Genomic DNA, 107,648 nt, shown 5'->3' on the forward strand with positions numbered 1-107,648 from the left:
CCCGCCCGCCCCCGGGCCCGTACCGGCCCGGACGGAACCCCTCCGCCCGGGCCGGTGCCCGCGTCCGCGCCGTACGCCGACGGCGCGGACACCCCCCGCCGCACCACCGGCGCACGCGCCCGCCACCGCCCGCTGTCACCGCCCCCAAGTAGGGTGGGCGGCATGGCAGACCCCAGCAGTTACCGACCCAAGCCGGGACAGATCCCCGACTCGCCCGGGGTCTACAGATTCCGTGACGAGCACCGCCGCGTGATCTACGTCGGCAAGGCCAAAAGCCTGCGCCAGCGCCTGTCCAGCTACTTCCAGGACCTGGCCAACCTCCACCCCCGTACGCGCACGATGGTCACCACCGCGGCCTCCGTCGAGTGGACGGTCGTCAGCACCGAGGTGGAGGCCCTCCAGCTCGAATACACCTGGATCAAGGAGTACGACCCGCGGTTCAACGTCAAGTACCGCGACGACAAGAGCTATCCGTACCTGGCCGTCACCCTCAACGAGGAATATCCGCGGGTGCGGGTCATGCGCGGCGCCAAGAAGAAGGGCGTGCGCTACTTCGGCCCGTACGGCCAGGCGTGGGCCATCCGCGAGACCGTCGACCTGATGCTCCGCGTCTTCCCCGTACGGACCTGCTCCGCCGGGGTCTTCAAGCGCTCCGCCCAGATCGGCCGCCCCTGCCTGCTCGGCTACATCGGCAAGTGCTCGGCCCCCTGCGTCGGCCGGGTCTCCCCCGAGGAGCACCGCGAACTGGCCGAGGAGTTCTGCGACTTCATGGCCGGACGTACGGGTGCGTACATCCGCCGCCTGGAGAAGTCCATGCAGGAGGCCGCCGAGGAGATGGAGTACGAGCGCGCCGCCCGGCTCCGTGACGACATAGACGCCCTGCGGCGTGCCATGGAGAAGAGCGCCGTGGTGCTCGCCGACGCCACCGACGCCGACCTGATCGCGCTCGCCGAGGACGAGCTGGAAGCGGCCGTGCAGATCTTCCACGTCCGCGGCGGCCGGGTGCGCGGCCAGCGCGGCTGGGTCACCGACAAGGTCGAGAACGTGGACACCGCGGCCCTCGTCGAGCATGCCCTCCAGCAGCTGTACGGGGAGGAGAGCGGCGACGCCGTGCCCAAGGAGGTGCTGGTCCCGGCGCTGCCCGACCCGGTCGAGCCGGTCCAGCAGTGGCTCACCGAGCGCCGCGGTTCGAACGTCTCGCTGCGCATCCCGCAGCGCGGCGACAAGAAGGACCTGATGGCCACGGTCCAGCGCAACGCCCAGCAGGCCCTGGCCCTGCACAAGACCAAGCGCGCCTCCGACCTGACCACCCGCTCCCGCGCCCTGGAGGAGATCGCCCAGGCCCTCGGCCTGGACTCGGTGCCGCTGCGCATCGAGTGCTTCGACATCTCCCACCTCCAGGGCGACGACGTGGTGGCCTCCATGGTCGTCTTCGAGGACGGCCTGGCCCGCAAGAGCGAGTACCGCCGCTTCCAGATCAAGTCCTTCGAGGGCCAGGACGACGTCCGCGCCATGCACGAGGTCATCGGGCGCCGCTTCCGCCGGTACCTCCAGGAGAAGCAGCAGACGGGGGAGTGGGATGAGGAGGTGCCCACGGGGGAGGGCGCCGGGGAGGACCCGCCCGTGACCACCGGCTCCGCCGGCGGGCCCGCGGCCACCGGTCCCATCGAAGAGCCCGTGTCCACCGGCCCCACCGACGAGGAGGGCCGCCCCAAGCGCTTCGCCTACCCGCCCCAGCTGGTCGTCGTGGACGGCGGCCAGCCGCAGGTCGCCGCCGCCCAGCGGGCCCTGTCCGAGCTGGGTATCGACGACGTCGCCGTATGCGGCCTGGCCAAGCGCCTCGAAGAGGTCTGGCTGCCCGACGAGGACGACCCGGTCGTGCTGCCCCGCAGCAGCGAGGGCCTCTACCTCCTCCAGCGCGTGCGTGACGAGGCCCACCGCTTCGCCATCGCCTACCAGCGCAACAAACGGGGCAAACGCCTCAGGTCCGGACCCCTGGACAGCATCCCCGGGCTCGGCGAGAGTCGCCGCCAGGCCCTGCTGAAGCACTTCGGCTCGGTGAAGCGGCTGCGCGCCGCCCGGGTCGAGGACATCTGCGAGGTGCCGGGCATCGGCCGCAAGACGGCCGAGACCATCGCGGCGGCGCTGGCCGGAGCGGCCCCGGCCGCCCCGGCGGTGAACACCGCCACAGGAGAGATCATTGAGGATGACGGGGCCGCACCGGCCGCGTTGTCATCGGAACGGGGGCTGGAACGATGAGCGGCAGTACAGAGCAGTACAGGCACGACCAGCGGGACGCGCGCGACACGCGCCCCCGCGAGACCGAGGAAGACGGTGCACAGGTGAGTACGGGCACGATGCGCGAGGCCGGCCAGGGCGAGAGCGCCGCCATCCCGGAGCTGGTGATCATCTCGGGCATGTCGGGGGCCGGCCGCAGCACGGCCGCCAAGTGCCTGGAGGACCTCGGCTGGTTCGTCGTCGACAACATCCCGCCCGAGCTGATCCCACCGATGGTGGAGCTGGGCGCCCGCTCGCAGGGCAACGTCGCCCGTATCGCCGTCGTCGTGGACGTCCGCGGCCGGCGCTTCTTCGACAACCTCAAGGAGTCCCTGGCCACCCTCGACGCGCAGAACGTCAAGCGCCGCATCGTCTTCCTGGAGTCCTCCGACGAGGCCCTGGTGCGCCGCTTCGAGTCGGTGCGCCGCCCGCACCCCCTCCAGGGCGACGGCCGCATCGTGGACGGCATCGCCGCCGAGCGCGACCTGCTGCGCGAGCTGCGCGGCGACGCCGACCTGGTCATCGACACCTCCAGCCTGAACGTCCACGAGCTGCGCGCCAAGATGGACGCCCAGTTCGCCGGCGAGGAGGTCCCCGAGCTGCGGGCCACGGTCATGTCCTTCGGCTTCAAGTACGGCCTGCCGGTCGACGCCGACATGGTCATCGACTGCCGCTTCATCCCCAACCCGCACTGGGTCCCCGAGCTGCGCCCCTACACCGGCCTGAACGACGAGGTCTCCGGCTACGTCTTCGGCCAGCCCGGCGCCAAGGAGTTCCTGGACGGCTACGCGGAGCTGCTGCGCATCGTCGCCGAGGGCTACCGCCGCGAGGGCAAGCGCTACGTCACCATCGCCGTCGGCTGTACGGGCGGCAAGCACCGCAGCGTCGCCATGTCCGAGAAGCTGGCCCACCGCCTGGTCTCCGAAGGCGTCGAGACCGTCGTCGTCCACCGGGACATGGGGCGCGAATGACCGCCCGTCCCCTGCGGCTGCGCCGGGTCCGCAAGCTGGTCCCGGGCAGCCGCTCCGGCAGGGGCGCCACGCCCAAGGTCGTGGCGCTCGGCGGCGGCATGGGCCTGTCCGCCTCGCTGGCCGCGCTGCGCCGGATCACCGGCGACCTGACCGCCGTCGTCACGGTCGCCGACGACGGCGGCTCCAGCGGGCGGCTGCGCGACGAGCTGGGCGTCCTGCCGCCCGGCGACCTGCGCAAGGCGCTGGCCGCGCTGTGCGGGGACGACGACTGGGGCCAGACCTGGTCCCGGGTGATCCAGCACCGCTTCACCAGCGAGGGCGAGCTGCACGATCACGCCGTCGGCAACCTCCTCATCGTCGCCCTGTGGGAACAGCTCGGCGACCACGTCCAGGCCCTGGACCTGGTCGGCAAGCTGCTCGGCGCGCACGGCCGGGTGCTGCCCATGTCCGCCGTACCGCTGGAGCTCCAGGCCCTGGTCAAGGGCCACGATGAGACCCGCCCGGACGACATCACCACCGTCCGCGGCCAGGCCACGGTCGCGCTCACCCCCGGCGAGGTGCAGTCCGTGCACGTCGTCCCCGAGGACCCGCCGGCCGTGCCCGAGGTCGTCGAGGCGGTCCGCGACGCGGACTGGGTGGTGCTCGGCCCCGGCTCCTGGTTCTCCTCCGTCATCCCGCACCTGCTCGTGCCCGAACTGCGCGAGGCGCTGGAGGAGACCAAGGCCCGCAAGGTCCTCTCGCTGAACCTGGCGCCCCAGCCGGGCGAAACCGATGGCTTTTCCCCGCAGCGTCATTTGGAGGTTTTGGCCCGACACGCCCCTAAACTCGCCTTCGACGTGGTGCTGGCCGACCGGGCCGCCGTGCCCGACACCGAAAGCCTGATCGTCGCTGCCAAGCAGCTCGTCGGCAGCGAGGTCGAGCTGGCGGCGGTCGCCGCGCCCGGCAGCCCCTGCGGCACGGCGGAGACCCACAAGGGAGCCGCCCGGCACGACCCGGAGCTGCTGGCCGCCGCGTACGACCGTATTTTTCGGATGCATGGAAGGATCGGCCCATGGCGATGACGGCAGCGGTGAAGGATGAAATCTCCCGGCTCCCCGTCACCCGGACCTGCTGCCGGAAGTCGGAGGTCTCGTCGATCCTGCGGTTCGCGGGTGGATTGCACCTGGTCAGCGGCCGCATCGTGATCGAGGCGGAGCTGGACACGGGCATCGCGGCCCGGCGGCTGCGCAAGGACATCCTGGAGATCTTCGGCCACTCCTCCGACCTGGTGGTGATGGCCCCCGGCGGCCTGCGGCGCGGCAGCCGCTACGTCGTACGGGTCGTCGCCGGCGGCGACCAGCTCGCCCGCCAGACCGGCCTGGTCGACGGCCGTGGCCGGCCCATCCGCGGCCTGCCCCCGCAGGTCGTCTCCGGGGCCACCTGCGACGCGGAGGCAGCCTGGCGCGGAGCCTTCCTCGCGCACGGCTCGCTCACCGAGCCCGGCCGCTCGTCCTCCCTGGAGGTCACCTGCCCCGGGCCCGAGGCGGCCCTCGCGCTGGTCGGCGCGGCCCGCCGGCTCGGCATCGGCGCCAAGGCCCGTGAGGTGCGCGGCGTGGACCGCGTCGTCGTCCGTGACGGTGACGCGATCGGCGCGCTGTTGACACGCCTGGGCGCCCACGAGTCCGTACTGGCCTGGGAGGAGCGGCGGATGCGCCGCGAGGTCCGCGCCACCGCCAACCGCCTCGCCAACTTCGACGACGCGAATCTGCGCCGTTCGGCGCGAGCCGCTGTCGCGGCGGGTGCCCGGGTTCAGCGCGCCCTGGAGATCCTCGGCGAAGAGGTCCCCGAGCACCTGGCCGCGGCCGGCCGACTGCGGATGGACCACAAGCAGGCCTCCCTGGAGGAACTGGGCGCCCTCGCCGACCCGCCCCTGACCAAGGACGCCGTCGCGGGCCGCATCCGCCGCCTCCTGGCCATGGCCGACAAGCGCGCCCAGGACCTGGGCATCCCCGGCACGGAGTCGAACCTGTCGGAGGAAATGGCGGACGGAATGGTCGGCTAACTGCATGCGCTTGGGCGCGCGCCTGGGCCGATAACCGCCGCCTGCCCGCGGCCGGGTACGGGTCCGGTCCTCCGGATTCCGTCCTGCGGCCCAGCCCCTCCCGCCGGTATGGCGACCATCGGCCGGTGGGGGCAGGCGTCCCCCCACCCACGCCGCCGCAGGCTGACACGTACAGGAGGGGTCGGGACCGGAGGACGGAGTCTGTAGGGCCCGGCACCGTCCCCCTGCCGGTAGCCGCCCGCCCGCAGCCGGGTACGGAGCCGGTCCTCCAGACTTCGTCCTACGGCCCAGCCCCTCCCGCCGGTATGGCGACCATCGGCCGGTGGGGGCAGGCGTCCCCCCACCCACGCCGCCGCAGACTGGCACGTACCGGAGGGGCCGGGACCGGAGGACGGAGTCTGTAGGGCCCGGCACCGTTCCCCTGCCGGTAGCCGCCCGCCCGCAGCCGGGTACGGGTCCGGTCCTCCGGACTTCGTCCTGCGGCCCAGCCCCTCCCGCCGGTATGGCGACCATCGGCCGGTGGGGGCAGGCGTCCCCCCACCCACGCCGCCGCAGACTGACACGTACAGGAGGGGCCGGGACCGGAGGACGAAGTCTGTAGGGCCCGGCACCGTCCCCCTGCCGGTAGCCGCCCGCCCGCAGCCGGGTACGGGCCCGGTCCTCCAGACTTCGTCCTACGGCCCAGCCCCTCCCGCCGTACGGCGACGAACTGCCGGTGGGGGCAGGCGTCCCCCCCCCACCCACGCCGCCGCAGACTGGCACGTACAGGAGGGGCCGGGACCGGAGGACGAAGTCTGGAGGGTCCGGCCCCGTTCCCCTGCCGGTAGCCGCCCGCTCGCAGCCGGGTACGGGCCCGGCCCTCCGGACTCCGTCCTGCGGCCCAGCCCCTCCCGCCGTACGGCGACGAACTGCCGGTGGGGGGCAGGCGTCCCCCCACCCACGCCGCGACAGCCGAACACGTACGGGAGGGCCCGGCCCCGCAGGACGAAGTCCGGAGGGGCCGGGCCCGCGCCGAATACATCGACGCGCCGCCACGGGCGGAAAACCGCATGCGGCCCACCGCAGCCAGCCCCTAGCCTGCGGCAAATGGATGCATTACGGATCAGACCGATGCGCGCGGACGATCTCGCGTCGGCGGAGCGGGCCTCGGCGCTGACGTTTCTCGACGCGGATCAGCTGGCCCGCAGGGCCCACGACCCGGAGCCCGAGCTGCGGCCCGCCGCTGCCGCTCGGCGATGGATCGACCGGATGCGCTACTACCTGGACGTCGACCCGGGCGGCTGCTGGATCGCGGTGGACCCGGACGCCGATACGGACACGGACGCCAGTACGGACACGGACGCCAACGGCGTCATCGGCTTCGCCGTCTCCCAGAACCGCGACAACCTCTGGTACCTCGCCACGTACGGCGTCCTCCCCGGCCACCAGGGCCGAGGCATCGGCAAGCGCCTGCTGGACGCGGCCCTCGCGCACGCCGACGGACGCCCCGGCATCTTCTCCTCCAGCGTCCACCCCGGCGCCACCCGCCGGTACCGGCTTGCCGGCTTCTCGCTCCACCCGCAGATGCAGATGGTGGGCACCGTAAACCGCTCCGCCCTCCCCGCGGTGGACGGCCTGCGGGACGGCGGCCCGGACGACTTCGCGTGGATGGACCGGCTGGACAGTGATCTGCGGGGCGCCGGACACGGCCCCGACCACGGCCGCCTGCTCTCCGCACACCGGCTGGCCGTCTCCCGCGACCGGTCCCGGCCGGGGTACGTCTACGTCGACGACCGGGGACGCCCCGTCCTGCTGGCCGCCGAGCGTGCCGAGACCGCACAGCGGCTGCTGTGGGAGGCCCTGGCCACGTCGTACGGGGACACCCTCGTCAACTGCATCACCACCCCCAACGAATGGGCGATCGATGTCGGTCTCGCCGCAGGACTCGCCATCAGCCAGGAGGGTTACATCGCCGTCCGGGGGATGCCCGTCCCGGCGCCCTACCTGGCGGCCGGCCACTTTCTGTGAGCCGTATGGAGCCTTCCCGCACCCCACCCCCTCCTCACCCGCCGTATTGACATGATCATGCAGCGTCACCAGTCTGGCGAGCGCCCATTCACGAGATGGACGACGGCAAGGGGGGCTCATGAGACGCAAGGCGAGATCCTTACTGGCGGCAGCGGCGCTGCTGCTGGGCGGGGTGGTGGCGGTGCCGGCCGCGCAGGCGCAGGCGCGGGACGGCGGGGGAGGGGGCCGGGACGCCATCGGGACCTGGACCGGCCAGGTCAGCGCGGCGCAGGTGCCGCTGTTGCTGAAGGCGGGCGTGGACGGTCACGAGATCGGCGCGCAGGTGCCGAAGACCGGCAAGGGCCAGGTCGAGGTGCAGCTGTCCGCCGCGCAGGCGGCCGGGCTGCGCAAGCAGGGGGTCCAGCTGACCCGCAAAATCGTTTCCGCGGAGACGCAGCGCAAGCTCAAGGCGCAGGGCGACCGGGTCTTCCGGCCGTACATGGGCGTCAACGGGCTGATGAAAGAGATGATCGACACCGCGCGGTTCAACCGGAAGCTGGCGAAGGTCGTCAGCATCGGGAAGACCGTCCGGGGCCACGACATCATGGCCCTGAAGCTCACCAAGGACGCCGACACCACCGAGGACGGCGCCAAGCCCGCGGTGCTGTACCTGTCCAACCAGCATGCCCGGGAGTGGATCACTCCCGAGATGACCCGCCGGCTGATGCAGTACTACCTGGCCGGGTACGGCAAGGACCCGCGGCTGACGAAGATCCTCGACACCACCGAGCTGTGGTTCGTGCTCTCCGCCAACCCCGACGGCTACGACTACACCTTCGAGAGCCCGCAGAACCGCATGTGGCGCAAGAACCTGCGGGACAACAACGGCGACGGCAAGATCACGCCGGGCGACGGCGTCGACCTCAACCGTAACTTCTCCTACAAGTGGGGCTACGACAACGAGGGTTCGTCCCCCAACCCGTCCAGCGAGACCTACCGAGGCCCGGCCGCCGCCTCCGAGCCGGAGACCAAGGCGCTGGACGCCTTCGAGAAGCGCATCGGCTTCCGATACGCCATCAACTACCACTCCGCCGCCGAGCTGATCCTCTACGGCGTCGGCTGGCAGGTCGCCACGCCCACCCCCGACGACGTCCTCTACCGGGCCCTGGCCGGCACCCCCGAGAAGTCCGCGATCCCCGGCTACCGCCCGCAGGTCTCCTCGGAGCTGTACACCACCAACGGCGAGGCCGACGGCCACGCGTCCAACGTCAACGGCATCCCCATGTTCACCCCGGAGATGTCCACCTGCCAGACCGCGTCGAACGCCGACCCCGACGACGAGTGGAACGCCGCCGACTGCCGGTCCGTCTTCACCTTCCCCGACTCCGAGAAGCTGATCCAGGCGGAGTTCGAGAAGAACATCCCCTTCGCGCTCTCCGTCGCCGAGAGCGCCCGGCGCCCGGACCAGCCCGTCTCGTCGGTGGGCCTGAAGGCGCCCGACTTCACCCCGCACGCCTTCACCACCTCGTACGCGCGTGGGGAGGAGCAGCAGGTCGCGGTCACTGCGCGCAAGTCCGTACGTGACAAGGAGCTCAACTACCGCGTCAACGGCGGGTCCCGGCACACCGAGGAACTCGAAGCCTGGAAGGGTGGCGAGGTCTACGGCGGCGAGGACAACATCCACTTCGACCAGTACCGGGCCGCCGTCGAAGGGGCCGATCCCGGCGACAAGGTGGAGGTGTGGTTCACCGGCCGTACCCGCGACGGCAAGGCCACCCGAAGCGAACCCTTCACCTACTCCGTCGCCGAGCGGCCCCGCGCCGACACCCTGGTCATCGCCGAGGAGGGCGGCACCGCCCCGGCGCAGCACACCGCCGCGTACACCAAGGCGCTCGCGGCCAACGGCCACCGCGCGGCCGTGTGGGACGTCGCCCGGCAGGGCACCCCGGACGCGCTCGGCGTGCTGAGCCACTTCGAGAACGTCGTCTGGTACACCGGCGCGGGCCGGCCCGGCGGCGCCACCCAGCTGGCCGTACGCGACTACCTCAACGAGGGCGGCAAGCTGCTCACCGCCGGTGAGCAGGCGGGCGGCAGCGCCGTGGTCGGCCGCGCGGTGAGCGACGACTTCGCCCAGTACTACCTGGGCGCCGGCAGCCGGATCTCACTGAAGTCGCCGCCCTCCTTCAAGGGCGACGGCAAGCTGGCCGGCACGGAGGCCAGGCTGGGCGACGCGCCCGGCAACCCGCTGGACGCCGCGGGCACCCACTCGGTCATCTCCGACGAGCTGCCACCCGCGACGTTCCCGCAGTTCGCGAGCGCCGCGGCCGGTACCTACCCGGGCGTACGGTCGCCGTTCCAGCCGTACGAGGGCGACTGGTTCGCCGCCGCGCAGCACCGCGACAACTCCTGGATGCGGCTGGCCCGGACCGTGGACCTGACGGGTGTGGCCGCGAGCGCCCGGCCCGCCCTCCAGTTCATGATCAGCCACGACACCGAGGCGGGCTACGACAACGCCGTCATCGAGGCGCACACCGTCGGCAAGGACGACTGGACCACCCTGCGTGACGCGAACGGCGGCACCGGCACCGACGTACCCGCCGACTGCGGCCAGGGCTACTACCTGACCACCCACCCCTTCCTCCAGCACTATCTGACCCGGACCGGCACCCAGTGCGGCAACACCGGCACGACCGGTGCGTGGAACCGCTTCACCGGCAGCTCGAACGGCTGGCGGCCGGTGTCCGTGGACCTGTCCGCCTACGCCGGGCAGCTGGTCGAGCTGGCGATCTCCTACGTCACCGACCCCGGAACCGGCGGCCGCGGCGTCTTCGTGGACAACACCAAGGTCACCACCGGCGCCGGCGGCGAGTCCCTGGAGGGCTTCGAGACCTCCCTCGGGCCCTGGGCGGTGCCCGGGCCGCCCGCCGGCAGCCCGCCCGCCACCGGCGACTGGACCCGTTCCAAGGAGCTGTTCCGTACGGCCGCCGCGATCACCACGCGCAACACCGTTCTGCTGGGCTTCGGCCTGGAGCACGTACAGACCGCCGCGGAACGGGCCGAACTGACCGGAGCGGCGCTCAAGGCGCTCGACGGCTGACCGCGCTCCTACTCTCTCGGCGAACAGGGCGGTCCGTGGCCCCAGAGTGGGCCCGGACCGCCCCTGTCAATGTCACGTACGTCTCGTATTGGGGGTAGGGTCGGAGGCGGTCGGGGACATCCCATACAGCTCGCCGGTGGTGAACCGGCGCACCAACGAGGAGATCGGTTCGTGACGATCCGCGTAGGCATCAACGGATTCGGCCGCATTGGTCGCAACTACTTCCGCGCGCTCCTGGAGCAGGGTGCGGACATCGAGATCGTCGGTGTCAACGACCTGACCGACAACGCCACCCTGGTTCACCTGCTGAAGTACGACTCCATCCTGGGTCGCCTGAAGCACGACGTCAGCCACACCGACGACACCATCACGGTCGGCAACCAGACCTTCAAGACGATGGCCGAGCGCGACCCCGCCAACCTGCCCTGGGGCGAGCTGGGCGCCGACATCGTCATCGAGTCGACCGGCATCTTCACCAAGAAGGCCGACGCCGAGAAGCACATCCAGGCCGGTGCCAAGAAGGTCCTGATCTCCGCGCCCGCCAAGGACGAGGACATCACGGTCGTGATGGGCGTCAACCAGGACAAGTACGACGCGGCCAACCACCACGTCATCTCCAACGCGTCCTGCACCACCAACTGCGTGGCGCCGATGGCCAAGGTTCTCGACGAGAACTTCGGCATCGTCAAGGGCCTGATGACCACGGTGCACGCGTACACCAACGACCAGCGCATCCTGGACTTCCCGCACAAGGACCTGCGCCGCGCCCGCGCCGCCGCGGAGAACATCATCCCGACCACGACCGGTGCCGCCAAGGCCACCGCGCTGGTCCTCCCGCAGCTGGAGGGCAAGCTGGACGGCATCGCCATGCGCGTCCCGGTCCCCACCGGCTCCGTGACCGACCTGGTCGTCGAGCTGGAGCGCGAGGTCACCAAGGACGAGATCAACGCCGCCTTCCAGAAGGCGGCCGAGGGCCAGCTCAAGGGCATCCTGGAGTACACCGAGGACCAGATCGTCTCCTCGGACATCGTCAACTGGCCGGCGTCCTGCACGTTCGACTCCTCCCTGACGATGGCGCAGGGCAAGAGCGTCAAGATCATCGGCTGGTACGACAATGAGTGGGGCTACTCCAACCGCCTGGTGGACCTGACCGTCTTCGTCGGCGGCCAGCTCTGACATCCGCCTGATCCAGGCCAGGGCACGTAGCTGTGCGGAAGGGGCTCGTAGGGCGCACCGAAGCGCCGTACGGGCCCCGTCCCATGACCGACCTACGCAACGGAGTCACTTCGCATGAAGACGATCGACGATCTCGCCCAGGAAGGGCTGTCCGGCAAGCGGGTCTTCGTCCGCGCCGACCTGAACGTGCCGCTGGACGGCACCACCATCACCGACGACGGCCGCATCCGCGCCGTCCAGCCGACGATCGCCAAGCTGGCCCAGCTCGGCGCCAAGGTGATCGTCGCCTCCCACCTGGGCCGTCCCAAGGGTGCCCCGGACCCGGCCTTCTCGCTGCGCCCCGCCGCCGAGCGGCTCGGTGAACTGATCGGCCGCGAGGTCGCCTTCGCCACCGACACCGTCGGCGAGTCCGCCCGCTCGGTGGTCGCCGGGCTCGGCGAGGGCGAGGTCGCCGTCCTGGAGAACCTGCGCTTCAACCCGGGCGAGACCAGCAAGGACGACGCCGAGCGCGGCGCCTTCGCGGACCAGCTCGCCGAGCTGGCGGACGTGTACGTGGGCGACGGCTTCGGCGCCGTGCACCGCAAGCACGCCTCCGTCTACGACCTGCCGGCCCGCCTGCCGCACGCCGCGGGCGACCTGATCGCCGCCGAGGTCACCGTCCTGAAGAAGCTCACCGAGGACGTCAAGCGCCCGTACGTGGTCGTGCTCGGCGGCGCCAAGGTCTCCGACAAGCTCGCCGTCATCGACGAGCTGCTCGGCAAGGCCGACCGGCTGCTGATCGGCGGCGGCATGGCGTACACCTTCCTCAAGGCCAAGGGCTACGAGGTCGGCATCTCCCTCCTCCAGGAGGACCAGATCCCGAAGGTGACCGAGTACATGGAGCGGGCGGCGGCGAACGGCGTCGAGCTGGTCCTGCCGGTCGACATCCTGGCCTCGGCGGACTTCCCCGACCTGAAGACGAAGGCGCCCGCCGACTTCGTCACGGTCGACGCCGACAGCATCCCCTCCGACAAGGAGGGCCTGGACATCGGCCCGAAGACCCGCGAGCTGTTCGCCTCGAAGATCGCCGACGCGGAGACCGTCTTCTGGAACGGACCCGTAGGTGTCGCCGAGCACCCGGACTACGCGGGCGGCACCACCGCCATCGCGCGGGCCCTGCTGAACTGCGACGGCTTCACCGTCGTCGGCGGCGGCGACTCGGCCGCCGCCGTGCGCTCGCTCGGCTTCGACGAGAATGCTTTCGGCCACATTTCGACCGGTGGCGGCGCCAGCCTCGAATACCTCGAAGGCAAGACGCTCCCCGGCCTCGCCGCTCTGGAGGACTGAAGAACCGTGACTGACCGTACCCCGCTGATGGCGGGCAACTGGAAGATGAACCTCAACCACCTCGAGGCCATCGCGCACGTCCAGAAGCTCGCCTTCGCACTCGCCGACAAGGACTACGAGGCCACCGAGGTCGCGGTCCTGGCCCCCTTCACCGACCTGCGCTCGGTGCAGACGCTGGTCGACGGCGACAAGCTCAAGATCAAGTACGGCGCCCAGGACATCTCGGCGCACGAGTCCGGCGCGTACACCGGTGAGATCTCCGGCAGCATGCTCGCCAAGCTCAAGTGCAGCTACGTGGCCGTCGGCCACAGCGAGCGCCGCCAGTACCACGGCGAGACCGAGGAGATCTGCAACGCCAAGGTCAAGGCGGCCTTCGCGAACGGCCTCACCCCGATCCTGTGCGTCGGCGAGGGCCTGGACGTCCGCAAGGCCGGCAACCAGGTCGAGTACACCCTCGCCCAGCTCGACGGCGGCCTGAAGGACGTCCCGGCCGAGCAGGCCGAGACCATCGTCATCGCCTACGAGCCGGTGTGGGCCATCGGCACCGGCGAGGTCGCCACGCCCGAGGACGCGCAGGAGGTCTGCGGCGCGATCCGCCGCCGCCTGGCCGAGCTGTACAGCCAGGAGCTGGCCGACAAGGTCCGCATCCAGTACGGCGGCTCGGTCAAGTCCGGCAACGTCGCCGCGATCATGGCGCAGCCGGACGTGGACGGCGCCCTGGTCGGCGGCGCGGCGCTGGACGTGGACGAGTTCGTCAAGATCGTCCGCTTCCGCGACCAGTAGCGGCTATGACGACGGGCCCGGCCCGTCGTACCCTGTCGGGGCCGGGCCCGGCGTCCTGTGCGCCGCCCGGCCCCGTACCATTCGATCTTCTTAGGTACGTCCCGTCCGTCAGTCCTAGAGAGTTGGTCCAGCCGTGGTCATCGGGTTCTCGGTAGCCCTCATCGTCTTCAGCCTGCTGCTGATGATGCTGGTGCTCATGCACAAGGGGAAGGGCGGCGGCCTGTCCGACATGTTCGGCGGCGGCATGCAGTCCTCGGTCGGCGGCTCCTCCGTCGCGGAGCGGAACCTGGACCGCATCACCATCGTCATCGCCCTGCTCTGGTTCGCCTGCATCGTCGCGCTGGGCGTCCTGATGAAGCTGGACAGCTGACACGGTGTCGGGGACGCGGCCTATCATGAGGGCGGCGTCCTCGGTGGGGGTGTAACTCCTGTCACTGGACGCGCGTTGGGCCTTACGTAGACTGGGGCGCTCCGCAGCGCGACTGCTGTTCGATGCTTCGCAGCACCATTACGCAGGGAGTTACAACCGTGGCAAGTGGCAACGCGATCCGAGGGAGTCGGGTCGGGGCGGGGCCGATGGGGGAGGCGGAGCGGGGCGAGTCCGCGCCGCGCATCCGCATCTCCTTCTGGTGCTCGAACGGGCACGAGACTCAGCCCAGCTTCGCCGGTGACGCGCAGATTCCGGACACCTGGGACTGCCCGCGCTGCGGCTTCCCGGCAGGCAAGGACCGGGACAACCCGCCGGACCCGCCGCGCACCGAACCGTACAAGACGCACCTCGCGTACGTCCGCGAGCGCCGCAGCGACGCCGATGGCGAGGCGATCCTCGCGGAGGCGCTCGCCAAGCTCCGCGGAGAGATCTGACGGACCAGCACACGACGGCCGGCCCGGCCGGAGGGAACGCCCCCTCCGGCCGGGCCGTCCGCGTGTCCGGCCTGCGGTGGGACCGGTCGCGTACCGTTCAGAGGTGCCGAAACGGTTTCTCGGGGCAGCCGACAGCGGGGGGACACCTCATCCCGCACCCTGATCAATTAGGTTGGGAGTCGGCGGGGCCGGTACGAGAAGAAGAAGGCTGATGTCCGAGATGAACGCAGAGGGCCGCAGGCTCGACCAGACGGCCGAGTGGACCGCGCTGAGCAAGCACCGGGAGCAGCTGGGGGAGGTGCGGCTGCGCGACCTGTTCGACCAGGACCCGGACCGCGCCGGACGCTACACCCTCCAGGTCGGTGACCTGCACCTGGACTACTCCAAGCACCTGGTCACCGACGAGACGCTGCGCCTGCTGCGCGAGCTGGCCGCGGCCCGGGGCGTGGCGGAGCTGCGCGACGCGATGTTCCGCGGCGAGAAGATCAACGTGACCGAGGACCGGGCAGTGCTGCACACCGCGCTGCGCGCCCCCGAGTCCGCCTCGGTCGAGGTCGACGGCGCGAACGTCATGCAGGGCGTCCACCAGGTGCTGCGCAAGATGCAGATCTTCACCGACCGGGTGCGCTCGGGCGAGTGGAAGGGCCACACCGGCAAGCGGATCAAGACGGTCGTCAACATCGGCATCGGCGGCTCGGACCTGGGCCCGGCGATGGCGTACGAGGCGCTGCGCGCCTACACCCACCGCGACATGCAGTTCCGCTTCGTCTCCAACGTGGACGGCGCCGACCTGCACGAGGCCGTCCGCGATCTCGACCCCGCGGAAACCCTCTTCATCGTCGCCTCGAAGACCTTCACCACCATCGAGACGATCACCAACGCGACCTCGGCCCGCAACTGGCTGCTGACCGGCCTGCGGGCCGGCGAGGACGCGGTGGCCAAGCACTTCGTCGCGCTGTCGACCAACGCCGAGAAGGTCGCGGACTTCGGCATCGACACCGACAACATGTTCGAGTTCTGGGACTGGGTCGGCGGGCGCTACTCCTTCGACTCCGCGATCGGCCTGTCCCTCATGCTGGCGATCGGCCCCGAGCGGTTCCGCGAGATGCTGGCCGGCTTCCACCTCGTCGACGAGCACTTCCGCTGCGCGCCCGCCGAGGAGAACGTCCCGCTTCTGCTCGGCCTGCTCGGCATCTGGTACGGCAACTTCTGGGACGCGCAGTCGCACGCGGTGCTCCCGTACAGCCACTACCTCTCCAAGTTCACCGCGTACCTCCAGCAGCTGGACATGGAGTCCAACGGCAAGTCCGTGACCCGCGACGGCAACCCCGTGCACTGGCAGACCGGCCCCGTCGTCTGGGGCACGCCCGGCACCAACGGCCAGCACGCGTACTACCAGCTCCTCCACCAGGGCACGAAGCTCATCCCCGCGGACCTCATCGGCTTCGCCAACCCGGTCGAGGACCTCCAGCCCGGCCTGGTGGCCCAGCACGACCTGCTGATGGCCAACCTCTTCGCGCAGGGCCAGGCGCTGGCCTTCGGCAAGACCCCCGACGAGGTCAGGGCCGAGGGCGTCCCCGAGGAACTGGTCACGCACAAGACCTTCCAGGGCAACCGCCCCACCACCACGATCCTGGCCAAGGAACTCACCCCCTCCGTACTGGGCCAGCTCATCGCCCTGTACGAGCACAAGGTCTTCGTCCAGGGCGCGGTCTGGAACATCGACTCCTTCGACCAGTGGGGCGTCGAACTCGGCAAGGTCCTGGCGAAGCGGGTCGAGCCCGCGCTGACCGAGGGCGCGGAGGTCGAGGGGCTGGACGCCTCGACGAAGTCTCTGGTGGCCACGTACCGCGAGATGCGGGGCCGCTGATGGCGGCGGACGAGGTGGTCCCGGCGTTCCTGGACCTGCTGACCCCGGAGAACCGGGCGTGGCTCCAGGCCCGCCCGGAGGCCGAGCAGCAAGAGGTGGCGACCCGTCACCTGGAGGTCGTACAGGGCGACAAGGAGCACGGCCTGGGCACCTACGACACCCACGACACGGAGGTCGAGGGCGTAGCGGTCGGCGACCTCCAGGACCCCGGGCACCTCGCCAATGCGATGGTCCGTCAGGAGCGCGAGCGGTCGTGATCGGCTGAGGCCCGCCACCGGCCGCCGAAACCCTCGCGCGATACGACAACGGCCCCGCTCCCACCAAGGGAACGGGGCCGTTTGCTGTGCTCAGGCGGAAGCCGGCGGGTACAACCCCCGCGGCAACTGCGAAGCAGCCGCCTCGTCCAGCAGCCACAGCGTGCGGCTGCGGCCGTACGCGCCCGCGGCCGGGGCCTGGATCTCTCCGGCGCCGGACAGCGCCATCGCCGTGGCCTTCGCCTTGTCCTCGCCCGCCGCGAGCAGCCAGACCTCGCGGGCCGCCCGGATGGCGGGCAGGGTCAGGGAGAGCCGGGTGGGCGGCGGCTTGGGGGCGCCGTGGACGGCGACGACCGTGCGCTCCGTCTCCCGTACGGCGGGCAGCTCCGGGAAGAGCGACGCCACGTGCGTGTCCGGGCCGACGCCCAGCAGGAGGACGTCGAAGGACGGCACGGGGCCGTGGTCCTCCGGGCCCGCCGCGGCGGACAGTTCGATCGCGTACGCCTCGGCCGCCGCGTCCGCGTCGTTGCCGTACGGACCGTTGGACGGGGCCATCACGTGCACCCGGGCCGGGTCCACGGGAACGCTGTCCAGCAGGGCCTCCCGGGCCTGCGTGTGGTTGCGCTCCGGGGCGCCGTCCGGCAGGAACCGTTCGTCGCCCCACCACAGGTCCAGCCGGCCCCAGTCCACTGCGTCCCGGGCGGGCGCCTCGGCCAGGGCCGCGAGCAGCCCGTTGCCGTTGCGGCCGCCCGTCAGGACGACGGAGGCCGAGCCGCGGGCCGCCTGTGCGTCCACGATCTTCGTGATCAGCCGGGCCGCCGCGGCCTTGGCCATCAGCTCCTTGTCCCGGTGGACGACGACCTGCGGCGCGCTCACTCGGAAGCCGCCTTCGAGTCCGGCTTCGAGTCCGCCTTCGATGCCGTCTTCTTGGAGGCGGACTTCTTGGCGGGGGCCTTGGCCTTGGGCTCCGAGGACTTGGCCTCCGTATCCGCCGCCTCCGTCGCGTCAGCGGGAACGGCATCCGGCACGTCGGAGGACTCCGCCGCCTTCGCCGCCAGCGGGGTCTGCGCCCGCTGAGGCTCGCCGATCCGGTCCACGCCGTACTTCAGCGCCGACGCGTACGTGTCGTCCGGGTCGAGCCGCCGCAGCTCCTCCGCCAGCAGCTCCGCCGTCTCGCGCCGCTTGAGCGCGACATTGCGGTCCGGCTGGCCCTGCATGGCGAGCGTGGCCAGCGAGCCGTCCGCGCGGTCCAGTGCGACCGGGCCGCAGTCCGTCTCCATGCGGACCGCCGTCAGGCCGGGGCCCGCCGACAGCAGGCGCCGGACCGGTACGTTCAGCCGGTCCGCGAGCCACATGGCGAGCAGTTCGACGCTCGGGTTGAACTCCTCGCCCTCGACCTCGACCTCGGCCACCTTGCACGGCAGCTGGTCGAGCGCCGCGGCCAGCATCGAGCGCCAGGGCGTGATGCGGGTCCAGGACAGGTCCGTGTCGCCGGGGGAGTACGCATCGGCGCGCTCGGCCAGCTCCCGGAGCGGGTTCTCGGCGGTGTACATGTCGGTGACGCGCCGCTGCGCGAGCGCGCCGAGTGGGTCGCGGGCCGCGTCCACCGGCGCGTTGACCGGCCACCACACGACGACCGGCGCGTCCGGCAGCAGCAGCGGCAGCACCACGGACTGGGCGTGGTTGATGGCCTCGCCGTACAGCCGCAGCACGACCGTCTCGCCGGTGCCGGCGTCCGCGCCGACGCGGACCTCGGCGTCCAGGCGCGCCTTGGCGCGGTCGCGGGGCGACCGGCTGACGCGCTTGATGACGACGAGGGTGCGCGAGGGGTGCTCGCGGGACGCCTCGTTGGCGGCCTTCAGGGCGTCGTAGGCGTTCTCCTCGTCGGTGACGATGACGAGGGTGAGCACCATGCCGATGGCGGGGGTACCGATGGTACGACGGCCCTGGACCAGCGCCTTGTTGACCTTGCTGGCCGTGGTCTCCGTCAGATCGATCTTCATGGCCGACGCCAGCTCCGTCCGTCTCGTGCGAGCATTTCGTCCGCCTCGTCCGGTCCCCACGTCCCGGCCGGGTACTGCGCGGGCTTGCCGTGCTCGTCCCAGTACTCCTCGATCGGGTCGAGAATCCGCCAGGACTGCTCGACCTCCTCGACGCGCGGGAAGAGGTTGGCGTCACCGAGCAGCACGTCCAGGATCAGACGCTCGTACGCCTCCGGGCTGGACTCGGTGAAGGACTCGCCGTACGCGAAGTCCATCGAGACGTCCCGCACCTCCATGGAGGTGCCGGGTACCTTCGAGCCGAACCGCATCGTGACGCCCTCGTCCGGCTGGACGCGGATGACCAGGGCGTTGGCGCCCAGTTCTTCGGTGGCGGTGTGGTCGAAGGGGGAGTGCGGCGCGCGCTGGAAGACGACCGCGATCTCGGTGACGCGGCGGCCCAGGCGCTTGCCGGTGCGCAGGTAGAAGGGGACGCCCGCCCAGCGGCGGTTGTCGACCTCCAGCTTGACCGCGGCGTAGGTGTCGGTACGGGAGTTGGGGTCGATGCCCTCTTCCTCCAGGTAGCCGACGACCTTCTCGCCGCCCTGCCAGCCGGCCGCGTACTGGGCGCGCACCGTCTCCTTGCCCAGGTCGGCGGGGAGCCGTACGGCGCCGAGGACCTTGGTCTTCTCGGCGACCAGCGCGTCCGCGTCGAAGGAGGCGGGCTCCTCCATGGCGGTCAGCGCGAGCAGCTGGAGCAGGTGGTTCTGGATGACGTCGCGCGCGGCGCCGATGCCGTCGTAGTACCCGGCGCGGCCGCCGATGCCGATGTCCTCGGCCATCGTGATCTGCACGTGGTCGACGTAGGACCGGTTCCACAGCGGCTCGAACAGCGTGTTGGCGAACCGCAGCGCCAGGATGTTCTGGACGGTCTCCTTGCCCAGGTAGTGGTCGATCCGGAAGACCGACTCGGGCGGGAAGACCTCGTGGACGATCCGGTTCAGTTCCTTGGCGCTGGCCAGGTCGTGGCCGAAGGGCTTCTCGATGACGGCGCGGCGCCAGCAGTCGCCCTGCTGGTCGGCCAGGCCGTGCTTCTTGAGCTGCTGGACGACGGTGGGGAAGAACTTGGGCGGCACGGACAGGTAGAAGGCGAAGTTGCCGCCGGTGCCCTGTGCCTTGTCGAGCTCCTCGATGGTCTTCTTGAGGGTCTCGAAGGCCTCGTCGTCGTCGAAGTTGCCCTGGACGAACCGGCAGCCCTGGACGAGCTGCTGCCAGACCTCTTCGCGGAACGGCGTACGGGAGTGCTGCTTGACGGCCTCGTACACCTCCTGCGCGAAGTCCTGGTGCTCCCACTCGCGGCGGGCGAACCCGATGAGGGAGAAGCCCGGCGGCAGCAGCCCGCGATTGGCCAGGTCGTAGACAGCAGGCATCAGCTTTTTACGGGACAAATCGCCCGTGACGCCGAAGATGACCAGGCCCGACGGCCCCGCGATACGCGGGAGCCGTCGGTCCGCGGCGTCACGCAGCGGATTGCTGCTGGACAAGGTGGGTCAGCCCTCCGAAGGAGCGAGGCGCTTGAGCTCCGCCTCAGTGGACTTGAGCAGGTCGTTCCAGGACGCCTCGAACTTCTCGACGCCCTCGTCCTCCAGCACCTGCACGACGTCGTCGTACGAGATGCCGATCTTCGCCAGCGCGTCCAGGTCGGCCTGCGCCTGCTCGTAGCTGCCCCGCACCTTGTCGCCGGAGATCTCGCCGTGGTCGCCGGTGGCCTCCAGGGTGGCCTCGGGCATGGTGTTGACCGTGTTCGGCGCGACCAGTTCCTCGACGTACATGGTGTCCTTGAGCGACGGGTCCTTGACGCCGGTCGAGGCCCACAGCGGACGCTGCTTGTTGGCGTGCGCCTTCTCCAGCGCGGCCCAGCGGTCCGAGGAGAAGACCTCCTCGTACGCCTGGTAGGCGAGGCGCGCGTTGGCGACGGCGGCCTTGCCCTTGAGGGCCTTGGCCTCGTCGGTGCCGATCGCGTCCAGGCGCTTGTCGGTCTCGGTGTCCACGCGGGACACGAAGAAGGACGCCACCGACTGGATCTTGGACAGGTCCAGGCCGGCCGCCTTGGCCTTCTCCAGGCCCTCCAGGTAGGCGTCCATGACCGCGCGGTAGCGCTCCAGCGAGAAGATCAGCGTGACGTTGACGCTGATGCCCCGGGCGATCGTCTCGGTGATCGCCGGCAGACCCGCCTTGGTGGCCGGGATCTTGATGAGCGCGTTGGGGCGGTCCACCAGCCAGGCCAGCTGCTTGGCCTCGGCGACGGTGGCGCGGGTGTTGTGGGCCAGGCGCGGGTCGACCTCGATGGAGACCCGGCCGTCCTGGCCGTCGGTGGCGTCGAAGACCGGACGCAGGATGTCGGCGGCGTCCCGCACGTCCGACGTCGTGATCATCCGGATGGCTTCCTCGACGGTCACCTTGCGGGCGGCCAGGTCGGTGAGCTGGGTGTCGTAGCCGTCACCCTGTGAGATGGCCTTCTGGAAGATCGACGGGTTGGTGGTGACACCGACGACGTGCTGCTGGTCGATCAGCTCGGCCAGGTTGCCGGACGTGATCCGCTTGCGGGACAGGTCGTCCAGCCAGATCGCGACGCCTTCGTCGGAGAGGCGCTTGAGTGCGTCTGTCATGGGGTTTGCATCTCCTACTAGATCGTGTACGGGCGTCAGCGCGTGGCCGCTGCGAGGGATTCCCGGGCCGCCGTGGCGACCGCGTCGGCGGTGAAGCCGAACTCGTGGAAGAGGGTCTTGGCGTCCGCCGAGGCACCGAAGTGCTCCAGCGAGACGATCCGGCCCTGCGGGCCCACGTAGCGGTGCCAGGTCAGACCGATGCCGGCCTCGACCGCGACCCGGGCCTTGACCGTCGGCAGCAGCACGCTGTCGCGGTACCCCTGGTCCTGCTCCTCGAACCACTCGACGGACGGCATCGAGACGACGCGCGTCGGGATGCCCTCGGCCTGCAGCGCCTCGCGCGCCTCGACGGCGAGCTGCACCTCGGAGCCGGTGCCGATCAGGATGACCTGCGGCTCGCCGCCCTCGGCCTCGAACAGCACGTAGCCGCCCTTGGCCGCGGCCGGGTTGGCCTCGTACGTCGGTACGCCCTGACGGGTGAGCGCCAGGCCGTGCGGCGCGGGCTTGCTCCGGTGGCGGCGCAGGATCTCGGCCCAGGCGGTGGCGGTCTCGTTGGCGTCGGCCGGGCGCACGACGTTCAGGCCCGGGATGGCGCGCAGCGCGGCCAGGTGCTCGACCGGCTGGTGGGTCGGGCCGTCCTCGCCGAGGCCGATGGAGTCGTGCGTCCACACGTACGTCACCGGCAGCTGCATGAGCGCGGCGAGGCGGACGGCGGGGCGCATGTAGTCGGAGAACACCAGGAAGGTGCCGCCGTAGATGCGGGTGTTGCCGTGCAGCGCGATGCCGTTCATGGTCGAACCCATGGCGTGCTCACGGATGCCGTAGTGCACCGTGCGGCCGTACGGGCTCGCCTCCGGGAGCGGGTTGCCCTCCGGCAGGAACGAGGAGTTCTTGTCGATGGTGGTGTTGTTCGAGCCGGCGAGGTCGGCGGAGCCGCCCCACAGCTCGGGCACGACCGCGCCCAGCGCCTGGAGGATCTTGCCGGAGGCCGCGCGGGTGGCGACACCCTTGCCGGTCTCGAAGGCGGGCAGCGCCTTCTCCCAGCCGTCCGGCAGCTCGCCCGCCCGGACGCGGTCGAACAGGGCGGCGCGCTCCGGGTTGGCCGCGCGCCAGGCGTCGAGGGCCTTGTCCCACTCGGCGTGCGCCTGGCTGCCGCGCTTCCAGGCGGCGCGGGTGTGCTCGATGACCTCGTCGGAGACCTCGAAGGTCTGCTCCGGGTCGAAGCCCAGCACCTTCTTGGTGGCCGCGATCTCCTCGTCGCCCAGCGCGGAGCCGTGTGCGGCCTCGGTGTTCTGGGCGTTGGGGGCGGGCCAGGCGATGATCGAGCGGGCCGCGATGAAGGAGGGACGCTCGGTCTCCTCCTGGGCGGCCTTGAGGGCCGCGGCCAGGCCGACCGGGTCGAGGTCGCCGCTGGGCAGCTGCTCGACGCGCTGGACGTGCCAGCCGTACGCCTCGTAGCGCTTGATCGTGTCCTCGGAGATGGCGGTCTCGGTGTCGCCCTCGATGGAGATGTGGTTGTCGTCCCACAGCATCACGAGGTTGCCGAGCTTCTGGTGGCCGGCGAGCGAGGACGCCTCGGCCGACACGCCCTCCTGGAGGCAGCCGTCACCGGCGATGACCCAGATGGTGTGGTCGAAGGGCGAGGTGCCGGGGGCCGCGTCCGGGTCGAACAGGCCGCGTTCGTAGCGGGCCGCCATGGCCATGCCCACCGCGTTGGCGACACCCTGGCCGAGCGGGCCGGTGGTGGTCTCCACGCCGACCGTGTGGCCGTACTCCGGGTGGCCCGGGGTCTTCGAGCCCCAGGTGCGGAAGGACTTCAGGTCGTCCAGCTCCAGGCCGTAGCCGGCCAGGTAGAGCTGGATGTACAGGGTCAGGCTGGAGTGGCCCGCGGACAGCACGAACCGGTCGCGGCCGGTCCACTTCGCGTCGGCCGGGTCGTGCCGCATCAGCTTCTGGAAGAGGACGTAGGCGGCCGGCGCGAGGCTCATGGCGGTACCAGGATGGCCGTTACCGACCTTCTGCACGGAATCCATGGCCAGGACGCGAACGGTATCTACGGCCCGCTGGTCCAGTTCGGTCCACTCGAAATCTGTGGTGGTCGGCTTGGTGCTCACCCTGAGTCAGGGCTCCTCTCCACATGTCGAATGCCGGGGACGGTATGTCCGCCGGCGTTGTCGAGCCTACCCCCGCATGTACGCGCGTCTTTTCGACGGAGCGTCGACGGCTCGGCACAAAAGCAGTCGCCTAGGGCAACCAAAACTACGCGCCGGACATTCCCGCCCCGGGCGGGACGGCCACGTCTCCAGACTGCCGGGCGGTGCCCGCCTTCGCCTCTTGAACGACGTGAACGGCGGCGGAACGCGCGGGGCGGGGCGCCGGGGAAGGGCGGGAAACGGGTGGCCGTGGCGCGCCGCGGAGCAGCGGTACACGGTGCGTGACGCGCGCGGCGGGCAGCGGGCGACGCGGCCCGGGCGGCCTGGGAACCGGCCTCAACACGACCCCACCCCCGCGAAGGCCGTCGTATGGCCAACGTCTAAAGTGGCGTGGTACGCGCAAGCCTTTACCGGGTCTTCACGGCCGGGAACGCTTGCTGGCCTTATCTTCGCGGCGCAAGCCGCTGATGTTACTTCCAGGGGTGTGCGTGACGGCCGTCGAATCCCGTCCTGCGGGTGGGGGTACCGCCCATGCCGTCCAGGCTATGGGGGAGCTCGCTTCGAGCCCGCAGGGTTCAGGTCACCGTCCGTTCGGGGCCCGTGTCAAGGCGTTCGTGGCACTGACCAAGCCGCGCGTCATCGAGCTGCTGCTGATGACGACGGTTCCGGTGATGTTCCTGGCCGCCGGCGGTGTGCCCGACCTGGGCCTGGTCCTGGCGACCTGCATCGGCGGCTATCTCTCCGCGGGCGGCGCGGCGGCGTACAACATGTACATCGACCGCGACATCGACGCCCTGATGGACCGCACCTCGCAGCGGCCCCTGGTCACCGGCATGGTCTCGCCCCGGGAGTGCCTGGTCTTCGCGACCGCGCTGGCGATCGGGTCCACGGCCTGGTTCTGGTTCCTGGTCAACCCGCTGTCGGCGATGCTCTCGCTCGGCGCGCTGCTCTTCTACGTGGTCGTCTACACGATGATCCTCAAGCGGCGGACCGCCCAGAACATCGTCTGGGGCGGCATCGCGGGCTGCATGCCGGTCTTCATCGGCTGGTCCGCGGTCACCAACACCGTCTCCTGGGCCTCGGCCATCCTCTTCCTCGTCATCTTCTTCTGGACGCCGCCGCACTACTGGCCGCTGTCCATGAAGGCCAAGGACGACTACGAGCGGGTCGGCGTGCCGATGCTGCCGGTCGTCGCCGGGAACAAGGCCGTGGCGCGGCAGATCGTCGCGTACAGCTGGGTGATGGTGCTGGTCTCGCTGCTGCTCCAGCCGCTGGGCTACACGGGCTGGTTCTACACGGCGGTGGCGGTGCTGTGCGGCGGCTTCTGGCTCATCGAGGCGCACGGCCTCCAGTCCCGCGCCAAGGCCGGGATCACCGGGCCGAAGCTGAAGGAGATGCGACTGTTCCACTGGTCGATCACCTATGTCTCGCTGCTGTTCGTCGCGCTGGCCGTGGACCCCTTCCTGCGGTAGCCGTACGCTGCGCCCGAAGCTTCCCGAGGGCCCGTCACGACGCGTTCGTGACGGGCCCTCGGCGTACCCCGGGCGGCTCTTCCGCCGCTGATTACCGGCGGGTAGCATCCTGTTCATGGCAGACACCAAGCAGGCGGACGAGCAGCTCGACGACCAGCCGGCCGGCGGCCGGCCCGGAAAGCGGGACGAGCGGCGCACGGCCGCGCTGGCCAAGGCCGTACGCGCCTTCGCCGCCGCGCACGGCGGCAGCACCGGGGCCCAGCTCGCCCACATCGGCCGCGGCCGGGTGCGGATCGCGCTGGTCGGCGCGGACGGCCAGTGGGGCAACCTGGTCGCCGACTCCCTGGACATCGCCCGGGCCGCGGCCGAGCGGGCGGGCGCCGAGCTGCACGAGGACTTCGACGGCGAGTTCGCGGCCAAGGTGCGCACCGGGCCGTACGAATGGTCGCGGATGGCGGGCATCCAGGTGGGCGGTCCGGCCAACACCTGAGCCGGCTCGCACGGCCCCGCCGAACGGCCCGCTACCTGACGACCGGGTCGTCCGTTGAGCCCACCAGGGGCGGCGTCCGTGCCGCGCCGGGTGGGCTTTCGGCGCCGCGGGCGCCTTCGGCTTCGGCGGCTTCGGCGGCCTCAGCGGCTTCGGGGAGGAGGAGCGGATGGACCGACTGCCACCGCTCGTGGACCAGTACAGCCACGGCGCGCTCCACGGGGACCTGGGGCTGGGCGCCTTCGAGGCGCACCTGGCCGCTGCCTCCGGCGGCCACGGCCCGGCACCGGCCGGCACCACCTTCTTCGACAGCTGGACCGGCCTCGGCGTACGCCGCTGGTGCCCGCCGCTGCTCGGCCTGGAGGCCCACTGCCCGCCCGCCCGCTACCTCGCCCGCAGGCGGGAGCTGGGCGCCTTCCGCGCGACCCGCCTGCTGCTGCGCGGCTCCGGCATCGGGACGTTCCTGCTGGCGGCCGGCGCGCCCAGCGAGCTGACCTCGGCCGCCGAACTGGCCGCCGCCGCGGAGGCCGGGGCCCACGAGGTCATACGGCTCGAACCGCTGGCCGAACAGATCGCCGACACCTCGGGCAGCGTCGACTCCTTCATCGGCTACACCGCGGAGGCCGTCTACGCGGCCACCCAGGACGCCACGGCCTTCGCCTCCTCCGCCGCCTTCTGCGAGGGCCGCGCCCCGGAGGCGGGCGAGGTGCGGCGCGCTGCCGACCGGTGGCTGCGCGACCGCAGGCCGGGGGAGCGGCTCACCGACCCGACGCTGCTGCGGCACCTGCTGTGGAGCGCGGTGGCCACCGGCGTCCCCGTACAGCTGCACTGCCCCGACCCGCGACCGCTGGCGGGCTTCCTGCGGGCCACCGCCGGTATCGGTACGGACGTGGTGCTGCTGCCCCGGCCGCCGCACCACGCGCGGGCGGCGCGGCTGGCGGCGGTCCATCCGCACGTCTACGCGGACGCCGGGCCGGACCCCGGAGAAACCCTCGTCCGGGCCCCGTTCGGCAAGCTGCTGTTCTCCACGGGGGCGCGGGCGCTGCCCGAGCTGTACGTCACGGGCGCGCGCTTCTTCGTGCGGGCCGTGGAGCGGGTCGTACGGGAGTGGACCGAGGAGGGCATGTGCGCGCCCGCGGACGCGCGGCGGATCACCGCGATGATCGCGTCCGGGACGGCGCGCCGGATCTACCGGCTGGAGGCGCCGGCGGCGGGCTGAGACGCGTCGGCCGGGATCTCGGTGGCGGGCGCGGGGACCTCGGCGTCGGCCGCGGGGGTCCCGCCCTCGCCGACGGGCACCGGCCCCCGGTCGCGCAGCGCGAGGTGGATGCGCAGCACGCAGATCCACACCAGCGTGGAGACCAGCATGTGCAGGCCGACGACGATCTCCGGCAGGCCCGCGAAGTACTGGACGTAGCCGATGACGCCCTGGAGGGCGATGCAGCCGAACAGCTCCAGGACCATCCGGCGCGGCGCGGCCGGCGCCTTGACGGCGCGCAGCGTGAACCACAGGGCCACGGACAGGCCGACGACGATGTAGACGAAGTCGACGTGCAGCTGGGTGATCTCGTGCCAGTCCACCGGGATGCGGTGGACCTTCTTGGCGTCGCCCGCGTGCGGGCCCGCGCCGGTGACGACCGTGCCGATGACGGTGAGCACGCCGGTCGCCAGGACCAGCAGCCCGGACAGCTGGCGCACCGGCCGGGACACCAGGTCGCGCGGCGCCTCGTCGCCCTCGGCGGACCGCCGCCAGGCCAGCACGGAGACCGTGAGCAGGGCGGTGGTCAGCAGGAAGTGCGCGGCCACGAGGTACGGGTTCAGGCCGGTCAGGACGACGATGCCGCCCCAGACCGCGTTGCCCATGACCACCCAGAACATCGCCCAGCCGAGGCGGGTGAGCGAGCGGCGGCGGGGCGCGCGGGCGCGGGCCGCGATGATGAAGACGCCGATGAACGCGCACAGCACGTACGTCAGCAGCCGGTTGCCGAACTCGATGAGGCCGTTGATGCCCATCGCGGCGGTGGGCGTGAGGCTGTCCGGCGTGCACTTGGGCCAGGTCGAACAGCCCAGGCCGGACTGGGTGAGCCGGACGGCGCCGCCGGTCACGACGATCACGACGGACATCACGACGGTGGCCAGCGCGGCCCGCCGTACGAAGGCGGCGCTCGGCTGCCAGCGGCGCGCGATCAGCTCAAAGGGGTTCCACGTGTTCGGCACGCAGCCATCGTAGGCCGCGGCTTGTGCAAAGTTTCACGAGGGGGTGGGCAACGCGCGGGCCGGTCACGTACCCGCAGGTCACGCCTGCTCTCCGGCTACTCCCAGCGGAAGAACTTCGCCGCCGCGCCCAGCCCGAGGACCGCCCACACCGCGAGGACGCCGAGGTCGCCCCAGGGCAGGCCGGCGCCGTGCTGGAGGACGTCCCGCAGGCCGTCCGAGAGCGCGGAGATCGGCAGCAGCCCGAGCACCGACTGCGCCGCGTCGGGGAACTTGTCCAGCGGCACGATCACCCCGCCGCCGACCAGCAGCAGCAGGAAGACGAGGTTGGCCGCCGCCAGTGTCGCCTCGGCCTTGAGCGTGCCCGCCATCAGCAGGCCGAGGCCGGAGAACGCCGCCGTACCGAGGACGAGCAGCAGCACCACGGACAGGGGGTTGCCGTGCGGGGACCAGCCCAGCGCGAACGCGATCACCGTCAGCAGTACGACCTGGAGGATCTCGGTCACCAGCACCGAACAGGTCTTGGCCGTCATCAGCGCCCAGCGCGGCAGCGGCGAGGCGGCCAGCCGCTTGAGGACCCCGTACCGGCGCTCGAAGCCGGTGGCGATGGCCTGCCCGGTGAAGGCGGTGGACAGCACGGCGAGGGCCAGGATGCCCGGCGTCAGGAAGTCGACCGCCTTGCCCGCGCCCGTGTCCACGATGTCCACGGCGGAGAACAGGACCAGCAGCAGCGTCGGGATGACGACGGTCAGCAGCAGCTGCTCGCCGTTGCGCAGCAGCATCTTCGTTTCGAGGAGGGCCTGCGCGCGGATCATCCGGCCCAGCGGCGCCGCGCCGGGCCGGGGGGCGAAGGTGCCCGGGGTGGCGCCCCGGTCCGTCGTGCCGGTGGCGGTCATGAACGCAGCTCCTTGCCGGTCAGTTCGAGGAAGACGTCCTCCAGGGTGTGCCGTTCGACGGCGATGGCGTTCGGCATCACACCGTGCTGCGCGCACCAGGAGGCCACGGTCGCCAGCAGCTGCGGGTCGACCTTCCCGCTCACCCGGTACGTGCCGGGCGTCAGCTCGGCCGCGGCGCTGTCCGCGGGCAGCGCCTTGAGCAGCGTGCCCAGGTCGAGGCCGGGCCGGCCGGTGAAGCGCAGGGTGTTCTCGGCGCCGCCCGCGCACAGCTCCTCCGGGCTGCCCTGGGCGATCACCCGGCCGCCGTCGATGATCGCCACATCGTCGGCGAGCTGCTCGGCCTCGTCCATGAAGTGGGTGGTCAGTACGGTGCTCACGCCGTCGGCGCGCAGCTCCCGTACAAGGTCCCAGGTGGCGTGCCGGGCCTGCGGGTCCAGACCGGCCGTCGGCTCGTCCAGGAAGACCAGCTCGGGGCGGCCGACCACGGCCATGGCCAGCGCGAGCCGCTGCTGCTGCCCGCCGGACAGCCGCCGGTAGCTCGTACGGCCGCAGCTGCCCAGGCCCAGCCGGTCCATGAGCAGGTCCACGTCGACGGGGTGGGCGTGCAGGCTCGCGGTGTGCCGCAGCATCTCCTCGGCGCGGGCGCCCGCGTAGACGCCGCCGGACTGGAGCATCACGCCGATACGGGGGCGTAGCGCCGCGGCGTCGGCGACCGGGTCCAGGCCCAGGACGCGCACGGTGCCCGCGTCGGGGCGGCGGTAGCCCTCGCAGATCTCGACGGTGGTGGTCTTCCCGGCGCCGTTGGGTCCGAGGACGGCGGTCACCGAGCCCGCCCCGACCCGGAGGTCGAGGCCGTCCACCGCGGTCTTGCTCCCGTACCGCTTGACCAGGCCGGTGATCTCTACGGCGGGCGGACGGCCGGGGGCCCGGGGGGTGTCCCCGGAGGAGGCGCTGCGCATGACCGGAAGTCTACGAAGCGCGGGGGTGCGCGCAGGAGCGGGGGCGAAAAGGTCCGACCAAGGGGGTGTTCCCCCGGGCGGCGGAAGCGGGGCGCCCTGTGCGGGGCGTAGATCATCGGCGTCGGGAGGGGGAGGGGGCGGGCGACCTTCCGGGACCCGAGCGCGACGCTGAACCCGCAGGTCAGATGCGGTTTGGCTGAATCCGTACGGCCACCTGCGGCTCCTGCCGATTAGGTGACCCTAAGTGATCGAGGCCACCTGTCCGTGATCCGGTCGAGGCTTGTATCGGCCTGAGGAATTACGCAACAATGGCGTTGTGAAATACGCGAGCGAGGACCAGGAAGGCACCGCGGCCCGGCCGGCCGGCGGGCCGGACCGCCCCGCGCCCGCGAGGGCCGCGCGGTCCGCCTCCGGCGCCGTGCCGTCCCACGACGAACAGCGGGGCACGCGCAACCGCGTCGCGCGTTCCATCCTCGACCACGGCCCGTCCACCGCGGCCGAGCTGGCCCTCCGGCTGGAGCTGACCCAGGCGGCCGTCCGCCGCCACCTCGACGCCCTCGTCGCGGAGAACGTCGTCGAACCCCGCGAGAAGCGCGTCTACGGCGCCCGCACCCGAGGCCGTCCCGCCAAGGTCTTCGCGCTCACCGACTGCGGCCGGGACGCCTTCGACCAGTCCTACGACCAGCTGGCGGCCGACGCGCTGCGCTGGATCGCGGAGAGCGCGGGCGGCGGCGAGCTGGGCGATGCCGCCATCGCGGCGTTCGCCCGTGCCCGCTTCGCCGCGCTCGCCGAGGGCTACCGGCACGCCGTCGAGGCCGCCGCCCCCGAGGGCCGCACCCAGGCACTCGCCGAGGCATTGACCGCGGACGGGTACGCTGCTACGGCACGCAGCGCGCCCAGTCATCAGCTAGGTGAGCAGCTCTGCCAGCACCACTGCCCGGTCGCCCACGTCGCCGAGCAGTTCCCGCAGCTGTGCGAGGCGGAGACCGAGGTCTTCTCCCGTCTGCTGGGAACCCACGTGCAACGCCTTGCCACCATCGCCCACGGCGACGGTGTCTGCACGACCTTCGTCCCGAAGGGCCACCAGAGCGCCGGCAAGGCCGCCCACCGCACCACCAAGACCACCACAGCTTCTGCAAGCACGGCCGGGAGGAACCCCGCATGACTCTCCCCACGGAGACTGCTCACCCCGAGCTCGAGGGCCTGGGCACGTACGAGTACGGCTGGGCCGACTCCGACGTGGCCGGCGCCTCTGCCAAGCGCGGCCTGTCCGAGGACGTCGTCCGCGACATCTCGGCGAAGAAGAACGAGCCCGAGTGGATGCTCAAGCTCCGCCTCAAGGGCCTCAAGCTCTTCGGCAAGAAGCCCATGCCGAACTGGGGCTCGGACCTCTCGGGCATCGACTTCGACAACATCAAGTACTTCGTCCGCTCCACGGAGCAGCAGGCCGCCTCCTGGGAGGACCTGCCCGAGGACATCAAGAACACCTACGACAAGCTGGGCATCCCCGAGGCGGAGAAGCAGCGGCTGGTCGCCGGTGTCGCGGCGCAGTACGAGTCCGAGGTCGTCTACCACCAGATCCGCGAGGACCTGGAGCAGCAGGGCGTCATCTTCCTGGACACCGACACCGCGCTCAAGGAGCACCCGGAGCTCTTCAAGGAGTACTTCGGCACGGTGATCCCGGCCGGCGACAACAAGTTCGCCTCGCTGAACACCGCGGTCTGGTCGGGCGGCTCGTTCATCTACGTCCCCAAGGGCGTGCACGTGGACATCCCGCTCCAGGCGTACTTCCGCATCAACACCGAGAACATGGGTCAGTTCGAGCGGACGCTGATCATCGTCGACGAGGACGCCTACGTCCACTACGTCGAGGGCTGCACCGCCCCGATCTACAAGTCCGACTCGCTGCACTCCGCGGTCGTCGAGATCATCGTGAAGAAGGGCGGCCGCTGCCGCTACACGACGATCCAGAACTGGTCGAACAACGTCTACAACCTGGTCACCAAGCGCGCCGTCGCCTACGAGGGCGCGACCATGGAGTGGGTCGACGGCAACATCGGCTCCAAGGTGACCATGAAGTACCCGGCCGTCTACCTGATGGGCGAGCACGCCAAGGGCGAGACCCTGTCCATCGCCTTCGCGGGCGAGGGCCAGCACCAGGACGCCGGCGCCAAGATGGTCCACATGGCCCCGCACACCTCGTCCAACATCGTCTCGAAGTCGGTGGCGCGCGGCGGCGGCCGGACGTCCTACCGCGGTCTGATCGAGATCGGCGAGGGCGCCGAGGGCTCCAAGTCCAACGTGCTCTGCGACGCCCTGCTGGTCGACACGGTCTCCCGCTCGGACACCTACCCGTACGTGGACGTCCGCGAGGACGACGTGACCATGGGCCACGAGGCGACCGTCTCCAAGGTCAGCGACGACCAGCTCTTCTACCTGATGGCCCGCGGCCTGTCCGAGGACGAGGCGATGGCGATGATCGTGCGCGGCTTCGTCGAGCCGATCGCCCGCGAGCTGCCCATGGAGTACGCGCTGGAGCTGAACCGGCTGATCGAGCTGCAGATGGAAGGCGCGGTCGGCTGACGACCGGCACGAGCAGCGACTGATTCTCAACGAGGAAGAGAGCACGACGACAGCCATGGCTGAGGCTTCGACAATCCCGGCTGGTTCCACGACCACCGGCTCGATCGCGGTGGCCGCCGAATCCACCGTCGCCACCCGGATGAGCGCCCCGCCGTCCTACGACGTGGCGGACTTCCCGGTGCCGCACGGCCGCGAGGAGGAGTGGCGCTTCACGCCCCTCGCGCGCCTGAAGGGCCTGCACGACGGCACCGCCGTCGCCTCGGGCGCCGACCTGAAGGTGGACATCACCGCGCCCGAGGGCGTCACCCACGAACTGGTCGAGCGCGACGACCCGCGCGTCGGCAAGGCCGGCAAGCCCGTCGACCGGGTCGCCGCCCAGGCGTACAGCTCCTTCGAGAAGGCGTCCGTCGTCACGGTGCCCAAGGAGACGGTGCTCACCGAGCCGATCCGCATCGCGGTGCACGGCGAGGGCGGCACCGCCTTCGGCCACCAGGTCATCGAGCTGGGCGCGTTCGCCGAGGCCGTCGTCGTGATCGACCACACCGGTGACGCCACGCTCGCCGCCAACGTCGACTACCTCATCGGCGACGGCGCCAAGCTGACCGTCGTCTCGGTGCAGGACTGGGACGACACCGCCGTCCACGTCGGCCAGCACAACGCGCTGGTCGGCCGGGACGCCGGTTTCAAGTCCGTGGTCGTCACCTTCGGCGGCGACCTGGTCCGGCTGCACCCGCGCGTGACGTACGCCGCCCCCGGCGGCGAGGCCGAGTTCTACGGCCTGTACTTCACCGACAACGGCCAGCACCAGGAGCACCGCCTCTTCGTCGACCACGAGGCGCCGAACTGCCGCTCCAACGTCGTCTACAAGGGCGCTCTCCAGGGCCAGGACGCGCACGCGGTCTGGATCGGCGACGTGCTGATCCGCGCCGCCGCCACCGGCACGGACACCTACGAGCTGAACCGCAACCTGGTGCTGACCGACGGCGCCCGGGTGGACTCGGTGCCCAACCTGGAGATCGAGACCGGCGAGATCGTCGGCGCCGGCCACGCCTCGGCCACCGGCCGCTTCGACGACGAGCAGCTGTTCTACCTGATGGCGCGCGGCATCCCGGCCGACGAGGCCCGCCGCCTGGTCGTCCGCGGCTTCTTCACCGAACTCGTCCAGCAGATCGGTCTGCCGGACGTCGAGGAGCGCCTGATCGCCAAGATCGAGGCCGAGCTGGAAGCGTCCGTGGCATGAGCGCCGCCTACGTACGCGCCTGCGGGCTGTCCGAGCTGGAGGAGGACAGCCCCAAGCGGGTCGAGATCGAGGGTGTGCCGGTCTCCCTCGTCCGCACCGAGGGCGAGGTGTTCGCGATCAACGACATCTGCTCGCACGCCAACGTCTCGCTGTCCGAGGGCGAGGTGGACGACTGCGCGATCGAGTGCTGGCTGCACGGCTCCAGTTTCGACCTGCGCACCGGCAAGCCCTCCGGTCTGCCCGCCACGCAGCCCGTCCCCGTATACCCCGTAAAGATCGAAGGAGAGGGCCCGGACGCTTCCGTGCTCGTCTCCGTCACCCAGGAGTCCTGAGTCCCCATGGCAACGCTTGAGATCCACGACCTGCACGTCTCCGTCGAGGCCGAAGGCGGCCCGCGCGAGATCCTGAAGGGCGTCGACCTGACCGTGAAGCAGGGCGAGACGCACGCCATCATGGGCCCCAACGGCTCCGGCAAGTCCACCCTCGCCTACTCGCTGGCGGGTCACCCCAAGTACACGATCACCGGCGGCACCGTCACCCTCGACGGCGAGGACGTCCTGGAGATGTCCGTCGACGAGCGCGCCCGCGCCGGCGTCTTCCTCGCCATGCAGTACCCGGTCGAGGTCCCCGGCGTCTCCGTCTCCAACTTCCTGCGTACGTCGGCCACCGCCATCCGCGGCGAGGCTCCCAAGCTGCGTACCTGGGTCAAGGAGGTCAAGGAGGCCATGGAGCGGCTGTCCATGGACCCGGCCTTCGCCGAGCGCAACGTCAACGAGGGCTTCTCCGGCGGTGAGAAGAAGCGCCACGAGATCCTCCAGCTGGAGCTGCTCAAGCCGAAGATCGCGATCCTCGACGAGACCGACTCCGGCCTGGACGTCGACGCGCTGCGGATCGTCTCCGAGGGCGTCAACCGGGTCCGCGAGTCCGGTGACGTGGGCACCCTGCTGATCACCCACTACACCCGGATTCTCCGTTACATCAAGCCCGACCACGTGCATGTCTTCGCCAACGGCCGGATCGCCGAGTCCGGCGGCCCGGAGCTGGCGGACAAGCTGGAGGCCGAGGGCTACGAGGCGTACGTGAAGGGTGGCGCAACCGCGTGACGAAGCTGCCGGGCCTCCTCGACACAGAGGCGATCCGCAAGGACTTCCCGATCCTGGACCGACAGATCCACGACGGGAAGAAGGTCGTGTACCTGGACAACGCGGCGACTTCGCAGAAGCCCCGCCAGGTCCTCGACGCACTGAACGCCTACTACGAGCGCTACAACGCCAACGTCCACCGCGGTGTGCACGTGCTCGCCGAGGAGGCCACGGCGCTGTACGAGGGCGCGCGCGACAAGGTTGCCGCCTTCATCAACGCGCCGAGCCGCGACGAGGTGATCTTCACCAAGAACGCCTCCGAGTCGCTCAACCTCGTGGCGAACATGCTCGGCTGGGCGGACGAGCCGTACCGGGTCGACCAGGACACCGAGATCGTCATCACGGAGATGGAGCACCACTCCAACATCGTGCCGTGGCAGCTGCTGTCGCAGCGCACCGGCGCGAAGCTGAAGTGGTTCGGACTGACCGACGACGGCCGGCTCGACCTGGACACGATCGACGAGGTCATCACCGACCGCACGAAGATCGTCTCCTTCACGCTGGTCTCCAACCTGATGGGCACCGTCAACCCGGTCGAGGCGATCATCCGCCGCGCCCAGGAGGTCGGCGCACTGGTCTGCATCGACGCCTCGCAGGCAGCGCCGCACATGCCGCTGGATGTCCAAGCACTCCAGGCCGACTTCGTGGCCTTCACCGGCCACAAGATGTGCGGCCCGACCGGCATCGGCGTCCTGTGGGGCCGCCAGGAGCTGCTGGAGGACCTCCCGCCGTTCCTCGGCGGCGGCGAAATGATCGAGACGGTGTCCATGCACTCCTCGACCTACGCCCCCGCGCCGCACAAGTTCGAGGCGGGCACGCCCCCGATCGCGCAGGCCGTCGGCCTCGGCGCGGCCGTGGACTACCTCACCTCGATCGGCATGGAGAACATCGCCGCGCACGAGCACGCCATGACGGAGTACGCCGTCCGGCGGCTGCTGGAGGTCCCGGACCTGCGCATCATCGGCCCCTCCACGGCCGAGGACCGCGGCGCGACGATCTCCTTCACGCTCGGTGACATCCACCCGCACGACGTGGGCCAGGTGCTGGACGAGCAGGGCATCGCGGTCCGGGTCGGCCACCACTGCGCGCGGCCGGTCTGCCTGCGGTACGGAATTCCCGCGACCACGCGAGCGTCTTTCTACCTGTACTCCACTCCGGCCGAGGTCGACGCCCTGGTCGAGGGGCTGGAGCACGTCCGCAACTTCTTCGGATGAGGACGAGGACTGACTGAGCCGTGAAGCTGGATTCCATGTACCAGGACGTCATCCTGGACCACTACAAGCACCCCCACGGGCGCGGTCTGCGGGACGGCGACGCCGAGGTGCACCACGTCAACCCGACCTGCGGTGACGAGATCACCCTGCGCGTACGGCTCAACGGTGCGACCGTGGAAGACGTGTCGTACGAGGGCCAGGGCTGCTCCATCAGCCAGGCCAGCGCGTCCGTGCTCAACGACCTGCTGGTCGGCAAGCAGCTGGGCGAGGCGCAGAAGATCCAGGAGACCTTCCTGGAGCTGATGCAGTCCCGCGGCCAGCTGGAGCCGGACGACGCCATGGAGGAGGTGCTGGAGGACGCGGTCGCGTTCGCCGGCGTCTCGAAGTACCCCGCCCGCGTCAAGTGCGCCCTGCTGAGCTGGATGGCTTGGAAGGACGCGACTGCCAAGGCCCTCTCCGAGGAGGCGAAGACCGCATGACCGAGAACGCAGTGACCACGAAGCCGGCCTCGGAGGAAGAGGTCCGCGAGGCCCTGTACGACGTCGTCGACCCCGAGCTGGGCATCGACGTCGTCAACCTGGGCCTGATCTACGGCATCCACATCGACGACGCCAACATCGCCACCATCGACATGACGCTCACCTCGGCGGCCTGCCCGCTGACCGACGTCATCGAGGACCAGGCGCGGTCCGCCACGGACGGCATCGTCAGCGAACTCAAGATCAACTGGGTCTGGATGCCGCCGTGGGGCCCCGACAAGATCACCGACGACGGCCGTGAGCAGCTCAGGGCGCTCGGCTTCAACGTCTGATCGACCCCCTGACACGGCCATGCCCGCCAGGCACACTGGCGGGCATGGCCGTTTCTCTGTACCAGTTGGCCGTCGACGCCCACGACCTCAAGGGCCTCGCCACCTTCTGGGCCCGTGTCCTGGACTGGCACATCGTGTACGAGGACGAGGAAGAGGTGATCATCGCCGCCGACGGGAACGCCCTGCCCGGCATCGTCTTCCTCCCCGTCCCCGAGACCAAGGCGGGCAAGAACCGCCTGCACATCGACCTCGCCCCGGACGATCAGGCGGCCGAGGTCGAGCGGATCCTCGGGCTCGGGGCGCGGCGGGTGGACGTGGGGCAGGGGGAGGTGTCGTGGGTGGTTCTGGCGGACCCCGAGGGCAACGAATTCTGCGTGCTGAGGCCGAAGAAGTCGTTGCTGGACTGAGGGAGCCGCAGTGGGACCGGAAGCCGGGGCCGATCATTGGCCCCGGCTTTACGTACGGTCGTACGCATCGTTGTGTACGCTCGTACGCATGGTGTACGTGACGCTTGCCGGGGCGATCATCTCCGAGATCCTTGCGACGACCTCGATGAAGTACAGCGAGGGGTTCAGCAGGCTGTGGCCCTCGCTGGGCACCGTGCTCGGGTACGTCGTCGCGTTCGTGCTGCTGGCCAAGACGCTGAAGACCATGGACGTCGGGACGGCGTACGCGATCTGGTCCGGAGCCGGGACGGCCGTCGTCGCGGCGATCGGGATGGTGTTCCTCGGGGAGGCGGCGAGTGCCGCTCGGATCGTCGGGGTGCTGCTGGTGATCGCGGGCGTTGTCGTACTGAATCTCGGCGGGGCGACGCACTGATGCCGCGCCGTTACGACCCGGACCGGCGGCAGCGGATCATCGACGCGGCGATACGGGTGGTGGCCGGACGGGGTATCGCCGGGCTCAGTCACCGCGCGGTGGCCGCCGAGGCGGACGTACCGCTCGGCTCGACCACGTACCACTTCGCCTCGCTGGACGACCTGCTGACCGCCGCGCTGCGGCAGGTCAACGGGGAGTGGCTGGCCGGGATCGAGGAGTGGGTGCGGGGCGTGGACCCGGATGTTCCGCTCGCGGACGAGCTGACGCGGCTGGTCGAGGAGTCGCTGGGCGGGGACCGGTCGCGGGTGGAGCTGGAGTACGAGCTCTACCTCGCGGCGCTGCGGCACGAGGCGGTCCGGCCGCTCGCGGCCGAGTGCCTCGACACCATGGCCGAGCTGCTGCGACGGCGGACCGGTGACGCGGGGACCGCGCGGGCGCTGGTCGGGCTGATCGACGGGCTGATGCTGCAGCATCTGCTGACGGGGCGGGAATTCGACCGCGCGGAGGTGCGGGACGCGGTGGCGCGGGTGATCGGCTGAGGCGGGCCCCGGTGGTCGTTCGGCGACTTCTCGGTTACCGATCCTTTATCACGCAACTTGTGGCGTGTGTCCGCCTCCGTGTAAATCTTGATCATTATTGATCACCTGGGGGCCTTGCGGTGCTCTGCGCCTGCCGCCTCCCAGCGGTACGAGGCGAGAGAACACACGTGAAGAGGAAGCCCCGGGGCACGGGCGGGCAGGCGGACGGCACCGAGGACTGGTGGACCGGTCCGGCCTGGCGGGACCGGGACAGGCGGGCCGCGCGGCGGCGCAGGCGGATACGTATGGGCGCGGGGGTGGTCGTCGCGGCCGGAGCGGCGGTGCTGGTCCTGAACCCGGGCGACATCCGCGCGAAGCTCCCCTGGAGGCCGGACAGCGGTGTCAAGGCCGCCCCGCTGCCTCCGGAGACCGCGGCGCCCAGCGCGGCGCCCGCCGACGAGGCGTTCCCCGCCACCCCGACCCTGAAGGCGCCCTTCGCGGGCTCGCCCGCCGTCCGGTACGCGGACGGCGCGGCGGGGATCGTCCCGCCGGACGCCGAGCCCGTGGGCCGCCTGTCGAAGGACGAGGTGGCGGGCGTGCTGCGGAAGGCGAAGGAATTGCTGGTGGAGGCCAACCTGAACCCGCGGACGCTGCGCGGCGGGCGTCCCACGGCGGCCCTGGACCTCGTCGATCCGCTCCAGCCGGACGTACGGGAGGACCTGGAGGCCGGTCTGTCGAAGCCGGACCGGGAGCACGATCCGCTGCGGCTGTTCACCCGGTTCGACCCGCACGAGGTGCGGCTCGCCGGTGACGTCGTCAAGACGCGCGGCCGGATGACGTTCAAGGAGGGCCGGGACGGCGCGCTGGCCGTACACGCCGACTACACCTTCGTCTACCCGGTCGTGAAGGCCGCGGCGGGCGCCTCCGAGGTGGCCCGTACCGTGGTCCGCCGGGTGGTGGACATCGAGATCAACGACCCGCGGCGCTTTCAGGTGACGCCGGGCAAGCTGGCCCTGACCGGCTACGACTCCGATTTCGCCAACACCGCCTGCGAGGTGTACGACGGGTTCCTGCACCCGCAGTTCTCGGACAGCCGGGCGGGGGCCGTGGCGTCGGGCCCGGCCGTCGACCCGTACGACCGGAGCAAGGAGATGACCGGGGACCCGGAAGCCGGCTGCGGAACGGTGACGCGTACCTAGGAGCGGGCGAACCGGCACGCGGCACGCGTCCCGCACCCCGGGACCGGTTCGCCTGGGCAGCCCCCCTCCGGTTAGGTTTTCGACATGACCGAAGCTGCTTCCCCCCGTACATCCGGCGCCGTCGCCGCCGGGCTCGCCACCGTCACCACCGACGGCACCGTCCTCGACACCTGGTTCCCCGCGCCGGAGCTGGTGGCCGACCCCGGCCCGGCCGGGACCGAGCGGCTGACCGCCGAGCGCGCCGTCGAGCTGCTCGGCGAGGCCGCGCCGAAGGCGGTCGGTCCCGACCCGCGCCGCGGTGTCGAGGTCGTGGCCGTCCGTACGGTCATCTCCTCGCTGGACGACAAGCCGCTGGACGCGCACGACGTGTACCTGCGCCTGCACCTGCTCAGCCACCGGCTGGTCAAGCCGCACGGGCAGAGCCTGGAGGGCATGTTCGGCCTGCTGGCGAACGTCGCCTGGACCTCGCTGGGCCCGGTGGCCGTCGACCAGCTGGAGACCGCGCGCCTGAACGCCCGCGCCGAGGGCCTGCACCTCCAGGTCACCAGTGTCGACAAGTTCCCGCGGATGACGGACTACGTCGCCCCGGCCGGCGTACGGATCGCCGACGCGGACCGGGTGCGCCTGGGCGCCCACCTCGCGGCCGGCACCACCGTGATGCACGAGGGCTTCGTCAACTTCAACGCCGGCACGCTCGGCACCTCGATGATCGAGGGCCGGATCTCCGCGGGCGTCGTCATCGGCGACGGTTCGGACATCGGCGGCGGCGCCTCCACCATGGGCACCCTCTCCGGCGGCGGCAAGCAGATCATCTCGATCGGCGAGCGCTGCCTGCTCGGTGCCGAGTCCGGCATCGGCATCGCGCTGGGCGACGAGTGCGTGGTCGAGGCGGGCCTGTACGTGACCGCGGGCACCCGCGTCACCATGCCCGACGGCCAGATCGTCAAGGCCGCCGAACTCTCCGGCGCCGACAACATCCTCTTCCGCCGCAACTCCACCACCGGCGTCGTCGAGGCCCGCCCGAACAAGGCCACCTGGGGCGGGCTGAACGAGGTGCTGCACAGCCACAACTGAGGCGTGGCGCCACACCAGGAACTGGCGTAGCACCGTGGCCCGGCGGGATCTCCCCGCCGGGCCACGGCGCGTGCTGTGGCCGGTATCGGACCCTGCCAACCCGGCCGTTCCTGGGCCACCATGGCGAGACGGTGTCCAACGGACCGGTCTGTACCGGGAGGCGTCATGAGGCTGGGCAAAGCGCTTGCTGTCGGTGTCGCGGAGGACGTGGAGGCCGTCGTGTGCGGCGAAGGGGTGGCGGCGGTGCCCGAGGCGGTCGCGGAGCGCGAGGCCCCGGAGCCGGTACCCGCCGATGCCCCGGAGCGGCACCCGGTCCCCGCCGGGCGATGAGGCTGCGGCTGCCGGAGGAGCGTCCCGCCGCGCCGCCCGAGGGGTACAAGCTCGCCAACGCCGTCCTCTCCCACGACGGCGCGCGGGCCGGGTTCGCCGGGGTCTCGCTCGGCGGCGCGCTTCCGTACGGGTTCCTCGACGAGGCCCGCTGTGTGTACGGCAGGCGGCACCGCAGCCCCGCCCTGCGCTGCGACTGCGGTTTCTACTGTCTGCACACCTTCGACCAGGCGCTGGCGCTGGCGTGCTCCAGCCAGTACCGCAAGGCCGTGCTGCTGGAGGTCACCGTCCTCGGCGCGTACATCCGCTTCGAGCGCGGGATGCGGTACGAGCGGCAGCGGGTGCGGGTCGCGCGGGTCGGCGCGTGTGCGTGCGGCGGGATGCCGTGCGCGTTCGCGGACGCGGGGTGGGGGCGTACCGGCTGGCGGGTGCTGACGGCCGTCTGCGCGGGGTGCGCGGCCCGGCGCGGGCGTACGGCGTTCGCGTCCTGGACGGCGGTGAGCTTCGCGGAGTTCGTACGGCTCGGGGGCGGGCCGCTGCGGATCGTCGCGGGCGGTGATCCGGAGGCCGGGGAGGAGCCTGCCGGGGAGCGGCCGGCGGCCGAGGCCCGTACCGTGCCCGAGCTGGCCGCCGAGGCCGGTCTGATGCAGGCCCGGCTCGACTGGCTGCAGCGCCAGCTGGCCCGGTTCACCGGCAAGGACGGCGCGGACCGGACCTCGTAACCGTATCCGTACGGTACGGAGACGGACGCTCGCCACCGGCCAGCTACGCTGACCGGCATGCGCGATCTTGTGGCGGGAACGGGGTACCTGGGGAAGGGGCAACGCTGGGTTGCCCGGCACGGCCGGTGGTGGGGGTTCGGGATGATCCCTGCGCTCATCGCGCTCGTGCTGTACGCGGGGGCGCTGGTCGCGCTGGCCTTCTTCGCGGGCGACCTCGCGGCCTGGGCGACGCCCTTCGCCGACGGCTGGGGCTCGCCCTGGCAGGGGCTGCTGCGCGGGCTGTTCGTCGCGCTGCTCTTCGCGGGCGGGCTGCTGCTGTCCGTGCTGACCTTCACCGCCGTCACGCTGCTGATCGGGGACCCCTTCTACGAGGCGCTGTCCGAGCGCGTCGAGGAGACCGAGGGCGGCGCCCCGCCCGGTCCCGGCCTGCCGCTGTGGCGGGAGCTGTGGATCTCGCTCAAGGACAGTGTGCACGTCCTGGTGCGCGCCGCCGGCTTCGGCGTGCTCTTCTTCGTGCTGGGCTTCCTGCCGGTGGTCGGGCAGACCGTGGTGCCCGCGATCGGCTTCTGCGTCTCCGGCTTCTTCCTCACGGTGGAGCTGACCTCGGTGGCGATGCAGCGGCGCGGCATCCCCGTACGGGAGCGGCTGCGGATGCTGCGCGGCCGCAAGGGGCTCGCCGTCGGGTTCGGTACGCCGCTGGTGCTGCTGTTCCTCGTGCCGTTCGTGGCCGTGTTCCTGATGCCCGGCGCGGTGGCCGGCGCGACGCTGCTCGTCCGGGACCTCACCGATGAGGGTGGGGAAGTGGGGGAAGGCGATGCGCAGGAGGCGGACGGGGTTACTGCTGTGCAGCCTTCAGGGCCGCCGCCAGCCCGCTGGTGACCTCCGGCCCCGCCGCCAGCAGCGGCGCGCGGACCGGCCCCGCGGGCAGCCCGAGCAGGTTCAGCAGCGCCTTCGCGGTGACCGCGCCGGGGTGCTCGGTGCCCATCATCGCCTCGATGAGCGGGACGAGGCGGAGGTAGCGGCGGGTGGCCTCGGCCGGGTCGCCGGCGTCGTACGCGTCGAGGACCGCCCGTACCTCCCGGGGCGCGGCGTTGGCGACCGTACTGACGCAGCCGACGGCGCCCATGGACCGCAGCGGGAGGGTCTGCTCGTCGCAGCCCGCGTAGTACGCGAGATCCGTCGCGGCCAGCACCTTCGCGGTCTTCATCAGGTCGTACGCACAGTCCTTGACGCCCCGGACGCGCGGGTGCTCCGCGAGGCGCAGCAGGGTGCCGGCGGCCAGCGCGGTGCCGGTCCGCCCGGGGATGTCGTAGAGCATCATGGGCAGACCGGTGGCGTCCGCGACCGTGCGCAGGTGGTGCGCGGCGGCCTCCTGGCCCGGGCGCGAGTACGGCGGGGGCAGCACCAGCAGGCCGTGCGCGCCTGCCCGTTCGGCGGCGCGGGCCAGTTCGGTGCCGTGCCGGGTGTCGCCGGTGCCGACCCCGGCGGTGATCCGCGCCCGGTCGCCGACCGCCGCGACGACGGCCCGTACCAGGGCCTCCTTCTCGGCGTCGGTGGTGGTCGGGGACTCGCCGGTGGTGCCGCTGAGGACGATGCCGTCGCAGCCCTCGGCGACGAGGTGGGCGGCCAGGCTCTGGGCGCCGTCGAGGTCCGGCGTGCCGTCGGCGCGGAACGGGGTGACCATGGCGACGGCGGCGCGGCCGAAGGGCGGTGGGGTGACGGCGCTCGGAGCGTCGGAGGTGCTCATGAGCGGAGTCTGGCCCCACCGCGGACTTCAGGTCTACTTAGATGTACTCCCGCTATTGGTTAGCAGTACTACCTCTTCAGTCGCAGCACCTGCGGGTCGTGGTCGCTCGACTGGTCCGCGTACTCCGCGTTGATGTGGACGATGTCGTAGTCCACGCGGCGCAGGTGGCGGCTGGTGAGCATGTGGTCCAGCACCTGCGAGTTGCCCTGGTAGACGTAGCCGTAGCGCTCGCCGCGCGGCAGCCGGTCGACGAGATCGGTGAGTACGCCGCCCTTGGTGAGCGCCTTCAGCGCGGGGGAGAACTGGTAGTCGTTGAGGTCGCCGGCCACCACCACGTCCGCCTTCGGGTCCACCGTGAGCAGGTCCTCGACGAAGCCGTGCACCGCCTCGGCCTGCTGGACCCGCTGGGTCTCCGAGGTGCGCGCCGGGGGCTGGAAGCGGCTGTCGAGGCCCTGGTCGCCGCCCTTGGAGTTGAAGTGGTTGGCGACGACGAAGACCGGGCGGCCCTGGAAGGAGAACTGTCCGGCGAGCGGCTTGCGGCTGTTCGCCCAGGCCGGGTTGCCGGGGTCGATACGGCCCGGCGAGGCGGACAGGCGGGGCTTGCCGGGCGAGCCGGTCACCTTGACCGGGGTGGTGGCGTCGCCCCCGGCGATGTCCGTGAACGAGACCCGGTCCGGGTTGTAGAGGAACGCGGTCCGGATGTTGCCGCCGGGCTGGCCGCCGTCCTGGTCGTTGACCGGGTCGATCTGCCGCCAGGCGTAGGACGGGCCGCCGGCGGTCTTGACGGCGTCGGTGAGCTGCTTGAGCGTCGCCTCTGCGGAGACCGTGCCGTCGTCCGTGGGGCCGTTGTCGTCCTGGACCTCCTCCAGGGCCACGATGTCCGGCGACGCGAGGTTCTTCACCAGTGCCTCGGCCAGTCGCGCGAATTTGGCGGGCGGCGTCTTGGGCGAGAGGTTCTCGACGTTGTACGTGGCCACCGCCAGCTCGTCGGCGCGCTGCTTGCGCGTGGTCTCCCGGGCCGGGCCGCGGTCGGTGAGCGTGCCCAGCTCGGTGGCGGCGATCCCGTACCCGCCGAAGTTGTCGTAGTCCAGCGGGCCCGCGGTGGTGCCGGTCAGCAGGTCGCCGGTGTCGGCGACGGGGAAGGGCCGCTGGGCGAAGGGGATCAGCGAGGTGATCTTGACCCGTCCGGAGTTGGGGTCCCGGTACGAGCCGTAGAGCGTGCCGCCGCGCACGGTGCGGTTGTGGCCCGGCTCGGCGGTCGCCCACAGCTCGTTGTGGGTGTTCGTCGGCCCGACGACGGACGCGTCGGTCAGGGAGACCCGCATGCCCTCCAGCGACTCGTAGCGGTCCAGGGCGTACGCGTTCGGGCGCAGCCGCAGGTTCTCGATGCTCTTGCCGCCCGCGGACGGGGCGTAACGATCCGGCACGGTCGAGGCGTTGAGCTTGAAGGCGGCCGGGAGCGGGTTGCCGGAGGAGGCGACGGTCCAGGCGGCGTCGGTGATCTCGGTGACGGACTGGAGGCCGGCCCGCTCGCCGCCCGGGTAGTACTCGCTGACCGTGCCGGAGACCCGTACGGAATCACCCACCGCCACCTTCGGCGTCTGCTTGCCGGTGAAGACGAAGACCGCCTCGCTGGTGGCCGGGTCGCGGTCCGGCCGCGGGTCCTGCACCCAGAAACCGCGGGCCGAGCCGAAGGCCCGTACCGCCGTGACCGTGCCGGGCACGTCCGCGACCTGCTTCCCGGCGAACGGCGACAGGCGGGTGGTGCCCTGGATGTCGTGGATACGGAGCTCCGCGGCCGAAGCGGACTGCGGGACCGCGAGCAGCCCGCCGGTCAGCGCGGCGGCGACCACCGCGGTCACGGCGGCGGGCCTGCGCAGCGTGCGGCGGCGGGGCGTACGGGTCGGGGCGTGCGGCGGTATGTGCGGCGGTGTCTGCGCGGACACGGCGGGCCTCCGGAAGGCGTGCGAGGGGTAGGGAGCAATCGGGTGGGAGAAGCGGAAGAAGGCGGAAAAGCAGTGGAGCGGAAACGGTCCGGCCGCCTCTACGCGCGTCAATCTCTTGTGTGGCCACCGCAGTTGTCAAGGTTCGCCGGGTGTACGGGCACGGAAACCCAGGTGAACCGCCCGAGATGCGCGGAATTCCGTCTACGCTGGGGCGTCGTACGAGCCGTAGTCCGCACGAGGAGCTGAACCCGAGATGTCCGCAGACCGCCCCACCCTGCCGCCGGTGCGGCTGCACTCCGACGCGGAGCTGGCGCGGGACGCGCTGAGCGCGCCGCTGTTCGCCCGGGCCGCGCAGCTGGCCCGCTGGGCCGAGCCCGGCGTGCCCGTCGGCGTCGGCGGCGAACTCCTCCAGGAGCAGCTGGCCGCCGCCGTCGGCCACCTCGGCCTGAGCGCGGACGAGGACGGCGCCGGGTACGCCGCCGAGGCCTGGCAGCTGGCGGTCGACACCGGTCTGGTGGAGATCGAGGAGAGCGCGGAGACCGCCGAGGAGGGCGAGACGCTGCCCGACGACGCGGCGGCCGGCACCGCCACGCCCGGTGAGGAACTGGCGCTGCTGACCTCCGGCAGCCCGCAGGACATCCTGGACATCTGGCTCGGCGGCATGGAGACCGTGCTCGCCGACGCGGTGGCGCCCGACCTCTCCGAGATCGCCGACCAGATCGCCGAGGGCGGCGACCTGGACCTGGACGCGATCGACTGGAACCCGGAGGAGGAGGCCGAGCTGCTGGACGGCATCCTCGGCAACCTCTACCTGCTCACCGCGCTGAACGAGGACCCCGAGCAGGCCGTGCCGCTGCCCGCGCTCGCCGCCTCGATGATCGTGCCGGACGACATGGACGAGCCGACCGACGACATCCTCGAAGAGGTGTCGGAGGCGATGATGCGGCTCGACGACCAGTTCCGGGTGCTGGAGCCGATCGGCCTGGTCGCGTACCGGCCGGTGGACGAGGCGCTGATCGAGGAGCTGGACGAGGACGGCGCCACCGTGAAGTCCCCCGAGCCCCTGGAGGACGAGGACGTCTCCCGTTACGGGATGGTCCGGCTCACCCCGCTGGGCATCTACGCCGTACGGGCCCGGATGCTGGACGCCGGGGTGGACGCCCCGGCCGTCGGCGACCTCACCGACAAGGGCGCCGACGTCCTGCTGGACGCCCTGCCCGGCTACCCGGAGCCGCTGGCCCAGGCCGAGTCCGAGCAGTGGCTCGCGGCCCGCAAGCCCCTGGACGCCGCCCGCGACCTGCTCGCCGCCGCCCGCGGCGACGACGAGGACGGGCCGCTGCGCCGACTGGCCTGCCAGCAGACGCTGTCGCTGGCCGGACCGGAGGCCGAGCCCGCGCTGCGCGAGGTGCTCGACGACCGGCAGCTGGGCGGCCTGGCCCGGGTGTGGCTCGCCGAGCACGGCGCCACGGACGTCCCCGAGCCGTCCCAGGACATGATCTTCTGGCTGACCGTGGACACCATCGCGGCGCAGCTCGGCGCGGCCGACGCCGCCGAGGAGAGCGCGGCCGAGCTGCGCGCCCTGGTCGAGGGCCTGGTCGGCCAGCACAGCGGCTTCTTCGACACGGCCTGGCGGGTGGACCACCCGGCGACCGCCGACGTGCTGGAGGCCATGGGGCGCCTGCACCCGGACAAGAAGACCGCCAAGGAGGCACGTAAGGCCGCCTTCAAGGCGCGCTCGCGCCAGGAGAGCTGAGGCTTTTGCGGCGGCTCCCGCGAGCCGCCGCGACCGGCGGGCGGCCGGGGCACCTCGGTGCTCCCGCCGCCCGCCGGCCCTTTCCGGCGGAGGTGCGCCGTCAGCACACGATCTGCGTCGTGTGGTTGAACGAGGTGGACTGGCCGTTGAACCCGTAGGTGCCGCGGTAGGACAGCGGGACCTGGAACTGGCCGATGATGGTGACCGTGGCGGCGCAGTTGCCGCCGCTGCCCGGACGCTTGGCGTCGATCCGCAGCGAGCTGCCGATCGAGCCGCCGGTGATGTCCCACGGAGCGCCGCAGATGCCGGTGGTGATCCGGCCGCCCGTGATGACGTTGGTGTTCGGGTTGTAGTTGACCTCCATGTCGAAGGTGAGCGCCTGGTTGTGGAGCGCCATCTTCTGGGTGACCTGAAGGGCCTCGGCGGAGACGTCGCGCTGGACGGCGAACGCCTCGTCACGGGTCTTGACCTCGGAGCCCTGGGCGTTGATGAACTGGTGCTCGTGGCCCGGACCCTTCTTCTTCGGTGCTGCGCTTGTCATGGCTCTCCCTCAGGCTCGGTGGGTCAGGCCAGCTGCTCGGCGACCTCGACGCGCAGCAGCGTGCGGACGGTCTCGAAGTGGTTGACGATGGTGACCGTCGACGAGCCCGCGAAGAGCAGACCGACCGCGACGTTGTCGAGCGAGGTCACCAGCGAACCGGAGTCGCCGCCCGCCGAGATGTTCGTGGTCATGATCTGGTCCTTGAAGCGCGCCGTACCGGCCGTGCCGTAGTTCACGTCGACCGTGGCGTCGGTGGAGACGATCCGCCCGAAGCTGATGTTGGTGGTCCGGCCGGTCTTCTTCACCAGGTCGCCCACCGCCACCGCCGACTTGCGGCGCCAGGCGCGCGGCGCGCCGCTGAAGTACGTCTGGCGCGTGGCGTCCTCGAACTCGATCTTCGCCAGCGCCGCGTCCACCACGTTGTTGTGCTGCGTCAGCGGGATCTGCGGAGCGAACTGGATCGAGATGAAGCGGTCCAGTGTGCCGATCCGGTCCGCGGGGTCCGTACCGCCGTCGAACTTGCCCGGCTGCAGTACGGCGCTGCCCAGCGGCGCCCGGTTGGAGTCCGCGAGGACGTGGTTGTTGCTCAGGATGTAGAACTTGCCCGGTACGCCGAGGCCGGGCGCCGGCGGGTTGGTCGCGGCGCCGGGCAGGAAGTCGTACACCACGCTGCCCAGCGTGCCGGCGGTGACCTGCACGTTGCCGACGGAGAAGCCGGCCGGGCAGGGCCGCATCCGACGCTTGAGCAGCTGCGGCTCCAGGGCGCTGCCGAGCTGGCTCAGCTCTTCGAGCAGCGGCTGGGCGAGCGCGCTCATCCGGCCGCCGTCGCCCGCGAGACCGCCCTGCTCCTCGGAGCGCGACCGGCCCTGCTGCCCGCCCGGTACGCGCTGCTGCGGCTGGGCGGAGATGTGGCCGACGGCCAGGACGTCGGTCGGGGTGCCGTCGTCCATCTCGCGCGGGATCACGTCCCGCTCCGGGAGCATCGACTCCGGGACCTTCTGCGTGACGAAGACCAGCACGGCTTCCTCGCCCGTGGGCTCGCCGTTGGTCCACTTCACGCCGTGCCCGAAGCCGACGACGTTCGCGGTCGGGTTCTGCGGGTGCATGAAGTCGGAAAGTGCCTGCTGGCGGGAGGTGTCGCTGACCTGACCTCCGGTGGGTCCGCGCATCATCTCGGGCTGGTTCACACCAGACCACCTCTTCCCCGGTGGGCGTCCCGCGCGGCTCTCAGCCGTGCGTCCGGTGGCGCGAAGGCTCCCGCGTACGGGCGGCTACGGCTGCGGGGCGGGACCGCGTTCGCTTCACGAGCCCGGACCGCGTACGGCGGCGGGCTCTCAGGGGAGGACGGGAACCCGGCACGGAACAGCTCCCCGGGCGGTTCCGTACGGCTCCGGGCGCTCCGCTCTCCCTACGGGTGATGCAGGTAGGGACTGTCTATTGCCGGGGCCGGTCGGCGGTCAAGGAGGTACGCGATAAATCTTGCGCTTACTGCGCAGATGCCCCTGATGACCTTGTTTGCCATGATTTTCCGGGGTGGAGGGAAACGCTTCCCGGACATCGCGGTGTCGTACCGGGTTCAACCGCAGTTCGCCGCGGCGCGCCAGTGTGTGCCGTACAGCGCACAGCACTCCCGTACCGGCCCGTCCAGGAGATGACATGCCGCTCACCCGCAGAGACTTCGCCAAGCGCTCCGCCGCCGGTGCCGGCATCGCACTGACCGGCAGCGTGGGCGTCCTGGCCACCGCGCCCGGCGCCATCGGGCAGGAGCTCCCGGAACAGCAGTCGCCGGGTACGGGGGGCGGCGTACGCGGGCGCGCGCCCGGCTACGGGCCGCTGGTCGACGACCCGGCCGGCATCCTGGCCCTGCCCGCCGGATTCACGTACAAGATCATCACGCGGACCGGTGTCACCAAGCTGGAGAGCGGCGAGTCCACCCCCTCGAACCACGACGGCACCGCCGCCTTCGAGGGCCCGCGCGGCGCCACCCTGCTCGTCAACAACCATGAGCTGAAGGGCCCGCGCGCGAAGTGGCCGCACCCGGTCCCGCTCGCCGACGGCCTGGTCTACGACCCGGCGGCAGCCGGCGGCTGCACGGTCGTCGAGATCTCCCGGGACGGCTCGCACATCGCCGAACGGGTCGGCATCGCCGGCACCTCCACCAACTGCGCCGGCGGCCGAACCCCCTGGGGCACCTGGCTGACCTGCGAGGAAACCGAGGACAAGGCCGGCCAGAACGGCATGACCAAGGACCACGGCTATGTCTTCGAGGTCGACCCCCACGATCCCTGCGCGGCCCGCACGCCCCTGCCCGTCAAGGCGCTGGGCCGCTACGCCCACGAAGCCGTCGTCGTGGATCCCCGACGCGGCCACCTCTACCTCACCGAGGACGCCGACCGCCCCAACGGCCTCCTCTACCGCTGGACCCCGCCGAGCGGCTTCCGGCACGGCCGCGGGCGGCTGCGCGCCCTGGCCGACGACGCGGGCGTGCTGGCCGCGTTCCGCTGCTACGACTCCGGCGGCCGCTTCGTCGACGACCTCTCCCGCGCCACGAGGACCGGCACGGTCTACGGCGTCGACTGGATCGAGGTCCCCGACCGCGACGCGCGCCACACCCCCGTACGCAAGCAGTTCACCGACGGCCTGATCACCCGCGCCCGCAAGCTGGAAGGCATGTGGTGGGCCGACGGCGGCGCGTACATCGTCGCCTCGTACGCCCGCGAGGAGAGCCCCGTCCGCCACGACGGCCAGGTCTGGTTCTACGACCCGCGCCGCCGCACCCTGACCCTGAAGGTGCTGCTCGGCGTCAACCCGGCCCCCGGCGAGGACGGCGCGTTCGACGGTCCCGACAACATCACCGTCTCCCCGTACGGCGGCCTGATCATCGCCGAGGACGGCGAGGGCGTCCAGCACCTGTTCGGCGCCACCGACGACGGCCGCACGTACCCGATCGCCCGCAACGACCTGAACATCGGCACCCCCGACGCCCCCGCCTACAGCGAATTCACCGGCCCGGTCTTCTCGCCCGACGGCCGCACGCTGTTCGCCAACATCCAGGAGCCGGGGATCATGCTGGCGATCAGGGGGCCATGGCGGTGGCAGGGGTGATGGCCGCGGGGGCCGGTGACGGGTGACCGGCGCGCAGCCGCCAGGAATCCCGGCCGCAGCCGTCACGTTGTACGAAAAGTGAGCACGCGGACCACCACCACGACGCAGACGGCCGGGCGGGCAGCCCGGGAGGCCGACGGGCAGGCACCCGGAACCGCAGGCCCGGCCGGGGACCGGTCCCCACGCCTCCGTACCCCCTTCTCCATCCTCGACCGCTCCCGGACCCGGCAGGGCCACCCGGAGGCCGAGGCGCTCCGCGACACCATCGACCTCGCCCGGCACGCCGAAGCGCTCGGCTACCACCGCTTCTGGGTCTCCGAGCACCACAGCGTGCCGGGCGTCGCCGGTTCGGCACCGACCGTGCTCGCCGCCGCGGTGGCCTCCGCGACCTCCCGCATCCGGGTCGGCACGGGCGGCGTCATGCTCCCCAACCACCGCCCGCTGGTGGTCGCCGAACAGTTCGGCGTCCTCGAATCCCTCTTCCCCGGCCGCATCGACATGGGCCTCGGCCGCTCCGTCGGCTTCACCGACGGCATCCGCAGAGCCCTCGGCACCGACAAGGAAGCAGCCGACTCCTTCGCCACCCAACTGTCCGAACTCACCGCCTACTTCACCGACGGCCCGCGCCCCCACCCCCAGGTGCACGCCCGCCCGGCGGAGGGCCTGCGCGTCCCCGCCTTCGTCCTGGCCACCGGCGCGGGCGCGGACATCGCGGCCCGCGCCGGCCTGGCCCTGGTCATCGGCGACCTACGCGGCCGCGAAGCAATGCAGGCAGCCATCGACCGCTACCGCTCCGCCTTCGAACCCTCGCCCCTCTGGCCCCGCCCGTACGTCATCGTCTCCGGGACGGTAGCCGTGGCCGAAACCCGCGAGGAGGCCCGCGGCCTCCTCCTTTCCGAAGCCTGGTCGATGGCCTATTCGCGTACTCACGGCGTCTTCCCGCCACTGGAACCGGCCGAGACCGTCACCGCCCGCGAACCGGACCTCTCCCCGAAACAGCGCGCCTTTTACGAATCCGCTCTGCTGGGACACATTTACGGTACGGAGCCGGAGGTGGGGGCCGAACTGGACGAGCTGCTGACCGGGACCGGTGCCGACGAGTTCTTGGTGACGACGAGTACGTATGAACGGGCGGGGTTGCTGGAGTCTTATGAGCGGTTGGCGGGGGTGGTGGGGGTGAGCGGAACAGCCTGATCCTCACCCGCACTGCAAGTCGTACGGCCGTATGGCGCGCGGGTCAGCCCCGGGCCCCGTAGGGGTCGGCGTAGGGGGCCACGGATTGGCGGACCTCCTGCTGGGCGGTGTCCATCCGGGGGCCAGGGGCGTAGTAGCGGGCCCGGGCCTTGCCGTGCGGCACCAGCCAGCCCAGGCGGACGAGTTCGCGGACATCGCGGATGGCTTGCTGGTCGGAGAGCTCGGCATCCTGCTGGTAGACGGTCCGGCGCACCCGCGCCCCCCAGAACGCCGGCAGCAGCGCATGAACCACGCGCTCGTCCAGCCCGGACTCCTCGGCGGCCGCACCGAGGTGGACCCAGGCGCGCGAGAGCAGGTCGGTGCGGCGCTGGGCCTGCTGGGCCTGGCGGTGGTGGGCTTCGAGGCAGAACCGGATCCATGGATGGGTGTCGCGCCTCGGATCCCACGCAGGGCCGCCGACCTGCTGCAGGACGCGGTAGTAGCCGTAGGTGTTCTGCCCGCGGCCGAGCCACTCCTCGATGGAGGAGAACTCCGGCGGCAGCAGATTGTCGGCCTCGCGGGCGAACACCAGCGTGGAGACGGCACGGGACATGCGCCCGTTGCCGTCCTTCCACGGGTGGATGTTGACCAGGTTCAGGTGGGCCATCGAGGCCCGCACATGCACCGGGGCGTCCAGGTCCCCGTGATTGAGCCAGTCGATCAGCTCCGCCATCAGCGCCGGGACGTCCGGGCAGGCGGGGGCGGTGTAGGAGGGCACCATCGGGTCGTCGGGGCTGGTGACGAAGACGGGCCCGTCCCGCCAGCGGCCAGGCCGCTTGTCCAGGTGGTGCCCCTGCAGCATGAAGTGCAGGCCATTGATCAGGCCGGCGTCATAGTGGAAGTCGTCACCGGCGTCGGCCAGGGCCTGGATGTACGTCATCGCCCGCTGATAGCCCTCCAGCTCGACCCGGGTACGGTCGGCCGTCTCCAGCGGCTCCTCGCCCGCCATCAGCGCCTCGACGTCGTCCACCGTCGCCGCGTAGCCCTCAATGGTGTTCGACCCGGCGATCGCCCGTGCTGTCAGGTTCCGCCGCAGCTGACCCGACCAGCGGGGCTGAGCGCGCAGCGCGTGCCGGAGTTTCTGCCGCATCTGCTCGATCTCCGCGAGGACGCGGTGGTCTTCGGCGTCCAGGTCAGGAGTCTCGTACAGCATGCATCAATGACACCATGACTAGATGATGGTGTCAAAGCGTCCGTGTCCCCATCGTCCGCGGCACACCTACAGCCGACGCCCCTGGACCGCCTCACCCACCGCCTCCAACGCCAACCGCCACGGATAGCCGTCCAACTGCGCACCGCCGGTCCCCGGCGCGTGCGGCTCCCAGGCGCCCGGCCCGTACAGCACGCGCACCCCCATGTCCCGCAGCACTCGCACCGACCGCCGGGTGGCCGGATGCGCATCCAGGGCCGTCGACCAGAACGGCAGCGCGACCACCGGCAGCCCGAGCCCCACCGCCTCGGTGAGCAGCCCGAGCGCGTACGTATCGGTGATGCCCGCGGCCCACTTGTTCACCGAGTTCATCGTCAGGGGCGCCACGATCACGGCGTCCGCCGGTGGGTTGCGCTTCTCCTCACCGGACCGGCGCCAGTCACTCCGTACGGGACGGCCGGAAGCGGCCTCCACCGCGGGCGTGTCGATGAATCCACCTGCCTCGGCGGCGGGTGTGGCGATGACGCACACGTCCCACCCGTCGGTGACGGCGGCTTCGACCAGCCGGACGATCCGGGAGGCGGGGCCTGCGGCGCAGGCGATGAGGTAGAGAACCTGGGGGCTGCTCATACCGGCACTTTGCCTGAGCCTGCCCGCGTCCGGAGCCTAGGCTGCGGGAGTGGCCGAAGCGGTGGTGTTCGATGTGGGCGAGACGCTGGTCAGTGATGACCGGTACTGGCACGACTGGGCGGACTGGCTGGACGTCCCCCGGCACACCCTCTCCGCCTTGGTGGGGGCGGTGGTTGCCCAGGGCCGCGACAACGCGGACGCCGTCCGCCTGCTGCGCCCCGGTATCGACATCGCCGCCGAGTACCGGGCACGCGAAGCGACCGGGCAGGGCGAGTACCTCGACGAGACGGATCTGTATCCGGATGTGCGGCCCTCGTTGACAGCGCTGCGCGAGGCCGGGGTCCGAGTCCTGATCGCGGGGAATCAGACGGCCCGTGCCGGTGAACTGCTCCGCGGCCTGAATCTGCCGGCCGATGCCATCGCGACATCAGGGGAGTGGGGAGTCGCCAAGCCACGGCCCGAGTTCTTCGAAAAGGTCATCGACCTCGCCGGTATCGCGCCGGAGCGCATTCTGTACGTAGGCGATCACCCCGCCAACGACATCGCCCCCGCGCACGCGGCCGGCCTGCTGACCGCCCACGTACGTCGTGGCCCGTACGGATTCTTGTGGGCAGCGAGCCCGGCAGCGGAACTGGCCGATTGGCGGGTCAACGGCTTGGACGAGCTGGTGCGGATCGTCACAGGGTGATTCGCCGTCAACTCTATGGACGGAGTTCGCCATGTATGCCGAAGCCTCTGCCGGTACGGGAAAGCGGATCGCGTACCGGCGACGGCTGGCCCGTCTCACGCAGCAGGAACTCGCCCGTGCGGCAGGGATCGCCCTGGGGACCGTACGCAAGATCGAGCGTGGCGAGCGGGGGGCCGGTGAGGGAGTGCTGGACGCCATCGCCGCAGCACTTGGTGTTGATGTCACCTGCCTGCTGCCTCGGCGTGAGCGTGCTGATGACCGGGTGCATCGCGCCATGCCCGAGCTGTCCGCGATGCTCGCGACCCACGACATGCCCGACGACGGGCCCACGCGCCCCCTGATCGAACTCCGGGGAGTGGTTGCCGAGGTCGTCACCTGGCGTCTCGCGGCTCAGTACGTTCGTATCTCACGCCAGGTCCCGGGACTCCTCGCTGAACTCGGGCGTGCTTTCCACAGCGTGCCGACGAACTGCCGCACCGATAGCGCCGAGTTGCTTGTCGCCGCTTATCGGGCCGCCGACGCGGTTGCGTACAAATACGGCGCCTATGACCTGTCCGCCCGTTTGATCGACCTTATGAGGTGGGCTGCGACGCAGTCGGAGAACCCACTGCTCGAAGCGGCGGTTGCGTATACGCGGACCGAGATGTATTTCGCCGCTGAAGCGCATGCGGCCGGTCTGCGGTCTCTGGAACGCGCGTTGGACATCCTGCCACTCCGGCCGACCCATCCTGTAGTCGTTGCCACACGCGGGACCTTGCATATGCGGGCCGCCGTCATCGCCGCTCGTGCCGGAAGGGAGGAAATTGCCTTTACACATCTTGCCGAGGCTCGTGCCCTTGCCGCGCGAGTCCCGGAAGCCACCTACCAAGGGACGGAATTCGGCCCGGAGACCGTGCGTATTCACGAGTTGTCGGTGGCGGTCAGTTTGGGGGACGGATACGCACGCCGTGCTCTCGATGCCCTCGGCAGTTGGGCGCCACCGAACGGGCTCGCCGCGGAACGCCGATCGGGCTTCTACATCGAACTCGCGCGCGCTCAGCTCTGGTCGGGTCGGCCCGACCAGGCCTTTGCCTCCCTTCGGAGTGCGCGGCGCATTGCTCCGCAGCACACCCGTGAACACATTTGGGTACGCGAGGACGCCGCGACCCTGCGCCGACTGAAGCGCGGCGACGCCGAGAGCCTGTCGAAGTTCGCCGAGTGGTGCCGCGCGGGCGAGTGACCGGACTACCCCGCACAGGGGTACTTGTGCTGCCTCCGGCAGGTCAGCATCTCCTTGTCCGAACGACAGGAGCTCGCAATGACCACGTTCAGCATGTCGCCCAGCGCGACCCGAGCACAGCGATCGGCGGGTACCGCGTACCTGCCTCCTTCTCCTCTTCCCGACTGGATCCCCCGCGGAGCCGGCCTGCGTGTCGTCCGTGACGTGGCCGTGCTCGGTCTGGACGTGGTGTGGCTTTCGCTGCCGGTTGGGGAGCGGGTGGTGGGGTGGTTGGGGGAGAGGTCCGGGGTGGTGATCGAGGATCATCGGCGGCCGGCCGGGATGTGCTGGCTGGTGCCCGCCGGTACGGCTGGTGGGGTGCGATTGCCCTTGTGGCGGGACGCGGGCGTGGGGACGGCTCTGTACGTGCCGGGGCTGGCGATGTGCAACGAGCGGCTGCGGTGGCGTGTGCGGCCGGAGGCCGGGGCGCTGGCCACGAGTGCGGTGGCTCTGCGGGCGGCGGTCATCGCGGTGGAGGCCGTACGGTGATCGGCTGCGCGGACTGCGGCAGGGTACGGAACGTGACTGTGATCGGGACCGTGCACACGGCCAGTGGGGGCGGAGCCGATGTTGGGCTGTGTGCGGGGTGTGAGGAGAAGCGGGAGAGGCGGCGGAGGGGCGGCACCCGTTCGCGGGGTGCCGCCTCCGGTGAGGTCAGAGCGCCGCGCCCCCGGGCTTGACCATGCCGCGGACGGTGCGGGAGTCGACGAATTCGCCCATCGCCGTCATTTCCCATTCGCCGGAGAACTGGCGGATCAATTTCGCCACTTCTTGGTCAACTGGGAGAGGACTGGGAAACGGAGGCATCCAGAGCCCCCCAGCGGCCTGGTGGAAGGTGTCCCACCGCTCTTGCTGCGACTCAATGATGTCCTGCTCCATCTTCAGTGTCAGGTTGCCGTACAGGCCCCGGACTCCGGCGATCTCATGCCCCATGCGCGTCTCGATCGCGGTGTCGGAGTGGCCCTCCTCTTCCAGGCACTCCTTCATCCAGTGCCGCAGCCGGTAGATCGGCCACTCGCCCACCGAGAACTCCTCCACCGGCGGAATGGCCGGCCGCAGGAAGTCTCTCCGGGACTCGCGGGCCGGAGAGCCATCACGGATCGGCTTCCAGTAGTCCCGGTCGAAGCGGGCCCCGAGGAGGTCCCCGCCGTTCATCGCCGGAAACGTCCACGGCGAGGCGTGCGACGCGGCGAGTGCGGCGTGCATGGCCGTCAGAAAGGGCGCCTGCACGAGGGTGCGGTGGGAGTCGTACTTCGGGGCGGTGAGCGCCTTCTTCCCGTCCACCCACTGATGCTGGTACTGCACCCGGGTAGCGGGCGTTGTCCCGTACCGCTCGATCGACTCCCGACGCTGCTCCGGGTCGGGGTCGCCGGGCGGCCAGGCAGGTGCCGTGTAGGTCTTCTGCAGCCCGTACATCTCGCCGGGGCGCATGCCCTGGAAGGCCGCGTGCCAGATGTACGTCCAGCCGGTGAACCCCCACACCGTGTAGGCGTTCACGGCCAGCTGGTAGACCGGACCCATGGCCAGCGGGCGCTTCTTCCGGCGCACCTTCTTGACGTACCGGCCGCGGCGTGGCGTGGCGGGAGGAACCGGGGTGTCCGTGCGGAGCTTGTAGCGCTGCACGGCATCGATCATCAACATGCCGAAGACCATGAGGATGTCGTCGACGTAGGTGCGGACCAGTTCCTCGCGCTCGACCTTCCGGTTGAGCTGGTTCTTCCAGGTGATGTAGTCCGCTGTGTCGATCTCGCCGACGCGGCGCCAGCCCCACTGCTTGTTGATGTGCGCATTGAGCATGGAGCGGTACCGCTTGACGGATTCCGGACGCAAGTCCTGATCCGGCAGCCACAGTTCCAGGCTGTACTTCTTCATCAGCATGTCACCGCGGCTCTTGGCCACGTGCCTGCCGTGGCGGACCTCGTACTCACGGTCCAGTCCGTAGTTGTACGCGACCTCTCCGTCATCGAAGCCGGAGGCGAACTCGTACTTCTTCTTGCCGTTCTCCAGATACTCGCCGGCCCACCACCTGACCCGGCACTTGTTCCCGCGCCACTCGATGTATGGCATGGCGTCCCCCTGGGTGATGCGCGGAGGCCCGACGGCACTCTTGCCGCCGGGCGTCTCTACGGCCAGCCGCGCTCTACTCGTTTATTCCTATAATGCAGCCGCGGCAGGAGGTGCAGTCACCTCCTTGGCGCTCAATCAGGCCGCGGACCGCCTTGCGCTTTTCCTCGTCGTCCATGACTTCCGGCGTCACCAGGCATACGAACTTACCGTTCACGCGGCCTCGCAGTGCCACGAAGCCAGCGCCCAGGTCGGCCGTCACCATCGGTTCGTGCATGGTCCCCCCTGGTTCGGGATGAGGGAACCTCCCAAGTGACCACCGATGGTGTCATGTTCAACGGTTCTTGTGACCGAGGTGGGCGATACAGCTGCGACTCGGGTGATAACGAAACGGTAAAACGCAAAGGTTGTACGACAGTTGCGATCAATTGCCGTCAGGTGTGGGCAGGCGCCCGCGCCGACGGAGCTCCTCGATCGCCCTCTGCTTGATCTTGCGGATATCGGCGGATGTCAAGCCGTCCGTCACGGCGATGAGGGCCTCCTGGACGGAGTCCTCGACGTCGCTCTGGAGGTCGTCGGTCGTGACAGGGGAATAGACGTACCCGGGCACGGGGGAGCGCTCCACGGTGGCCGCGTCGGCGGAGCCGTTGAGGATGTCCCGGCAGGTTCCGGGCGCCCAGCTCAGGACGGGCTCGATTTTTCCGTAGGTGACATCTCGAACGGGCTCCGCGGCTTCGATCTTTCTGTATGTCGTGATGGTGGTTCCGGCTGCGCGAGCTACGTCGATCTTGTGCATGTCGAGCTCGATGCGGCGCTCGGCGACCAGCTTGGCGAGGCGCTGAAGCGCGTCGCGGTCTCGGGGGGTGGCCATGGCTTCCATCCTTCCAGCACCTGCCAGGAACAGCTAGGAACAGGGGCAAGCTGTCCTGTTTCTTGACGCTCTCCTCACCTCGCAGCGCCACCGAGTGCAAGTTACTACTACGTACTACTAGAAACAGCTAGAAGAAGCGTCTACATTCTCTTCATGGAACCACCCCCAGCCACCTACCAGGTGAACGGGGCGGCAATACGAGCCATCCGCATGCGCCAGGGGCTCGCTCTCCGGGAGACCGCCCGTGCCGCAGGCATCAGCCGCAGCTACCTCCAGCGGCTGGAGACCGGCATCCGGCGGCGCATGAGACCGGACACCTACGCACCGCTCCGCAACTACCTCGGCGCCACCGACGACCAGCTCCTCGCGCTAGAGGAGCCCGTAGAGAAGAGGTGACATGCCCAGCAAGACACCCCCCACAGCTGCGGCCGAAGAGGCGGCGCTCATCGAGGCAGCCAGGGCTCGGCTCGACGAAGAAGAGCCGCTCTTCAACGTCGGCCCGGCAGCAAAAATCATCGGCTGCGGCGAGCGCTGGCTGCGTGATGGAGCCATCCACGGCGGACTGCCCCACACCCGTCTCGGCAAGTTCCTGAAGTTCAGCCTCGAAGACTGCCGCGAGATCCGCCGCCTGCACCGCGTCCCGGCCAAGCCGGGCATCGTCCGCCGGCCGCGCAAGAAGACCGCCGCCCGGCCCGTCAAGGCCGCCGCTTAGCGGTATGCGGCCCCAACCGCCGGGCTTCCACACACCGGCAGCCGGGGCCTGGATCCACCACCAGAACCTTCAAGAACAGGAGTGGACCGTGTCCACATCTTCTCAGAACCCGCGCTTGAGCCGCCGTGAGGAGCTGCTGGCGATGCTGCGCCATGGCGGGGCCAGGACTGACGAGGTCGCCGAACTCGTCGTCAGCAACTTCGAACGTGCGGTGCAGGCCGGTCGGCTGAGCCCGTCCACGGAACGGTTTCTCATGGCGGGCGCCATGTACTGGGTCGTGCAGGAACACCGCGATGCCTCCGACCTCGTGGCTCGTCTGGCGGATGCTGCCAGCAAGGCTCTCCTCGACGCTCGCGCCGAGGGCGGTGAGTCGTGATGCTGACCCCGATCCCCGTCCCGGACGCCGTGATCGTCCTCAAGGCCCGCCTCCTCCCGCAGTACGTGGCGGACGCGGTGCGCGTGCAGGCCGACGCGGTGCGCCGGTACGGGCTGGCTCGCGGCCCGCTGTACGCCGAGGCGCGCGCGGTGCAGGAGTCCCGTATCGCCCGCGCCAACAAGGTGCTGGCGACGGTGCCCGCCCGGCAGCCGCTGGTTGTGCGAGGTGCGGCATGAGCGCCCGCGACGAGTTCTTCAGCCCCGGTCGTACCTACCAGCGTCGTCGTTGGCACTTCCAGTGCCTGGCAGTCGCCCCAAGTCCCTTTGACGGCGAGGTCCGAGCCGTCGGGTTCCTCTTCCGCCAAGGAGAGCCCGCCACCGCCACCGCTCTGGATCAGGACGACTGGATCCACGGTGAATGGGCCGACGCCGCCGAAGGAGGTGCGGCATGAGCGCCCGCGACGATCTGCTCGACGAGTACGGCCGGGCCGACACGGCGCCCCTCGGAACGCTCACGGACCTGCGGGCGAAGCTCGCCGCCGTCCGCGCCGAGGTACTGCGCGAGGCCGCCGACGTGCTGGACGCTCTCCCCGCCGATGCCAGCAGCTTCGATCGGGCGGAGCACAAGTACAAGGGCGGGGCTGCCGCCGAGGCGCTCCGCCGCATGGCCGACGAGGCCGAGGCGGGTGAGTCGCGTGCGTGAACTGCCCCCAGGCCGACGGATCGAGATCGACGAGCGGATCAACGACGGCGCCACCACGGCGGTCGAACTGCGCGCTATGGCGCGAGAGGCGATGTCCGAGGTGCGGCGCCTGCTGTCCGAGCTGGCCGCTCGCCAGGAAGACATCGCATTCACGGAACGCTGCACGCTGCCGGAGCTACACCGCACGGTGCAGTGGCACCAGGACGGCAAGAAGCGATGGCGGGACCGGGCGGAGAAGGTCGAAGCCGAGCGGGACGCACTACAGGAGCGGGTCACCGAACTGACGGAACTGCTGGAGCAGGCGCGGCGCGACGCCAGCACCGCCCTCGCCCGCGCCGGGGGTGCGTGATGGCGACGACAACTCCGCGCCCCGCGATCGAGGCCTTGGACGACCTTGCTGAGCAGACCGTGGCGCACATCAAGTTCCTCACTCAGCAGATCACCGCGTACACGAAGTTCCTCGCGGCCATCGAGCTGGACCGCCTGCAGCAGGCTCACGACGTCACCGACGGGCGCCTCGCCGAACAGCGTCACCTTCTCGACGCCGACCCCGACACGGCCGTGCCGCTGCCCGGCATCCCGCACCCGAAGGAGGCGTCGTGACTGGTCCGGTCTGCGTCGAGACGCTGGTGGCCTGCATCATCCGGGGCCTGCACGAGGACGATGAGCGTTTCCCTGCGACGCGTGGCTGGCAGGTGGGGGCGATGCCGGACGGGCTGCCGCTGCTCGCCGCCGAGCTGGCCGCCGCCGGCCCCGAGGACGCGATGGCGTTGCTGAAGCGGCTGGGTGAGCACCGCAAGTGGCGGCTGCTGGACGTCGATGACCCGGCCCGCATCGCGATCACGTTCACGTGGCCGGAGCCCGAACCCGGCGAACCGCGCCCCGAGCCGGAGGCCGTCGTGCAGCTGTGGGTGCCGGCCATGGCGGAGGTGAGGGCCGCGTGAGCCCGGTCCGTATCCAGCGCCGCCGCACCAAAGGCTGGCGGAAGCCTGAAGGCGCGGTCTACGTCGGCCGCGGCAGCAAGTGGGGCAACCCCTGCACCCAGATCCGCATGCCCGCCCTCGACGGCTCCGAGTGGGAGCGCGAGCCCCGCCTCGGCAAGACATCCGGCCAGCATCACGGCTTCCGCCACCCCGACGGGACCACCACCTCGCACCTGGTGAAGAACGCCACCCGCGAGCAGGCCGTCGCCATGTTCCGCGACTGGCTCGAGCAGCGGCCCTCACTCGCTGACGCAGCGCGCGCCGAGCTGGCCGGCCGGGACCTCATGTGCTGGTGCCCGTTGCCGGAGCCGGGCCAGCCCGACCACTGCCACGCCGCGGTGCTCCTGGCGCTCGCGAACGGCGGTGCCGCGTGACCGCCCCGCAGATCGCCGTCGTCGACTTCCTGCTCCTGGCCCTGCTGATGCACCGCATCACCGACCTGGAAGACCAGCTCGCCGGGGCCCGGCTGAGCGTCGAGCAGCAGCAGACCGACCACACCAACTGGCGGCTGGAATACGGGCCGCGACACCCGAGGGGGAACCAGTGACCGAGTATCCCGACATCGCCGCGCGGTTCGCCCGCGACACGGCCCGGCATGAGATGACCGTCCTGCACGAGGAGGGGCTGTACCGGCACCTGCGGTTCGCCAGCCCGGAGCAGGGCCACATCGTCCCCTTCGAGCTGATCGCGTGGCCGTACAACCTCGTCGTCAAGGCGGGCTGGGTCTTCCACTTCGACATCAACGCCACGCCGGACATGTTCGATCTGTTCCGCCGCACCGCCTTCAGCGGCGAAATCAACCCCGGCTACTGGTCGGAGAAGGTCCGCACCGGCCGCGACGAGGTCGAGGGCTTCGACCCGGACCTGTTCGAGCAGCAGGTCAAGCGGTACGTCGTCCACTCCATCCGCGAGGGTGAGGCCCCGCGCGGCATCGGCGCCGAGGTCACCCGCGAGATCTTCGAACTGGGCGACATCAGCCACGAGGCGGGCGCCCGGGCGGCGTTGGCGGACTTCCGCTTCGGCGGCTGGGACTTCGGTGACCTCTCGGAGTGGGACTTCAGCGACTACACGCCGGGCTTCCTGCACTGCTGCCGCGCGATCCGCCGCGGCATCGACCTGTACGACGCCGCCCGGAAGCAGGTGGCCGCGTGATGCGCCGTACCGCAACGATCGCCGCCGCGCTCCTGCTGCTCGCCTCCGGGCTGACCGCGTGCACCGACCGGGACGACGACTGCGATGACCGGTCCATGGCCCCGGTGGCGGTGTCCGTACCGCTGAAGCCCGGCCCCGGCACCCGCAGCGGCAGCCGCGGCAAGGCCGCCAAGTCCAAGGCGAAGCCGAAGAAGCACACATCCCGCCACGTCCACACCCACGACTACTGCGACGAGGACTGAGCCATGACGACCATTTCCGAAGCCCTGGCCGCCCTCTCCGGTGGCGACCTGCCCGCTGACGCGGTGCGTGAGGGCCGCTGTCTGAAGCCGCCGATCGGCTGCGGCAAGCCGCTGATCTCGGAGAATGGCGAGGCGCGCGTCTTCTGGAACGAGGACGAGGCCCGCCAGTACGAAACCGAGTGGCGCATCACCGGGCTGTGCCCCGACTGCCAGGACTCCGTCGAGGACGACGCGGCGGAACTGGCGGACATGTGGCCGGCGATCCGGGGCTTCGTGGCGTGGCTGGACGAGTCGAACGGCCGCGACGAGCACGAGAAGACCCTCCGCATCCTGAAGGTCACCGAGGAGACGGGGGAGGTCGCCAAGGCGGTCATCGGCATGACCGGCCAGAACCCCCGTAAGGGCGTCACCCACAGCCTTGAGGACATCGCCGACGAACTGTGCGACGTGATGATCACGGCGGCGACGGCACTCGCCTCCGTCGTCGACAACCCCGAGCAGGTGTTCGCCGCCAACCTCGGCCGCGTCCAGCAGCGGGTGAACGAGCTGGAGGCGCGCAATGCCTGAGATCAAGCCCGACCGGTCCGACAAGAGCCGTTGCATCTCTGTCCACTGGAACCTTCCGGTGCAGTGCGTACTGCCTGCCTCGCACCGCGAGAACTGGCACGAAGCCTGGCACCCGCAGACCGGTAACCGGATGCGCTACCGCCGCAGCATGGGCGTCTACGCCACCGAGGAACTGCACCACGGCGCGTGGCACGACCTAGAGATTCCCCCTCCGGGCGGCCACTGCAACGACCAGCACAGCCACCAGCCCCACGTGCGCTGCACCCAGCAGTACGGCCACCGGTTCAGCTGGAGTCACACAGCAACCGTCGACGGCTGCCGCTACACCTGGAACACGCCGCCGCTGAAGGGCCTGACGCCTGATCAGCTTGACTCGGACGTGAAGCAGCTCCGAGGCATGGCCTACGAGCTGGCTGCCCAGTCAGAGCAGGCCCGGCGCATCGCCGTCGAGCTGGAGAACGAGAACGCGCGGCTGGCGGCCCGTGTTCGCGAGCTGGAGCGCCCGGCTGTTGAGGCGGAGCGCGCAGAGATCCGCCAGAGCTACACGGAGCTGATTGCCCAGTGCGAACAGGACCGTGACCACGAAGGCGCCTTCGACGTCCAGTGCCGCCTGCGCGAACGCGAGGAGCAGTGGAAGCGCGAGGACGAAAGCGGTGGTCCGGATGCCTGACCTGATGGTGAACCTCGACGGGCGGACCGTACCGCTCGCGGACTGCCACTGGGTCCTCTTCGACGCCGACGGTTGCGCCGAGGGCTCCCTGTTCGGCCGGTGCGCCGTCGACGAGGAGCAGGCACACCAGGAACTCCGGCCCCTGAAGCGCGACCGGGACCGCGAGGCCCGGCGCGGCTACCAGGTGCGGCTGCTGACCCGCGAGCAGTGGCGCCGCGACGCCAAGCCGTGCCTCCTCGGCCGCTGCGAGCACCGGAAGGGCGGTGCGGCATGAGGAACCCGATCGCCGCCGCCCGGTCCCGGGCCCGGCACCGCGGCAAGACCCCGGCCCGGCTGCGGGCCGCCAACGCCCGGCTGGAGGCCGACTTCGACGCCGCGGCCATCGACTACTCCGGCGCCCTCGAAGACCTGCGCATGGCGCGCGAGGAGAACGCGCGGCTGCGGGCGGCGCCCGCGGCCTGGTCCGAGAAGGAAGGGGCGGCATCATGACCCGCCCGCCGCTCGTCGGAGCCGCCCTGTGGAACACGGTGATGCGGAACGCCGAGGACCGCTGTGAGTGCCGCGGGGTGTGCGGCAGCAAGCATGACCCCGAGCGGCGCGGCCGGCAGATGCGCTGTCCGCACGAGAACGGGATGCTCGTCAGCAAGATCGGCGAGATCAAGCTGATCGCCGTACCGCGCGACCCGTCGGTGGACTTCACCACCGCCGCGTCCCTGCCGGCCTCCCGGCTGATCGCCCTGTGCCCGGCGTGTGACGGGGCCGTGCGCCGGATCTTCAAGCGGGCGGAGAAGCGGATGCCGCCGCAGGAGAACGGGCTGTTCGACAGCGCACCGTACTACGTCGACCCGGCCAGCAAGCGACAGGCCGACGTCGGCGCCGCCTGACAGCCGGGCCGCCGGATGACCCCGGCCGGCGGCCCGGCGATCCACCGCCCGAGTCGCCCGCATCCTCCCCGCAGACGGGGCTGATACCCATTGGAGCTACACCGTGAAGGTCCCTGCGAATGTCCTTGAGGTCCTCGACCGAGCCGAAACCGACGGCTCCCGGCTCATCCTCACGGGCGCCCTGTCCCGCAAGCTGTACCTCGACACGGCCAAGACGATCGAAGCCGCGGGCGGCAAATGGAACCGCCGTGAGCGCGCCCACCTCTTCGGCGGCGATGCCGCCGACGCGATAGAGCCGATCATCCTCACCGGTGAGGTCACCAGCACACGGCAGCAGTTCGGCTACTTCCCCACACCGGCCCCGATCGCACAGCAGCTCATCGACATCGCCGGGATCGAGCCGGGAATGCGGGTCCTGGAGCCGTCCGCCGGCCGCGGCGCCATCGCGTTCGCTGCCGCCCAAGCCGGGGCCGTCGTCGACTGCGTGGAAATCCAGGCCGACCACGCGGAAGCGATCGCGGACGCTCACCACCGCGACATCACCGTCCTGGTGGCGGACTTCCTGACCACCAGCCCGCGGCCCGTCTACGACCGCGTCGTGATGAACCCGCCCTTCGCGCGGCAGGCCGACATCGCTCACGTGGAGCACGCATTCCAGGCGCTCAAGCCCGGCGGCCGGCTCGCCGCCGTGATGTCCGCCGGCATTACGTTCCGCCAGACGTCGGCCGCAGTCGCCTTCCGATCCCGCATCGAAGCACTGGACGGCGAGCTGCGCCCGCTGCCCGAGGGCGCGTTCAAGGAAGCCGGAACCGGCGTGAACACAGTGATCGCCGTGCTCTGCAAGCCCGACGCCGCCTGACACCCACCGCCCCGCCCGGGCCGCCCGCCCTTCCCCGCGGGCGGCCGGGCGGACCACACCCGAAAGCAGGTCACATGCGAAACATGAGCCGCGGCGACCTCGTCGCCCTCCTCGACGACATCCGCGCCCGCGTCGCCACCGGCGACAGCTTCGAAGGCAACCTCCAGTACCTGATGCCGCAGGCCGACGATGCTGAGCACCCCTTCGACGTGGCCGCCACGTACCGCGTCGGCAACAGCATGGGCCAAGGCGGCGCCGTCATCATCGGCGCGAACGGCGGTGTGCGATGACCACGTCGCCCGAGGCCGCCGCCGTCGTGGACCCGGTCGCCGCCGACACCGCCCAGCAGCAGGGCATGGACGACGCCGCAGCCCACACCGATACCGCGTGGGCCGCCGAATGCCAGAAGGGCATCGCCGTGGCCGCCACCCTCATGCTGCCGTTCCAGGCCGCCGACCTCGTCGCCGCCGGACTGGTCAGCGAACCCCGCCACCCCAACCACTGGGGCCCGCAATTCGCCGCCGCCCACCGGGGTGGCGTCATCGAACCCCATGGCGTGGCCCGATCCAAGCGCGCCACCGTCCGCAACTCCCTGTGCCGCACGTGGATCGGCTCCATCGAAGGAGGCGACACCGCGTGAACACCCTGCACGAGATCGCCGTCGCCACCGCGCACGCCGTCCTCCTGGCCGCCGCCGGAGGCAGCCTCATCGGCGCCGCATGGCTCGCCGTCACCACCCTGCGGCGCCGACGGCGGCGCCGCGCCTTCCAGCGCACCGCCCGCGCCGCCGCAGCTACCACCACCCAGTCCGCCGACGAGGACATCGACGCCGAGTACCGGCGCCTGTGCGAAGGGAGCAGCCAGTGAGCGCCTCCAAGAAGAAGGGCACCAGCGCCGAGAGCGCCGTCGTCGCCTACCTGCGCAGCCGCGGCTTCGTCCAGGCCGAACGCCGCGCCCTCAGCGGCAGCCAGGACCGCGGCGACATCGCCGGCATCCCCGGCACCGTCCTGGAGGTCAAGAACTGCGCCCGCACCGAACTCGCCTCCTGGGTCGACGAGGCCGAGATCGAAGGCGAGAACGACCGGGCCGAAGTCGCCGCCGTGTGGCACAAGCGCCGAGGCCGAGGCAACCCGGGGGCCTGGTTCGTGACCATGACCGGCGAGCAGTTCACCGACCTGCTGCGCGCCGCCATGGGCATGCCCGACACCGACACCGTACTGCGCGAGGCCGAAGGCGGTGAGGCGGCGTGAACGCCTTCCCCCTTCCCGCCCGTGAGCCGAACGGGCTGACGCTGCTTGACCCGTTCTGCTGCCAGGGCGGCAGCGCCATGGGCTGGTACCTCGCCGGGTTCGACGTCACCGGCGTCGACACCGCCCCGCAGCCGCGCTACCCGTTCACCTTCATCCAGGGCGATGCAATCGAGTACATCCGGGCGCACGGCCACGAGTACGACCTGACCGCCGGGTCACCGCCGTGCCAGGCGCACAGCCTGTGTCAGCGCATCCAGGGCCGCACACATCCCAGGCTGATCGGTCCGGCCCGCGAGGCGATGCAGTCCACGGGGCGGCCGTGGATCATCGAAAACGTACCCGAGGCGGCCCCCGAACTCCGTGACCCCATCACCCTGTGCGGGGCTTCGTTCGGCCTGCATACCTACCGCCACCGCCTCTTCGAAGCCTCCTTCCCGCTCACTGCGCCGGAGCATCCGCAGCACACCCGCCGCACGGTCAAGATGGGCCGCCCGCTGAAGCCCGGCGACTGGTATCACGCGGTCGGCAACTTCTCCAACGTCCCCTATGTGAAGGCGGACATGAGCGTCCCGTGGATGACCCGCGACGGCATCCGGGAGTGCATCCCGCCCGCCTACACCCGCTACCTCGGCGCGCAGGCAGCCGTCTTCCTCCTGCAGCCCACGGAGGCCACCGCGTGATCGCCACCGGTAACGACGCCACCGGCCAGGCGCTCGCCGCCCGCGTCGCCGACCTCATCACCGACGCCGCCAACAACAGCCCCCGCTCCCGGCAGACCCGCATCGGTCCCTCCGAGGTCGGCGAGCCGTGCGAACGCAAGCTCACCTACAAGCTCTTCGAGTGGCCGGTCTGCAACACCGACCACGACCCCATCGCCAGCGTGATCGGAACTGGTTTCCACGGCTGGATGGAAGAGGTCTTCACCGGCCGCAACGCCGTACTGCCGGATGGGCGCCCGCGCTACCGGATCGAAGAGCGGGTAACCGTCCGCGAAGCCGGCAGCACCGTCCTCGGATTCGATGTCACGGGGTCCGCCGACCTGTACGACCGGCTGACCCGGACCAACCTCGACTGGAAGCTCGTGGGCGTCTCCAGCTTCGACGCGTACCGGCGTAAAGGTCCCGGGGTGCAATACCGCGTACAAGCGCACCTCTACGGCCTCGGCCAGGAGAACGCCGGAGAATCGCCGGAGCGAGTAGCCATCGTCTTCGTGGCCCGCCACCACGAACTGCGCGTCCACGTCTGGACCGAGGAGTACCAGCGTCAGGTGGCGCTCGACGCCCTGGAGCGGCTCGACCGCATCAAGACGCGCCTGCTGGCGCTGGACCCCGAAGCCAATCCGGAGCGCTGGTCGGAAATCCCCATACCGGAAGACGCCAAATGCAAGTGGTGCCCGTGGTTCCGGCCCGGTTCCAGTGACCTGAGTTCCGGATGCCCCGGCGTCATGAAGCAAGTCAGGCGGCACGGCTTCGAGGAGCTGGTCGCGTGAAAACCACCGAGGAGCGCTTCTGGGAAAAGGTCGACGGAGCAAACGTGGCCGGTTGCTGGATCTGGCGGGGCGCCGGCAACGGCTACGGCAGGTTCTACGCCTCGGGCCGCAACGTACTAGCGCACCGATGGGCATACGAATATCTCCGAGCTTCGATCCCGGAATCGCTTGTCCTTGACCATCTCTGCCGCAATGCCCAGTGCGTGAATCCGTGGCACCTAGAACCGGTCAGTCAGGCGGAGAACCTCCGTCGTGGGAACGGGTTCAGCGGACGTAACGCGCGCAAAACGCACTGCCCCCAGGGGCATCCGCTGACAGGCATGAACAGCTATCTCGCCCCTTCGGGTGGGCGAGCTTGCCGCACCTGCCGCCGTTCGGCGTACCGAGCCCACCGCGCCGAAAATCGCGAACTCATCAACACCCGGAAACGAGCGGCTTACGCCGCCCAAAAGCTCGCCGATTCACAGAAGTCGGCGTGATCAATCCCACCTCTCCCAAGGAGCAAAGGAACTCATGAGCACTCCCCTGGACGCGAACTCCTTCCTGATGGCGGGCGGCGCCAAGTCCGCCCGGTTCGAGCAGCCCGGCGCCTTCGTCGTCGGCCGCATCAGCGAGCAGCCCGTCGTGCAGCAGCAGAAGGACTTCTCCACCGGCGAGCCGCTGTTCTGGAACGACGGCCAGCCGCGCATGCAGCTGTCGGTGACGCTGGCCACCGACCAGCGCGACCCGGCCGACACGGACGACGACGGCTCGCGCCGCATCTACGTCAAGGGCCAGATGAAGCAGGCGATCCAGCAGGCCGTGCGGGCCTCCGGCGCCCGCGGCCTGGAGGTCGGCGGCGTCCTGAAAGTCACCTACGTGCGCAACGGCACCGCGAGCAACCCGCGGTTCAACCCGCCCAAGGAGTACGCCGCCGAGTACACCCCGGCCGCGCAGGCCGAGCTGAACACCCCCGAGCCCGCGGCGCCCACCGGGGTCGACACCACCACCGGCGAGATCACCGCCCCGGCCGCGTCCGCGGCACCGGGCCAGCCGGACCTGAACGACCCGGCCGTGAAGGCGCTGCTCGCACAACTGCAGGGCCAGCAGCGTCAGGCCGCGTCTGCGGCGAACGGCGGCAGCACCGAGCCCCCGCCGTTCTGAGCCGCGCCACCGCACCACCCCGCCCGCCCGGTAACCAGGCCGGCGCCCCGGGTCCGACGCCCGGGGCGGGCACCGAGGCCGCCGCCTTCGCGTACCACCGGACAAGGAGCACCGCCTTGAGCACCGAGCCACCGCAGGACACCCTCCGTGCCGCGCTCGCCTGGCACGCCGCCGGCGCCAGCGTCGTCCGCGTGGCCACCGACGGCACCAAGCGGCCGCTCGGCAACTGGGCAGCACACCAGAAGGAACGTGCCACCGAGCAGCAGCTGCGCGCCTGGTTCACCGGCGGCCACCCCGGGCTCGGCATCGTGTGCGGCGCCGTCTCCGGCGGCCTGGAGATGCTGGAGTTCGAGGGCCGCGCCGTCGCCGAAGGCGTCCTGAAGGAGTTCGGCGAGATCGCCGAGGACTCCGGGCTCGGCGGCATCTGGAAGCGGGTGGCCGCCGGCTACCTGGAGCGCTCCCCGTCCGGCGGCATCCACGTCCTGTACCGCCTGGACGGGCAGCCGGTGCCGGGCAACACCAAGCTGGCCCGCCGCCCGGCCCGCGCCGACGAGCTGACCGGCGATGAGCGGCAGGTGCTCGCGAACAAGCCCGGCAAGGTCTTCGTGCGCGATCTTGTCGAGACCCGCGGCGAGGGCGGTTTCGTCGTCGTCGCCCCCTCCGCCGGGCCCGTGCACGAGACCGGCCTGCCCTACCAGCTGCTCGCCGGCGCACCGGAGACCCTCACCGTCGTCACGGCTGAGGAGCGCGAGGCGCTGCACAGCGTCGCCCGCACCCTCGACACCATGCCCGCCGCCATCTTTCCGGCCCCGGCGGATCCGGTGCAGGAGGCGTTCTTCCGCGCCGCCGCCCCGGCCGCGGACGGCTCTTTGAAGCCCGGCGAGGACTTCGAGCAGCGCGCCGACTGGACCGACATCCTCACCCCGCACGGCTGGCGCCTGCTCGGGCAGCGGGGCCGCACCCGCTACTGGCAGCGGCCCGGCAAGAACGGCCTGGGCATCTCCGCCACCACCGGCCACGCCGACGACCGCGACCGCCTGTACGTCTTCTCCTCCAGCACCGAGTTCGACCCCGAGCGCCCCTACACCAAGTTCGCCGCCCACGCCCTGCTCGAACACCGCGGCGACTACAGCGGTGCCGCCAAGGAACTGCGCCGCCGCGGCTACGGCACCGCCCCCGAGCGGCACCTTGCGGCCGTGCCCGCACAGCGGGACAGCCCTGCCGCACCGCCGCCCGTCGACGGCACCGCGGCGCTGAAGGTCGACGAGCCCGAGCCTGCCGCGGACGCCGGCCCGTACTCCTTCACGGACGACGGCAACGCCCTGCGCCTCGTCGACGCCCACGAGCACGAGATCCGCTACGTGCCCGAGCGCTCCAAGTGGCTGATCTGGGAGGGGCACCGGTGGGGGTGGGACGAAGCCGGCCACGTCCGGGAGCTGATGAAGGCCATCGCCCGTGACCTGCCCGCCGCGGAGACTCCCGAGCGCAGGCATCGGGCCTACAGCCTCTCCGCGCGCGGCACGTCCGCCTCCCTGCAGCAGGCGTGCTCGGACAAGCGGATCGTCGCCCGCGCCTCCAGCCTCGACAGCCACCGGATGGAGCTCAATACCCCCGGCGGCGTCGCCGACCTGGTCACCGGCGAACTGGCCCCGCCGGATCCGCAGCAGATGCACACCCGCTCCGCCGCGGTGGCGCCCGAGAAGATGGCCACCCCGCGCTGGGATGCCTTCTTGGAGGACACCTTCGGCGGCGATGCCGAGATGGCCGCGTTCGTGCAGCGCCTGGCCGGCTACTCCGCTTCCGGCGACGTGCGCTACCAGATCCTGCCGTTCCTCTTCGGCGGCGGACAGAACGGCAAGTCCGTGCTGATGGACGTGCTGCGCAGCCTGCTCGGCGACTACGCCGCGCCTGCCCCCGCGGCGTTCCTGATGGCCGGGAAGAACGAGCACTCCGCCGAACTCGCACAGCTGCAGGGGCTGCGGCTGGTCATCGCCTCGGAGGTCAACCAGGACGCCCGGTTCGACGAGGCCAAGATGAAGGAACTCACCGGCGGGGAAGCGATCCGCGCCCGCTTCATGCGCCAGGACTTCTTCACCTTCGAGCCCACGCATCACCTGTGGCTGATGGGCAACCACCAGCCCGAAGTCAAGGCGGGCGGGGACTCGTTCTGGCGGCGCCTTCGCTTGGTGCCGTTCCTGCACAAGGTCCCCGAGCACAAGAAGATCGAGAATCTGTCGCGGCTCCTCGTCGACGAGGAGGGCCCCGGCATTCTCGCCTGGGTCGTCCAGGGGGCCGTGGACGTTTTCGGCGGCGGCCTGCGCGCTCCCGAGTCCGTCATGGCCGCCACCCGCGCCTACGCCGACGAAGAAGACGCCCTCGGCCGGTTCCTGGACGCGTGCTGCATGCGCGCCACCACCGACGTGGTGCGCCTGGAGACGAAGAAGCTGCGCGCCGCCTACGAGACGTGGTGCCACGCCGAGGGGGAGACGCCGCTCAAGCCGCAGTCGCTCGGCCGGGAGCTGAAGCGGAGGGGGATCAGCCGCAGTGACAGTAACGGCCGCGCCTTCTACCTCGGACTGTCACTGCTCGCCGCTGAAGACGAGGGGTGGGGACATGACAACGACTGAGGCAGTGACAGTAACCCCCCTCGCAGTGACAGCAGCAGTGACCGAAAAAGTGACAGTAAAAACCGACGTTCTTGCAGGTCACGGCCTTGCAGTGACAGCAGTGACAGTAATCCCCGGGTTCCACTGCATACGCGCACACGCACACGCAGGTGGAGGAGTTATATGCAGAACGCCGTTTTACTGTCACTGCTGTCACTGCCAGGGGCGGTGAAGCGCCGTGCCAGCCCCTAAACGGAATCCGCCCACCTGGCTCGACACGTCCGCGCCGCAGAGCGACCGGCCGCGCGCCCAGCAGTGCCCGCGCTGCCGCGCCCCGGTTCTGCGTGCCCTGGCCGGCCGCACCGCCGCCGTTGATGTCCGCGCCGATCCGTACCCGCTCGGTCTCGCGGCCGAGCTTCAGGCGCGGCTTGCCGGACGGTTCACCTACTGCCTGCGCCTGCACCCGCACTTGCCGCCGCGGCTGCTGATCCGCGACCGCTGGCACATCGCCGGCGGCACCTGCGCCCACCTGGTCGTCGCCGACCACCACTGCACCCGCGCCACCGCACCGGCGGCGACCCCGCCGCCCGGACCCGACCGCCTGTTCTGAGAGGAGAACCCCGCCATGGCTACCCCGATCACCCACCCCGACTTCCTCGCCGGGACCACCGCCCGTACACCGTGCGCACTGCAGCCTGCTCGTTTCCACTCCAGCGACGACGCTGCCGTCGACCTGTGCCTGGACTGCCCGCTGATGCTCGCCTGCCGCCAGTGGGCGCGCGAGCACCGCGCCGCCGGCGTATGGGGTGCCGAGACCACTGTCGAGCGCACCGCGGCCGGCTGCCCGCCTGAGACCGAGCCGGAGCCGGAGGACATCCGGCCCGTGTGCGGCACCGAGGCGGGTGCCCAGTGGCACCGCCGCTACGACCCCGACGGCCCGTGCCCGGCATGCCGGAACGCGGCACGCAGCGCCATGCGGCGGCGCAACCGGGAACGGGATGCCGCACTGGGCACCGTGTGGCCGCCCCGCCTGCCCGAGCAGGAGCAGAAGATCCTGGAGGCGTTCGCCGCAGGCATGGACCGTGCGGCGATCGGCCGCCGCTTCCGCCTCCAGCGCAAGACCGTCGCCACCTACCTGTACCGGATCCGCAGGCGCCTGCGGACCGACGAAGCCGGACTCGTCGCGGCGGCACAGGCTGTCGGCCTGCTGCCCGCGGCGCAGCGTGAGTTCGGGGAGGCCGCCTGATGCCCGACACCCGCCCCCGCACGCTGACCGGAACTGTCTCGGCCGTCCAGCGCCCGTACCTGGTCCGGGGTGACGACACGGTGCCGGAGCTGCGCTTCCGGCTGTCGGTGAAGCGCTGGACACCCGAGGGCCGCTACGGCGGCACGGACGTGCACCACGTGGTGCTGCGCGACGAGCACACCAACCTCGCCGTCAGCTACGTGCACGCGCTGGCGGTCGGCACCCGCCTGCACCTGCACGGCACGTGGCGCCAGCGCCTCGACGCCGACGCCTGGATCGACGAGTTCACCGTCACCCGCCTGTGGACGCCGCTGCCCATCCCGTCCGGCACCCGCCTCGGACGCCTGCCCGCACAGCGCACCGAAGGAGACGACCGGTGACTACTCGCCCGAACGCCTCGCAGATCAATGACGACCAGCTCGACGCGCTGTACGCCGAGCTGGAACGGGCCCGGCAGGCCCTGAGCGCCCGCGAGGCGGCCCCGGAGTCGCCAGACGGGGCTGAACCCGTCCGGGGCGCCGAGAGGCCGCCAGAGGGCCAGGGAGGCCACACGTACCTGTCGACCGGCTGCCTGCACGGCGAGCACGGCTACTGCCAGTCCATGACCGGCCTGGCGGGGGCCAAGCGCCCGGCCCGCTGCAAGTTCTGCGAGGCGCCGTGCATCTGCCCCTGCCACCAGGCTGCGGGGCCGTCGCCGAAGGAGGCCGCCTGATGCCCCGCGTGATCCGCGCCCGCGACGTCGCCACCGTCCTCGCCGACGGCGGCTACGGGCCGTCCGAGTACGACCCGGACTACGGCTGGGATCCCGGCTACCGGGCCGTCCAGTCCGGCCGCCGTCAGGTCAACGTCTTCCACGACGGGCCCGGCGAGGAAGCCTGCCTGGAGCAGTACACGGCCGAGCTGCGGGCCGCCGGATTTCACGTCGTCGCCGACCAGGTGCCCGGCGGCGGACGGCGCCGCCTGCACATCACCCGCCCCTGACCCGATCGAGGAGAGCAAGTGAAAGTCGCCGACGACATCCTGCACAGCCTGGCCAGCGCCGCCGTTGACGGCCCGCGGCTGGTGCTCGCCGGGCCGCGCATGGACCCCAAGCTGTACGGCCGGATCAACGAGGTCCTGGAGGCTGTCGGCGGCCGGTGGACGAAGCAGGCGGGAGCTCACGTGTTCCCGGTGGATGCGGCCGAGGCCGTAGCCCCGGTGCTCGCCACCGGTGAGGTCGTGACGCTGCGGGAGAAACGCAACGACGCGCAGTACTTCCCCACGCCCGCCGCGGTCGTCGACCGGCTGCTCGCGGCGGCGGACCTGCGTCCGGACATGGAGGTGCTGGAGCCGTCGGCCGGCTCCGGCGCCATCGCCAGCGCAGCAGCGGCGCGCGGGGCTGTGGTCGACTGCATCGAGCGCGACCCCGGGTACGCAGCCGTCCTCGCCGACACCGGCGCGGCCCGCACCGTGCGGGTCGCCGACTTCCTGACCGTGGCGCCGGAGCCGGTCTACGACCGGGTGGTGATGAACCCGCCGTTCACCCGCGGCGCCGACGTCGAGCACGTCCAGCACGCGCTGCGGTTCCTGAAGCCGGACGGCCTGCTCGTCGCCGTCATGTCCCAGGCGGTCAGCTACCAGAAAGGCGCCGCCGCGGCCTTTCGCAACCTCGTCGAACAGCGCGGCGGACAGGCCGAGATGCTGCCGGAGAAGGCGTTCGCCGAATCCGGCACCGGGGTGGGCACCATCCTCGTGGCCATTCCCGCCACGCGCAGCGCCGCCGTCCGGCCGCTGGTGTGGCCGACGCACGAGCAGCCTGTCTCCGGGCCCGAGGACTTCGGTGATCCGGCGGCCATCGCACGCGAGATCGTTGACAGCTTGCGCAAGGCCACCGCGGCCTTCGACGCCGTAGCCCGAGCTCTGGAACGCGCCCAACAACGCGCAGCGCCGAAGCCCGTGGTCACCGACCTGCCGGTGTCCGCTGGCCCGCACGGCCAACCCACCTTGTTCGACCTCCTCGACGAAGCCTCCTGACCCCGCCCGCACGAACGCAAGGAGACCGCCATGCACGACCGCGACGCCGTCAACCCAGTTTGCACGATTTGCATGCGCGGTCTTCGCGATGACGAGTGGGACCGTCTCGCGTGCCGCATCTGCCAGGACCGCGGCACCGCGATGCTCAGCGCCCTGCCGGGCCTGTACGACCAGCTCGGCGACCTCCTCGAGCCGGGCCCGGGGCGGGGCGACGGGCGCGTATCCGGAACGCGCGGCGCGCCGCTGCCGTGCTCGCTGCACGTGCTGGATCTGCGGGCCCGCGGCGGGCTGGTGACCGTCCTCGCCGACTGGGAGGCTGCAGTGCGGGACGAACTCGGCTACACGGCAGCGGTGTTCCGGGGCGACCTGCGACAAACCCTCGCCGGAGTAGTCAGCTTCCTGACCGCCAACGCCCCGTGGGTCTACGCGTCGTTCCCCGCCGTTGCCGATCTGCACCGTGAACTCCGCGCCCTTCACAGCCACGCCGCCCGCATGGTCACCGGCGAACAAGCGGAACGCAAAGTCCGTGTCCTGTGCGGCTGTGGCGCGACCCTCCCGTTCACCGTCTCCACCCCCGGCGAGAAGTGCCGCACCTGCGGTACCCAGTACGGGCACGCTGACCTTTTCGACCTGCCGCTCGCCGACCGGGCCGAAAGGAGCGCCGCGTGAGCGTCCCAGGATTCGCCGCGCTCGTTCTGAGCCTCGCCGCTCTGGTCATGTCGCTTCTGGCGTGGCGGATCAACCGCCGCACCCGAAGGACCCTGAAGAGGACCGACGAGAACCTGGCGCGCAGCCAGGCTGTACTCAACCAGGTACGGCGGGGTGGAGGCGAGACGTGACCGACGACGACCCCGTCCGGCCGGCCGCGATGCGCCTGCCCATCGTGACCGGTACGGACGGGCAGCCGTACCTCGGCTGTGACGCGGTGGTGGCGCTGCTGCGGGCCATCGCCGCATCCTGCCGCACCCTCGCCGACGACCCCGAATGCGACCTCGACAGCGCCGCAGCGGTCATCGACTACGAGGCGGATGCCCTGGAGTGCCGGGCCATCGACCGCACCCGCCGGTCAGCCTGACGCGAGCCGTCGCGCCACGTTCGCCGACCACCGGCGGGCCAGCGCCGCCACCCCGTCCTCGCCCCGGCCCACCTCGGCCAGCAGTGCCACCGCGGCCCGCGCCTCACCCGCCGTGACCAGCGGCAGGCGCGGGTCGTCCGTGTCCAGCAGGGCGTGCAGGGCGGCCAGGTCGTCATCGGTCACGGTGAGAGAACGGGGCCGGGAGTCGGCCGGTTACGCAGCCATGAGTAACGAAAGAGCCCCCACCCGGCGACCGCCGGGTGGGGGCCTTCTGCATTGCTCCGGAAAGCGGCGGGTGCGGACGGGATGGTCAGTTCCACCCGATTGTCGCGTAGACCAGCCCCGAAGCGGCGTGTACTGCTACGGGAATCACGGCCCCGGGCCACGGTTTGCGCCTCCTGGCGATGCACGCAGCGAGGGCGGCGACTGGGCCGACCCATCCGAGCAGGTAGAGGACGACAGTGCTGTTGTCGAGCCAGTCGAAAAGCGCAGCCGTCCGACCCACCCGTGACAGCAGACACAGGCAGGAGAACACCAGAGCCGAACCCCACAGGTTGGCTTCTACCGACTTGGGCCCATGAGCAGTACTCACACGCGAATTCGTCATGGCGTGAACTGAAGTCAGCCGGTTATCTGCCTGATGACCCAGTCGATCACATCTGCGCCGCTAGCAGCTACGAGAAGTCGCACCGGGTGGTACCACGGCAGGTTTTCGGCCCACCTCTTGAAAGATGCGGCGCCCCCCTTGGCGGCACTGACGGCCTTCTTGAAGAACGCTCCCCCCTGCTTCTTGATGAGGGCAATGAGGGCCTTGCCCGCACTACTGGCGGCTCCACGCTCCTCGGCGGCAGAAGCCGTGCCAGCAGCGACCGCCGCGACAGCAGCTCGCCCCTCTGCGCCAAGCTCCGCGGATATCTCAGGCGATGCCAGCAGCTGTCGCGCGTGAGGGGCGCTGAGCGTCGACTGAGCCGCAGGGGTGCTGGGGGCTTCTGCGGCGGTCGCGGCAGGCGCAGCGACGCCGAAGGCGACCGCCGCCATCACGGTTGCTGCGGACGTGCGCAGGGTATTGCGATTCACGTAATACGCTCCTTGTAGTCGGATTCTTGCGCTCATGCAAGGCTCGTCAAAACCGAAGAAGACGCGGGATTTTCGAATCAGAAGGCAGTGGTTCGATACCGGATCACCGTCCTACCCTCTGAAAATCCTCGCCCGTCACGCGCCCAGCAATAAGAAGAGGCCGGACCCTCCCGAGCTGCCGATGCATAGATCATCCGGGGGTGTCATCTAACTGGCAACCTTTTTAGTGTCAGCTTAAGTGCGCGGCAGTCATACTCTTCAGCTCGCTGGACTGCCGACGGACGGTCGTGAAAGCGGAGACCCATGACGGCGGCACGGGGCCCTCGACGCACGACGAAGCCCCCGCCGAGGCGGGGGCTCTTTGCTGTGCTGGCTCAGATCTTCCGCAGGAACACCTTCGCCGTGTTGTGGAAGCACACGGTCACGCCCTGGCTCGTCTGCCCCTCGCGCGTCGACCACCGCTCGATCCGCTCGATCTCCGGCGACTCCGCGCCCGACAGGACCGCCGCCAGCCAGCCCTCCGCGTTGTCGCCCGCCTGCGGCTCGACGGCCGGCGCGGGCTGGCCCTCCACGGGCGTGTCCGGGTCGTCGTGGCGCGTGCCGGACGCCAGCTGGCCGATGATCTGCCAGCGCGACTCGCCCCCCGGGCCCGCCACCGCCACACCGTAGGGGTGCCGGCTGTCGCCCGCCTCGGAAAGCAGCTGCACGCGGGACGCGCCGCCGTTCTTCAGCACGTCGACGACGAAGTTCTGGAAACGCTGCGGGCGCATGATCGGATCCTTTCGGGGCAATGGGGAGATTCTATGCTCACGCGGCGACGGCCAGGGCGGTGAAGCGGGCGTTGCTCGGCCGTGCCCCGCGGGCCCCGATCTGCCGCTCCCACAGGCGGCAGGTGCCCGCCACGAACGCCTCCACGGCGCGCGGGTCGGCCGCCGTCCAGCTCGGGAACTGCGCCGCCCACGCCAGCGCCTCGCGCGGCGGGCAGTCGGCCTCCATCAACCGCACCGTCGTGTACGCGACGTCCACCCACGCCGGACCGGCCGCAGGCATCGCCCAGTCCACGATCCACACCCGGTCATCGCCGACGAGGAGGTTGTGGGGGTTCGTGTCGGTGTGCAGCAGGGTGTCGCCGCGCAGCAGCTCCAGCCGCTCGGGAGACAGGACGCCGACGAACCGGTCGGCGAACGACGGCACGCCCGCTGGCGCCCGGACGGCCTGAGCCGCCCGCAGGACATCAGCCACCAGGGCCAGGTCCCCCGAGCCGGCCGCCAGGTCCGCGTGCCGACCCTCGACGTACTCGAAGCCCAGCAGGTCCCAGCCCCCGGCGACTACCTGCCACAGCAGCCGCGGCCCCACGCCGCGCGTCGCCGCGTTCACCGCGGCCTCCATCGCCTGGCCGGCCCGCGCCCTCGCATCATCGGCCGGCGCGCCCTTCACGAACACCTGGCCCGAGCCGGCCTTGAGCACGGCCGCGGTCCGGCACGTCAAGCCGTCCGCGACCTCCCGCACGGCGTCGACCGGGCCGGTGTGCGCCTCCACCACCGCGCGAGTCTCCGACGGCAGGTCTCCCCAAGCAGTACGCGGCACCACGGCCCCCTCGCGACGAGAAGAGGGGCCGCAGGAGCGACCCCTCACATGCTCAACGAGCAAGCTACCGCTGCGTGGCGCCACACCGCCGACACCGCTGCGCGCCGCTCCACGGAACCCAATCGTGCTCGCACTCCGCCATGACGCACTCCCTCCGTCCGTTCTGAGGGTGCTCGCGCACAGCCGGAGAAGCGACGGCGCACGCGGCGCGCACAGGAGCGTCAGGCCGCCGGACCCAGCTCCGGCTGGTCGTACCGCAGCGGAGCGACCCCGCCGAGCTTGCCGTGCAAGTACTGCAGGCCGCGAACGGTGATGCGGATCTGGGGCCGGGCGAGCTTCACCTCGTCGGTGCGCGGGTCGCGGTAGGTCTGGATGCGTTCCTTCAGGTGCGCGGTGTGCTTCGCGTAGGGCACGCCCTTGCGGTCGACCATGTCCAGCTCCCGGATCGACTTCATCAGCCGGTGCTGCCCCGTCGAGATCGCGGGGTCGCGGTTCAGGATGAAGGCGGCGTCACGGAGGCAGTAGTCGCCTGACGCGTCGGCGAGGACGTTCCACGCCGCGGCCGGGGCCTCCAGCTCCTTGACGCGGGCCTCGGCGGCGAGCTTGCCCTGCTCCGACTCCAGCGCCGCTTGAAGCGCCTCCAGCTTCGTCATCTCCCGAGGGGGAGCGGGCGTCTGCTCGTAGCGGCCGGTCTTCCGGATCTGCGGGATCACCTCGTGCGTGACCCAGCGGCGGAAAGGCTTCACTCGGGGCGAGCGCGAGATCAGCATCAGTGCGTACACGCCCGGTTCGGACACGAGGACCATTCGCTGGGCTCCGCCAGGGGTGTCCACGGCCGCGGACACCCTCTCGTCTTCGTCGAGCTGAGCGAGGGCGTCGCGGTACTTGCTGATGCCCACGACATCGCAAGCGTCCTTGCCGACGAACCACGGCTCGCCGTCGATCAACATCGACCGCACCTGCTGCGCGGTCTCGGGGAAGGTGAACGCCATGGGGGCGCTTAGGGATGGGACCATGGACATGGTCCAACTCCTCTTCTCGATGGGTGCGGGAGTTGTGCACTGGCCGTGCGTCCGGCGGCATCCGGGCGCACGGCATCTCAGGTCGGTCAGGCGTGCTACGGCCAGTTCCGCTACTAGAAGCTACTCCGAACGGCAGCATGTAACTAGGCGTTTCTAGTAAAAACTTTCTGGACCTTCCTGTTCTTCGTAGGTTCTGGCATCCTTTCGGTATGACCACCACTACAGACAGGGCGACGTGTCAGCGGCTCGCCCGGCTGGTGCGCGAGCGCCGCGTCGAGCTGCGCATAACGAAGATCGAGGCGGCGCGCGCCGCGGAGACCACGGTCACCACCTACGCGAAGGTGGAAGCTGGAGAGGCCGTCCGGGATGTGACCTATAGCAAGGTCGACCACGCCCTCGGATGGGCGTCTGGCTCCTGCCGCGACATCCTCAACGGCGGCGAACCGACATTGGCGTCCGCCGCCCCGAAGTGGGAGGGCTCGGTTCAAGGGCTCGATGAACAGGACCTTGGACGGGTGATTACGCACGCCGTCGTCACCGTCTCCGACACCCTCACCGCAGCCGAAATCCGGGAGATCACTCGCCGCGTCGTCGACGACCTGAAACGGCGCGGCGCGCTGGGGGTGTGACGCTGCGCCCGCAGGCGGAACCCTGGACGGAGCAAGTCCCCCGAACTGCTCGCAGGGGTACGGTCGTCGTGTCGCATCGCTCTGCACGGGAGGCCGCCGTGGCGCCGCCGCTGAATGCCGAACACCGGCCCGACTACCCGCCGAAGACGCCACCCCCACCAAAACGTCCGGTGGAGCCGCCGCGCCCCAACGAACCGAAGACCGCCCCGGTGCCCGCGGCCCGGCAACGGGTGAGCATGGCCAACCGGCGCGGTGTCAACTGGCCGCTGGAATCTCAGCCATGGGCGCCGACCGGGGCGCGCAAGCGCGTCATCCGGCAGCTTCAACAGTGGGGGTACCGACCGGACGGTGATGCGGTCGGAGCCATGGTTACCCTCATGGTGAAAGCCGCGGTCGGCGACGGCGGTCGGCGCGTCAGTCTCCATCTCGCCGACCAACATGAACAGGCCCTTGTGCTTGTGCTCAGCCACCAGCCCGGACCCGCGCCCGACGACACCGTCCTGCCCCGCCTCGCCAAACTCGGCGCCTCCAGCTGCGGCACCGACAACGCCCCCGACGGGCGACGGCTGTGGGTGCTGCTGGATCTCTGATCGTAGAGAAGTCCCGCCGGGCGAACCGGCGGGACTTCTCTACGATCAGGTCGCGATCAGGCCGGAGTCAGCGCCACCCCGAACGCCTTGCCGACAAGCCCCCGCACCAACAGATCCGACACCACCGGGTCCGGATCGGAGGGCATCAGCAGGACCAGGCCGCCGTCGCCGGTGGGCGCCATAAGACCCGCGAACCCCGGGATATCGGTCCCCGCATCAACCGCGTCCACGTGCAGCTCTGCCAGTAGCTCCGGCAGTGGGGCGGTCATCAGGTGGGCGGGGGAGGGGGGAGGAGGAGTCGAGGGCAGCGGGTTACTCGTAGACTTCATGACGAAGTCCCTTCGTGAGAGTTCGGGCTTCTTGACCAGCGGTTGCAGCCGCTGGTCTCGGCGGCCGGGGTGGTAGGACACCCCGGCCGTTGTGCTGCGGCGGCGATGGCCACCGATGGATCGAACCTACCGGCACGGGAACAAGACACCGGGAGAACGGGGGCGAAACAAGCTATGGGGCGTTACACAAAGCTTTGAGAAAAGTGGGGTCTCGCGCCGCCCAACGCACTTCGAAGTGCGTTAACCCGCAGGTCCAGGCCGTGCGGCCCACCTGCGGCTTCCTCTCGGCGCGGGTGGCGCTGGCGGCCGGGCGGACGTAGAAAGCGCTGCAGGAGCCCAGGGTTGAAGATGGCCGATACCGGTCGGTGAGGTGCGTTCATCGACGCCGATCCTTCACGGCGGGCGACGGCGTGGTCAGGGGGTCGGGTGTAAACACCGCGAATTAACACCCTCAGGCCCCATCACGTCAGCTCGCGCCGGTCCGGTACCGCCGCTGGCGCGGGCGGACGGAGGCGTCACTGGGGCTGCTCACGGTTCAGCCGATAGGTGCCTGGTTGTGCACGACGTTGTGGCGCGGACTCTCGGCTCGGATCGCACGCCTTTCAGCGGCAAGGGCCTCAGACTTGCTGTCGAACCACTCAAGCGAGAGGTCCGCGACCTCCGGCCACCACACCTTGTCGACGGCGTGCTGACTCCAGCGCTGAGGTGGTTTGGTGCTGATTCCCACGTAGAGCAGTTCACCGGCGGCGTCGCGGAGGCGGTACAGGGCGGTGCGCTGAAGATCAGAGCCGTTCGCTTCCGCGTGGCACCTCCTCCGCGGCCGAGTCGGGCATGTCGCTACCTCCTCCGCTTGCATCTCCTCTTCGGTCTTCCTGCGCACGGCGATCCAGTAGTTGGGAATCTTGGGGTCGCGCTCGTACACGTAGCCCTTGAACGGGGTTGAGTAGCTAATGATCGAGTCTTCGGGATCCTGGAACATCTGGATCGGGGTGCCGCTCGAAGCTGTCGCCATACCGCCCCCTGCGGTGTGCATGGGCTGCGCCCTCTGTCAGCGGTCGCTGACGTGGTGCAGCCGTCCTAAACAGGAGGCTCCACCGGTATAGGACCAGTTGTCAAGGTGTCTGTGTTGCCCGAGCTGAATGTCTGGTACACGACCGAATGATTAGGGCAGGTAGACAGGTATCTTGGTCGTTCGTATACCTGATGAGGAGGGATGGCTGTGACGGATCCAGCGCAGGGCAAGAAGCCGCGCTACGAACAGATCGCGGATGAGCTGCGCGCTCGGATCGAATCCGGTGTGTACAGCGAGTCTCGCAAGCTGCCGAGCGAACGTGCGCTGTGCGAGGAGTTCACCACCGCGCGCAACACCATCAGAGACGCCATCCGAGTGCTGCGCGCAGAGGATCGCGTTGAGTCTCGCGGCGGATCTGGCGTGTACTTGCGCTCCTTCGAGCGCATCCGGCGTGACGCCGTAGAGCGGCTCTCGAAGAAGCACTGGGGCGCCGGCCGCGCCGTCTGGGATAAGGATCTTCCCGGGCGCAGCAGGGATGAAGAGGTCACGGTTCGCAAGGTCGCGCCGCCGGACCGGATCGCCGGAACCTTGGGTATAAGGGGCCAGGAGGCTTGGTGTCGGAGCCGGGTGTACCGATCGGAGGGGCGCACGGTCCGGCAGGCCACCTCGTGGTACCCGGTCGACCTCGTCGAGGGAACTGCCATCGCTGAGCGCGATACGGGGCCCGGCGGGTCCTATGCCCGGCTGGAGGAGATCGGTCACGGCCCGGCGCGCTACCGCGAAGAGGTCAAGATCAGGCTGCCGCTGTCGGCCGAGGCCAAGACCCTCGGGGTCACCATGGATACGCCGGTGGTCTTCATCATGCGGACCGCCTTCGATTCGGAAGACCGCCCCGTCGAGGTCAACGAGATGATGCTCGACTCGGACAGCTACACGCTGATCTATACCTTCCCGTCCTGAGCTGCGTATACCTCGCGGCGAGCCCCTGCCTGACGGTGGGGGCTTTTCGCTGATCGGAAAATTGGTCCTAGACCGCTGGTTGTCACAAGCTGCCTGGGCTGCTTAAGTGGTCCTATACCGGTTCCGAGTTCGGAGCCCACGAGACAGCCATGCGCGAAGGGAGAAGCATGAGCAACACCGTCAGGGCATCGGCCGTCGAGCGGATGCTCGGAGCCGCCGAGGTAGCCGAATCTCTGAACCTCTCGCTGACTGCGGTTTACCGACTGGCACGCAGCGGCGCGCTTCGGAGTCACAGGCACGGACAGGGCAAGGTGCGCCCGCGCGGCCTCCGCATCCCCGAGTCGGCTGTCCGCGAATACCTGCACCGCTCGCAGCTCCCCAGTGATGAGCAGCGCGCCGGTGGCGCGATCCGCATCCCGGAGTCCGAGCTGAACCGCTCACCCGAGCCCGCGGCGGTGACGTCATGACCACCGCCGAGCTGTCCGTTCCGCGCCAGCTGCCCGCCGGCAACCCGAAGGCGGCCCTGATCCTCGACGCCTACGCCGAGGCTCTGCGCGCGGCGGGCGAGGACGTCCACGTGGTGTACAGCGCGCACGGCGACATGTTCAAGATCGTGGCCCGGGAGACGTCATGAGCGCCCCGCAGCCCGGCCCGGTCGACCCGCAGCTGGTCGCCGACATCGACGAGATCTTCCTCGGCTACTGGGACACCGCTGTGCTCGCCCTGGTTCACGCCGACTACCGGCCCCGCGCCCTCCAGTCCTACGCCCGCCAGCACGGCTCTGCGGCCCGCGAGAACGAGCCCGAGCCGACTGACGGCCTGACCTGACCCTTCCCGGGCCCGCACTGCCGGGCCCGGTCACCCACTCGTATCGACATATCGACTCGACAGGAGTCCTTCCGATGGCTACGACCGTCGACTTCACCGCCCTGTCCGACGCGGACGCCGCCGCCACTTCCGACCTGATGGCCCACCGCCGCGCCACGACGCTGGTGCCGGACCCGCACGCCACCTACCGGGCACAGATCGTGACCGCCTACGTGACCGCCGCCTACCCGGCCGTGCGCCGCAGCCTGCTGGACGAGGCCACCGACTACGACCGCCAGCACCCTGGCGAGCCGTCGCTGGCCGACGAGCTGTACGGCGCCGACCTGGGTGGGGTGGCGTGATGAACACCGACGTCATCATCGGCGCGGCCACGGCGATCGCGGGTGCCGGGGTCACCGGCCTGATCCAGTACGCCACGTTCGCCCGCTCGGCTCACACTCGGCGCCTGGCGCGTATCGGCGACGCGGCCGACGCGTTCGGCGGCGAACTGATCGAGTACCGGCGCCCCGTCTACGCCAGGGTTACCGCAGCGCGCGAAGGCGCCCACCCGTCGGCCGGCCGTGACACCCGCTGGGAGGCACACTCCCGGGTCACCAAGTCCCTGCGGCGCCTGCTGCGGGTGTCCTCCGGAGCCCCCGGTGCCTCGGAACTCGCCCGCGTGGCCCGCGAAGCGGCTGCGGTCACCTTCGCTCTGAACGACGCGGCGAACGAGGTGGCCACCGCCGTGCGCGACGACGCGTCGCCCCAGCGGGTCCGTGACGCGGAAAACGCCCTTGCCGAGGCGGGCGATGCGGCTCGCCGTCTGGATGACGAGCTGCTGGCCGCTGCGGTCCGCGCGACGAGGGGTGCGTGATGCGTCCCGCCGCCTGGGTTGCCATGGCCCTGACCGTCGCGCTGGTCGTTGCCTGCCCGCAGATCCTCACCGGCGGCCTGTTCGTAGCGGTCGCCGCGGTCGGCTTCGCGGTCGGCTGGGTTCTGATGACGCCGCTCGCTGCCGGTGCCGCGCTCGCCGCCACCCTCGTGTGGATCGCGATGCGGCCCGAGACCGGGCGGAGGTGGGCACGGTGATCGACGCCGACCTGATGGGCCTGTGCCACGAGCTGGTGATCCAGACGCAGCACGGCTCGGCGAGCATGCTGCAGCGCAAACTGCGCATCGGCTACGCGCTGGCCTGCCGAGTGCTCGACGCACTGGAGACCGAAGGCGTGGTCGGGCCGTCGCAAGGCTCGCTGCCCCGCGACGTGCTGGTCACACCCGACGGGCCGCCGCGGAGGTGGGCGTGATGACCGCCACCCAGCCCGCGCCCACTCGCGTCGAGGAGAGGATCGCGAGGACGCAGGGCGAGATCGCCCGCACGGACACGAAGGCCAGCATCCTCCTGGCCGCCCTGGCGATCGTCGCCGGTCCGCTCGCGTCGAACGCCGGGACTCTGATCCGCAGCGGCTGGCCGACCGCCACCGCCACGATCCTCGCCGTGCTCCTCGCCGGCGCCGCCGCATGGCTGCTGCTCGACGTGGTCCTGCCCCGGCTCAACGGCAGCGGAACCGACAACTTCATCCACTACGCCCGCTGCACCCGCGCCGAGCTGATCCAGGCGCTGCACGTGACCGCCGACCCCTACCACGAGCTGATCACCCTGGCGCAGATCGCCGACGCCAAGATGCGGCGACTTCGCACGGCTGGGTTGTTGCTGAAGCTCGCCGCCGTGCCCGCACTGGCCGCCGCCGCGCTGGCGATCGCCGCCCACTGACCCACCGCAAGGAGAGTCCTGCCGTGAGGCCCTCGAAGATGACGACCGCCGACGAGGTGGCGGCAGCAGACCGCACCCTGACGATCGGCTCGTGGACCATCACGATCGGCGCCGTCGTCTACAGCGTCCTGACCGTCACCCCGCTCATGGCCGGGCACACCCCGCCCGGCTGGATCTGGACCTCGCCGATCCTGCCGCTCGTCGTGGACTCGGCGGTCATCATCGTCACCCGCCTCGACGCCGCCCTGGCCCGGCTAAACGCTCAGGCCGCCCGGGACGGCATCCGGCCCAAGCGGGCCGTGTGGCCGTTCATCCTCCGCTGGATCACCGGGCTGATGACGCTCGTACTGAACGTCGGCGACGCCGCGCTGGCGGGTGACCTCGTCGGTGTGGGTGTTCATATGCCGGCCCCGCTCCTGCTGATCGTGAACGCGGAGGCGGCCCTCGCCTACCGCCGGGCGATCGCCACGGCGCAGGCCCGGATCGACCGTGAACAGCGCGCGAAGGAAGACCGTGAACGCGCCGAGCGCATGGAGCGTGAACGCCTCGCGCGGGAGGAACGGGAGCGTGAACGCGCCCGCCGTGAACACCTTGAACGCGAAGCCGCTGAACGCGATGAACGTCGTGAACGGGCCGAGCGTGAACACGTGGTGCGGCTTGAACGCGAGGCCCGTGAACACGCCGCGCAGCAGGAGCGTGAACGCGCCGAGCGCGAGGAAGCCCGCGAACAGAAGGCCCGTGAACACCAGCTCGCCCTGGAGCGTGAGCGCCTCGCCGCCGAGGAGCGCAAGGCCGCCGCGGAGCGCGCCGAGAACACCCGGCGCGAGGAAGCCGCACGACAGAAGAGGCAGGCCGAAGAGGAGAAAGCCCGCGCCGAAGACGCACGGCAGGAAGCCGGCGAACGCGAGCGGCCCGCCCGTGAACAGCCGCCCGTGAACGATCTGAGCGCCACCGACCGTGCCCTCCTTGAACAGGCGATCACCGCTCGTGAACGCGAACAGCGCCAAGCCGTGAACACCCCCGTGAACACCCTCCAGCCCGTCGCGGTGAACGCCGTGAACGGCTCCAAGGACGCGGCCCGTGAACACCCCGCGCAGCCTGCCCGCACCACCCCGGCCGCCGCACCGAAGCGGCCCGTGAACACCCGCCCGGCCAAGACCGTGAACACCCAGAAGCTCCCCGAGCACGAAGCCCGCAAGACCGTTCACGAAAGCTTCGAAGCCGACCTCAGCGTCCGCGAAGCCGCCGAACTCACCGGCTGGTCCGTCGGCTGGGTGAGCGCCCGATATCAGGAACTCAAGACCGCCGCCTGACCCCACACACCGAACTTGGAGACATCGAATGGCCGTCAACGGAAAGCGGATTCCGCGGATTCCGCAGCCCCCGGACAACTTCCTGCCGCCGGGCGTGTGGGCGGACCGCCCCCGACTCAAGCAGTCCTCGCCGCGCGAGCGGGCCGAGGCCCGTGAGGCGAAGCGCAACCGCACCACCTACAAGACCAAGAGCCGCACGAAGGAGTACCACGTCCACATCGACAACCGCCGCGGCCCGATTGCGGCGGCTGGCGGGGGCGGGCAGTGGGGCCGCCAGCAGGGCATCGGCGACATCGGGGTGGTGTCCGCCTCGGGGCTGAGGGCGCTCTGTGAGCGGGGCCGGCGGGTATTGCGCGACGCGAGCGTCGATATCGCCTACGCCGAGGAGACGTTGCGCACGGCCCTGCGGAAGGTGCCACCGCGTCCCGGGGAGGGCCGTTCGGCCGCATGGGTACGCGCCAACAAGACCGCGCGCGGCCTGAAGCGGGCCAAGAACGCAGCTCAGGCCGGGTCGGCACACATGGCCGCGACGTGGATCACCTACACAGTGGAGTACGAGCCGGAGCTGAACCAGTTCGGCGGACCGCGGCCACAGCCTCAGAGCCGCCAGGCCATGGACTTCGGGGCGTGACGTGATGGCGCAGCAGCAGGCCACCGAGGTCCCGCAGGGCAGCGGCAAGATGCCCGCGGTCCTGACCTTCCTCAACCGCAAGGTCATCCCGCACACGCCGCCGTTCGCGGTGTGGCTGGCCGAATGGCCGGTCGCCGCCCTGGCGCACCTGCAATGGGGCGGCTCGCCCACCGCGTCGGCCGTGCTGTCGCTCATCTCCGGCGGCCTGACCTGGCACACCTGGTACGTCGGCCGGGATGCGAAGAAGCAGCGGCAGGCGCAGGCCACGGTCACCGTCGGCGCGGCGACCGGCTGGTTCACCGCCGCCACGATCGCCGGGGCCACCGATCCGACGCTGGTCAACGCCTGGCTGATGGGCGGCCCGGCCCTCGCCCTCGCCTGGTCGATCAAGATGACGATGCGCACCAACCCCGACCGGCAGCAAAGCGGCGACGAGACGGAGAAGACCCTCTGGTCGAAGATCGGGCTGGGGCGGGCCAAGGCCAAGGAGATCCGCGCCGAACCCAACAAGGTCGTCATTCCCATGCAGCTGGACGCAGGGGTCCAGACCCAGGAAGACGCCGCCAAGGCGGGCTCTCGCCTCGCCTCGGCGGTCGGCGTGCGGCCCAATGCGGTGCGCTGGCAGCCCGACCCCGAAGACGCCTCCCAGGGCACGTACACGCTGGTCATCGACGACATGCTCAAGGAACCCACCCCGTGGCCGGGCCCGTCCTGCCCCGGCGGCAGCATCGCCGACGCCCCGGTCCCGGCCGGCGTGTACGAGGACTATGGAACCGCGGACATCTGGTTCCCCGGCGACGAGACGGACGGGCGCAACGCCGCCCACTACCAGTTCATGGGCATGACCGGCGCCGGAAAGTCCCAGGGCGGCCGGGTCATTCTCGTCGACCTGATGACCCGCCGCGATGTGTGCCTGTGGCTGTTCGACCCGTCCAAAGGCGCGCAGACCTTCGGGCCGATCCTGCCCGGCGCGGACTGGGCTCTGCTGACGATGAAGGAGTGCAAGGCCGGTATCGCCGTCCTCCCCGATGTGATCACCGCGCGGGCGAACGAGCTGGGCAAACACGGCTACGACCAGTGGACCCCCGAGGCGGGCGAGAAGCTCGGCATGCCCTACCTGGTCTGCTGGTTCGAGGAGGTCGCCAAGCTGTTCCGGGACGGCGTCGACCTGGCGCCCGTTGCCCAGGAGGCCCGCTCGGCCGGCATCTCGCTGGTGTTCTCCCTGCAGCGTTCCTCCCACACGTCGATGGACACCGACGTCCGGGGCAACATCACCGGCGCGGCCGTGTTCGGCACCAACAGCTCCGTCGACTCCGGCTTCGCCCTGTCCGATGACACCATCGACGCCGGAGCCCGGCCCGAACTGTGGCGCAACCGCAAGGCCGGCTACTGCTACATCGAAGGCCCCGGCATCGACGAGCAGCGCTACGCCACCCCGGTGCGCACCTACCTGCTGGACAAGGAGGTGGCGGCGAAAGCCGTAGCGGCCTACCGCAACGTGCGCCCCGCGGACGCCGGGCAGGTCACGGCCGAGGCCGCCGGTCCGGCCTACGCCCACCGGGTCCGCTACGCCGGCGCCGAGGATGCCGCAGCAGCCCAGAGCGCAGCCGCGGGCGACGACTCCGACCCCGACCTGGACCCCGAGGACGACGCGCTGTGGGGCGACGGCGAGGAGGCCGCCGTGGCCCGCCGCATCGATATCGACCAGGAGCTGCCGCCGCACACCGGCCGCGACTGGCACTTCGGCGAGCAGCAGCGCGACACCAAGACGCGCGAGCAGGCGTTGGCGGCCCTCAACGAGGTGCTGGCCGAGTTCGCCGCCCGCGGCCAGATGGAGTTCGGGCCGAAGGAGGTGACGCCCGAGTTGCCGCGGATCGGCAAGACCTCCTCGTGGGTGCGCAGGGAGCTTCCCAAGCTCGTGGCGCAGGGCGTCCTCGCCGACACCGACGAGGCCGGCGTGTACCGCATCATCAAGACCCTCGCCGGGGCCGGAACAGGGCCCTGACCTGCTGGAACAGCGCGGAACAGTGGCGGAACAGGGCCTGCGCAGCACGGAACAGGCACCGAACAGCGGCGGAACAGCCAACGGAACAGCTCTGACCTCATGGAACAGCGCAAATGTCCTGTTCCGCCGACGGAACAGCGCCGCCTCAAATCCGTAACGCGCGCGCGAGAACCGCCCACGGAACAGCGACGGAACAGCGCACCGAACAGCAAGGAACAAACCACCACAAAAAGGAGCCTGAAATGACCTTCGGTCCACCCCGCTACACCTGGACCGCGACCACCGCCCGGGAAGCCTCGGGGGTGCTGCAGGCGGCCACCGACCTCCTCGACGCGCACATCGGGACGCTCCGGCTCTCGGTGACCGACGGGGAGAGCCAGTACGAGACGGAGCGCCGCACGCCCGTCCGGCTGGAAGTCAGCTTCGACCTCAGCACGGCTGCCGAGTGCATCAACGCCGCGCGCACCGAAGCGCTTCCGCTGCCTGAATGGCCGAGGGCCGACGCCCTGGAGTCGGAACCGAAGCTGGGCAAGCACCAGGCGCGAGGACTGATGTGGGACTTGATCCATCAGTTCGCCGAAGAGGGGCGCCGAATGATCGGCCCCAAGGACTTCACCACCTACCTGCCCCGGCTGACGCGCTCTCGCCCCTGGGTCGTAGCCGAGCTGCAACGCCTGGTCGCCGACGGCGTCATCGAAGCAGGCCGCAGCGGCGAGTACCTGCTCAACGGGGGCGTCTTCGCCGTCCACCGCCCGGAGGCGCCGTGAGGCTGGCCCACACGATCGTCGACACCCTCATCTTCGTGATCCACGCCGTAGCTCTCGGCCTCGCCCTGTGGATCTTCGGGAGCAGTCTGCCCGGCCCTGTCATGGTCCTGCTCATCTGCCTGACCGCCGCCGCCGACCTGGCCGCCACCGTCCCGCTGGGACGGCTCGCCAACACCATCCGCGCCAACACCCGCCTGTAGGAGGACCCATGTTCCGAGGAAGCGCCCGCGAGCTACGTCGCCGCGAGAAGCAGGCCGCCGAGTACGCGGCTCAGGTCACCGAACTCCTTAACAAGATCGACGACCTGAAGTGCGGGGCGATCCTCTTCCATCCCGGCACCCTCGCCGGCCCCGGCTTCGCCATCCGCCGTATCGGCGACCGCTGGACCCTCAACGCCTAAGGAGAACGTCATGCCCGAGCGATGCCTCCCCTGCGAGGAGCACGCGAAGCTCCACAAGTGGAATGTGGGCTTCGGAGCCGCCAACGAACCCTGCGACCAATGCGAGCAGCACGCCCGGATGCACGCCGCTGAGAGCGGCTGCGGCGGCGCCCTCGTAATGCTCCTGGCCTGCGCCGGGCTGCTGCTGGCACGGAAGAAGCGCTGACCCGACCGTTCCGTAAAGGCCTGCCCGTGCGGGCCCAACGTCACCATCCACGCACCACACCCAGGAGGAGACATGCCCAAGAACGCCCGCTACGAGGCCGAGGTGGACCTCGAACTGTCCGACGGCACGCGCGTCACCTACCGCGGCGACGGCGTAGGCCCCGACGAGAGCGGCGATCAGCTCTTGGACGGCGTGGAGCAGGCAGCCCTGGCCGAAGAGCCCGGTGCCCGCGTCATCAGCTCCCGGGCCCGCCGCGCCTGACCGTTGCCCGATCCGCCCGTCTCGCACGGGCGGTGAGGGGAGCCGGGACAGTCCCGGTGCCGAGAGGAGTGCACATGTCCAAGAAGACCGACGCCAAGCAGGCCCGCGAGGACTACCGGGCCAAGAAGACCGAGCACAACGCCCGCTTCAACCACGCCGACGCCGACCCGAACAGCGCCGACTTCGTGACCTCGAACGACGCCGTGGCCGACGCCGCCCGCCGCGTGTCGTGGTGGCGGCGCTGACCGGCCGCCCCCGATCCGCCGGTCGCGTACCGGCGGTGAGGAGGACGCCGGGCAACCCGCCCGACGCCAACCCGAAGGAGAACCCGTGTCCGTACACATGAGCATGCCGTCCGACAGCACCCGCACACCGGAGGAGGACCAGCTGCTGGCGCAGATGCGGCAGCAGGCCGCCGACCGGGACGCCGTTTACCCGCCCGGCCGATACACCGTCGAGCTGGAGATCGAGTGCCCGGCCAGCGCGGTGCCCGAGCTGAAGGAGACAGCCAGCCGCCACGGCGACCGCGCCGTCACCGTCGTCGGCCCGCTCGACATCACCACCATGGACGTCGCGATGGGCCACCGCGAGCTGGCCCGCGAGGTCGTGTCTGACGTGCTGGCCGGCCTGTTCCGCTGGGACTTCGGCAGCGGCCCCGTCACCATCCGCCGCTTCGGTGCCGTCCCCGGCCACCTGACCCGCCTGACCGACGCTGTCCCGGCCCCCACCGCCGCCTGAAAGGAGACCGCCATGTCCGAGAGCGACTACGAAGGCACGCCTGAGGAGCAGGACACCGCCGAGTCGGCGCAGCTGCGCCCCATGCGGTGGGCCTACGAGACCGACGACACCACCGACGAGCAGTAAGGAGCCGGCTGTGTCCGTCACCACCGAGACCTGTTTCGTGGCCCGCTGCGACGTCTGCGGCACCGGTTGGGGCGAAGGTTTCACTGCGCACTTCGCCACCGTCGACGAGGCGTACAAGGCCGTCAGCGCCGACCCCGCGTGGACCACCGACGGCGACCGCATCGTGTGCCACCTCAGCGGCTGGATCAACACCGCGCACCAGGCCGCCATCGACGCGATGCCCGGACGCGACGCCTTCACCCAGCGTTTCGCCAGCACCGACACCAACCGCCCCTGAAAGGAGCCCCGATGTCCCCGCAGCTGCCGCCCGACCCGCAGCACCAGTACGGCGGGCAGCAGCTGCCCGTCCCCGCCCACCACCGCCCCCCGAACGTCCTGTACGACTCGGAAGGGAGGCCCGTGCACTTCACGATCGGACAGCCCCCGCAGCCGACGCCGGTCGTCGTGCAGGCGCCCGTACAGCAGGGCCTGCCGCCCGACCTGCAGCGCCTCGTCATCATCACGTTTCTGATTCTCGCCGTCATCGTCGTATGCACCGGCGCGCTCGTCGCCATCGTCGTCATGATGGGCGGCACCCTCATGGGCATCATCGGCACCGTCGGCGACAACCTCCCGTTCATCGGCGTCACGTTCATCGGCCTTGTCCTCGCCGCCGGATGGGCCGTCTCCAAGCTCCGCGGCATCAACTCGAAGGAGAAATGACCATGGCAGCGCAGTACCCCCGGGAAGACGGTCGTCCTCTGCCGGACTGGCCCCGCCTTCCGCTGGACGACCGGGAGCACCTGGCCACCCAGGCCCCCTACCGCCTCCAGACCATCATGTACGCCACCCACGTAGGCGAGGTGCCCGCGGACCACTTCGCCGCGGCCGTCGCCGACGCAGACCGGAAGCTGCAACAGCTACTGGCCGACGAGCCCGAAGCCCGGCAGTACTTCGGCGACCTGACGTTCGCCGGAGTCGCCCACGAGCCGGACCCGATGGTCGCCGCCGAGCGGGAGTACTACCTGTGCGACGCCCTGATCGAGTACGGCAACCAGCATCACGGCTCGGTGTGGAACCTGCCCGTGCTGGACCCCGCCCTCTACGGACAGTTCGAGGAGGGCTGATTGTCGTCTGTGCTTGACCGCCGATCACCGCTATGTCACAGTGACCGCAGGCGCCAGTAGTGTGCCCTTCAACCACCAGGAGCCCCCGACACCCGTCGGGGGCTTTCTGCATGCCGGGGGAGGTGCTGCCATGCGCCCGCACGACCTCTACCCCGACGACCTCGTCTACGCCCACGAAGCCGAACGCCTCACCGGCGTCCCCATGACGGTCATCCGCAAGTGGGCCTCACGAGGCCGCATCCAGCGCTTCCGCGGCGACGGCCGGCCCACCGGACTCGGCCACGCAGCCCGCACCATGTACGCCCTCCCCGAAATACGGGCCCTCGCCGCCACCTACCGGCCCACACCCCAACGCGCACCCCACGCCGCCTGACCCCCGATACGGGCCCGACGTCCCCCCAGGACGGGCCCCGCCTGCTGCCCGGCACCACGGCGGCCCACTGGGCAGCAGGCACCCCAGCGTCCGCCGCCCGACAAGGAGCCGGGCAGGGCCCCCACCGTGCTTTCACGGACGCGGTGCGGCCGAGCGGCGGACCCAGACCGAGAGGAGCCGGCGTGGCAGACAACCTCAGCGGGACCGCCGAGAACCGCATGCTCGACTGGCTCTTCGGCAACTCGACGACCGCCCCCGTCACGCCGATCAAGGTTGCGCTGGTGACCGCGAACGGCGATGACGTGACCGCGGGCACCGAAGTCACCGGCGGGTCGTACTCGCGAAAGACCGTCACGGTCGCCGCAGCGGCCTCCGGCGCCGTCTCCAACAGTGCGGACCTTGTGTGGAGCGGCATGCCCGCCTGCACGGTCGTCGGTGTGGAGATCTGGGACTCGGCCGGAACGCCGGTCCGTTGGGCCTACGGTGCGCTCACCGCGAGCCGGGTCGTGGCAGCTGGGGATGACTTCAAGGTGCCCGCCGGATCGCTATCGCTCACGCTGGCGTAGGAGCAGGTCATGGGCCTGATCTCCAGCCTGGTCGACAACTTCAATGACAACGTGATCGGCCCCGAGTGGGGCAACTACTACGGAGGCGTCAGCGAGATCGGGGGCCGCGCCCGTGTGCCGTGCACGACCGGATTCGCGGGCTACCAGAGCGCCTACCAGTGGACGCTCGCGGGCAGCTCGGTGTACGTGCAGGTCCCGACCCGGCCCGCAGCCAGCGGCGCCACGGAGGCGTACTGCGCTTTCATGGTCAACTCCGGTACGGACGGTACCCGTATCGGCTTCACGATCAACATGGTCACGACCATGCTCCGCATGCAGAACGACGTCGGCTACTTCGACGCGACCGCCGTGGAGATCGCCTACAGCGGCACCACCCACCTGTGGCTCCGCATCCGCGAGACCGGCGGCAACGTGCTGTGGGACACGTCGCCCGACGGCAGCACCTGGACGAACCGCAGGACCCTCGCGACCCCGAGCTGGGTGACCACCGGGATCGACACCTGCGCCCTCGACTTGAGCGCCCACCGCTCCAGCGGCACCACCGACTACGCCGAGTACGACCGCGTCAACACGCTCAGCACCGCCGGAATCGTCGAAGGCGCCGCGGCCTTGACCGCGCAGAGCGGCATGACTGCGGCCAGCACGCGCACCGCCGTCAGCGGCTTCGCTGCCACCGCACAGAGCGACCTGGCCGTCGGCACCCGCCTCACCGCCACCGCAGCCGCCGCCCTCACAGGCAGCAGCAGCCTCACCGCCGCGCCCGACGGAGCCGACACCAACGACGTGGACATCACCGTCGGCCAACCCGAGTCCCGGTGGGTGGTGAGCGAGCCATGGTGACCCGCGCAGAGACGTCCACCGAGTACGTGCACGTCGGAGTCACCATGAAAATCGCGGGGGCCCCGATCACCGCTTCCGCCCCGCCGAAAATGGCGTTCCTCGCGGGAGGCGGCAACCCTGCGACCAGCGACTGGTACACCGGCGAATGGGCCGGCTCCACCGCCAGGCTCCTCGTCGGGCCTGTCGGCGGGGCCCTCACCCTCACGCCCGGCACGTACTGGGTGTGGCTCACCTGGACCGCCGGAGCGGAGACGCCGGTATGGCGCTCAGGACAGATCAAGGTCATCTGACCCGTTCCCCTCGTGCGGCTCGTGCGCCACTATGGCGCTCACCAACCGCGCACCGATGGGGGACGCCATGTTCGGCTCGAAGAAGACCGATGAAGAGAAGGCCGCCAAGGCCCGCGCCAACAAGATCCGGACAGCGGCTGCGGCAGCAGGCGTCACCGTCATGGGCGGCAAAGTCCACTCGCCCAACCAGGAGCCGGTGCCCCTTGACGGTGCGCGCGTCACCATCGAACGCGGCGAAGAAGCCGGCAAGCGCGTGACCGCGACCCGAGTCCTGCTCACCGGCCTGTTCGCCCTGGCCCTCAAAAAGGACATGAACCAGCTGTTCATCACCATCGAAGGCGCCGACGGAGGTGTCCTCCTCCAGCCCGTGCCCGCGCGCAAGGAAGCCCCGGCGCGCGTCTTCGCCACCCTCGTCAACGGTGAGGCCACTGGCGTGAGCAAGCCCAACGACTGACCAGCCCAGGAGGGCCCGATGCCCCGCGTCTCCATCCCCGTCACGCAGATCACCAGGGCTGGCGTCGCCCCCGCGACCGAAGTCAACGGCGACGCGACCAACAACCACAGCGTGAACAACGACGGCTCGGTATGGCTCGAAGTCCGCAACAGCGGGTCCACCGTGTCCCGCACCGTCTCCGCCCTCTTCGCCAGCACGGTGGACGGAGTGGCCGTGCCCGCCAAGACATGGTCCATCCCCACCTCGGCATCCCGCAGGATCGGCCCCTTCCCCACACGCCTGTACGGCACCACCCTGCAGATCGACGTGGACAACGCCGAACTGAAGCTCTCCGCCTACAAGGTGGCTGTCCAGGGATAGGACCGGTGCGTATCCGCATCAGCGACGGTACCCACGAGGTCGAGATCGAAGAGGCGGGCAAGGCCGCCCCACCCCTGGCCGACCTTGAAGCCGCGGCCGGGCGCCTGCTCGTCCAGCTGCGGCAGTCCGACGCCGGGGAACCAGTGCCGCGCGCACCCTTCGGCTTCGACAACACCCTCGACGGCGCCAGCCTCGACAGCAGCACCGAGCGCGCCGAACCCTACGACGACGGCCGCGACTACGAGGACGACGAATGAGCGGCGGATGGACAGGCAGCAACCGGCGCAACGAACTGCCGGCCGACTGGTACACGCGGATCCGCCCGGCGATCCTCGAACGCGACGGCCATCGATGCCAGTCCTGCGGCCGGCCCGCGACCGACGTGGATCACATCGGCGATAAGCACGACCACCGACCATGCAACCTGCAGGCTCTATGCGGATGGTGTCATCGGCACAAGACCTCTCAGCAGGGCAACAGGTCACCGAACCGCAGGCGGGACACCGAGGCCCGGACCGGGGAGCGGCATCCCGGCCTCACGTGAGCACTGCGGCAGCGTGCGCATCGCCCGCCCGCAGTGATCTTGGGCCCCTGGCCCACCCTCCCCTCCCCGGGGGCCCTGGAGCCCGGGGAGGTGCTGCGGCTGAGGCCGGGTACGGGTCTGGGGATCTTGGCTCCAGGAGCCGCTGAGCGGGCTTCTGACGGCCGACCAGGGCAGGTCCGGGATGTTTCGAGGTGGGTTCAGGCAGACGGCCATACAGCCCCTTGACCCTGAACGGCGCCTCGCTGGAACTCGGTAAAGCGCTGGTCAGGGTGTGGATTGCCGTTACACACCAAGGTAGACTGGAGTCATGAAGACGAAGCGATGCGAGCGGTGCGGCGACCACCTGGCGGCACGCCACGCCCACAACGCCCGCTTCTGTTCGACCCGCTGCCGAGTCGCCGCGCATCGCGCACGCCGCGCACTGCCGACTGAGCTGACCTCCCGGCCGCGGTGGGTTCGCCGCACCGCGGCGAAGGTGCCCGTCACCACCTGCGGAGGTGCGGCGAGCAGCACGGACCCGGCGACGTGGACCTCGCACCGCCGGGCCGCCGCCAGCAAGGCCGGTGCCGGACTGGGCTTCGTCCTCGACGGCGACGGCATCGTCTGCGTGGATCTGGACCACTGCCTCGCCGGGGAAGGGGAACTGGCCGCATGGGCACGCCGGATCGTGGACCTGGCGCCCGGCTGCTGGATCGAGCGGTCGGCGTCGGGAGACGGCCTGCACATCTGGGGCCGCGGCCGGCTGGAGCGCGGACGGCGCTTGTCCGTCGACGGCGGCTCGGTCGAGCTGTACGCCGACGGCAGGTACATCGCGGTCACCGGCGACACGTGGGGCGACACGCCCCGTCGCCTCGGTGACCTCTCTGGATTGATCGACGCGCTGCTGTAGCTGCCCGACACGGGTGTGTTGCGGCGTACCCGACACGGGAGGTACGGACATGGCCGGTATGGGGCCGCCCCCGAAGGATCCGAGCAGGCGGGCTCGGCGCAACAAGGACCTGCAGGCGCAGACCATCCTGCGGTTCGAGAAGGCGGAAGCGCCCGAACTGCCGGACTTTCGCATCAAGAACGATGAGGGCCGGTCGGTGAAGTTCCGCTGGCCGGAGCGCACCCGGGCATGGTGGGCGACGTGGGTGGCCTCGCCGCAGGCGGAGCATTTCTCCTCGACGGACTGGGAGTTCCTCCTCGATACGGCGCTGATTCACGCGAAGGTGTGGAGCGGTGACCTATCGGCTGCCCCGGAGTTGCGGCTACGAGTGGCCAAGCATGGAGCCACGATGGAGGACCGGGCCCGGCTGCGCATGCAGTTCGCCGCGGCGGATGAGGCGGACGCGAAGCGCCCGGAGCCGGGCAGCAGCGCGAAGGCCCGGTACGGAACTCTGCATGCTCTGCCCACGAACCGCGGCAAGAAGGCGGCCGGCGGGGAGCCCTGATGCCCTGGCGGGGGCCTGAGTTCGAGGGCGAACTGCCGACGCTGGGCTATGCCGTTCTGGACTGGATCCTGGAGATGCTCGCGGCTCCAGATCGCCCCGAGTACGAGCCGTTCGTTCCGACCCGCGAGCAGGCGGAGTTCATCCTCCGCTTCTATGAGCTGCACCCTGGCACGGGCAAGCGGCGCATCCGGCGTGGGGTCCTGAGTCGCCCACGTGGGTGGGGAAAGTCGCCGCTGCTGGCGGCGATTGCTTGCGCCGAGGCGCTCGGCCCGGTGGTCCCGGACGGCTGGGACGCGAGCGGCGAGCCGGTCGGCACGGGCTGGGACCGGATTCGCACCCCGCTGGTGCAGGTGGCGGCTGTATCCGAAGACCAGACGCAGAACACGTGGGCGCCACTGCTGGAGATGCTCCGGCTCGGCCCGGTGATCGATGAGTATCCGGGGCTGGAGCCGCTGGACACGTTCGTCAATCTGCCCCGGGGGAAGATCGACCAGGTCACTTCGTCGGCCACCTCACGCAAGGGCAACAAGGCGCTGTTCGCGGTACTTGATCAGACCGAGGAGTGGACGCCGAGCAACGGCGGCAAGCGACTCGCGCAGGTGATGCGGTCGAACGCGGCGAAGATCGGAGGGACGACGCTGGAGTCCCCGAACGCCTACATCCCCGGTATGGGGTCGGTGGCCGAGGAGACGGCGGCGTTCGCCAAGGCGATAGCCGAGGGCCGCACTCGTGAGGACGGGCTGTTGTGGGACCACCGGGAGGCGCCGCCGGAGACCGATCCGACGGACCGTGAATCGCTGGTGGCCGGCTTGCGCTACGCCTACGGGGACAGCTCGGATCACGAGGGCGGGTGCGTGCTGCATTCGCCGCCGTGCCCGCCGGGCTGGTCGCCGATCGAGCGGCTGGTCGGGGATTTCTGGGACACGTCGAACGATCCGCAGGTGATGCGCTCGGACTTCCTGAACCAGATCACTCATGCCAGTGACAGCTGGCTGTCGCAGCCGGAGTGGGCCGGGTGCTCGGACGCGGCCCGGGTGGTCGCCGACGGGGACACCGTCGTGCTCGGCTTCGACGGCTCCCGGGCGCGGGCCCGCGGCGTGACCGACGCGACCGCGCTGGTCGGCTGCCGTGTCTCGGACGGGCACCTGTTCCTCCTGGGCTGCTGGGAGCAGCCGGAGGGCCCGGCCGGGCAGGACTGGCGTGTGCCGGTCCTAGAGGTGCTGGCCTCCGTGGAGGAGGCGTTCTCCCGCTTCCGGGTGGTCGGCATGTACGCGGACCCCGCCAAGTGGGAGGGCCACGTCGCGGACTGGGAGGCCCGGTGGGGCGCCGGGCTGAAGGTGAAGTCAACCCGGGACCATCCCGTCGAGTGGTGGATGACCGGCGGCCGCTCCAATTTGATCGTCCGCGCCTTGGAGAAGTTTCACTCCGCGGTTCTGGACAAGGAGTTGACGCACGACGGGTCGAGCACGCTGGCCCGGCATGTGCTGAACGCTCGTCGCCGTAAGGGCCGTTCCGGCATTCAGATCATGAAGGAGCATCCGGACTCCGCACGGAAGATCGACGCCGCGATCGCGTCGGTGCTGGCGTGGCAGGCCCGGCTGGACGCGGTAGCCAAGGGGTTGGCCGAGGAAGAGCAGCCGATGGGCGGCTTCACGTTCTAAAGCGAAGGCGGGGTGACGCCGTGCTGGACGACACCCCGGGAACACCGGACTGGTGGCTGCTCAGGCTGGGCCGCAGGCTGCGGGACCGGCGCAAGGAGCTGGACCGCTGGTGGAACTACTACCGGGGGCGGCATCCGCTGCCGTCGCTGCCGAAGAACGCCGCTGCGGCGTTCCTGGAGTTCCAGCGCAAGTCCCGGACGAACTTCTGCCGGCCGGTGGCGGACGCACCGGTACACCGTCTGCAGGTGCTCGGGGTGACCGACGGGCAGGGCGAGCCGGACGATGATGCGCTGCGCTGGTGGCAGGCGAACAAGCTGGACTCGCGGCAGAAGCTGCTGTACCGGACGGTGATGGCGCAGGCGCAGGCATACGTCATCGTGGGGCCGCATCCGCGGCGCACGGAAGGGGACGGCAGGCCGGCGCCACTGATCACCGCGGAGCATCCGCGGCAGGTCATCGTCGAGCACGACCCCGCCACGGGCGAGCGGGCCGCCGCGCTGAAGGCGTGGTGGGACGACGTGGACCGGATCGGCCGGGCGACCGTGTTCCTGCCCGGCGGACTGCAGCGCTACGTGACCGCGCGCCGCGGCGGCATGGTGCTGCCGTGGGGTGCGGAGTCGTGGGAGCTGGACGGCGAGTTCGAGGAGCACGATCTGGGGGCGGTGCCGGTCGTGCCGTTTGAGTGCCGACCGGGCCTGATGGAGGACCCGGAGCCGGAGTTCGCCGGTGTGCTCGACATCCAGGACCGCATCAACCTGGGCGTGCTGAACCGGATGACAGCGGCCCGCTACTCGGCGTTCCGGCAGGGTTTCGTGACCGGTCACAAGTTCCGTAAGCGGGTGGACCCGGCGACGGGGCTGGAGACGGTGGAGATGCCGTTCGTGCCGTCGCCGTCGGCGCTGTGGGCCTCCGAGGGCGAGAACGTAAAGTTCGGGCAACTGGATGCCACCGACCTGTCCGGCTTCCTGAAGGAGCACGAGTCGGACGTGCGGGACATGTTGGTGCTCTCCCACACCCCTGCCTACTACTTCGCCTCCGACCTGGTGAACATCAGCGCCGACACGGTCAACGCCCTGGACGTCAACCATCTGGCCAAGGTCGGCGAGCATCAGGCCGCGCTCGGGGAGGCGTGGGAGGACGTCTTCGCGCTCGCGGCCGCGCAGGCTGGCATCGACCGGGACTACGCGCAGGCGGAGGTCCGGTGGGCTGATCCGCGCCGCCTGAACCCGTCGGTGATCGCGGATGCGGCGACGAAGAAGCACAGCGTCGGCTACCCGCTGTCGATCCTGGCCGAGGACATGGGCGAGTCGCCGCAGCGGGTGCGTCGCATCGCCTCGGAGGCCGCCGGCGCGGCGCTGCTGTCCGCTCCTGCCGGATCGGCGGCTGAGACGGGTGCCTCATGAGCGAGGTGACCCAGGCGGCCCTCGACGCCCGGTACACGAGCGTGACCGTCGCTCTTCGCCAGCGACTGCTGGCGCTGGCCGGGCAGCTGTTCGGCGCCACAGGAACCTACCGGGACGCGGACGCGGACGCGTTCGTCGAACGGGTCCTGCCCGTGGTGCTGGGGGCGCAGCGTCAGGTGGGCGCCCTGACGGACGCCTACTTGACGCAGATGGTGGCGGACATGTTCGGCGGCGCGGCGCTGGCCCGGGGCGTGGAGCTTCCGGCGGCGCTGCGGGGCACGCCGCCCGAGGAGGTCTACCGGCGTCCGTTCGTGACGGTGTGGACGGCGCTGTCGCAAGGCAAGCCGCTGGCGGAGGCGGTCCGGCAGGGCCGGGACCGGCTGGCGTCGATCGCGGCCACCGATCTGCAGCTGGCGCGCCGGGAGGCGACCCGCCAGTCGCTTGCCGGGGACAGCCGGGTGCAGTTCTACCGGCGCTTCCTGCGCGGGTCGGGCAACTGCGCCCTGTGCGTGATCGCCTCGACGCAGCGGTACCGCAAGGAACGGCTGATGCCCATCCACCCAGGCTGCGACTGCGGCACCCGCCCCCTGGCGGCGGGCCAGGATCCGGGCCAGATCATCGACGCGGGGCTGCTGGAGGACGCGCACACCGCGGTCGCCAAGGCCACCGGACAGTCGGACCGCGGCGGCCGGCTGCCCGACTACCGGGACATCATCATCGACCGCCACCACGGCGAACTGGGCGAGCTGCTGGCCCTGCGCCGCCACGACTTCACCGGCCCCAAGGACATCCCCGGCCAGTGACCTGCGCGGCCGACACGGCCGTGCCCCCTTACACACCAGCCCGACACGGGAGCACTACGTATGCGCGCACGCACCTTCGCACGCCGCCGGCACACCCACGCTGCCGCCGCATGGTCCCACCCCTACCCGTCCACGCCGTGGTCGCCGGTCCTGTACGCGGACGGCGGCGAGAGCGGCACCGAGGACGGCCAGTCCGATGACAACGGGGACGGCAAGCCCGACACGGGCGGGGCGTCCACCGAGGCCGGCAAGCCCGGCGACGGCGACAGCACGGACTGGAAGGCCGAGGCGGAGAAGTACCGGGCCCTGCAGAAGAAGTGGGAAGCCCGCGCGAAGGAGAACGCCACCGCGGCCAAGGAGCGCGACGAACTGCGCAAGCAGTCCATGTCCGACCAGGAACGCGCCGTCGAGGAGGCGTCCGCGAAGGCGCGCACCGAAGAGCGCGTCCGCCTGGCCGGCAAGCTCGCCCGCCAGGGCTTCCTGGCCGCCGCCGCAGGCCGCATCCCCCACGCCGCCTCCGTCGCCGACGACCTCAACCTCGCCAAGTACGTCGGGGAGGACGGCGAGGTCGACGAGAGCGGCCTGGCCGGACTGGTCGACCGGCTCGCGCCGCCGGCGCCGCAGAAGAAGGCGGACGCGGACACCAAGCAGGAGCAGCGCGCAGAGCGCGGCTTCGACCAGGGGCCGCGCGGCAGCGGCGGGCGGGAGAAGGCCACATCGGTCGCCTCCGGGCGCGATCTATGGGCGCAGCGCAAGAAGACCACCATCTGACTCCCGAGGACGGGACATGAACCTGAACCCGAAGAGCGAGGTGTTCGGGCAGGACGACCAGTCGTGGCTGGCGTCCGCGCACGGAACCGACACCGCACGCTCGATCACCCTGGACACGTCCGCGTTCACCGCGGGCACCCACTACCCCAACGGCTACTTCCCCTCCGGCCTGCCCCTGGGGAAGATCACCGCCACCGGTAAGTACGGCCCCTACAACAACGCCTCCACTGACGGCACCGAGGTGCTGGCCGGCTTCCTGTTCACCTCGATCGCAGCACCCACGGTCACCACCGTCGACCCGCAGGGCGCCCTGCTGTGGCACGGTGCCGTGATCGAAGCCAAGCTGCCCGCCGCCGTCGACGCCGCCGGCAAGACCGACGTCGCCGGCCGCATCACCTTCTTCTGAAAGGGGTGACACACCACCATGCTGATCAACAATGAGTATGTCGCCCCCGCGGAGCTGACCGGCTACGTGCGCGCGGCCCTGGCCGACATGCAGATGAACCGGTTCCGGCTGGCCGCCTGGCTGCCCAACCGCACCATCGACGACCTGCAGTACCGCTTCGACCGCGGCGGCGCCGAGGGCCTGTCGGAGGCGGCGACCTTCCGCGCCTACGACGCCGAGTCGCCCATCGGCTCGCGTCCGGGCATCACCCGCGTGACCGGGGAGCTGCCGCCGGTCTCCCGCAAGATCCGGCTGGGTGAGTACGACCGGCTGCGCCAGCGACGCCTCAACACCCGCGTGCGCAGCCAGATCCTCACCGACGCCGAGCGCATGACCCGCTCGGTTGCCGCGCGCATCGAACTGGCCCGCGGCGAAGCCCTGTACAAGGGGAAGATCGACCTGGCGGAGAATGGCATCGCCGCCTCCGTCGACTTCGGCCGCGCCGCCTCGCACACCGTCACCGCGGCCACCGCCTGGACGGACACCGCCAACGCGACCCCGCTGACCGACCTGATCGCCTGGGCTGAGGTGTACCGCACCAGCAACGGCGTCGCCCCTGGCACGGTCCTGCTGTCCTCGGCCGCCCTCGGGCTGCTGATCCGCAACGCGGAGATCCGTGCCCTGGCCGCGACCGTGGTGGGAACCCCGAATGTGGTGCCGCAGGCCACGCTGCAGGGCATCTTCCAGGCTCACGGCCTGCCGCCGTTCGAGGTCTACGACGCGCAGGTGCGTGTCGCCGGCGCCAGCCAGTACGTCATCCCGCGGGACAAGGTGCTGCTGCTGCCGGCCGCGGGCGACCCGGCCGACCCGGAGTCCTCGGAAATGGGCGCCACCTTGTGGGGCACCACCGCCGAATCGCTGGAGCCGGAGTTCTCCCTGGAAGACGGGGAGGAGCCGGGCATCGTCGCCGGTGCCTACTCCACCAAGGACCCGGTCGCGGTGTGGACGAAGGCGGCCGCGGTCTCGCTGCCGATCCTCGCCAACCCCGACATGTCCTTCTGCGCGGACATCGGGACCATCTCGTGACAGCCCGCTGCGCGGTGTACGCCCATGTCACCAGCAAGGACGGCACCCGGCGCGCCTGGCTGCAGCCCGGCGACCCGGTGCCCGACTGGGCGCGCCTGGACGCCCGCAACCTCGCATCCGGCAGCCAGCCGGCCGACGAGACACCGGCCGCGGCGGCACCCCCGCCGGCCCGGTCCGGCAAGGGCTCGGGCGCCGAGGCGTGGCGGGCCTACGCCGAACGCCACGGCGTCGACGTCACCGCGGACATGAGCCGCGACGACATCATCGCCGCCTGCGAGCAGGCCGGCGTCGTCTTGCCGGAGGAGTGAGCGGTGGCGGCTTACGCGACGGTCGCCGACTACGAGGCCCGCGCAGCCGTCACCCTCGCCGAGCCGCAGCGCTCCCAGGTGCAGGCCCTGCTGGAGGACATCGCCGCCCTGATCCGTACCAGCATCCCGGCCGGCACCCAGCCGGATCCGGATGTGGCGCGCGCGGTCAGCGTGGCGGTGGCCCGCCGCACCATGGCCAACCCGGGCGGCTACCGGCAGCGCACCGTGGGCCAGTACTCGGAGACGCTCGGCGAGACCGGCGGGATGTATCTGACGGACGCCGAGCTGGAGGCGCTGACCGCGAACGGCAGCGGCAGCGGCGGGGATGCTGCCTACTCGGTGGGGCTGCGTGACCCGGGTCCGGTGTGGCTCCCGGACTGCGGGCCGCGCTGGCCGCCGCCCTGGTGCTGAACTGAGAGGCGGTCGCCGTGTTCCACCAGACGATCGTCCGTCTCCGGGCGGGTCAGCGCACCGACCGGGGTGGCAACACCGTCCCGGACTGGTCACCCGACAAGGTCTCCCGCCTGCCGGTGGCGTCGGTGAGCGTGCAGCCCACCACCCAGACCGAGCAGGCCGACCCCACCCGCACCGCGGTCGTCACCGGCTGGCAGGTCATCACCGCGCCGGGCGTGGACGCCGACATCGAGGCCCGCGACCGCATCGAGTGGAACGGCATGGTCCTGGAGGTCGCCGGCGAGGTCGGCCGCTACTCCGACTTCCTGAGCAACGCGACCCACCATCTGGAGTTCGTCATGCGCCGTGCCACGGGATAGGAGGCGACGTGCTGCAGGAATTGCGGCTCAACCGCGCCGGGGTGCGCGAACTCCTCGTCTCCGACGGCGTGCGCCAGATGGTGTCCGCCGCCGCCGAACGCATCGGCGCGCGCGTGCGGGCCGGCCTCCCGGAGGGCACGGATGTGGTCGTCGGCCACTACACCACCGACCGGGCCGCCTCCACCGTGGTGATCCGCAGCATCAAGGGCATGGCGTGGCAGGCCCGCGACGGTGTCCTGACCCGGGCCGCGGGCGCCGAGGGCCTGGACGTCAGGGCGTGGCAGCGGTGAGCAAGGTGCTGGTCGTCTTCCCGGACGTACAGGCCGCGGGCGCGCAGGTGCTGCGTATGGCCCTGGCAGGGCGATCGGAGCCGTTCGTGGCCGGGGCCACGGTCGGCACGCGGGTGCCGGGGGACCGCACGCCCGAGACGCCGTACCTGCCCTACGTCCTGGTGCGTCTGGACGCCGACTTGCCGCACTCCTCCATGGCCAACACCCGGGCCACGCTGCGGGTGACCGTCTGGCACGCCGGTGCCGATGAGGCCCACGACCTGGCCCAACTGGCCCGCGGGCTGCTGCTCGTCCACGACGGCACCGTGCTGCGGTCCGTGCGGCCGGGCACCGGCCCGCTGCCTGCGACCGACCCGGACAGCGGCATCGACCTGTCCACCTTCACCGTCATCGCCAACGTCCGGCCGACCTTGGCGTGACTGTCCAGTCGAACCGCGCGCCCTTCGAACCGACCCAGTAAGAGGAGGACGCCGTGGCCGGCGACCCGACAAAGGCAAGTCTGTGGACGGATGCCGACGTGTACGTCGGCCCGCTCACCGCCGTGAACCCGGCGACCGTGGATGATCCTTTCCCTGCCGAGTGGGGCCTGGTGGGCCTGCTGGACGGGGATGAGGGTTTCACCGAGTCCCGTGACGAGGACACCGACGACCTGTATGCCTGGGGTGGCATTCTCGTGCGGACCTCGCGCGCGCACTTCAAGCTGACCAAGTCGTTTGTGGCGCTGGAGGACAACGCGACCACGCGCAGCCTGATCTGGCCGGGCAGCACGGAGACGCAGATCATTGTCCCGAAGCCCGCCCGCGTGAAGATCGGTTTCGAGACGCGTGAGGGCGACACCGTCAAGCGTCTGATCACCGCGCAGTACGCCGAGGTCGACGTGGACGGCGACATCCAGGAGAACGAAACCGACCTCACGGCCGTCACCCTCGTCGCCACCATCTTCCCCACCAGCGGCAAGGTCCTCTTCGACCGCCAGTACACCGCTGGTGCCTAAGACCCCGGGGCGCGGAGTTCGCGCGGTTCACCGCGCCCCGGCCTACCCTCAACCGCGCACAGAGGGAGAACCGCGCATGGCACGCATCCAGGTACTCGAACTCCCCATGGTCGACCACGGCGACGACGGCATGGAGACGCCGTTCGTCCTCATCATTGATCAAGCCGACGACGGACTCTCTGAACGCATCGCCCGCTGGTCGGAGGACATCACCAAGCGAATCGGCGCTCGGCAAGTCCTCTGCTTCCCCGGCTCCATCAGCATCCCCGCCAACGAGGTCCGGGTGAGCTGACCGTGCCCCTGTCGTACAGCGACGCCAAGATCCAGGCCAAGGCCGAACTGCTCGGACTCGTGCAGCCCGGTAGTCAGCTGCCGCGCCGTCTCCGCGGCAAGGTCGTGGCCGCGCTCGCCGCCGAGCAGCAGCGGCCCGCGGTCGCCGATGACGTGCCGCTGGCCACGTCCATCATCGTCGAGCCCGGGGGCGGCATCACGGTCGACGGACGCCCGTTTCCGTGGATCGTCCAGGCCGACCGGATCGAGGTCACCATCGGCCCGGACGGCGCCGGCATGGTCCGGCTGACCATCCCCGCCGCCAATGTCCAGATCACCAAGCCCGCCACGCCCGAGAGCGAGAACCGCGCATGAGCACACGAACCGCGCCCCGTAAGACCGCAGACGACCAGCCGTTCGACTTCAACCTCGACGCCGTCGAAGCCGAGGTCGAGCTGAGGCCGTTCCGCTTCCACTGGAAGAGGCGCCGCTGGGAGATGGAGCACCTGCAGGGCCTTGACGTCTGGGGCCTGATGGAGGCCGCCGAACAGGGCGAGACCGGCGCCATGCTCGGCGTCTTCCAGGCCGCGCTCGGCGACGACTTCGCCGAATTCCACAAGATCCCGCTGC

The 107,648-nt window shown here is 70.7% G+C and carries 147 protein-coding genes (1 of these 147 running past the window's edge); 123 read left to right on the top strand and 24 right to left on the bottom strand.

Annotated elements, in window-relative coordinates; translation table 11 throughout:
* The first annotated feature begins 162 nt into the window (after window positions 1–162).
* The 13 genes from uvrC (at window position 163) to IH45_RS0120915 (ending at window position 16,648) form a co-directional block, all read left to right on the top strand.
* Complete coding sequence (gene uvrC / locus IH45_RS0120855) at window positions 163–2,259, top strand: excinuclease ABC subunit UvrC (protein ID WP_030670365.1); 2,097 nt, start codon at window positions 163–165, stop codon at window positions 2,257–2,259.
* Window positions 2,260–2,357: 98 nt separating this feature from the next.
* Window positions 2,358–3,248 carry an RNase adapter RapZ gene (rapZ, locus tag IH45_RS0120860; RefSeq protein WP_050498867.1) on the top strand — a complete coding sequence of 297 codons (891 nt, stop codon included), beginning with the start codon at window positions 2,358–2,360 and terminating at the stop codon, window positions 3,246–3,248.
* On the top strand, window positions 3,245–4,309 hold the full coding sequence (locus IH45_RS0120865; RefSeq protein WP_030670368.1) for a gluconeogenesis factor YvcK family protein: 1,065 nt from the start codon (window positions 3,245–3,247) through the stop codon (window positions 4,307–4,309). The genes rapZ and IH45_RS0120865 overlap by 4 nt, the downstream gene beginning before the upstream one ends.
* Window positions 4,300–5,289, top strand: a complete 990-nt coding sequence (gene whiA, locus IH45_RS0120870) for a DNA-binding protein WhiA (RefSeq protein WP_003987139.1) — start codon at window positions 4,300–4,302, stop codon at window positions 5,287–5,289. Before IH45_RS0120865 ends, whiA begins: the two co-directional genes overlap by 10 nt.
* Before the next feature lie 1,086 nt (window positions 5,290–6,375).
* Window positions 6,376–7,296: a GNAT family N-acetyltransferase gene (locus tag IH45_RS0120875; protein WP_030670371.1), complete on the top strand. Its 921-nt coding sequence runs from the start codon at window positions 6,376–6,378 to the stop codon at window positions 7,294–7,296.
* A 118-nt stretch (window positions 7,297–7,414) separates the two neighbouring features.
* Window positions 7,415–10,372, top strand: a complete 2,958-nt coding sequence (locus IH45_RS0120880; protein WP_030670374.1) for a M14 family metallopeptidase — start codon at window positions 7,415–7,417, stop codon at window positions 10,370–10,372.
* Window positions 10,373–10,543: 171 nt separating this feature from the next.
* Window positions 10,544–11,548: a type I glyceraldehyde-3-phosphate dehydrogenase gene (gap, locus tag IH45_RS0120885; RefSeq protein WP_030670377.1), complete on the top strand. Its 1,005-nt coding sequence runs from the start codon at window positions 10,544–10,546 to the stop codon at window positions 11,546–11,548.
* Between the two features lie 114 nt (window positions 11,549–11,662).
* Window positions 11,663–12,874 (top strand): phosphoglycerate kinase, encoded by a 1,212-nt coding sequence (locus IH45_RS0120890; RefSeq protein ID WP_030670379.1) that lies wholly within the window; start codon window positions 11,663–11,665, stop codon window positions 12,872–12,874.
* Between the two features lie 6 nt (window positions 12,875–12,880).
* Window positions 12,881–13,657 (top strand): triose-phosphate isomerase, encoded by a 777-nt coding sequence (tpiA, locus tag IH45_RS0120895; RefSeq protein WP_030670381.1) that lies wholly within the window; start codon window positions 12,881–12,883, stop codon window positions 13,655–13,657.
* 133 nt (window positions 13,658–13,790) lie between these two features.
* Window positions 13,791–14,027: a preprotein translocase subunit SecG gene (gene secG, locus IH45_RS0120900; RefSeq protein WP_030670383.1), complete on the top strand. Its 237-nt coding sequence runs from the start codon at window positions 13,791–13,793 to the stop codon at window positions 14,025–14,027.
* A gap of 158 nt (window positions 14,028–14,185) precedes the next feature.
* Complete coding sequence (locus tag IH45_RS0120905; protein WP_003986538.1) at window positions 14,186–14,521, top strand: RNA polymerase-binding protein RbpA; 336 nt, start codon at window positions 14,186–14,188, stop codon at window positions 14,519–14,521.
* A gap of 220 nt (window positions 14,522–14,741) precedes the next feature.
* Entirely contained in the window at window positions 14,742–16,391 is a 1,650-nt protein-coding gene (gene pgi / locus IH45_RS0120910; RefSeq protein WP_030670385.1) for a glucose-6-phosphate isomerase, read from the top strand.
* Entirely contained in the window at window positions 16,391–16,648 is a 258-nt protein-coding gene (locus IH45_RS0120915; protein WP_030670388.1) for a hypothetical protein, read from the top strand. The genes pgi and IH45_RS0120915 overlap by 1 nt, the downstream gene beginning before the upstream one ends.
* 90 nt (window positions 16,649–16,738) lie before the next feature.
* Here IH45_RS0120915 and pgl read toward each other — a convergent pair whose 3' ends face one another.
* From pgl to tkt, 5 genes are read right to left on the bottom strand one after another with little or no spacing between them, the layout of a single operon-like run.
* Complete coding sequence (gene pgl, locus IH45_RS0120920) at window positions 16,739–17,521, bottom strand: 6-phosphogluconolactonase (RefSeq protein WP_030670389.1); 783 nt, start codon at window positions 17,519–17,521, stop codon at window positions 16,739–16,741.
* The gene (gene opcA, locus IH45_RS0120925; protein WP_030670392.1) at window positions 17,518–18,648 is read right to left on the bottom strand and encodes a glucose-6-phosphate dehydrogenase assembly protein OpcA; all 1,131 of its coding nucleotides are present in this window, start codon (window positions 18,646–18,648) and stop codon (window positions 17,518–17,520) included. The genes pgl and opcA overlap by 4 nt, the downstream gene beginning before the upstream one ends.
* Entirely contained in the window at window positions 18,645–20,168 is a 1,524-nt protein-coding gene (zwf, locus tag IH45_RS0120930; RefSeq protein ID WP_030670394.1) for a glucose-6-phosphate dehydrogenase, read from the bottom strand. Before zwf ends, opcA begins: the two co-directional genes overlap by 4 nt.
* Before the next feature lie 6 nt (window positions 20,169–20,174).
* Window positions 20,175–21,293, bottom strand: coding sequence for a transaldolase (tal, locus tag IH45_RS0120935; protein ID WP_030670396.1), 1,119 nt, complete (start codon window positions 21,291–21,293; stop codon window positions 20,175–20,177).
* A 35-nt stretch (window positions 21,294–21,328) separates the two neighbouring features.
* Window positions 21,329–23,407 (bottom strand): transketolase, encoded by a 2,079-nt coding sequence (gene tkt, locus IH45_RS0120940; protein WP_030670398.1) that lies wholly within the window; start codon window positions 23,405–23,407, stop codon window positions 21,329–21,331.
* 527 nt (window positions 23,408–23,934) lie between these two features.
* Here tkt and IH45_RS0120945 point away from each other — a divergent pair.
* The 3 genes from IH45_RS0120945 (at window position 23,935) to IH45_RS0120955 (ending at window position 26,624) form a co-directional block, all read left to right on the top strand.
* Window positions 23,935–24,918: a heme o synthase gene (locus IH45_RS0120945; RefSeq protein WP_078897705.1), complete on the top strand. Its 984-nt coding sequence runs from the start codon at window positions 23,935–23,937 to the stop codon at window positions 24,916–24,918.
* 115 nt (window positions 24,919–25,033) lie between these two features.
* Window positions 25,034–25,408 carry a hypothetical protein gene (locus tag IH45_RS0120950; protein ID WP_030670402.1) on the top strand — a complete coding sequence of 125 codons (375 nt, stop codon included), beginning with the start codon at window positions 25,034–25,036 and terminating at the stop codon, window positions 25,406–25,408.
* Window positions 25,409–25,574: 166 nt separating this feature from the next.
* Window positions 25,575–26,624, top strand: coding sequence for a hypothetical protein (locus IH45_RS0120955; protein ID WP_030670404.1), 1,050 nt, complete (start codon window positions 25,575–25,577; stop codon window positions 26,622–26,624).
* Here IH45_RS0120955 and IH45_RS0120960 read toward each other — a convergent pair.
* The 3 genes from IH45_RS0120960 to IH45_RS0120970 all read right to left on the bottom strand — a co-directional run bounded on the left by IH45_RS0120960 (window position 26,594) and on the right by IH45_RS0120970 (window position 29,474).
* A complete protein-coding gene (locus IH45_RS0120960) occupies window positions 26,594–27,622 on the bottom strand; it encodes a COX15/CtaA family protein (protein WP_030670406.1) in 1,029 nt (342 codons plus the stop codon). The genes IH45_RS0120955 and IH45_RS0120960 overlap by 31 nt on opposite strands.
* Window positions 27,623–27,717: 95 nt before the next feature.
* On the bottom strand, window positions 27,718–28,515 hold the full coding sequence (locus tag IH45_RS0120965) for an ABC transporter permease (RefSeq protein ID WP_030670408.1): 798 nt from the start codon (window positions 28,513–28,515) through the stop codon (window positions 27,718–27,720).
* Window positions 28,512–29,474, bottom strand: coding sequence for an ABC transporter ATP-binding protein (locus IH45_RS0120970; RefSeq protein ID WP_030670410.1), 963 nt, complete (start codon window positions 29,472–29,474; stop codon window positions 28,512–28,514). The genes IH45_RS0120965 and IH45_RS0120970 overlap by 4 nt, the downstream gene beginning before the upstream one ends.
* A 316-nt stretch (window positions 29,475–29,790) precedes the next feature.
* Between IH45_RS0120970 and IH45_RS0120975 the strand changes: the two genes are divergently transcribed.
* From IH45_RS0120975 to IH45_RS0121050, 16 genes are all read left to right on the top strand, one after another.
* Window positions 29,791–30,639, top strand: coding sequence for a helix-turn-helix transcriptional regulator (locus IH45_RS0120975; RefSeq protein WP_030670412.1), 849 nt, complete (start codon window positions 29,791–29,793; stop codon window positions 30,637–30,639).
* Window positions 30,636–32,057 carry a Fe-S cluster assembly protein SufB gene (gene sufB, locus IH45_RS0120980; RefSeq protein ID WP_030670413.1) on the top strand — a complete coding sequence of 474 codons (1,422 nt, stop codon included), beginning with the start codon at window positions 30,636–30,638 and terminating at the stop codon, window positions 32,055–32,057. The genes IH45_RS0120975 and sufB overlap by 4 nt, the downstream gene beginning before the upstream one ends.
* Before the next feature lie 55 nt (window positions 32,058–32,112).
* Window positions 32,113–33,297: a Fe-S cluster assembly protein SufD gene (gene sufD / locus IH45_RS0120985; protein ID WP_030670414.1), complete on the top strand. Its 1,185-nt coding sequence runs from the start codon at window positions 32,113–32,115 to the stop codon at window positions 33,295–33,297.
* A complete protein-coding gene (locus tag IH45_RS0120990) occupies window positions 33,294–33,629 on the top strand; it encodes a non-heme iron oxygenase ferredoxin subunit (protein ID WP_030670415.1) in 336 nt (111 codons plus the stop codon). The genes sufD and IH45_RS0120990 overlap by 4 nt, the downstream gene beginning before the upstream one ends.
* Before the next feature lie 6 nt (window positions 33,630–33,635).
* Entirely contained in the window at window positions 33,636–34,400 is a 765-nt protein-coding gene (gene sufC / locus IH45_RS0120995; protein WP_030670416.1) for a Fe-S cluster assembly ATPase SufC, read from the top strand.
* On the top strand, window positions 34,397–35,653 hold the full coding sequence (locus IH45_RS0121000; protein WP_030670417.1) for a cysteine desulfurase: 1,257 nt from the start codon (window positions 34,397–34,399) through the stop codon (window positions 35,651–35,653). Before sufC ends, IH45_RS0121000 begins: the two co-directional genes overlap by 4 nt.
* Before the next feature lie 20 nt (window positions 35,654–35,673).
* Window positions 35,674–36,132 carry a Fe-S cluster assembly sulfur transfer protein SufU gene (sufU, locus tag IH45_RS0121005; RefSeq protein ID WP_030670418.1) on the top strand — a complete coding sequence of 153 codons (459 nt, stop codon included), beginning with the start codon at window positions 35,674–35,676 and terminating at the stop codon, window positions 36,130–36,132.
* The gene (locus IH45_RS0121010; protein ID WP_030670419.1) at window positions 36,129–36,464 is read left to right on the top strand and encodes a metal-sulfur cluster assembly factor; all 336 of its coding nucleotides are present in this window, start codon (window positions 36,129–36,131) and stop codon (window positions 36,462–36,464) included. Before sufU ends, IH45_RS0121010 begins: the two co-directional genes overlap by 4 nt.
* Window positions 36,465–36,508: 44 nt before the next feature.
* On the top strand, window positions 36,509–36,871 hold the full coding sequence (locus IH45_RS0121015; protein WP_030670421.1) for a VOC family protein: 363 nt from the start codon (window positions 36,509–36,511) through the stop codon (window positions 36,869–36,871).
* Between the two features lie 88 nt (window positions 36,872–36,959).
* Entirely contained in the window at window positions 36,960–37,283 is a 324-nt protein-coding gene (locus IH45_RS0121020; RefSeq protein WP_030670424.1) for a DMT family transporter, read from the top strand.
* Entirely contained in the window at window positions 37,283–37,822 is a 540-nt protein-coding gene (locus IH45_RS0121025; protein WP_030670426.1) for a TetR/AcrR family transcriptional regulator, read from the top strand. The genes IH45_RS0121020 and IH45_RS0121025 overlap by 1 nt, the downstream gene beginning before the upstream one ends.
* Before the next feature lie 167 nt (window positions 37,823–37,989).
* Window positions 37,990–39,000, top strand: coding sequence for a hypothetical protein (locus tag IH45_RS0121030; RefSeq protein WP_158813182.1), 1,011 nt, complete (start codon window positions 37,990–37,992; stop codon window positions 38,998–39,000).
* Between the two features lie 84 nt (window positions 39,001–39,084).
* On the top strand, window positions 39,085–40,074 hold the full coding sequence (dapD, locus tag IH45_RS0121035; protein WP_030670430.1) for a 2,3,4,5-tetrahydropyridine-2,6-dicarboxylate N-succinyltransferase: 990 nt from the start codon (window positions 39,085–39,087) through the stop codon (window positions 40,072–40,074).
* Between the two features lie 165 nt (window positions 40,075–40,239).
* Complete coding sequence (locus tag IH45_RS1000000148805) at window positions 40,240–40,404, top strand: hypothetical protein (protein WP_158813184.1); 165 nt, start codon at window positions 40,240–40,242, stop codon at window positions 40,402–40,404.
* Complete coding sequence (locus IH45_RS0121045; RefSeq protein ID WP_030670433.1) at window positions 40,401–41,123, top strand: hypothetical protein; 723 nt, start codon at window positions 40,401–40,403, stop codon at window positions 41,121–41,123. The genes IH45_RS1000000148805 and IH45_RS0121045 overlap by 4 nt, the downstream gene beginning before the upstream one ends.
* 57 nt (window positions 41,124–41,180) lie before the next feature.
* A complete protein-coding gene (locus IH45_RS0121050) occupies window positions 41,181–42,002 on the top strand; it encodes an EI24 domain-containing protein (protein ID WP_030670436.1) in 822 nt (273 codons plus the stop codon).
* Here IH45_RS0121050 and dapA read toward each other — a convergent pair.
* Window positions 41,959–42,870, bottom strand: a complete 912-nt coding sequence (gene dapA, locus IH45_RS0121055) for a 4-hydroxy-tetrahydrodipicolinate synthase (RefSeq protein ID WP_030670439.1) — start codon at window positions 42,868–42,870, stop codon at window positions 41,959–41,961. The genes IH45_RS0121050 and dapA overlap by 44 nt on opposite strands.
* A 68-nt stretch (window positions 42,871–42,938) precedes the next feature.
* Entirely contained in the window at window positions 42,939–44,816 is a 1,878-nt protein-coding gene (locus IH45_RS0121060) for an endonuclease/exonuclease/phosphatase family protein (RefSeq protein ID WP_324607948.1), read from the bottom strand.
* A 253-nt stretch (window positions 44,817–45,069) separates the two neighbouring features.
* On the opposite strand from IH45_RS0121060, the gene IH45_RS0121065 reads away from it, so the two are divergent.
* Window positions 45,070–46,569, top strand: a complete 1,500-nt coding sequence (locus IH45_RS0121065; protein ID WP_030670445.1) for a hypothetical protein — start codon at window positions 45,070–45,072, stop codon at window positions 46,567–46,569.
* Between the two features lie 100 nt (window positions 46,570–46,669).
* Here the strand turns inward: IH45_RS0121065 and IH45_RS0121070 are convergent, their stop codons facing one another.
* Together IH45_RS0121070 and IH45_RS0121075 are read right to left on the bottom strand one after the other, a co-directional pair.
* On the bottom strand, window positions 46,670–47,110 hold the full coding sequence (locus IH45_RS0121070; RefSeq protein ID WP_030670446.1) for a hypothetical protein: 441 nt from the start codon (window positions 47,108–47,110) through the stop codon (window positions 46,670–46,672).
* Between the two features lie 23 nt (window positions 47,111–47,133).
* On the bottom strand, window positions 47,134–48,297 hold the full coding sequence (locus tag IH45_RS0121075) for a chymotrypsin family serine protease (protein WP_078897694.1): 1,164 nt from the start codon (window positions 48,295–48,297) through the stop codon (window positions 47,134–47,136).
* 469 nt (window positions 48,298–48,766) lie between these two features.
* Here IH45_RS0121075 and IH45_RS0121085 point away from each other — a divergent pair, with 469 nt between their 5' ends.
* Entirely contained in the window at window positions 48,767–50,215 is a 1,449-nt protein-coding gene (locus tag IH45_RS0121085; RefSeq protein ID WP_030670452.1) for an alkaline phosphatase PhoX, read from the top strand.
* A 204-nt stretch (window positions 50,216–50,419) separates the two neighbouring features.
* Window positions 50,420–51,409, top strand: a complete 990-nt coding sequence (locus IH45_RS0121090) for an LLM class flavin-dependent oxidoreductase (protein ID WP_030670455.1) — start codon at window positions 50,420–50,422, stop codon at window positions 51,407–51,409.
* Between the two features lie 43 nt (window positions 51,410–51,452).
* On the opposite strand, the gene IH45_RS0121095 is transcribed toward IH45_RS0121090, so the two are convergent.
* Both IH45_RS0121095 and IH45_RS0121100 read right to left on the bottom strand, forming a co-directional pair.
* Complete coding sequence (locus IH45_RS0121095; RefSeq protein WP_030670458.1) at window positions 51,453–52,601, bottom strand: Fic family protein; 1,149 nt, start codon at window positions 52,599–52,601, stop codon at window positions 51,453–51,455.
* 66 nt (window positions 52,602–52,667) lie between these two features.
* Window positions 52,668–53,228 carry a flavoprotein gene (locus tag IH45_RS0121100; protein ID WP_030670461.1) on the bottom strand — a complete coding sequence of 187 codons (561 nt, stop codon included), beginning with the start codon at window positions 53,226–53,228 and terminating at the stop codon, window positions 52,668–52,670.
* A gap of 49 nt (window positions 53,229–53,277) precedes the next feature.
* On the opposite strand from IH45_RS0121100, the gene IH45_RS0121105 reads away from it, so the two are divergent.
* From IH45_RS0121105 to IH45_RS0121115, 3 genes are all read left to right on the top strand, one after another.
* Window positions 53,278–53,916, top strand: coding sequence for an HAD family hydrolase (locus tag IH45_RS0121105; protein ID WP_030670464.1), 639 nt, complete (start codon window positions 53,278–53,280; stop codon window positions 53,914–53,916).
* A 31-nt stretch (window positions 53,917–53,947) separates the two neighbouring features.
* Window positions 53,948–55,135 (top strand): helix-turn-helix domain-containing protein, encoded by a 1,188-nt coding sequence (locus tag IH45_RS0121110; RefSeq protein ID WP_030670467.1) that lies wholly within the window; start codon window positions 53,948–53,950, stop codon window positions 55,133–55,135.
* Between the two features lie 78 nt (window positions 55,136–55,213).
* Entirely contained in the window at window positions 55,214–55,663 is a 450-nt protein-coding gene (locus tag IH45_RS0121115) for a hypothetical protein (protein ID WP_158813186.1), read from the top strand.
* A 165-nt stretch (window positions 55,664–55,828) separates the two neighbouring features.
* Here the strand turns inward: IH45_RS0121115 and IH45_RS1000000147990 are convergent, their stop codons facing one another.
* From IH45_RS1000000147990 to IH45_RS0121125, 3 genes are all read right to left on the bottom strand, one after another.
* Complete coding sequence (locus tag IH45_RS1000000147990; protein ID WP_050515033.1) at window positions 55,829–57,241, bottom strand: hypothetical protein; 1,413 nt, start codon at window positions 57,239–57,241, stop codon at window positions 55,829–55,831.
* A 73-nt stretch (window positions 57,242–57,314) separates the two neighbouring features.
* Entirely contained in the window at window positions 57,315–57,515 is a 201-nt protein-coding gene (locus IH45_RS1000000148810) for a hypothetical protein (RefSeq protein ID WP_158813188.1), read from the bottom strand.
* A 147-nt stretch (window positions 57,516–57,662) separates the two neighbouring features.
* On the bottom strand, window positions 57,663–58,109 hold the full coding sequence (locus IH45_RS0121125) for a hypothetical protein (protein ID WP_030670476.1): 447 nt from the start codon (window positions 58,107–58,109) through the stop codon (window positions 57,663–57,665).
* 153 nt (window positions 58,110–58,262) lie between these two features.
* Between IH45_RS0121125 and IH45_RS0121130 the strand changes: the two genes are divergently transcribed.
* The 37 genes from IH45_RS0121130 to IH45_RS0121305 all read left to right on the top strand — a co-directional run bounded on the left by IH45_RS0121130 (window position 58,263) and on the right by IH45_RS0121305 (window position 76,078).
* Window positions 58,263–58,505: a helix-turn-helix domain-containing protein gene (locus IH45_RS0121130; RefSeq protein ID WP_030670479.1), complete on the top strand. Its 243-nt coding sequence runs from the start codon at window positions 58,263–58,265 to the stop codon at window positions 58,503–58,505.
* A gap of 1 nt (window position 58,506) precedes the next feature.
* The gene (locus IH45_RS0121135; protein WP_030670482.1) at window positions 58,507–58,821 is read left to right on the top strand and encodes a hypothetical protein; all 315 of its coding nucleotides are present in this window, start codon (window positions 58,507–58,509) and stop codon (window positions 58,819–58,821) included.
* 88 nt (window positions 58,822–58,909) lie between these two features.
* Window positions 58,910–59,197, top strand: coding sequence for a hypothetical protein (locus IH45_RS0121140; RefSeq protein ID WP_158813190.1), 288 nt, complete (start codon window positions 58,910–58,912; stop codon window positions 59,195–59,197).
* The gene (locus IH45_RS0121145; protein WP_030670488.1) at window positions 59,197–59,433 is read left to right on the top strand and encodes a hypothetical protein; all 237 of its coding nucleotides are present in this window, start codon (window positions 59,197–59,199) and stop codon (window positions 59,431–59,433) included. The genes IH45_RS0121140 and IH45_RS0121145 overlap by 1 nt, the downstream gene beginning before the upstream one ends.
* Window positions 59,430–59,648: a hypothetical protein gene (locus IH45_RS1000000148815; RefSeq protein ID WP_158813192.1), complete on the top strand. Its 219-nt coding sequence runs from the start codon at window positions 59,430–59,432 to the stop codon at window positions 59,646–59,648. Before IH45_RS0121145 ends, IH45_RS1000000148815 begins: the two co-directional genes overlap by 4 nt.
* Complete coding sequence (locus IH45_RS0121150; RefSeq protein WP_030670492.1) at window positions 59,645–59,899, top strand: hypothetical protein; 255 nt, start codon at window positions 59,645–59,647, stop codon at window positions 59,897–59,899. The genes IH45_RS1000000148815 and IH45_RS0121150 overlap by 4 nt, the downstream gene beginning before the upstream one ends.
* On the top strand, window positions 59,892–60,248 hold the full coding sequence (locus IH45_RS0121155) for a hypothetical protein (RefSeq protein ID WP_030670495.1): 357 nt from the start codon (window positions 59,892–59,894) through the stop codon (window positions 60,246–60,248). Before IH45_RS0121150 ends, IH45_RS0121155 begins: the two co-directional genes overlap by 8 nt.
* A complete protein-coding gene (locus IH45_RS0121160) occupies window positions 60,248–60,502 on the top strand; it encodes a hypothetical protein (RefSeq protein ID WP_030670498.1) in 255 nt (84 codons plus the stop codon). The genes IH45_RS0121155 and IH45_RS0121160 overlap by 1 nt, the downstream gene beginning before the upstream one ends.
* Entirely contained in the window at window positions 60,499–60,843 is a 345-nt protein-coding gene (locus IH45_RS0121165; RefSeq protein WP_030670502.1) for a hypothetical protein, read from the top strand. Before IH45_RS0121160 ends, IH45_RS0121165 begins: the two co-directional genes overlap by 4 nt.
* The gene (locus IH45_RS0121170) at window positions 60,840–61,256 is read left to right on the top strand and encodes a DUF4326 domain-containing protein (protein WP_030670506.1); all 417 of its coding nucleotides are present in this window, start codon (window positions 60,840–60,842) and stop codon (window positions 61,254–61,256) included. Before IH45_RS0121165 ends, IH45_RS0121170 begins: the two co-directional genes overlap by 4 nt.
* Window positions 61,253–61,429: a hypothetical protein gene (locus IH45_RS1000000148820; protein ID WP_158813194.1), complete on the top strand. Its 177-nt coding sequence runs from the start codon at window positions 61,253–61,255 to the stop codon at window positions 61,427–61,429. The genes IH45_RS0121170 and IH45_RS1000000148820 overlap by 4 nt, the downstream gene beginning before the upstream one ends.
* Window positions 61,426–62,034 (top strand): hypothetical protein, encoded by a 609-nt coding sequence (locus IH45_RS0121180; RefSeq protein WP_030670509.1) that lies wholly within the window; start codon window positions 61,426–61,428, stop codon window positions 62,032–62,034. Before IH45_RS1000000148820 ends, IH45_RS0121180 begins: the two co-directional genes overlap by 4 nt.
* On the top strand, window positions 62,034–62,276 hold the full coding sequence (locus IH45_RS0121185; RefSeq protein WP_030670511.1) for a hypothetical protein: 243 nt from the start codon (window positions 62,034–62,036) through the stop codon (window positions 62,274–62,276). Before IH45_RS0121180 ends, IH45_RS0121185 begins: the two co-directional genes overlap by 1 nt.
* A 3-nt stretch (window positions 62,277–62,279) precedes the next feature.
* Window positions 62,280–62,843 (top strand): MazG-like family protein, encoded by a 564-nt coding sequence (locus IH45_RS1000000150825; protein ID WP_324607949.1) that lies wholly within the window; start codon window positions 62,280–62,282, stop codon window positions 62,841–62,843.
* A complete protein-coding gene (locus tag IH45_RS0121195) occupies window positions 62,836–63,513 on the top strand; it encodes a hypothetical protein (RefSeq protein WP_030670519.1) in 678 nt (225 codons plus the stop codon). Before IH45_RS1000000150825 ends, IH45_RS0121195 begins: the two co-directional genes overlap by 8 nt.
* Window positions 63,506–63,787 (top strand): hypothetical protein, encoded by a 282-nt coding sequence (locus IH45_RS0121200; RefSeq protein WP_158813196.1) that lies wholly within the window; start codon window positions 63,506–63,508, stop codon window positions 63,785–63,787. The genes IH45_RS0121195 and IH45_RS0121200 overlap by 8 nt, the downstream gene beginning before the upstream one ends.
* A complete protein-coding gene (locus IH45_RS0121205; RefSeq protein ID WP_030670526.1) occupies window positions 63,784–64,002 on the top strand; it encodes a hypothetical protein in 219 nt (72 codons plus the stop codon). Before IH45_RS0121200 ends, IH45_RS0121205 begins: the two co-directional genes overlap by 4 nt.
* The gene (locus IH45_RS0121210; protein WP_050515034.1) at window positions 63,999–64,397 is read left to right on the top strand and encodes a hypothetical protein; all 399 of its coding nucleotides are present in this window, start codon (window positions 63,999–64,001) and stop codon (window positions 64,395–64,397) included. Before IH45_RS0121205 ends, IH45_RS0121210 begins: the two co-directional genes overlap by 4 nt.
* A 103-nt stretch (window positions 64,398–64,500) precedes the next feature.
* A complete protein-coding gene (locus tag IH45_RS0121215) occupies window positions 64,501–65,256 on the top strand; it encodes a methyltransferase (RefSeq protein WP_030670530.1) in 756 nt (251 codons plus the stop codon).
* 74 nt (window positions 65,257–65,330) lie between these two features.
* Window positions 65,331–65,546, top strand: coding sequence for a hypothetical protein (locus tag IH45_RS0121220; RefSeq protein WP_158813198.1), 216 nt, complete (start codon window positions 65,331–65,333; stop codon window positions 65,544–65,546).
* Window positions 65,543–65,896, top strand: coding sequence for a hypothetical protein (locus IH45_RS0121225; RefSeq protein ID WP_030670535.1), 354 nt, complete (start codon window positions 65,543–65,545; stop codon window positions 65,894–65,896). Before IH45_RS0121220 ends, IH45_RS0121225 begins: the two co-directional genes overlap by 4 nt.
* Window positions 65,893–66,123, top strand: a complete 231-nt coding sequence (locus IH45_RS0121230; protein ID WP_030670537.1) for a hypothetical protein — start codon at window positions 65,893–65,895, stop codon at window positions 66,121–66,123. The genes IH45_RS0121225 and IH45_RS0121230 overlap by 4 nt, the downstream gene beginning before the upstream one ends.
* Window positions 66,120–66,506 carry a PDDEXK family nuclease gene (locus IH45_RS0121235; RefSeq protein ID WP_030670539.1) on the top strand — a complete coding sequence of 129 codons (387 nt, stop codon included), beginning with the start codon at window positions 66,120–66,122 and terminating at the stop codon, window positions 66,504–66,506. Before IH45_RS0121230 ends, IH45_RS0121235 begins: the two co-directional genes overlap by 4 nt.
* Entirely contained in the window at window positions 66,503–67,186 is a 684-nt protein-coding gene (locus tag IH45_RS0121240; RefSeq protein ID WP_050515036.1) for a DNA cytosine methyltransferase, read from the top strand. The genes IH45_RS0121235 and IH45_RS0121240 overlap by 4 nt, the downstream gene beginning before the upstream one ends.
* Entirely contained in the window at window positions 67,183–67,995 is an 813-nt protein-coding gene (locus IH45_RS0121245; RefSeq protein ID WP_030670543.1) for a hypothetical protein, read from the top strand. The genes IH45_RS0121240 and IH45_RS0121245 overlap by 4 nt, the downstream gene beginning before the upstream one ends.
* Window positions 67,992–68,474 carry an HNH endonuclease signature motif containing protein gene (locus IH45_RS1000000146700; RefSeq protein ID WP_078897695.1) on the top strand — a complete coding sequence of 161 codons (483 nt, stop codon included), beginning with the start codon at window positions 67,992–67,994 and terminating at the stop codon, window positions 68,472–68,474. Before IH45_RS0121245 ends, IH45_RS1000000146700 begins: the two co-directional genes overlap by 4 nt.
* A 34-nt stretch (window positions 68,475–68,508) precedes the next feature.
* The gene (locus IH45_RS01000000143855) at window positions 68,509–69,138 is read left to right on the top strand and encodes a hypothetical protein (RefSeq protein ID WP_032917984.1); all 630 of its coding nucleotides are present in this window, start codon (window positions 68,509–68,511) and stop codon (window positions 69,136–69,138) included.
* A 116-nt stretch (window positions 69,139–69,254) separates the two neighbouring features.
* Window positions 69,255–71,765: a phage/plasmid primase, P4 family gene (locus IH45_RS0121260; protein WP_030670551.1), complete on the top strand. Its 2,511-nt coding sequence runs from the start codon at window positions 69,255–69,257 to the stop codon at window positions 71,763–71,765.
* 217 nt (window positions 71,766–71,982) lie between these two features.
* Window positions 71,983–72,354 (top strand): hypothetical protein, encoded by a 372-nt coding sequence (locus IH45_RS01000000143860; protein WP_050515037.1) that lies wholly within the window; start codon window positions 71,983–71,985, stop codon window positions 72,352–72,354.
* Window positions 72,355–72,369: 15 nt separating this feature from the next.
* Complete coding sequence (locus tag IH45_RS1000000145325) at window positions 72,370–72,990, top strand: WhiB family transcriptional regulator (protein WP_050515038.1); 621 nt, start codon at window positions 72,370–72,372, stop codon at window positions 72,988–72,990.
* Window positions 72,990–73,370, top strand: a complete 381-nt coding sequence (locus IH45_RS0121275; protein ID WP_030670558.1) for a hypothetical protein — start codon at window positions 72,990–72,992, stop codon at window positions 73,368–73,370. The genes IH45_RS1000000145325 and IH45_RS0121275 overlap by 1 nt, the downstream gene beginning before the upstream one ends.
* Window positions 73,367–73,702, top strand: coding sequence for a hypothetical protein (locus tag IH45_RS0121280; RefSeq protein WP_030670560.1), 336 nt, complete (start codon window positions 73,367–73,369; stop codon window positions 73,700–73,702). Before IH45_RS0121275 ends, IH45_RS0121280 begins: the two co-directional genes overlap by 4 nt.
* Complete coding sequence (locus IH45_RS0121285) at window positions 73,702–73,971, top strand: hypothetical protein (RefSeq protein WP_030670562.1); 270 nt, start codon at window positions 73,702–73,704, stop codon at window positions 73,969–73,971. Before IH45_RS0121280 ends, IH45_RS0121285 begins: the two co-directional genes overlap by 1 nt.
* Before the next feature lie 18 nt (window positions 73,972–73,989).
* A complete protein-coding gene (locus tag IH45_RS0121290; protein WP_050515039.1) occupies window positions 73,990–75,003 on the top strand; it encodes a methyltransferase in 1,014 nt (337 codons plus the stop codon).
* A 30-nt stretch (window positions 75,004–75,033) separates the two neighbouring features.
* Window positions 75,034–75,672, top strand: coding sequence for a hypothetical protein (locus tag IH45_RS0121295; protein WP_030670565.1), 639 nt, complete (start codon window positions 75,034–75,036; stop codon window positions 75,670–75,672).
* Window positions 75,669–75,842 carry a hypothetical protein gene (locus IH45_RS1000000148825; RefSeq protein ID WP_158813200.1) on the top strand — a complete coding sequence of 58 codons (174 nt, stop codon included), beginning with the start codon at window positions 75,669–75,671 and terminating at the stop codon, window positions 75,840–75,842. The genes IH45_RS0121295 and IH45_RS1000000148825 overlap by 4 nt, the downstream gene beginning before the upstream one ends.
* The gene (locus IH45_RS0121305; protein ID WP_030670567.1) at window positions 75,839–76,078 is read left to right on the top strand and encodes a hypothetical protein; all 240 of its coding nucleotides are present in this window, start codon (window positions 75,839–75,841) and stop codon (window positions 76,076–76,078) included. The genes IH45_RS1000000148825 and IH45_RS0121305 overlap by 4 nt, the downstream gene beginning before the upstream one ends.
* Here the strand turns inward: IH45_RS0121305 and IH45_RS1000000148830 are convergent.
* The 5 genes from IH45_RS1000000148830 to IH45_RS0121325 form a co-directional block, all read right to left on the bottom strand.
* Window positions 76,070–76,261, bottom strand: a complete 192-nt coding sequence (locus tag IH45_RS1000000148830; RefSeq protein WP_030670569.1) for a hypothetical protein — start codon at window positions 76,259–76,261, stop codon at window positions 76,070–76,072. The two genes, IH45_RS0121305 and IH45_RS1000000148830, sit on opposite strands and share 9 nt — an antisense overlap.
* A 438-nt stretch (window positions 76,262–76,699) precedes the next feature.
* A complete protein-coding gene (locus tag IH45_RS1000000148835) occupies window positions 76,700–77,155 on the bottom strand; it encodes a hypothetical protein (RefSeq protein ID WP_158813202.1) in 456 nt (151 codons plus the stop codon).
* Window positions 77,156–77,529: 374 nt separating this feature from the next.
* Entirely contained in the window at window positions 77,530–77,925 is a 396-nt protein-coding gene (locus IH45_RS0121315) for a hypothetical protein (RefSeq protein WP_030670571.1), read from the bottom strand.
* 37 nt (window positions 77,926–77,962) lie between these two features.
* Window positions 77,963–78,742, bottom strand: coding sequence for a phosphotransferase (locus IH45_RS0121320; protein ID WP_234440615.1), 780 nt, complete (start codon window positions 78,740–78,742; stop codon window positions 77,963–77,965).
* Window positions 78,743–78,963: 221 nt separating this feature from the next.
* On the bottom strand, window positions 78,964–79,764 hold the full coding sequence (locus IH45_RS0121325; RefSeq protein ID WP_078897696.1) for a phage antirepressor: 801 nt from the start codon (window positions 79,762–79,764) through the stop codon (window positions 78,964–78,966).
* 209 nt (window positions 79,765–79,973) lie between these two features.
* On the opposite strand from IH45_RS0121325, the gene IH45_RS0121330 reads away from it, so the two are divergent.
* Window positions 79,974–80,393 carry a hypothetical protein gene (locus tag IH45_RS0121330; RefSeq protein ID WP_030670576.1) on the top strand — a complete coding sequence of 140 codons (420 nt, stop codon included), beginning with the start codon at window positions 79,974–79,976 and terminating at the stop codon, window positions 80,391–80,393.
* Window positions 80,394–80,491: 98 nt separating this feature from the next.
* Window positions 80,492–80,983 carry a hypothetical protein gene (locus IH45_RS1000000146705; RefSeq protein WP_030670578.1) on the top strand — a complete coding sequence of 164 codons (492 nt, stop codon included), beginning with the start codon at window positions 80,492–80,494 and terminating at the stop codon, window positions 80,981–80,983.
* A 56-nt stretch (window positions 80,984–81,039) separates the two neighbouring features.
* On the opposite strand, the gene IH45_RS0121340 is transcribed toward IH45_RS1000000146705, so the two are convergent.
* Together IH45_RS0121340 and IH45_RS1000000145330 are read right to left on the bottom strand one after the other, a co-directional pair.
* A complete protein-coding gene (locus IH45_RS0121340) occupies window positions 81,040–81,312 on the bottom strand; it encodes a hypothetical protein (protein WP_158813204.1) in 273 nt (90 codons plus the stop codon).
* A 535-nt stretch (window positions 81,313–81,847) separates the two neighbouring features.
* Window positions 81,848–82,324 carry a GIY-YIG nuclease family protein gene (locus IH45_RS1000000145330; protein ID WP_158813206.1) on the bottom strand — a complete coding sequence of 159 codons (477 nt, stop codon included), beginning with the start codon at window positions 82,322–82,324 and terminating at the stop codon, window positions 81,848–81,850.
* 207 nt (window positions 82,325–82,531) lie between these two features.
* Between IH45_RS1000000145330 and IH45_RS0121350 the strand changes: the two genes are divergently transcribed.
* From IH45_RS0121350 to IH45_RS0121580, 46 genes are all read left to right on the top strand, one after another.
* On the top strand, window positions 82,532–83,284 hold the full coding sequence (locus IH45_RS0121350; RefSeq protein ID WP_158813208.1) for a GntR family transcriptional regulator: 753 nt from the start codon (window positions 82,532–82,534) through the stop codon (window positions 83,282–83,284).
* A 167-nt stretch (window positions 83,285–83,451) separates the two neighbouring features.
* The gene (locus tag IH45_RS0121355; RefSeq protein WP_107058692.1) at window positions 83,452–83,751 is read left to right on the top strand and encodes a helix-turn-helix domain-containing protein; all 300 of its coding nucleotides are present in this window, start codon (window positions 83,452–83,454) and stop codon (window positions 83,749–83,751) included.
* Window positions 83,748–83,918: a hypothetical protein gene (locus tag IH45_RS1000000149395; protein WP_199810700.1), complete on the top strand. Its 171-nt coding sequence runs from the start codon at window positions 83,748–83,750 to the stop codon at window positions 83,916–83,918. Before IH45_RS0121355 ends, IH45_RS1000000149395 begins: the two co-directional genes overlap by 4 nt.
* Window positions 83,915–84,112, top strand: a complete 198-nt coding sequence (locus tag IH45_RS0121365; protein WP_030670587.1) for a hypothetical protein — start codon at window positions 83,915–83,917, stop codon at window positions 84,110–84,112. The genes IH45_RS1000000149395 and IH45_RS0121365 overlap by 4 nt, the downstream gene beginning before the upstream one ends.
* Window positions 84,113–84,186: 74 nt before the next feature.
* A complete protein-coding gene (locus IH45_RS0121370) occupies window positions 84,187–84,453 on the top strand; it encodes a hypothetical protein (RefSeq protein WP_030670589.1) in 267 nt (88 codons plus the stop codon).
* Entirely contained in the window at window positions 84,453–84,965 is a 513-nt protein-coding gene (locus tag IH45_RS0121375) for a hypothetical protein (protein ID WP_030670591.1), read from the top strand. The genes IH45_RS0121370 and IH45_RS0121375 overlap by 1 nt, the downstream gene beginning before the upstream one ends.
* On the top strand, window positions 84,965–85,180 hold the full coding sequence (locus IH45_RS1000000150015) for a hypothetical protein (protein ID WP_030670605.1): 216 nt from the start codon (window positions 84,965–84,967) through the stop codon (window positions 85,178–85,180). The genes IH45_RS0121375 and IH45_RS1000000150015 overlap by 1 nt, the downstream gene beginning before the upstream one ends.
* A complete protein-coding gene (locus tag IH45_RS1000000150020; RefSeq protein ID WP_267885146.1) occupies window positions 85,177–85,395 on the top strand; it encodes a DNA translocase FtsK in 219 nt (72 codons plus the stop codon). The genes IH45_RS1000000150015 and IH45_RS1000000150020 overlap by 4 nt, the downstream gene beginning before the upstream one ends.
* Window positions 85,395–85,862, top strand: coding sequence for a Pycsar system effector family protein (locus tag IH45_RS0121390; RefSeq protein ID WP_050515042.1), 468 nt, complete (start codon window positions 85,395–85,397; stop codon window positions 85,860–85,862). The genes IH45_RS1000000150020 and IH45_RS0121390 overlap by 1 nt, the downstream gene beginning before the upstream one ends.
* Window positions 85,863–85,885: 23 nt before the next feature.
* A complete protein-coding gene (locus IH45_RS0121395; protein ID WP_234440616.1) occupies window positions 85,886–87,175 on the top strand; it encodes a hypothetical protein in 1,290 nt (429 codons plus the stop codon).
* Between the two features lie 28 nt (window positions 87,176–87,203).
* On the top strand, window positions 87,204–87,806 hold the full coding sequence (locus IH45_RS0121400) for a hypothetical protein (RefSeq protein WP_030670617.1): 603 nt from the start codon (window positions 87,204–87,206) through the stop codon (window positions 87,804–87,806).
* Between the two features lie 4 nt (window positions 87,807–87,810).
* A complete protein-coding gene (locus IH45_RS01000000143870; protein WP_158813210.1) occupies window positions 87,811–89,811 on the top strand; it encodes an FtsK/SpoIIIE domain-containing protein in 2,001 nt (666 codons plus the stop codon).
* 242 nt (window positions 89,812–90,053) lie between these two features.
* Window positions 90,054–90,578 (top strand): hypothetical protein, encoded by a 525-nt coding sequence (locus tag IH45_RS0121410; protein WP_030670621.1) that lies wholly within the window; start codon window positions 90,054–90,056, stop codon window positions 90,576–90,578.
* Window positions 90,575–90,778 carry a hypothetical protein gene (locus IH45_RS0121415; protein ID WP_030670624.1) on the top strand — a complete coding sequence of 68 codons (204 nt, stop codon included), beginning with the start codon at window positions 90,575–90,577 and terminating at the stop codon, window positions 90,776–90,778. Before IH45_RS0121410 ends, IH45_RS0121415 begins: the two co-directional genes overlap by 4 nt.
* Before the next feature lie 8 nt (window positions 90,779–90,786).
* Window positions 90,787–90,978: a hypothetical protein gene (locus tag IH45_RS0121420; protein ID WP_030670627.1), complete on the top strand. Its 192-nt coding sequence runs from the start codon at window positions 90,787–90,789 to the stop codon at window positions 90,976–90,978.
* A gap of 10 nt (window positions 90,979–90,988) precedes the next feature.
* The gene (locus tag IH45_RS0121425) at window positions 90,989–91,183 is read left to right on the top strand and encodes a hypothetical protein (RefSeq protein ID WP_030670629.1); all 195 of its coding nucleotides are present in this window, start codon (window positions 90,989–90,991) and stop codon (window positions 91,181–91,183) included.
* Between the two features lie 72 nt (window positions 91,184–91,255).
* On the top strand, window positions 91,256–91,444 hold the full coding sequence (locus IH45_RS0121430) for a hypothetical protein (protein ID WP_030670631.1): 189 nt from the start codon (window positions 91,256–91,258) through the stop codon (window positions 91,442–91,444).
* Between the two features lie 74 nt (window positions 91,445–91,518).
* Complete coding sequence (locus IH45_RS1000000148840; RefSeq protein WP_158813212.1) at window positions 91,519–91,689, top strand: hypothetical protein; 171 nt, start codon at window positions 91,519–91,521, stop codon at window positions 91,687–91,689.
* Between the two features lie 85 nt (window positions 91,690–91,774).
* The gene (locus IH45_RS0121440) at window positions 91,775–92,182 is read left to right on the top strand and encodes a hypothetical protein (protein ID WP_030670633.1); all 408 of its coding nucleotides are present in this window, start codon (window positions 91,775–91,777) and stop codon (window positions 92,180–92,182) included.
* Window positions 92,183–92,318: 136 nt separating this feature from the next.
* Entirely contained in the window at window positions 92,319–92,585 is a 267-nt protein-coding gene (locus tag IH45_RS0121450; protein ID WP_030670635.1) for a hypothetical protein, read from the top strand.
* An 11-nt stretch (window positions 92,586–92,596) separates the two neighbouring features.
* On the top strand, window positions 92,597–93,010 hold the full coding sequence (locus IH45_RS0121455) for a hypothetical protein (RefSeq protein ID WP_030670637.1): 414 nt from the start codon (window positions 92,597–92,599) through the stop codon (window positions 93,008–93,010).
* 2 nt (window positions 93,011–93,012) lie between these two features.
* The gene (locus IH45_RS0121460; protein ID WP_030670640.1) at window positions 93,013–93,414 is read left to right on the top strand and encodes a hypothetical protein; all 402 of its coding nucleotides are present in this window, start codon (window positions 93,013–93,015) and stop codon (window positions 93,412–93,414) included.
* Window positions 93,415–93,544: 130 nt separating this feature from the next.
* The gene (locus tag IH45_RS0121465) at window positions 93,545–93,787 is read left to right on the top strand and encodes a hypothetical protein (protein ID WP_030670643.1); all 243 of its coding nucleotides are present in this window, start codon (window positions 93,545–93,547) and stop codon (window positions 93,785–93,787) included.
* Window positions 93,788–93,969: 182 nt separating this feature from the next.
* Window positions 93,970–94,353 carry a phage tail fiber protein gene (locus IH45_RS0121470; protein WP_030670646.1) on the top strand — a complete coding sequence of 128 codons (384 nt, stop codon included), beginning with the start codon at window positions 93,970–93,972 and terminating at the stop codon, window positions 94,351–94,353.
* Window positions 94,354–94,362: 9 nt separating this feature from the next.
* Complete coding sequence (locus IH45_RS1000000148845; protein WP_032917988.1) at window positions 94,363–95,193, top strand: hypothetical protein; 831 nt, start codon at window positions 94,363–94,365, stop codon at window positions 95,191–95,193.
* On the top strand, window positions 95,187–95,483 hold the full coding sequence (locus IH45_RS01000000143880) for a hypothetical protein (RefSeq protein ID WP_032917990.1): 297 nt from the start codon (window positions 95,187–95,189) through the stop codon (window positions 95,481–95,483). The genes IH45_RS1000000148845 and IH45_RS01000000143880 overlap by 7 nt, the downstream gene beginning before the upstream one ends.
* A gap of 31 nt (window positions 95,484–95,514) precedes the next feature.
* Window positions 95,515–95,937 (top strand): hypothetical protein, encoded by a 423-nt coding sequence (locus IH45_RS0121480; RefSeq protein WP_234440617.1) that lies wholly within the window; start codon window positions 95,515–95,517, stop codon window positions 95,935–95,937.
* A gap of 18 nt (window positions 95,938–95,955) precedes the next feature.
* Window positions 95,956–96,297 (top strand): hypothetical protein, encoded by a 342-nt coding sequence (locus tag IH45_RS0121485; RefSeq protein WP_030670653.1) that lies wholly within the window; start codon window positions 95,956–95,958, stop codon window positions 96,295–96,297.
* Between the two features lie 5 nt (window positions 96,298–96,302).
* The gene (locus tag IH45_RS0121490) at window positions 96,303–96,554 is read left to right on the top strand and encodes a hypothetical protein (RefSeq protein ID WP_030670656.1); all 252 of its coding nucleotides are present in this window, start codon (window positions 96,303–96,305) and stop codon (window positions 96,552–96,554) included.
* Window positions 96,555–97,148: 594 nt separating this feature from the next.
* On the top strand, window positions 97,149–97,730 hold the full coding sequence (locus tag IH45_RS0121500) for a bifunctional DNA primase/polymerase (RefSeq protein ID WP_030670662.1): 582 nt from the start codon (window positions 97,149–97,151) through the stop codon (window positions 97,728–97,730).
* 49 nt (window positions 97,731–97,779) lie between these two features.
* Window positions 97,780–98,274, top strand: a complete 495-nt coding sequence (locus tag IH45_RS0121505) for a phage terminase small subunit (protein WP_030670665.1) — start codon at window positions 97,780–97,782, stop codon at window positions 98,272–98,274.
* Window positions 98,274–99,935, top strand: a complete 1,662-nt coding sequence (locus IH45_RS0121510; RefSeq protein WP_030670667.1) for a terminase — start codon at window positions 98,274–98,276, stop codon at window positions 99,933–99,935. Before IH45_RS0121505 ends, IH45_RS0121510 begins: the two co-directional genes overlap by 1 nt.
* 20 nt (window positions 99,936–99,955) lie before the next feature.
* Window positions 99,956–101,338 carry a phage portal protein gene (locus tag IH45_RS0121515; RefSeq protein WP_030670670.1) on the top strand — a complete coding sequence of 461 codons (1,383 nt, stop codon included), beginning with the start codon at window positions 99,956–99,958 and terminating at the stop codon, window positions 101,336–101,338.
* Window positions 101,335–102,141 (top strand): hypothetical protein, encoded by an 807-nt coding sequence (locus tag IH45_RS0121520; protein WP_030670672.1) that lies wholly within the window; start codon window positions 101,335–101,337, stop codon window positions 102,139–102,141. Before IH45_RS0121515 ends, IH45_RS0121520 begins: the two co-directional genes overlap by 4 nt.
* 60 nt (window positions 102,142–102,201) lie before the next feature.
* Entirely contained in the window at window positions 102,202–102,912 is a 711-nt protein-coding gene (locus IH45_RS0121525; RefSeq protein WP_050515044.1) for a hypothetical protein, read from the top strand.
* 16 nt (window positions 102,913–102,928) lie between these two features.
* Window positions 102,929–103,318, top strand: a complete 390-nt coding sequence (locus tag IH45_RS0121530) for a head decoration protein (protein WP_030670678.1) — start codon at window positions 102,929–102,931, stop codon at window positions 103,316–103,318.
* A gap of 18 nt (window positions 103,319–103,336) precedes the next feature.
* Window positions 103,337–104,383, top strand: a complete 1,047-nt coding sequence (locus IH45_RS0121535) for a major capsid protein (protein ID WP_030670682.1) — start codon at window positions 103,337–103,339, stop codon at window positions 104,381–104,383.
* Window positions 104,380–104,691, top strand: a complete 312-nt coding sequence (locus IH45_RS01000000143885; protein ID WP_032917994.1) for a hypothetical protein — start codon at window positions 104,380–104,382, stop codon at window positions 104,689–104,691. The genes IH45_RS0121535 and IH45_RS01000000143885 overlap by 4 nt, the downstream gene beginning before the upstream one ends.
* A 3-nt stretch (window positions 104,692–104,694) precedes the next feature.
* Window positions 104,695–105,102 carry a hypothetical protein gene (locus tag IH45_RS0121545; protein WP_030670685.1) on the top strand — a complete coding sequence of 136 codons (408 nt, stop codon included), beginning with the start codon at window positions 104,695–104,697 and terminating at the stop codon, window positions 105,100–105,102.
* A 17-nt stretch (window positions 105,103–105,119) separates the two neighbouring features.
* A complete protein-coding gene (locus IH45_RS1000000145335; RefSeq protein WP_050515045.1) occupies window positions 105,120–105,464 on the top strand; it encodes a hypothetical protein in 345 nt (114 codons plus the stop codon).
* 8 nt (window positions 105,465–105,472) lie between these two features.
* Window positions 105,473–105,754, top strand: coding sequence for a hypothetical protein (locus IH45_RS0121555; protein ID WP_030670691.1), 282 nt, complete (start codon window positions 105,473–105,475; stop codon window positions 105,752–105,754).
* Window positions 105,742–106,173, top strand: coding sequence for a hypothetical protein (locus IH45_RS0121560; RefSeq protein ID WP_234440618.1), 432 nt, complete (start codon window positions 105,742–105,744; stop codon window positions 106,171–106,173). The genes IH45_RS0121555 and IH45_RS0121560 overlap by 13 nt, the downstream gene beginning before the upstream one ends.
* Before the next feature lie 53 nt (window positions 106,174–106,226).
* Window positions 106,227–106,748, top strand: coding sequence for a hypothetical protein (locus IH45_RS1000000145340; protein ID WP_063763031.1), 522 nt, complete (start codon window positions 106,227–106,229; stop codon window positions 106,746–106,748).
* A 76-nt stretch (window positions 106,749–106,824) separates the two neighbouring features.
* Window positions 106,825–107,040: a hypothetical protein gene (locus IH45_RS0121570; RefSeq protein ID WP_030670700.1), complete on the top strand. Its 216-nt coding sequence runs from the start codon at window positions 106,825–106,827 to the stop codon at window positions 107,038–107,040.
* Between the two features lie 2 nt (window positions 107,041–107,042).
* A complete protein-coding gene (locus tag IH45_RS0121575) occupies window positions 107,043–107,393 on the top strand; it encodes a hypothetical protein (RefSeq protein ID WP_030670701.1) in 351 nt (116 codons plus the stop codon).
* Window positions 107,390–107,648, top strand: the 5' portion of a protein-coding gene (locus tag IH45_RS0121580) for a hypothetical protein (protein WP_030670705.1). The gene runs 86 nt beyond the window's last position; 259 of the gene's 345 nt are visible here — the first part of the coding sequence; it begins with the start codon at window positions 107,390–107,392; its stop codon lies off the right edge, out of view. The genes IH45_RS0121575 and IH45_RS0121580 overlap by 4 nt, the downstream gene beginning before the upstream one ends.

The organism is Streptomyces rimosus subsp. rimosus, assembly GCF_000720725.1.
GTDB classification, from domain to species: Bacteria; Actinomycetota; Actinomycetes; order Streptomycetales; family Streptomycetaceae; genus Streptomyces; species Streptomyces rimosus_A.

Coding starts and splice junctions, on each gene's coding strand:
- uvrC (WP_030670365.1), top strand. CDS start 163: ATGGCAGACCCCAGCAGTTACCGACCCAAGCCGGGACAGATCCCCGAC.
- rapZ (WP_050498867.1), top strand. CDS start 2,358: ATGCGCGAGGCCGGCCAGGGCGAGAGCGCCGCCATCCCGGAGCTGGTG.
- IH45_RS0120865 (WP_030670368.1), top strand. CDS start 3,245: ATGACCGCCCGTCCCCTGCGGCTGCGCCGGGTCCGCAAGCTGGTCCCG.
- whiA (WP_003987139.1), top strand. CDS start 4,300: ATGGCGATGACGGCAGCGGTGAAGGATGAAATCTCCCGGCTCCCCGTC.
- IH45_RS0120875 (WP_030670371.1), top strand. CDS start 6,376: ATGGATGCATTACGGATCAGACCGATGCGCGCGGACGATCTCGCGTCG.
- IH45_RS0120880 (WP_030670374.1), top strand. CDS start 7,415: ATGAGACGCAAGGCGAGATCCTTACTGGCGGCAGCGGCGCTGCTGCTG.
- IH45_RS0120890 (WP_030670379.1), top strand. CDS start 11,663: ATGAAGACGATCGACGATCTCGCCCAGGAAGGGCTGTCCGGCAAGCGG.
- pgi (WP_030670385.1), top strand. CDS start 14,742: ATGAACGCAGAGGGCCGCAGGCTCGACCAGACGGCCGAGTGGACCGCG.
- IH45_RS0120915 (WP_030670388.1), top strand. CDS start 16,391: ATGGCGGCGGACGAGGTGGTCCCGGCGTTCCTGGACCTGCTGACCCCG.
- opcA (WP_030670392.1), bottom strand. CDS start 18,648: ATGAAGATCGATCTGACGGAGACCACGGCCAGCAAGGTCAACAAGGCG.
- tal (WP_030670396.1), bottom strand. CDS start 21,293: ATGACAGACGCACTCAAGCGCCTCTCCGACGAAGGCGTCGCGATCTGG.
- IH45_RS0120950 (WP_030670402.1), top strand. CDS start 25,034: ATGGCAGACACCAAGCAGGCGGACGAGCAGCTCGACGACCAGCCGGCC.
- IH45_RS0120955 (WP_030670404.1), top strand. CDS start 25,575: ATGGACCGACTGCCACCGCTCGTGGACCAGTACAGCCACGGCGCGCTC.
- IH45_RS0120965 (WP_030670408.1), bottom strand. CDS start 28,515: ATGACCGCCACCGGCACGACGGACCGGGGCGCCACCCCGGGCACCTTC.
- IH45_RS0120970 (WP_030670410.1), bottom strand. CDS start 29,474: ATGCGCAGCGCCTCCTCCGGGGACACCCCCCGGGCCCCCGGCCGTCCG.
- sufB (WP_030670413.1), top strand. CDS start 30,636: ATGACTCTCCCCACGGAGACTGCTCACCCCGAGCTCGAGGGCCTGGGC.
- sufD (WP_030670414.1), top strand. CDS start 32,113: ATGGCTGAGGCTTCGACAATCCCGGCTGGTTCCACGACCACCGGCTCG.
- IH45_RS0120990 (WP_030670415.1), top strand. CDS start 33,294: ATGAGCGCCGCCTACGTACGCGCCTGCGGGCTGTCCGAGCTGGAGGAG.
- sufC (WP_030670416.1), top strand. CDS start 33,636: ATGGCAACGCTTGAGATCCACGACCTGCACGTCTCCGTCGAGGCCGAA.
- IH45_RS0121010 (WP_030670419.1), top strand. CDS start 36,129: ATGACCGAGAACGCAGTGACCACGAAGCCGGCCTCGGAGGAAGAGGTC.
- IH45_RS0121015 (WP_030670421.1), top strand. CDS start 36,509: ATGGCCGTTTCTCTGTACCAGTTGGCCGTCGACGCCCACGACCTCAAG.
- IH45_RS0121020 (WP_030670424.1), top strand. CDS start 36,960: ATGGTGTACGTGACGCTTGCCGGGGCGATCATCTCCGAGATCCTTGCG.
- IH45_RS0121025 (WP_030670426.1), top strand. CDS start 37,283: ATGCCGCGCCGTTACGACCCGGACCGGCGGCAGCGGATCATCGACGCG.
- dapD (WP_030670430.1), top strand. CDS start 39,085: ATGACCGAAGCTGCTTCCCCCCGTACATCCGGCGCCGTCGCCGCCGGG.
- IH45_RS1000000148805 (WP_158813184.1), top strand. CDS start 40,240: ATGAGGCTGGGCAAAGCGCTTGCTGTCGGTGTCGCGGAGGACGTGGAG.
- IH45_RS0121045 (WP_030670433.1), top strand. CDS start 40,401: ATGAGGCTGCGGCTGCCGGAGGAGCGTCCCGCCGCGCCGCCCGAGGGG.
- IH45_RS0121050 (WP_030670436.1), top strand. CDS start 41,181: ATGCGCGATCTTGTGGCGGGAACGGGGTACCTGGGGAAGGGGCAACGC.
- dapA (WP_030670439.1), bottom strand. CDS start 42,870: ATGAGCACCTCCGACGCTCCGAGCGCCGTCACCCCACCGCCCTTCGGC.
- IH45_RS0121065 (WP_030670445.1), top strand. CDS start 45,070: ATGTCCGCAGACCGCCCCACCCTGCCGCCGGTGCGGCTGCACTCCGAC.
- IH45_RS0121070 (WP_030670446.1), bottom strand. CDS start 47,110: ATGACAAGCGCAGCACCGAAGAAGAAGGGTCCGGGCCACGAGCACCAG.
- IH45_RS0121085 (WP_030670452.1), top strand. CDS start 48,767: ATGCCGCTCACCCGCAGAGACTTCGCCAAGCGCTCCGCCGCCGGTGCC.
- IH45_RS0121095 (WP_030670458.1), bottom strand. CDS start 52,601: ATGCTGTACGAGACTCCTGACCTGGACGCCGAAGACCACCGCGTCCTC.
- IH45_RS0121100 (WP_030670461.1), bottom strand. CDS start 53,228: ATGAGCAGCCCCCAGGTTCTCTACCTCATCGCCTGCGCCGCAGGCCCC.
- IH45_RS0121110 (WP_030670467.1), top strand. CDS start 53,948: ATGTATGCCGAAGCCTCTGCCGGTACGGGAAAGCGGATCGCGTACCGG.
- IH45_RS0121115 (WP_158813186.1), top strand. CDS start 55,214: ATGACCACGTTCAGCATGTCGCCCAGCGCGACCCGAGCACAGCGATCG.
- IH45_RS1000000147990 (WP_050515033.1), bottom strand. CDS start 57,241: ATGCCATACATCGAGTGGCGCGGGAACAAGTGCCGGGTCAGGTGGTGG.
- IH45_RS1000000148810 (WP_158813188.1), bottom strand. CDS start 57,515: ATGCACGAACCGATGGTGACGGCCGACCTGGGCGCTGGCTTCGTGGCA.
- IH45_RS0121125 (WP_030670476.1), bottom strand. CDS start 58,109: ATGGCCACCCCCCGAGACCGCGACGCGCTTCAGCGCCTCGCCAAGCTG.
- IH45_RS0121130 (WP_030670479.1), top strand. CDS start 58,263: ATGGAACCACCCCCAGCCACCTACCAGGTGAACGGGGCGGCAATACGA.
- IH45_RS0121135 (WP_030670482.1), top strand. CDS start 58,507: ATGCCCAGCAAGACACCCCCCACAGCTGCGGCCGAAGAGGCGGCGCTC.
- IH45_RS0121145 (WP_030670488.1), top strand. CDS start 59,197: ATGCTGACCCCGATCCCCGTCCCGGACGCCGTGATCGTCCTCAAGGCC.
- IH45_RS1000000148815 (WP_158813192.1), top strand. CDS start 59,430: ATGAGCGCCCGCGACGAGTTCTTCAGCCCCGGTCGTACCTACCAGCGT.
- IH45_RS0121150 (WP_030670492.1), top strand. CDS start 59,645: ATGAGCGCCCGCGACGATCTGCTCGACGAGTACGGCCGGGCCGACACG.
- IH45_RS0121160 (WP_030670498.1), top strand. CDS start 60,248: ATGGCGACGACAACTCCGCGCCCCGCGATCGAGGCCTTGGACGACCTT.
- IH45_RS0121185 (WP_030670511.1), top strand. CDS start 62,034: ATGCGCCGTACCGCAACGATCGCCGCCGCGCTCCTGCTGCTCGCCTCC.
- IH45_RS1000000150825 (WP_324607949.1), top strand. CDS start 62,280: ATGACGACCATTTCCGAAGCCCTGGCCGCCCTCTCCGGTGGCGACCTG.
- IH45_RS0121195 (WP_030670519.1), top strand. CDS start 62,836: ATGCCTGAGATCAAGCCCGACCGGTCCGACAAGAGCCGTTGCATCTCT.
- IH45_RS0121200 (WP_158813196.1), top strand. CDS start 63,506: ATGCCTGACCTGATGGTGAACCTCGACGGGCGGACCGTACCGCTCGCG.
- IH45_RS0121205 (WP_030670526.1), top strand. CDS start 63,784: ATGAGGAACCCGATCGCCGCCGCCCGGTCCCGGGCCCGGCACCGCGGC.
- IH45_RS0121210 (WP_050515034.1), top strand. CDS start 63,999: ATGACCCGCCCGCCGCTCGTCGGAGCCGCCCTGTGGAACACGGTGATG.
- IH45_RS0121220 (WP_158813198.1), top strand. CDS start 65,331: ATGCGAAACATGAGCCGCGGCGACCTCGTCGCCCTCCTCGACGACATC.
- IH45_RS0121225 (WP_030670535.1), top strand. CDS start 65,543: ATGACCACGTCGCCCGAGGCCGCCGCCGTCGTGGACCCGGTCGCCGCC.
- IH45_RS01000000143855 (WP_032917984.1), top strand. CDS start 68,509: ATGAGCACTCCCCTGGACGCGAACTCCTTCCTGATGGCGGGCGGCGCC.
- IH45_RS1000000145325 (WP_050515038.1), top strand. CDS start 72,370: ATGGCTACCCCGATCACCCACCCCGACTTCCTCGCCGGGACCACCGCC.
- IH45_RS0121275 (WP_030670558.1), top strand. CDS start 72,990: ATGCCCGACACCCGCCCCCGCACGCTGACCGGAACTGTCTCGGCCGTC.
- IH45_RS0121285 (WP_030670562.1), top strand. CDS start 73,702: ATGCCCCGCGTGATCCGCGCCCGCGACGTCGCCACCGTCCTCGCCGAC.
- IH45_RS0121295 (WP_030670565.1), top strand. CDS start 75,034: ATGCACGACCGCGACGCCGTCAACCCAGTTTGCACGATTTGCATGCGC.
- IH45_RS0121315 (WP_030670571.1), bottom strand. CDS start 77,925: ATGCGCCCGCAGCGTTTCCAGAACTTCGTCGTCGACGTGCTGAAGAAC.
- IH45_RS0121325 (WP_078897696.1), bottom strand. CDS start 79,764: ATGTCCATGGTCCCATCCCTAAGCGCCCCCATGGCGTTCACCTTCCCC.
- IH45_RS0121330 (WP_030670576.1), top strand. CDS start 79,974: ATGACCACCACTACAGACAGGGCGACGTGTCAGCGGCTCGCCCGGCTG.
- IH45_RS0121340 (WP_158813204.1), bottom strand. CDS start 81,312: ATGAAGTCTACGAGTAACCCGCTGCCCTCGACTCCTCCTCCCCCCTCC.
- IH45_RS1000000145330 (WP_158813206.1), bottom strand. CDS start 82,324: ATGGCGACAGCTTCGAGCGGCACCCCGATCCAGATGTTCCAGGATCCC.
- IH45_RS0121355 (WP_107058692.1), top strand. CDS start 83,452: ATGAGCAACACCGTCAGGGCATCGGCCGTCGAGCGGATGCTCGGAGCC.
- IH45_RS1000000149395 (WP_199810700.1), top strand. CDS start 83,748: ATGACCACCGCCGAGCTGTCCGTTCCGCGCCAGCTGCCCGCCGGCAAC.
- IH45_RS0121365 (WP_030670587.1), top strand. CDS start 83,915: ATGAGCGCCCCGCAGCCCGGCCCGGTCGACCCGCAGCTGGTCGCCGAC.
- IH45_RS0121370 (WP_030670589.1), top strand. CDS start 84,187: ATGGCTACGACCGTCGACTTCACCGCCCTGTCCGACGCGGACGCCGCC.
- IH45_RS0121375 (WP_030670591.1), top strand. CDS start 84,453: ATGAACACCGACGTCATCATCGGCGCGGCCACGGCGATCGCGGGTGCC.
- IH45_RS1000000150015 (WP_030670605.1), top strand. CDS start 84,965: ATGCGTCCCGCCGCCTGGGTTGCCATGGCCCTGACCGTCGCGCTGGTC.
- IH45_RS0121390 (WP_050515042.1), top strand. CDS start 85,395: ATGACCGCCACCCAGCCCGCGCCCACTCGCGTCGAGGAGAGGATCGCG.
- IH45_RS0121400 (WP_030670617.1), top strand. CDS start 87,204: ATGGCCGTCAACGGAAAGCGGATTCCGCGGATTCCGCAGCCCCCGGAC.
- IH45_RS01000000143870 (WP_158813210.1), top strand. CDS start 87,811: ATGGCGCAGCAGCAGGCCACCGAGGTCCCGCAGGGCAGCGGCAAGATG.
- IH45_RS0121410 (WP_030670621.1), top strand. CDS start 90,054: ATGACCTTCGGTCCACCCCGCTACACCTGGACCGCGACCACCGCCCGG.
- IH45_RS0121420 (WP_030670627.1), top strand. CDS start 90,787: ATGTTCCGAGGAAGCGCCCGCGAGCTACGTCGCCGCGAGAAGCAGGCC.
- IH45_RS0121425 (WP_030670629.1), top strand. CDS start 90,989: ATGCCCGAGCGATGCCTCCCCTGCGAGGAGCACGCGAAGCTCCACAAG.
- IH45_RS0121430 (WP_030670631.1), top strand. CDS start 91,256: ATGCCCAAGAACGCCCGCTACGAGGCCGAGGTGGACCTCGAACTGTCC.
- IH45_RS1000000148840 (WP_158813212.1), top strand. CDS start 91,519: ATGTCCAAGAAGACCGACGCCAAGCAGGCCCGCGAGGACTACCGGGCC.
- IH45_RS0121455 (WP_030670637.1), top strand. CDS start 92,597: ATGTCCCCGCAGCTGCCGCCCGACCCGCAGCACCAGTACGGCGGGCAG.
- IH45_RS0121460 (WP_030670640.1), top strand. CDS start 93,013: ATGGCAGCGCAGTACCCCCGGGAAGACGGTCGTCCTCTGCCGGACTGG.
- IH45_RS0121465 (WP_030670643.1), top strand. CDS start 93,545: ATGCGCCCGCACGACCTCTACCCCGACGACCTCGTCTACGCCCACGAA.
- IH45_RS1000000148845 (WP_032917988.1), top strand. CDS start 94,363: ATGGGCCTGATCTCCAGCCTGGTCGACAACTTCAATGACAACGTGATC.
- IH45_RS01000000143880 (WP_032917990.1), top strand. CDS start 95,187: ATGGTGACCCGCGCAGAGACGTCCACCGAGTACGTGCACGTCGGAGTC.
- IH45_RS0121480 (WP_234440617.1), top strand. CDS start 95,515: ATGGCGCTCACCAACCGCGCACCGATGGGGGACGCCATGTTCGGCTCG.
- IH45_RS0121485 (WP_030670653.1), top strand. CDS start 95,956: ATGCCCCGCGTCTCCATCCCCGTCACGCAGATCACCAGGGCTGGCGTC.
- IH45_RS0121500 (WP_030670662.1), top strand. CDS start 97,149: ATGAAGACGAAGCGATGCGAGCGGTGCGGCGACCACCTGGCGGCACGC.
- IH45_RS0121505 (WP_030670665.1), top strand. CDS start 97,780: ATGGCCGGTATGGGGCCGCCCCCGAAGGATCCGAGCAGGCGGGCTCGG.
- IH45_RS0121510 (WP_030670667.1), top strand. CDS start 98,274: ATGCCCTGGCGGGGGCCTGAGTTCGAGGGCGAACTGCCGACGCTGGGC.
- IH45_RS0121520 (WP_030670672.1), top strand. CDS start 101,335: ATGAGCGAGGTGACCCAGGCGGCCCTCGACGCCCGGTACACGAGCGTG.
- IH45_RS0121525 (WP_050515044.1), top strand. CDS start 102,202: ATGCGCGCACGCACCTTCGCACGCCGCCGGCACACCCACGCTGCCGCC.
- IH45_RS0121530 (WP_030670678.1), top strand. CDS start 102,929: ATGAACCTGAACCCGAAGAGCGAGGTGTTCGGGCAGGACGACCAGTCG.
- IH45_RS0121535 (WP_030670682.1), top strand. CDS start 103,337: ATGCTGATCAACAATGAGTATGTCGCCCCCGCGGAGCTGACCGGCTAC.
- IH45_RS0121570 (WP_030670700.1), top strand. CDS start 106,825: ATGGCACGCATCCAGGTACTCGAACTCCCCATGGTCGACCACGGCGAC.